The organism is Lysinibacillus sp. FSL M8-0216 (assembly GCF_038595555.1).
Lineage (GTDB): Bacteria > Bacillota > Bacilli > Bacillales_A > Planococcaceae > Lysinibacillus > Lysinibacillus fusiformis.
Window position 1 is genome coordinate 403701 of the sequence record NZ_CP152007.1, and the last position, 115343, is coordinate 519043.

107 protein-coding genes, 1 pseudogene, 2 riboswitches and 1 other annotated feature (1 of these 111 only partly in view) are annotated in these 115343 nt (G+C 38.0%); of the genes and pseudogenes, 70 read left to right on the top strand and 38 right to left on the bottom strand.

Annotation, left to right across the window (positions count from 1 at the left end):
• Positions 1-28 precede the first annotated feature (28 nt).
• The 3 genes from MKX57_RS01955 (at position 29) to MKX57_RS01965 (ending at position 4817) form a co-directional block, all read left to right on the top strand.
• Complete coding sequence (locus tag MKX57_RS01955; protein ID WP_008176177.1) at positions 29-1750, top strand: ABC transporter ATP-binding protein; 1722 nt, start codon at positions 29-31, stop codon at positions 1748-1750.
• The gene (locus tag MKX57_RS01960; protein ID WP_342550708.1) at positions 1750-3582 is read left to right on the top strand and encodes an ABC transporter ATP-binding protein; all 1833 of its coding nucleotides are present in this window, start codon (positions 1750-1752) and stop codon (positions 3580-3582) included. Before MKX57_RS01955 ends, MKX57_RS01960 begins: the two co-directional genes overlap by 1 nt.
• A 368-nt stretch (positions 3583-3950) precedes the next feature.
• A complete protein-coding gene (locus MKX57_RS01965) occupies positions 3951-4817 on the top strand; it encodes a GNAT family N-acetyltransferase (RefSeq protein WP_008176173.1) in 867 nt (288 codons plus the stop codon).
• A 256-nt stretch (positions 4818-5073) separates the two neighbouring features.
• Here MKX57_RS01965 and helD read toward each other — a convergent pair whose 3' ends face one another.
• Positions 5074-7302, bottom strand: a complete 2229-nt coding sequence (helD, locus tag MKX57_RS01970; protein WP_107921716.1) for an RNA polymerase recycling motor HelD — start codon at positions 7300-7302, stop codon at positions 5074-5076.
• Positions 7303-7454: 152 nt separating this feature from the next.
• Here helD and MKX57_RS01975 point away from each other — a divergent pair, with 152 nt between their 5' ends.
• Positions 7455-8171: a glycerophosphodiester phosphodiesterase gene (locus MKX57_RS01975; RefSeq protein WP_089985959.1), complete on the top strand. Its 717-nt coding sequence runs from the start codon at positions 7455-7457 to the stop codon at positions 8169-8171.
• A gap of 83 nt (positions 8172-8254) precedes the next feature.
• Here MKX57_RS01975 and MKX57_RS01980 read toward each other — a convergent pair whose 3' ends face one another.
• Complete coding sequence (locus tag MKX57_RS01980) at positions 8255-9277, bottom strand: DUF2804 domain-containing protein (protein WP_036127564.1); 1023 nt, start codon at positions 9275-9277, stop codon at positions 8255-8257.
• 182 nt (positions 9278-9459) lie between these two features.
• Between MKX57_RS01980 and MKX57_RS01985 the strand changes: the two genes are divergently transcribed.
• On the top strand, positions 9460-9954 hold the full coding sequence (locus tag MKX57_RS01985; protein WP_008176165.1) for an amidase domain-containing protein: 495 nt from the start codon (positions 9460-9462) through the stop codon (positions 9952-9954).
• Between the two features lie 94 nt (positions 9955-10048).
• The gene (locus MKX57_RS01990) at positions 10049-10621 is read left to right on the top strand and encodes a nitroreductase (protein ID WP_008176164.1); all 573 of its coding nucleotides are present in this window, start codon (positions 10049-10051) and stop codon (positions 10619-10621) included.
• A 66-nt stretch (positions 10622-10687) separates the two neighbouring features.
• Here MKX57_RS01990 and MKX57_RS01995 read toward each other — a convergent pair whose 3' ends face one another.
• The 4 genes from MKX57_RS01995 to MKX57_RS02010 all read right to left on the bottom strand — a co-directional run bounded on the left by MKX57_RS01995 (position 10688) and on the right by MKX57_RS02010 (position 15086).
• On the bottom strand, positions 10688-12070 hold the full coding sequence (locus tag MKX57_RS01995) for a dipeptidase (RefSeq protein ID WP_089985960.1): 1383 nt from the start codon (positions 12068-12070) through the stop codon (positions 10688-10690).
• A 278-nt stretch (positions 12071-12348) separates the two neighbouring features.
• Positions 12349-13275 carry a serine O-acetyltransferase EpsC gene (gene epsC / locus MKX57_RS02000; protein WP_008176160.1) on the bottom strand — a complete coding sequence of 309 codons (927 nt, stop codon included), beginning with the start codon at positions 13273-13275 and terminating at the stop codon, positions 12349-12351.
• 291 nt (positions 13276-13566) lie between these two features.
• The gene (locus MKX57_RS02005; RefSeq protein ID WP_036222705.1) at positions 13567-14310 is read right to left on the bottom strand and encodes a glucose 1-dehydrogenase; all 744 of its coding nucleotides are present in this window, start codon (positions 14308-14310) and stop codon (positions 13567-13569) included.
• 20 nt (positions 14311-14330) lie between these two features.
• Positions 14331-15086, bottom strand: coding sequence for a glucose 1-dehydrogenase (locus tag MKX57_RS02010; RefSeq protein WP_342550709.1), 756 nt, complete (start codon positions 15084-15086; stop codon positions 14331-14333).
• Positions 15087-15279: 193 nt separating this feature from the next.
• Here MKX57_RS02010 and MKX57_RS02015 point away from each other — a divergent pair, with 193 nt between their 5' ends.
• Positions 15280-16413 (top strand): LuxR C-terminal-related transcriptional regulator, encoded by a 1134-nt coding sequence (locus MKX57_RS02015; RefSeq protein WP_089985962.1) that lies wholly within the window; start codon positions 15280-15282, stop codon positions 16411-16413.
• A gap of 318 nt (positions 16414-16731) precedes the next feature.
• Positions 16732-17280: an RNA polymerase sigma factor gene (locus MKX57_RS02020; RefSeq protein ID WP_008176154.1), complete on the top strand. Its 549-nt coding sequence runs from the start codon at positions 16732-16734 to the stop codon at positions 17278-17280.
• Between the two features lie 113 nt (positions 17281-17393).
• Here the strand turns inward: MKX57_RS02020 and MKX57_RS02025 are convergent, their stop codons facing one another.
• The 5 genes from MKX57_RS02025 to MKX57_RS02045 all read right to left on the bottom strand — a co-directional run bounded on the left by MKX57_RS02025 (position 17394) and on the right by MKX57_RS02045 (position 21717).
• On the bottom strand, positions 17394-17840 hold the full coding sequence (locus MKX57_RS02025; protein WP_008176151.1) for a MarR family transcriptional regulator: 447 nt from the start codon (positions 17838-17840) through the stop codon (positions 17394-17396).
• A 23-nt stretch (positions 17841-17863) separates the two neighbouring features.
• Complete coding sequence (spx, locus tag MKX57_RS02030; RefSeq protein ID WP_008176149.1) at positions 17864-18268, bottom strand: transcriptional regulator Spx; 405 nt, start codon at positions 18266-18268, stop codon at positions 17864-17866.
• Between the two features lie 412 nt (positions 18269-18680).
• Positions 18681-20246: an ABC-F family ATP-binding cassette domain-containing protein gene (locus MKX57_RS02035; RefSeq protein WP_008176147.1), complete on the bottom strand. Its 1566-nt coding sequence runs from the start codon at positions 20244-20246 to the stop codon at positions 18681-18683.
• A gap of 34 nt (positions 20247-20280) precedes the next feature.
• Complete coding sequence (locus MKX57_RS02040) at positions 20281-20466, bottom strand: SE1832 family protein (RefSeq protein ID WP_342550710.1); 186 nt, start codon at positions 20464-20466, stop codon at positions 20281-20283.
• Positions 20467-20670: 204 nt separating this feature from the next.
• Entirely contained in the window at positions 20671-21717 is a 1047-nt protein-coding gene (locus tag MKX57_RS02045) for a hypothetical protein (RefSeq protein WP_008176144.1), read from the bottom strand.
• Between the two features lie 221 nt (positions 21718-21938).
• Here MKX57_RS02045 and MKX57_RS02050 point away from each other — a divergent pair, with 221 nt between their 5' ends.
• The 5 genes from MKX57_RS02050 to MKX57_RS02070 all read left to right on the top strand — a co-directional run bounded on the left by MKX57_RS02050 (position 21939) and on the right by MKX57_RS02070 (position 29312).
• On the top strand, positions 21939-22784 hold the full coding sequence (locus tag MKX57_RS02050; RefSeq protein ID WP_089985963.1) for an oxidoreductase: 846 nt from the start codon (positions 21939-21941) through the stop codon (positions 22782-22784).
• Between the two features lie 119 nt (positions 22785-22903).
• Entirely contained in the window at positions 22904-23458 is a 555-nt protein-coding gene (locus MKX57_RS02055) for an NADPH-dependent FMN reductase (protein ID WP_008176141.1), read from the top strand.
• Positions 23459-23570: 112 nt separating this feature from the next.
• Positions 23571-27353: an AAA domain-containing protein gene (locus MKX57_RS02060; protein WP_342550711.1), complete on the top strand. Its 3783-nt coding sequence runs from the start codon at positions 23571-23573 to the stop codon at positions 27351-27353.
• A 1-nt stretch (position 27354) separates the two neighbouring features.
• Positions 27355-28104: a hypothetical protein gene (locus MKX57_RS02065; RefSeq protein WP_008176137.1), complete on the top strand. Its 750-nt coding sequence runs from the start codon at positions 27355-27357 to the stop codon at positions 28102-28104.
• Positions 28105-28241: 137 nt separating this feature from the next.
• Positions 28242-29312 carry a glycosyltransferase gene (locus tag MKX57_RS02070; protein WP_043990087.1) on the top strand — a complete coding sequence of 357 codons (1071 nt, stop codon included), beginning with the start codon at positions 28242-28244 and terminating at the stop codon, positions 29310-29312.
• Between the two features lie 238 nt (positions 29313-29550).
• Here MKX57_RS02070 and MKX57_RS02075 read toward each other — a convergent pair whose 3' ends face one another.
• Positions 29551-31740, bottom strand: coding sequence for a DNA topoisomerase III (locus tag MKX57_RS02075; protein ID WP_096363472.1), 2190 nt, complete (start codon positions 31738-31740; stop codon positions 29551-29553).
• 374 nt (positions 31741-32114) lie between these two features.
• Here MKX57_RS02075 and MKX57_RS02080 point away from each other — a divergent pair, with 374 nt between their 5' ends.
• The 14 genes from MKX57_RS02080 (at position 32115) to MKX57_RS02145 (ending at position 46292) form a co-directional block, all read left to right on the top strand.
• Complete coding sequence (locus MKX57_RS02080; protein ID WP_043990086.1) at positions 32115-32732, top strand: TetR/AcrR family transcriptional regulator; 618 nt, start codon at positions 32115-32117, stop codon at positions 32730-32732.
• A 120-nt stretch (positions 32733-32852) separates the two neighbouring features.
• On the top strand, positions 32853-33995 hold the full coding sequence (locus MKX57_RS02085) for an acyl-CoA dehydrogenase (RefSeq protein ID WP_008176128.1): 1143 nt from the start codon (positions 32853-32855) through the stop codon (positions 33993-33995).
• 147 nt (positions 33996-34142) lie between these two features.
• Positions 34143-35777, top strand: coding sequence for an AMP-binding protein (locus MKX57_RS02090; protein ID WP_342550712.1), 1635 nt, complete (start codon positions 34143-34145; stop codon positions 35775-35777).
• Positions 35778-35792: 15 nt separating this feature from the next.
• The gene (locus MKX57_RS02095; protein ID WP_342531759.1) at positions 35793-37151 is read left to right on the top strand and encodes an acetyl-CoA carboxylase biotin carboxylase subunit; all 1359 of its coding nucleotides are present in this window, start codon (positions 35793-35795) and stop codon (positions 37149-37151) included.
• A 71-nt stretch (positions 37152-37222) separates the two neighbouring features.
• Positions 37223-37435 carry an acetyl-CoA carboxylase biotin carboxyl carrier protein subunit gene (locus tag MKX57_RS02100; RefSeq protein ID WP_031418413.1) on the top strand — a complete coding sequence of 71 codons (213 nt, stop codon included), beginning with the start codon at positions 37223-37225 and terminating at the stop codon, positions 37433-37435.
• Between the two features lie 14 nt (positions 37436-37449).
• On the top strand, positions 37450-38367 hold the full coding sequence (locus tag MKX57_RS02105; protein WP_008176118.1) for a hydroxymethylglutaryl-CoA lyase: 918 nt from the start codon (positions 37450-37452) through the stop codon (positions 38365-38367).
• On the top strand, positions 38364-39146 hold the full coding sequence (locus MKX57_RS02110; RefSeq protein WP_090002456.1) for an enoyl-CoA hydratase: 783 nt from the start codon (positions 38364-38366) through the stop codon (positions 39144-39146). Before MKX57_RS02105 ends, MKX57_RS02110 begins: the two co-directional genes overlap by 4 nt.
• A 139-nt stretch (positions 39147-39285) precedes the next feature.
• Complete coding sequence (locus MKX57_RS02115; RefSeq protein ID WP_342531763.1) at positions 39286-40824, top strand: acyl-CoA carboxylase subunit beta; 1539 nt, start codon at positions 39286-39288, stop codon at positions 40822-40824.
• A 131-nt stretch (positions 40825-40955) separates the two neighbouring features.
• On the top strand, positions 40956-41522 hold the full coding sequence (locus MKX57_RS02120; protein ID WP_237068739.1) for a VanZ family protein: 567 nt from the start codon (positions 40956-40958) through the stop codon (positions 41520-41522).
• Positions 41523-41847: 325 nt separating this feature from the next.
• On the top strand, positions 41848-42573 hold the full coding sequence (locus MKX57_RS02125) for a hypothetical protein (protein WP_043990083.1): 726 nt from the start codon (positions 41848-41850) through the stop codon (positions 42571-42573).
• Positions 42574-42597: 24 nt separating this feature from the next.
• Complete coding sequence (gene ybaK / locus MKX57_RS02130) at positions 42598-43089, top strand: Cys-tRNA(Pro) deacylase (RefSeq protein WP_089985971.1); 492 nt, start codon at positions 42598-42600, stop codon at positions 43087-43089.
• Positions 43090-43220: 131 nt separating this feature from the next.
• Positions 43221-43856 carry a YitT family protein gene (locus tag MKX57_RS02135; RefSeq protein WP_090002458.1) on the top strand — a complete coding sequence of 212 codons (636 nt, stop codon included), beginning with the start codon at positions 43221-43223 and terminating at the stop codon, positions 43854-43856.
• Positions 43857-43957: 101 nt separating this feature from the next.
• Positions 43958-45034, top strand: coding sequence for a nucleotide kinase (locus MKX57_RS02140; protein WP_342550713.1), 1077 nt, complete (start codon positions 43958-43960; stop codon positions 45032-45034).
• Positions 45035-45092: 58 nt separating this feature from the next.
• Complete coding sequence (locus MKX57_RS02145; protein ID WP_008176104.1) at positions 45093-46292, top strand: glycine C-acetyltransferase; 1200 nt, start codon at positions 45093-45095, stop codon at positions 46290-46292.
• On the opposite strand, the gene MKX57_RS02150 is transcribed toward MKX57_RS02145, so the two are convergent.
• The 7 genes from MKX57_RS02150 to MKX57_RS02180 all read right to left on the bottom strand — a co-directional run bounded on the left by MKX57_RS02150 (position 46286) and on the right by MKX57_RS02180 (position 52467).
• Entirely contained in the window at positions 46286-46687 is a 402-nt protein-coding gene (locus MKX57_RS02150) for a hypothetical protein (RefSeq protein ID WP_342550714.1), read from the bottom strand. The genes MKX57_RS02145 and MKX57_RS02150 overlap by 7 nt on opposite strands.
• 13 nt (positions 46688-46700) lie before the next feature.
• Positions 46701-47897, bottom strand: coding sequence for a CoA transferase (locus tag MKX57_RS02155; RefSeq protein ID WP_008176101.1), 1197 nt, complete (start codon positions 47895-47897; stop codon positions 46701-46703).
• Positions 47894-49054, bottom strand: a complete 1161-nt coding sequence (locus tag MKX57_RS02160; protein ID WP_043990080.1) for an alpha-hydroxy acid oxidase — start codon at positions 49052-49054, stop codon at positions 47894-47896. Before MKX57_RS02160 ends, MKX57_RS02155 begins: the two co-directional genes overlap by 4 nt.
• 14 nt (positions 49055-49068) lie before the next feature.
• Entirely contained in the window at positions 49069-49848 is a 780-nt protein-coding gene (locus tag MKX57_RS02165) for an enoyl-CoA hydratase-related protein (protein ID WP_342550715.1), read from the bottom strand.
• Between the two features lie 13 nt (positions 49849-49861).
• Positions 49862-50524 (bottom strand): methionine ABC transporter permease, encoded by a 663-nt coding sequence (locus MKX57_RS02170; RefSeq protein WP_008176095.1) that lies wholly within the window; start codon positions 50522-50524, stop codon positions 49862-49864.
• Positions 50517-51542 carry an ATP-binding cassette domain-containing protein gene (locus tag MKX57_RS02175; protein ID WP_008176093.1) on the bottom strand — a complete coding sequence of 342 codons (1026 nt, stop codon included), beginning with the start codon at positions 51540-51542 and terminating at the stop codon, positions 50517-50519. The genes MKX57_RS02170 and MKX57_RS02175 overlap by 8 nt, the downstream gene beginning before the upstream one ends.
• A 94-nt stretch (positions 51543-51636) precedes the next feature.
• Positions 51637-52467 carry a MetQ/NlpA family ABC transporter substrate-binding protein gene (locus tag MKX57_RS02180; RefSeq protein ID WP_089985975.1) on the bottom strand — a complete coding sequence of 277 codons (831 nt, stop codon included), beginning with the start codon at positions 52465-52467 and terminating at the stop codon, positions 51637-51639.
• Positions 52468-52555: 88 nt separating this feature from the next.
• Positions 52556-52661, bottom strand: a riboswitch (SAM riboswitch).
• A gap of 122 nt (positions 52662-52783) precedes the next feature.
• Between MKX57_RS02180 and MKX57_RS02185 the strand changes: the two genes are divergently transcribed.
• Positions 52784-53287: a PPC domain-containing DNA-binding protein gene (locus MKX57_RS02185; RefSeq protein ID WP_089985976.1), complete on the top strand. Its 504-nt coding sequence runs from the start codon at positions 52784-52786 to the stop codon at positions 53285-53287.
• A 48-nt stretch (positions 53288-53335) separates the two neighbouring features.
• Here MKX57_RS02185 and MKX57_RS02190 read toward each other — a convergent pair whose 3' ends face one another.
• On the bottom strand, positions 53336-54499 hold the full coding sequence (locus tag MKX57_RS02190; protein WP_008176088.1) for a pyridoxal phosphate-dependent aminotransferase: 1164 nt from the start codon (positions 54497-54499) through the stop codon (positions 53336-53338).
• A gap of 96 nt (positions 54500-54595) precedes the next feature.
• Here MKX57_RS02190 and MKX57_RS02195 point away from each other — a divergent pair, with 96 nt between their 5' ends.
• Complete coding sequence (locus tag MKX57_RS02195; protein ID WP_342550716.1) at positions 54596-55390, top strand: carbon-nitrogen family hydrolase; 795 nt, start codon at positions 54596-54598, stop codon at positions 55388-55390.
• 46 nt (positions 55391-55436) lie between these two features.
• Here the strand turns inward: MKX57_RS02195 and MKX57_RS02200 are convergent, their stop codons facing one another.
• On the bottom strand, positions 55437-57005 hold the full coding sequence (locus tag MKX57_RS02200) for a PucR family transcriptional regulator (protein ID WP_008176083.1): 1569 nt from the start codon (positions 57003-57005) through the stop codon (positions 55437-55439).
• A gap of 234 nt (positions 57006-57239) precedes the next feature.
• Here MKX57_RS02200 and MKX57_RS02205 point away from each other — a divergent pair, with 234 nt between their 5' ends.
• The 14 genes from MKX57_RS02205 to MKX57_RS02270 all read left to right on the top strand — a co-directional run bounded on the left by MKX57_RS02205 (position 57240) and on the right by MKX57_RS02270 (position 73551).
• Positions 57240-58652, top strand: a complete 1413-nt coding sequence (locus MKX57_RS02205; protein ID WP_090002467.1) for an amino acid permease — start codon at positions 57240-57242, stop codon at positions 58650-58652.
• Positions 58653-58676: 24 nt separating this feature from the next.
• The gene (locus MKX57_RS02210; RefSeq protein ID WP_043990114.1) at positions 58677-60209 is read left to right on the top strand and encodes a CoA-acylating methylmalonate-semialdehyde dehydrogenase; all 1533 of its coding nucleotides are present in this window, start codon (positions 58677-58679) and stop codon (positions 60207-60209) included.
• A 33-nt stretch (positions 60210-60242) separates the two neighbouring features.
• Entirely contained in the window at positions 60243-61595 is a 1353-nt protein-coding gene (locus MKX57_RS02215; protein WP_342550717.1) for an aspartate aminotransferase family protein, read from the top strand.
• A 458-nt stretch (positions 61596-62053) separates the two neighbouring features.
• Positions 62054-63637: a glutathione ABC transporter substrate-binding protein gene (locus MKX57_RS02220; protein ID WP_089985980.1), complete on the top strand. Its 1584-nt coding sequence runs from the start codon at positions 62054-62056 to the stop codon at positions 63635-63637.
• A 70-nt stretch (positions 63638-63707) separates the two neighbouring features.
• A complete protein-coding gene (gene nikB / locus MKX57_RS02225) occupies positions 63708-64631 on the top strand; it encodes a nickel ABC transporter permease (RefSeq protein ID WP_036145195.1) in 924 nt (307 codons plus the stop codon).
• 13 nt (positions 64632-64644) lie between these two features.
• Positions 64645-65541: an ABC transporter permease subunit gene (locus MKX57_RS02230; RefSeq protein WP_342550718.1), complete on the top strand. Its 897-nt coding sequence runs from the start codon at positions 64645-64647 to the stop codon at positions 65539-65541.
• An 11-nt stretch (positions 65542-65552) separates the two neighbouring features.
• Entirely contained in the window at positions 65553-66545 is a 993-nt protein-coding gene (locus MKX57_RS02235) for an ABC transporter ATP-binding protein (protein ID WP_043990077.1), read from the top strand.
• Entirely contained in the window at positions 66538-67503 is a 966-nt protein-coding gene (locus tag MKX57_RS02240; protein ID WP_089985982.1) for a dipeptide ABC transporter ATP-binding protein, read from the top strand. Before MKX57_RS02235 ends, MKX57_RS02240 begins: the two co-directional genes overlap by 8 nt.
• Before the next feature lie 18 nt (positions 67504-67521).
• Positions 67522-68400, top strand: coding sequence for a sugar phosphate isomerase/epimerase family protein (locus tag MKX57_RS02245; RefSeq protein WP_089985983.1), 879 nt, complete (start codon positions 67522-67524; stop codon positions 68398-68400).
• 12 nt (positions 68401-68412) lie between these two features.
• Positions 68413-69471: a Gfo/Idh/MocA family oxidoreductase gene (locus tag MKX57_RS02250; RefSeq protein ID WP_008176065.1), complete on the top strand. Its 1059-nt coding sequence runs from the start codon at positions 68413-68415 to the stop codon at positions 69469-69471.
• Position 69472: 1 nt separating this feature from the next.
• The gene (locus MKX57_RS02255; protein WP_342550719.1) at positions 69473-70354 is read left to right on the top strand and encodes a sugar phosphate isomerase/epimerase family protein; all 882 of its coding nucleotides are present in this window, start codon (positions 69473-69475) and stop codon (positions 70352-70354) included.
• Between the two features lie 14 nt (positions 70355-70368).
• Positions 70369-71520, top strand: a complete 1152-nt coding sequence (locus tag MKX57_RS02260) for an ROK family transcriptional regulator (RefSeq protein WP_090002471.1) — start codon at positions 70369-70371, stop codon at positions 71518-71520.
• Between the two features lie 18 nt (positions 71521-71538).
• The gene (locus tag MKX57_RS02265) at positions 71539-72540 is read left to right on the top strand and encodes an asparaginase (RefSeq protein WP_008176060.1); all 1002 of its coding nucleotides are present in this window, start codon (positions 71539-71541) and stop codon (positions 72538-72540) included.
• 12 nt (positions 72541-72552) lie between these two features.
• The gene (locus MKX57_RS02270; protein ID WP_090002473.1) at positions 72553-73551 is read left to right on the top strand and encodes a BadF/BadG/BcrA/BcrD ATPase family protein; all 999 of its coding nucleotides are present in this window, start codon (positions 72553-72555) and stop codon (positions 73549-73551) included.
• A gap of 27 nt (positions 73552-73578) precedes the next feature.
• Here MKX57_RS02270 and MKX57_RS02275 read toward each other — a convergent pair whose 3' ends face one another.
• Complete coding sequence (locus tag MKX57_RS02275; protein ID WP_043990073.1) at positions 73579-74745, bottom strand: FtsW/RodA/SpoVE family cell cycle protein; 1167 nt, start codon at positions 74743-74745, stop codon at positions 73579-73581.
• A 244-nt stretch (positions 74746-74989) separates the two neighbouring features.
• Here MKX57_RS02275 and MKX57_RS02280 point away from each other — a divergent pair, with 244 nt between their 5' ends.
• Both MKX57_RS02280 and MKX57_RS02285 read left to right on the top strand, forming a co-directional pair.
• Positions 74990-76660 carry a methyl-accepting chemotaxis protein gene (locus MKX57_RS02280; protein WP_342550720.1) on the top strand — a complete coding sequence of 557 codons (1671 nt, stop codon included), beginning with the start codon at positions 74990-74992 and terminating at the stop codon, positions 76658-76660.
• A 348-nt stretch (positions 76661-77008) separates the two neighbouring features.
• Positions 77009-77962, top strand: coding sequence for an L-threonine 3-dehydrogenase (locus tag MKX57_RS02285; RefSeq protein WP_008176053.1), 954 nt, complete (start codon positions 77009-77011; stop codon positions 77960-77962).
• Positions 77963-78142: 180 nt separating this feature from the next.
• Here the strand turns inward: MKX57_RS02285 and trpB are convergent, their stop codons facing one another.
• From trpB to MKX57_RS02305, 4 genes and pseudogenes are all read right to left on the bottom strand, one after another.
• Entirely contained in the window at positions 78143-79306 is a 1164-nt protein-coding gene (trpB, locus tag MKX57_RS02290; protein WP_008176051.1) for a tryptophan synthase subunit beta, read from the bottom strand.
• A 59-nt stretch (positions 79307-79365) separates the two neighbouring features.
• Positions 79366-79566: a binding site (T-box leader), on the bottom strand.
• Between the two features lie 66 nt (positions 79567-79632).
• Positions 79633-80118 (bottom strand): QueT transporter family protein, encoded by a 486-nt coding sequence (locus MKX57_RS02295; protein WP_008176048.1) that lies wholly within the window; start codon positions 80116-80118, stop codon positions 79633-79635.
• A 6-nt stretch (positions 80119-80124) separates the two neighbouring features.
• A riboswitch (PreQ1 riboswitch) is annotated at positions 80125-80169 on the bottom strand.
• A gap of 276 nt (positions 80170-80445) precedes the next feature.
• Positions 80446-80730 (bottom strand): tyrosine-type recombinase/integrase, encoded by a 285-nt coding sequence (locus MKX57_RS02300; RefSeq protein WP_096363487.1) that lies wholly within the window; start codon positions 80728-80730, stop codon positions 80446-80448.
• A 116-nt stretch (positions 80731-80846) separates the two neighbouring features.
• Positions 80847-81148: pseudogene (locus MKX57_RS02305) on the bottom strand (S24 family peptidase); the annotation flags it as partial.
• 38 nt (positions 81149-81186) lie between these two features.
• Between MKX57_RS02305 and MKX57_RS02310 the strand changes: the two are divergent.
• The 6 genes from MKX57_RS02310 (at position 81187) to MKX57_RS02335 (ending at position 85999) form a co-directional block, all read left to right on the top strand.
• Positions 81187-81831 (top strand): abortive infection family protein, encoded by a 645-nt coding sequence (locus MKX57_RS02310; RefSeq protein ID WP_239354122.1) that lies wholly within the window; start codon positions 81187-81189, stop codon positions 81829-81831.
• Entirely contained in the window at positions 81821-82243 is a 423-nt protein-coding gene (locus tag MKX57_RS02315) for a hypothetical protein (RefSeq protein ID WP_342550721.1), read from the top strand. The genes MKX57_RS02310 and MKX57_RS02315 overlap by 11 nt, the downstream gene beginning before the upstream one ends.
• Positions 82244-82273: 30 nt before the next feature.
• Positions 82274-82729: a hypothetical protein gene (locus tag MKX57_RS02320; protein ID WP_096363490.1), complete on the top strand. Its 456-nt coding sequence runs from the start codon at positions 82274-82276 to the stop codon at positions 82727-82729.
• Between the two features lie 350 nt (positions 82730-83079).
• A complete protein-coding gene (locus MKX57_RS02325) occupies positions 83080-84102 on the top strand; it encodes an ABC transporter substrate-binding protein (protein WP_164908777.1) in 1023 nt (340 codons plus the stop codon).
• Positions 84103-84183: 81 nt separating this feature from the next.
• The gene (locus MKX57_RS02330; RefSeq protein ID WP_008176042.1) at positions 84184-85212 is read left to right on the top strand and encodes an ABC transporter permease; all 1029 of its coding nucleotides are present in this window, start codon (positions 84184-84186) and stop codon (positions 85210-85212) included.
• Positions 85205-85999, top strand: a complete 795-nt coding sequence (locus MKX57_RS02335; protein ID WP_239354130.1) for an ABC transporter ATP-binding protein — start codon at positions 85205-85207, stop codon at positions 85997-85999. Before MKX57_RS02330 ends, MKX57_RS02335 begins: the two co-directional genes overlap by 8 nt.
• A gap of 219 nt (positions 86000-86218) precedes the next feature.
• Here MKX57_RS02335 and ilvA read toward each other — a convergent pair whose 3' ends face one another.
• Positions 86219-87481: a threonine ammonia-lyase IlvA gene (ilvA, locus tag MKX57_RS02340; protein WP_043990070.1), complete on the bottom strand. Its 1263-nt coding sequence runs from the start codon at positions 87479-87481 to the stop codon at positions 86219-86221.
• 338 nt (positions 87482-87819) lie between these two features.
• Here ilvA and MKX57_RS02345 point away from each other — a divergent pair, with 338 nt between their 5' ends.
• Positions 87820-88563 carry a TerC family protein gene (locus MKX57_RS02345; RefSeq protein ID WP_008176037.1) on the top strand — a complete coding sequence of 248 codons (744 nt, stop codon included), beginning with the start codon at positions 87820-87822 and terminating at the stop codon, positions 88561-88563.
• 47 nt (positions 88564-88610) lie between these two features.
• On the opposite strand, the gene bshB2 is transcribed toward MKX57_RS02345, so the two are convergent.
• The 4 genes from bshB2 to thiD form a co-directional block, all read right to left on the bottom strand.
• Positions 88611-89300, bottom strand: a complete 690-nt coding sequence (bshB2, locus tag MKX57_RS02350) for a bacillithiol biosynthesis deacetylase BshB2 (RefSeq protein ID WP_008176035.1) — start codon at positions 89298-89300, stop codon at positions 88611-88613.
• Positions 89301-89313: 13 nt separating this feature from the next.
• Positions 89314-89664 (bottom strand): YojF family protein, encoded by a 351-nt coding sequence (locus MKX57_RS02355; RefSeq protein WP_089986037.1) that lies wholly within the window; start codon positions 89662-89664, stop codon positions 89314-89316.
• A gap of 625 nt (positions 89665-90289) precedes the next feature.
• Entirely contained in the window at positions 90290-90571 is a 282-nt protein-coding gene (locus MKX57_RS02360) for a hypothetical protein (RefSeq protein WP_089986038.1), read from the bottom strand.
• Positions 90572-90940: 369 nt separating this feature from the next.
• Positions 90941-91771: a bifunctional hydroxymethylpyrimidine kinase/phosphomethylpyrimidine kinase gene (gene thiD, locus MKX57_RS02365; protein WP_090002926.1), complete on the bottom strand. Its 831-nt coding sequence runs from the start codon at positions 91769-91771 to the stop codon at positions 90941-90943.
• 174 nt (positions 91772-91945) lie between these two features.
• Between thiD and MKX57_RS02370 the strand changes: the two genes are divergently transcribed.
• From MKX57_RS02370 to MKX57_RS02390, 5 genes are all read left to right on the top strand, one after another.
• Positions 91946-92623, top strand: coding sequence for a uracil-DNA glycosylase (locus MKX57_RS02370; RefSeq protein WP_008176027.1), 678 nt, complete (start codon positions 91946-91948; stop codon positions 92621-92623).
• Positions 92624-92698: 75 nt separating this feature from the next.
• Positions 92699-92878, top strand: coding sequence for a uracil-DNA glycosylase (locus tag MKX57_RS02375; RefSeq protein ID WP_089986041.1), 180 nt, complete (start codon positions 92699-92701; stop codon positions 92876-92878).
• Positions 92875-93144: a YwdI family protein gene (locus MKX57_RS02380; RefSeq protein WP_008176024.1), complete on the top strand. Its 270-nt coding sequence runs from the start codon at positions 92875-92877 to the stop codon at positions 93142-93144. The genes MKX57_RS02375 and MKX57_RS02380 overlap by 4 nt, the downstream gene beginning before the upstream one ends.
• A 27-nt stretch (positions 93145-93171) precedes the next feature.
• A complete protein-coding gene (locus MKX57_RS02385; protein WP_008176022.1) occupies positions 93172-93552 on the top strand; it encodes a DUF423 domain-containing protein in 381 nt (126 codons plus the stop codon).
• 155 nt (positions 93553-93707) lie between these two features.
• Positions 93708-94883 (top strand): amidohydrolase, encoded by a 1176-nt coding sequence (locus MKX57_RS02390; protein ID WP_090002927.1) that lies wholly within the window; start codon positions 93708-93710, stop codon positions 94881-94883.
• Positions 94884-94966: 83 nt separating this feature from the next.
• Here the strand turns inward: MKX57_RS02390 and gerQ are convergent, their stop codons facing one another.
• The gene (gene gerQ / locus MKX57_RS02395; RefSeq protein ID WP_008176019.1) at positions 94967-95302 is read right to left on the bottom strand and encodes a spore coat protein GerQ; all 336 of its coding nucleotides are present in this window, start codon (positions 95300-95302) and stop codon (positions 94967-94969) included.
• A 22-nt stretch (positions 95303-95324) separates the two neighbouring features.
• Positions 95325-95750 (bottom strand): cell wall hydrolase, encoded by a 426-nt coding sequence (locus tag MKX57_RS02400; protein ID WP_008176016.1) that lies wholly within the window; start codon positions 95748-95750, stop codon positions 95325-95327.
• Positions 95751-95996: 246 nt separating this feature from the next.
• On the opposite strand from MKX57_RS02400, the gene MKX57_RS02405 reads away from it, so the two are divergent.
• Entirely contained in the window at positions 95997-96167 is a 171-nt protein-coding gene (locus MKX57_RS02405; RefSeq protein ID WP_008176015.1) for a hypothetical protein, read from the top strand.
• 160 nt (positions 96168-96327) lie between these two features.
• Positions 96328-96510 carry a hypothetical protein gene (locus MKX57_RS02410; protein WP_008176013.1) on the top strand — a complete coding sequence of 61 codons (183 nt, stop codon included), beginning with the start codon at positions 96328-96330 and terminating at the stop codon, positions 96508-96510.
• Between the two features lie 45 nt (positions 96511-96555).
• Here MKX57_RS02410 and hemQ read toward each other — a convergent pair whose 3' ends face one another.
• The gene (gene hemQ / locus MKX57_RS02415; RefSeq protein WP_089986044.1) at positions 96556-97305 is read right to left on the bottom strand and encodes a hydrogen peroxide-dependent heme synthase; all 750 of its coding nucleotides are present in this window, start codon (positions 97303-97305) and stop codon (positions 96556-96558) included.
• Between the two features lie 155 nt (positions 97306-97460).
• On the opposite strand from hemQ, the gene MKX57_RS02420 reads away from it, so the two are divergent.
• Positions 97461-98297 carry a lipoate--protein ligase family protein gene (locus tag MKX57_RS02420; RefSeq protein WP_089986045.1) on the top strand — a complete coding sequence of 279 codons (837 nt, stop codon included), beginning with the start codon at positions 97461-97463 and terminating at the stop codon, positions 98295-98297.
• 38 nt (positions 98298-98335) lie between these two features.
• Here MKX57_RS02420 and MKX57_RS02425 read toward each other — a convergent pair whose 3' ends face one another.
• On the bottom strand, positions 98336-98986 hold the full coding sequence (locus tag MKX57_RS02425) for an RsfA family transcriptional regulator (protein WP_025115432.1): 651 nt from the start codon (positions 98984-98986) through the stop codon (positions 98336-98338).
• Between the two features lie 236 nt (positions 98987-99222).
• Between MKX57_RS02425 and MKX57_RS02430 the strand changes: the two genes are divergently transcribed.
• The 3 genes from MKX57_RS02430 to MKX57_RS02440 all read left to right on the top strand — a co-directional run bounded on the left by MKX57_RS02430 (position 99223) and on the right by MKX57_RS02440 (position 106481).
• Entirely contained in the window at positions 99223-99450 is a 228-nt protein-coding gene (locus tag MKX57_RS02430) for a DUF1450 domain-containing protein (protein ID WP_008179127.1), read from the top strand.
• 182 nt (positions 99451-99632) lie between these two features.
• The gene (locus MKX57_RS02435; RefSeq protein ID WP_008179126.1) at positions 99633-100940 is read left to right on the top strand and encodes an HD domain-containing protein; all 1308 of its coding nucleotides are present in this window, start codon (positions 99633-99635) and stop codon (positions 100938-100940) included.
• A gap of 372 nt (positions 100941-101312) precedes the next feature.
• Positions 101313-106481, top strand: a complete 5169-nt coding sequence (locus tag MKX57_RS02440) for a collagen binding domain-containing protein (RefSeq protein ID WP_342550722.1) — start codon at positions 101313-101315, stop codon at positions 106479-106481.
• A 43-nt stretch (positions 106482-106524) separates the two neighbouring features.
• Here MKX57_RS02440 and MKX57_RS02445 read toward each other — a convergent pair whose 3' ends face one another.
• Together MKX57_RS02445 and MKX57_RS02450 are read right to left on the bottom strand one after the other, a co-directional pair.
• Complete coding sequence (locus MKX57_RS02445; protein WP_342550723.1) at positions 106525-107133, bottom strand: class A sortase; 609 nt, start codon at positions 107131-107133, stop codon at positions 106525-106527.
• 143 nt (positions 107134-107276) lie between these two features.
• Positions 107277-107462 (bottom strand): 2-hydroxymuconate tautomerase, encoded by a 186-nt coding sequence (locus MKX57_RS02450; protein ID WP_012292709.1) that lies wholly within the window; start codon positions 107460-107462, stop codon positions 107277-107279.
• A 145-nt stretch (positions 107463-107607) separates the two neighbouring features.
• On the opposite strand from MKX57_RS02450, the gene MKX57_RS02455 reads away from it, so the two are divergent.
• Positions 107608-108126: a YwhD family protein gene (locus MKX57_RS02455; RefSeq protein WP_008179119.1), complete on the top strand. Its 519-nt coding sequence runs from the start codon at positions 107608-107610 to the stop codon at positions 108124-108126.
• Positions 108127-108482: 356 nt separating this feature from the next.
• Here the strand turns inward: MKX57_RS02455 and MKX57_RS02460 are convergent, their stop codons facing one another.
• A complete protein-coding gene (locus MKX57_RS02460; protein WP_107921645.1) occupies positions 108483-110537 on the bottom strand; it encodes a PBP1A family penicillin-binding protein in 2055 nt (684 codons plus the stop codon).
• Between the two features lie 320 nt (positions 110538-110857).
• On the opposite strand from MKX57_RS02460, the gene speB reads away from it, so the two are divergent.
• From speB to MKX57_RS02490, 6 genes are all read left to right on the top strand, one after another.
• Entirely contained in the window at positions 110858-111730 is an 873-nt protein-coding gene (gene speB / locus MKX57_RS02465) for an agmatinase (RefSeq protein WP_036122947.1), read from the top strand.
• Positions 111731-111863: 133 nt separating this feature from the next.
• Positions 111864-112139 carry a hypothetical protein gene (locus MKX57_RS02470; RefSeq protein WP_089986049.1) on the top strand — a complete coding sequence of 92 codons (276 nt, stop codon included), beginning with the start codon at positions 111864-111866 and terminating at the stop codon, positions 112137-112139.
• Positions 112140-112163: 24 nt separating this feature from the next.
• Positions 112164-112796, top strand: a complete 633-nt coding sequence (gene yidC, locus MKX57_RS02475; RefSeq protein ID WP_342550724.1) for a membrane protein insertase YidC — start codon at positions 112164-112166, stop codon at positions 112794-112796.
• 156 nt (positions 112797-112952) lie between these two features.
• A complete protein-coding gene (locus MKX57_RS02480; protein WP_008179055.1) occupies positions 112953-113384 on the top strand; it encodes a DUF1934 domain-containing protein in 432 nt (143 codons plus the stop codon).
• On the top strand, positions 113384-115051 hold the full coding sequence (gene argS, locus MKX57_RS02485; protein WP_008179053.1) for an arginine--tRNA ligase: 1668 nt from the start codon (positions 113384-113386) through the stop codon (positions 115049-115051). The genes MKX57_RS02480 and argS overlap by 1 nt, the downstream gene beginning before the upstream one ends.
• 219 nt (positions 115052-115270) lie before the next feature.
• Positions 115271-115343, top strand: partial view of a MerR family transcriptional regulator gene (locus MKX57_RS02490; RefSeq protein ID WP_089986052.1) — the 5' portion only. 317 nt of this gene lie beyond the right edge of the window; the window shows 73 of its 390 coding nt (coding positions 1-73); the start codon lies at positions 115271-115273; the stop codon falls past the right edge of the window.

Sequence of the window (115343 nt, forward strand, 5' to 3'; positions counted from 1 at the left end):
TTTCATCTTAGGACAAGGGGGAAAGAATGTGAAAGAAATTTTTTCCTATGTAAGACCTTATAAATGGACAGCTATTTTTGCTTTATGTTTAATGTTGTTAGAGTTGTTTGTAGAGCTTGTACAGCCACTTATTATGGCCAAAATCATTGATGACGGGGTAAGAGCTCAAAATCACGAAATGATTATGCAATGGGGTGCTGTTTTACTCGTACTTTCATTTGTTGCCTTTATGGCGGGTATCGTAAATTCTTACTTTTCATCTCATACTGCTCAAAGCTTTTCTTATGATCTACGAAATGCCATGTTTGATAAAATCCAATCCTTTACACTGGCAACCTATCAAAAATTTTCTACGGCATCTCTCATTACGAGATTAACGAATGATGTCACACAAGTGCAAACGGTGCTGTTTATGAGCTTACGTATTATGCTTCGGGCACCTCTTGCTGTGATAGGAAGCATAGTAATGGCTTTTATTGTGAATGCAAAATTAGCCTTATTTTTAGTCATAGGTGCACCTATCATTTTAATTTTCCTTATTTTTATGGTCGCAAAGGGCGTATCTTATTTTGGACGGGTGCAGAAAAGAGTCGACCGTTTAAATAGGGTTTTGCAGGAGAATTTACAGGCCATACGTTTAGTAAAAGCATACTTACGGGGGACATATGAGGCTTCACGCTTTGATGAAGTTGCATCTCGTTTGAAATTCGATACTGTCAAGGCTTTACGCATAATGGAGTACATTATGCCAGCTCTTTTATTCATTATGAATATGAGTCTGCTCGCCGTCCTATGGTTTGGTACAAAACAAGTTGCGGCAGGGACAACACCACTTGGAGATATTGTAGCGATTGTTAACTATGCGATGCGTATGACAGGCTCGTTTTCAATGTTCGCTTTTATTATTATTTTTTATGCGCGTGCAAAGGCTTCAGCTGAGCGTATGGCAGAAGTTCTTTCTACAGAAAATGAGGTTGAAGATGTTTCATTTTCAGAGGAAATCAGCCGTGGTAAACATTATGGTGAATTAACGTTTGAACATGTTAGTTTTACGTATCCAGGCGGAGAGGTGTCAGTCCTATCAGACGTCAATTTCCAAGTTAAATCGGGTGAAAAATTAGCGATTATGGGGGCAACCGGTGCTGGTAAATCCACTTTATTACAGCTTATTCCGCGTTTTTATGAAGTAACAGAAGGAAGAATACTAGTAGAAGGACAGGATGTTCAACAGTGGGATTTACAAGAATTACGTGAAGTCATTGGGTATGTCCCTCAGCAGTCCTTATTATTTACAGGCAGTATTGCAGATAATGTGCGTTGGGGAGATACGCATGCTGAAATGGACGCTGTACTACAGGCTACGATGCAGGCTCAAATACATGCATCCGTTGAGGATTTTCCAAATGGTTATGATACAAAGGTTGGGCAAAAAGGGGTCAACTTATCAGGAGGGCAAAAACAAAGGCTATCCATTGCGAGAGCACTCTTGAGAAAGGGACATATATTAATGCTCGATGATAGTACAAGTGCATTGGATGTTAAAACAGAACAGGCACTTTGGGAGGCACTGAGCGAAGAACATGCTACGATGCTTGTGGTCACGCAAAAAATTCGTACCGCTAAAGGTGCAGACCGTATTTTACTGATTGATGCTGGAAAAGTAGTTGCCTATGGAACCCATGAAGAGCTTTTACAATGTTCCTCACTTTATAAAAAAATTGCAGTCTCTCAACAGGAGGTGGAGGAATAATGGGATTTTTCCAAAAACCTTTTGGCTATGAGCCGATTTTGACTAAAGATGATCTTCAGCAGGCTGTGAAGAAAAAGAAAGGGCCACGAGCAAGTGATTGGAAAAGTACATTGCTACGGTTATGGAAAATTGTCGATGAGCAACGAGCACTCCTAATTGTAGTTCTTTTACTAGTGATGACTAGTTCAATTTTGGCTTTGATAGGTCCCTATGTAATTGGACAAATGATTGATCACTATGTTATGCATGGAGAGCTAGCTGGCTTAGGCAAGGGGATTGTCTTATTGATCTGCATTTATTTGTTGCTGGCCGTCTCCCTGTTCCTACAAAATTATTGGATGATTGGTATTGCTCAGCAAACGATTTATAGGCTAAGAACAACTGTATTTGGTCATTTTCAACGACTGCCGATTGCCTTCTTTGATCGTCGTCAGCATGGCGAATTAATGAGCCGTATGACGAATGATATAGAAGCTGTCAGCTCAACGCTGAATAGCTCCTTTATTCAGGTGTTTTCAAGTGTACTAACGCTTGGAGGAACGATTATTATTATGCTGAGCTTAAGTCCATTACTAACCATTTTAACTATGTCCATTATTCCCATTATGTTTTGGGCAATGCGTTGGATTACACGTCGAACTGCTCCTTTATTTAAGGAGCAACAAGCAGCTATTGGGGCTCTGAACGGCATGATAGAAGAAACCATATCTGGACAGCGCATTGTGAAGGCTTTTTCCCAAGAGGAACGAATGAAGGCAGAGTTTCAGGAAAAAAGCTTGCGGTTAAGAAGAACGGGATTTTGGGCACAGACATATTCTGGCTATATTCCAAAGGTCATGAACTTTTTAAATAATATGAGCTTTACTATTGTCGCGGGTATCGGGGGCTTACTTGCTTTGTATGGGCATGTGTCAATAGGGGTTATCGTTATATTTACAGAATATGCTCGGCAATTTACACGCCCATTAAATGATTTAGCCAACCAATTTAATACAGTGCTATCAGCTATTGCTGGTGCTGAGAGAGTATTTGCGTTACTGGACGAACAACCAGAAGGAGAATCTACCTCAGCGAAAAAACATCAGCTATTGGGACATGTAGCTTTTAAGCAGGTGTATTTTAAATATGAACAAGACCAGGAATCTTACACATTAAAAAATGTTGATTTTAAAGTGGAGCCTGGGCAGACGGTAGCGCTTGTAGGAGCTACAGGAGCAGGGAAAACGACAATCCTTCAGCTTATTGCAAGATTCTATGAAGTGACAAAGGGCGAAGTGTTATTTGATGGCATTAATGTTCAGGAAATTGATCGTCCATCCTTGCGTTCCCAAATGGCTTTTGTATTGCAGGATCCATTTTTATTTGAGGCAACGGTTCGTGAAAATATTCGATATGGTCAATTAGATGCAAGTGATGCTGATATTGAGGAAGCAGCAAAGCGTGCTAATGCACATGATTTTATCATGAAGCTTAAGGATGGATACGATACGATTCTTGCTGCAGATGGACGAGAAATTTCACAAGGCCAAAAACAATTACTATCAATAGCACGTGCACTTATTGCGGACCCGAAAATTTTATTGTTAGATGAAGCGACAAGCAGTATCGACACAGTAACAGAAATGGCGATTCAAGAGGCACTTGATACATTAATGCAAGGCCGCACTAGCTTTGTTATTGCACATCGATTAAATACAGTGCATAATGCAGACATGGTGTTAGTTATGCATAAAGGTGAGCTAGTGGAAGCTGGTCCACAGCAAAAACTAATTGAATCGGGCGGTTTATATGCTCAAATGCTTCATTCATCCTCCCATCATTTAGAAGAATAGCCATTGACAACTATGAAAAGAGTAATTTCATTTGAAATTACTCTTTTTTTAATCATATTAACAAATGTAATTAATTTGAATAAATAGTATAATTAATATAAATAAGTAGGGAATAGTATATAGTTTGAAAGTAACTAAATGAAAAGAGTTAATAGTGACAATTTTATGAGTTTGTTAGGTTATTATATATCTAGAATTCATAGTAAATTTTAGTCGTTTTCGTGAACTTTTATAGTAAAAATCCTTTTATTATTGGATTATTTGAAGTAAAATTCTGATTAATAGATGGTGATAATATATTTAGTTGCCAGCTTATTTTCATTCTTGCTACAATAGGGCAATAGTCTGATACAGGAACGGAGTAAACAATGAATATTTCAGTGATGACAGTGTCTTTCCCATTGGATGGAGAAACATTGAAGGAAGTAAAATTATTATGTGAAGAAGCGACAATTCATGATTATCGAGTATACGAAACTATTTTGAATGTGCCAATGGCTAGCTCTTTTGAATCTAAGGGCTTTATGGTATTGGCGTATGAGGATGATCAGGATTTGTTAGTTGGTGTTGCAAGTGCCATTGATTTGATGGGACTCCATACGTATGAGTGGTCACTAGTGGTGACACCTGCATATCGCCAAAAGGGGATTGGGACTGCATTAGTTGAAGGCATACAAGTTGGGCTAAAAGAGCGAGGGGCAGAGGGTCAGTTAGCTGTTGTTATTGATGGTTCCCCACATGGACACACATTTATTGAAAATAAAAATTATGTTTACAGCTTTTCAGAAGCAACCTTAGAAACAAAGGCGGAACCTGTAGCATTACGAAGCGATATTACTATTCTTCCCTATAATGGCGAACAGGCTGAGCTAATTGCTATTTATAGTGAAGCATTTGGTGATTTACCAGAAGAATCAACAGAGCTCATCGCCTTTAATACGTCCACTAATGGAAGAAAGCTATGGATTGCTTATCGAGATGGAGGAGTTGTTGGCACGGTGACGACAGCTCAGGAAAATGAAATACAATGGGTAACAGCCCTTGCAGTCCACCCAAATTGTGAAGGACAAGGTATTGGGACGGCTTTATTGTCCTTTTCAAAGGATTATGCGAGTAAAACCGGTGCCACTTTCGTCATGTTAGATGTTGAAATAGACAATAAAAAAGCAATATCTGTCTATGAAAAGGCTGGCTTTATGAAGGCGCAGCAAATTGATTATTATGTAAAACAATAGCAAAAAGGGCGAGGAGTGATTTTAACTCATCGCCCTTTTTATCATAATTGCGTACTATCTTCATATAGTATTAATAAGCCTTATGAAAGGAGTCGTGATTATGCGCATGCCGGCATTGCCTAAAAAGAAGTCTCCTCCGAAGGAAGCACCTAGTTCGTGGTGGAAAGTGGTTAAGGCCTATCTATCGAAAGGAAAGTTCTATCGATTACCACCGAGAAATTGATGAGGTATAAAAAAGTCGCCTTATAGCGACTTTTTAATTTTCTAATAAAAATGTATTTTTAGAGGGACCTATTAAGTAAAGTTCATGCATTGCCCGTGTGAGTGCTACATAGAGTAGCTTTCGATCAATGGGCGTGTCGTAAAAGGGCGTATCAAACGCAGCTACTATAACCGCATCAAATTCAAGTCCTTTCGCTAGATGGCTTGGAACAACGAGCAACATTTCCTGATTAATAGAATCATTTTCAGTTAGTAGCTGTGCAGGTAGTTGGTGAGCTTTTAAATCTTTTTGCATCATCATTGCTTCAGCAGTTGTTTTGCATATTAAAGCAATGGATCGATGTCCATGTTGACGAATCGTTTCAAAAATTTCTTTAATTTGTAAGGCGTCGAATTGATCCGCTTGAATAAAGCTTGGCACGTTGCCATGACGAACAACAGGCTCCACTAACGGAAGTTGTTCATCCATTTGCGCTAAAATTTCATTAGCGACTTCCATAATTTCAATGGTTGTACGATAGCTTTTTTGCAAAGTTCGAAAGCTTGCTCGTGGGAATAAACTTTGGACAGGCTCCCAAGCAGTTAATGAACGATAGCTATGAATTCCTTGAGCTAAGTCACCAACCATTGTAAACATATCAGTATCCAAACCTGTTTTTAAAGCGGCAAGCTGAAATAGACTATAGTCTTGAACCTCATCGATAAAGACAACGCGCATTTTCCATTCATCAGGAATGCCTTTTAAGCGCGCCTGTAAATAATAAAGTGCAGCTAAATCTTCAAGTGCCCATTGTTCCTTGAGATGTGATTGTAAAAATTGCTGTTGTTCGAGATAATGCCATTCAGGAGCCAGTTCTGCTAACAGCTCTGCATTGGTGAGAAGTGAACGATAAAGAGTTTTAATATTGTGTTTGGTAAAGCGGCGCATATAAGCAGCTGCTGTTGATTTGGCTTCTTTTTCAATAGCAGGAATTCGCTCATCGCGTTCATCGATAAATTTTGTTACGACACGTCGCCGTTTTTCATCATCTCGAATACCATTTAATGCCTTTCCAAGTGCTTCATCATATTTTTTATGGAGTGTAGCTAAAACAGACTGCTTCTTCTGACGAACATGGCTAGCTAACACCTTTTTAATATGTGCCAGTCGTTTTTCGATTGGCATATAAGAAAATTCATATAAAAATAGCTTCTTAAGGTGAGAAGCCCGCATGATACAGTATCTTTCAATATAAACATCTTCAAATTGCTCTGCAATATCTTGCTCCAGTTTTCGAATATAGCGTTCGATAACATCACGATAATAAAGAGAGCCTTTCATTTCAGCAATCCAAGCAGATGGCTGAGAATTTCCTCCGGCCACAAGCGATTCTAATTGCTCATTTGGATTTTGAAGCTTTAATTTTAATTTAGTGGCGGATAGTACGTAATCGGTAAAAGTAGTTTGGCATATTTTATCGACGCCTAGTTCTGGTAAGACATCTCCAATATAATCAATAAATAACTTATTCGGTGCTAAAATCATGAGCTGCTCAGGATTAAAATGCTCACCCATTGTGTAGAGGAAATAGGATATTCGGTGTAGGGCGATGGTGGTTTTTCCACTGCCTGCTGCTCCTTGGACAATAATTGGTTGACGAAGATGTGCGCGAATAATTTCATTCTGCTCTTTTTGGATTGTCGAGACAATTTCGGTTAGACGAACATCAGCTTTACCAGCCAATGCTTCTTGTAACAGTTCATCGTTCGTAGTTAAGTCAATATCACGTATATCGAGCAAATCGCCATTTTCAATTTTATATTGTCGCTTAGCAAATAGATGTCCTTTATGAATTTCTCCGCGGACATCGTACTCCATATCACCAAGACGGCCATCATAATAGACATTCGCTACTGGTGAGCGCCAATCGACAATAATCGGCTCATGTGTTTCACGATGAAATAACGAGGTTTTTCCAATGTAAAGAAGTTCTTCAGGGTCACCTGTCTTTTGAAAATGGATTCTAGCAAAATAAGGCTTCTTTTGAACGGCTTCTAGCCCTTCCTTTTGATTACGGGCCATTTCAAAGAATCGGGCATTGGTTAAGATGTTTAAATAACTCAAACTAGAATCTAAGTAATCAAGATCTGCCATCGACTTCCGAATATTCTCTTGAGCGGATTTTAAATCTCTTTGTGACTCATTTAAAATTTGCTGCATATAACTTTGGGTATACGCTAATCGCTCTACTTCAGTCTGAAAATCTGGATGTTTTACAGTCATTTTTTAGCACCTCCTAGGTACTTACAATTTCAAAGTAGATTATCATACTACTATATATAATATTTACCATCAAGTGAAAGCTTAAAAGCTGAATATGTTACTATTACGTAGAGGATTTGAATGAATGTTAATAAAAGAGGAGGTTCATTATTTTGGATATTTTTGCACACAGAGGTGTTTCTGCAAGCTACCCGGAAAATACAATTGCTGCATTCCAAGCGGCATCTAAGCTTCCTATCGCTGGAATTGAGCTAGATGTTCATTTAACAGCAGATAAAGAGGTAGTTGTTATTCATGATGAAACCATTAACCGTACCTCCAATGGTTCAGGCTATGTAAAGGATTTTACATTACAGCAATTACGTACATTTGATTTTGGCTCATGGTACTCATTGGATTATAGTGGAGAAGTGATTCCGACATTAGGGGAAGTTTTAGAACTATTTGCAGGTACAAACCATCGCATTAACATTGAGCTAAAAACAGATGTGTTTGCCTATGAAGGGATCGAGTCATTAGTTCTAAAGGAAGTAGCTGCCCAACAAATGACAGAGAGAGTTATTATCTCTTCTTTTAATCATGAATCTTTGCAAACAGTCGCACTAATCGCACCATATATTGAAAGTGCTGCATTGTTTGCTGAAGTTTTAGTAGACTTTACGACTTATGTTGCACTTATTCCTGCTAAAGGCTTGCATGTTAGTTTGCCTACAGCGTATCGCAAATCAGTAAAACTAGCGCTCGCTGAAGGGGCAACAGTACGTGTTTATACAGTCAACGAGGAGCAGGATGCTCGATATTTACAGCAGCTTGGAATACAAGCAATATTTACTGATGACCCAGAGAAAATATTAAAAGCCCTTACTTAGAGCAATGAGAGGGGGGCGCTCGAATTCCGTGGAATGATTAATGAAGTAATGCCCACGGAACGCGGCGTCTTTTATAAGATTCTTTACCACTTTGCCTGATGCTCCTCAATGCATCCAAGCATTTGTCGAATAACTAATGTTTCACCATTGTCGAGCAAAATGGAACCGTCATAATAACCAAATAATTGATGTACTTCTGATTTTACTAGTTTTGCATTTGTATAGGCTACACGTTCAAAAAACGGAGAGAAGGTTAGTGACACTTGATGAGAGAATTTTGATTTTACTTTCCAGCGCTGCATATAATCTTCGGAATCATAATCAAACAATAAATCCTCATGTATTTTTGTCATTTTGCCATCAACGAAAACAGCATTTTCGGTCATGCCTGTGCCATCTGTCCATTTTCCTCCTAAATTAAGTCCAATTCTTCTTCCACGGACCCGTTGAGAGGCCATTCCCCAATTCCATACGGCTTCACGCGGCCAGACACCTCGACCGTAATCTAAGACAGCAAAATTTTCTTCTGCCGAGAAATTATAACGACGAGTACCAATTGTGACCACACCTGAAGTAGGGAGTGTATGATGCTTACCTGTAAATTGAAATGTTTTACGATTCCAAGGGATGACAACATTTAAGGTTTCGTCTGTAGCGGGATGCTGAATGATGAGCTTTGCACGTAAAATATCGCCATCAAAATTTGGAATAGAAACGGATAGATGTGTTTCATTTTGTACATATAGTATATCAATCATCATTTCACTATTTTTAAACGATACGGACTCTAAAACTTGTGTAGGCATTTTCAATTTGCCGCCTAAGGGAATGGTAATCGTTTTTTCGAAATAACGCTGCGTTTCATATTCAAGGAAATAGACGAAGCAGACTGCTGCATAATCTAGATGACTAATCGTAGCGGAAAATAAGATTTCATCACCGTAGACACACCAATAGTTCCATTTCTTTTTGCGCATGAGATGGCCGCTTAAATTGCTGTTGATAAGTGGTTTACGTGCAAATCCGATGGCTGCTGGATTTAAATTCCCCTTTTTATCGCATAAAAGAGTAGGCTGTAAAATTTCTTTCTCAGCATGCTGCTTCACATTTAACATCCCTTCTGGTCATAAAATAAAATCATGCATTTCTTTTAATCTTATTGTAGCAAAAATGATCTTGAAAATGGAAAGGAACATACTGATTATACCTATTTTCGACAATAATATGAGTAAGGACCTAACTAATAGAAATACTTGAAGAGACATATGATGGCATGAGGAGGGGATGTATGGCAAAGATGTATAATAGGCAAGCTGCTGTACAGTATGCCAATTTATGGTGGAATAGACGCAATCCAGCTTTTCCTAACTTTGATGTAGACTGTACAAACTATATATCTCAATGTTTATTAGCTGGTGGGGCACCAATGCGAGGGGCACCAAGTAGAGATAAGGGCTGGTGGATTCAACAAGGAAATTGGAGCTTTAGCTGGTCTGTTGCACATTCTTTAAGATGGTATTTAGAAGGCTCAACGACAGGGTTGAAGGGGACACGTGTGCAAACCGCCGAAGAGTTAGAGCTGGGGGATGTTATTTTTTATGATTTTCAAGGAAATGGGAGAATCGATCACTCTGTTATTGTTACAAGTATTCAAAACGGCATTCCTTATGTAAATGCTCATACATCAGATAGTATTAATCGACCGTATTTGTATGAAGACTCCACTGCTTTTACGCCCAGCATGACTTACTTTTTCTATCATATAGAGGATAGCTTTGCTTAAGATGAGGTAGTTTTAAAGCATATCATTTTATGATAATGTGAAGGTAGAAGAGATAAACTTAAAAGTTGTCTTGTGGTAGAAGGAGAATGGATATATGAGCGAACAATTTTTATCGGTTAGAGATGCAATTATTCAACGTCGTTCCATTAAAAAATTTAATGGTCAGCCTGTAGATCGTGATGATTTATTGGCCATTATCGACGATGCAGTTTGGGCACCCAACCACGGTAACCGTGAGCCTTGGCGTTTAGTAGTAGCCTGTGGTAAGGAATTAGAAAATCTACATCATTTATTACGCGACCTGACGATTCCAAAATGGCAAGAGCTTTTAAGTGAAGACTTGGCGAAGCAGATGTTGAAATTTACGTTACCCGGCGGCTATGCCTTTGTTATCGTACCGGAGGATGCACGTCAAAAAGAACGTTTAGAGGATTACGGAGCAGCAAGTATCTTTATTCAAAATATGCAACTGTTAGCATGGGATAGAGGGATAGGCTCTTGCTGGAAAACACCAGGCTTTTTAGATAATCCGAAGTTCCGCGAAGCCTTAAAGGTACAGCCTGGTGAACGTGTTATTGCAATGCTACAAGTCGGTTATTTTGATGAAGTACCAAAAGGGAAAGATCGTAAAAAATCGGCTGAAATAGTGACAGTTTTTGGCGAGTAATCGCCTAAAAAGCAAAGAAAATCCCCTCACTGAAGTAGGTGAGGGGATTTGTTATGGAATAGAAAATTATTTTTGTAATTCCGAAACTTCATATAAATAATCACTTAAAACGCGTAAACCTTTATCAAAGTTTTCTAAATGGAAATGCTCATTAGGTGCATGGAAGTTTTCACTAGATAAACCGAAGCCCATTAATACTACAGGAATTTCTAAAATTTCATCAAATGCAGCCACGATAGGGATAGAACCTCCACCACGTGTGTAAGCAGTAGGTACACGATAAACCTTTTCATAAGAACGTCCAGCTGCCTGAATGAATGGATGATCAAATGGTGTTAAGAATGCAGGGCCTTTATCGAACTCCGAAATGTTAATTTCCACTCCAGCAGGTTTATGCTTTTCAACGTGGGCTTTTAATAGCGCAACGATTTCGTCCGGCTCTTGATTTGGAACGAGACGGCATGTAATTTTAGCGCCTGCTTCAGCAGGTAATACCGTTTTGATGCCTTCTCCCGAGAAACCACCAAAGACCCCATTAACCTCTAATGTTGGACGAGCCCAAGTACGTTCAAGGTAGGTAAACCCTTGCTCACCAAATAGTTCTTTTACACCGACCTCTTGTTTTACTGACTCCTCATCAAAACCAAGCGCACGATAAGCTTCACGTTCTTCCTCTGTTAAAGGTAATACATTATCGTAGAAACCTTCCACTTGAATGGTGCCATGCTCGTCACGGAAGGATGCTAATATTTCAGCTAATGCGTGGATGGCATTTTGCACGCCTCCACCATAGAGACCTGAGTGTAAATCTCCTTTAGCTCCACGCACATCAATTTGAATGCCTGCTAAACCACGTAAGCCATAGCATACTGCAGGTTTACCAGGGCCATAAAGTCCAGTATCAGAAATTAAAATGAGATCCGACGCTAATTTTTCTTTATATTCCTCAACAAAGGAAGGTAGATGCGGACTACCGATTTCTTCTTCACCTTCATAAATAAATTTAACGTTCACAGGTAAAGTTCCTGTTGTTGCAAATAAAGCTTCAATCATTTTTAAGTGCATAAATACTTGCCCTTTATCATCACTAGCACCACGAGCGAATAATTTATTGTCACGAATGGTAGGATTGAACGGTTCACTCTCCCATAAATTTAGGGGATCAACAGGTTGTACATCGTAGTGACCATAAAATAATACAGTTGGTTTGCCTTCTGCATGTAACCAATCGGCATAGACAACTGGGTGACCTGCAGTTTGTGTAATTGAGATATTCTCAAGATTTAATTTTTCAAATGCATTAGCAAGCCATTGTGCAGCATGCTGGATATCTTCCTTATGCTCAGATAAAGAACTAATACTTGGAATTTGTAAAAATTCTTTCAATTCGTTTAAATGAGCCTCACGATGTTCAGCAAAATAAGCATCAATTTGCTGTAAATTAGTCATCTAGCATCCCTCTTTCTAATATATTTCGATAATAGAAATAGTATAGCATATCAAAACTAGAAAGTATTAACATGGGTTTATAAATAAATAAGCTCTAATAGGAGGACATCAACTATTTTTATAACAAGGCCAATGGTTGTGTTTGAATGTCTTTAGCTTGTAACGGACGAATATATGTAGGGAAAAATGAAAGACACTGTAAAAAAATTCTTTACAGTGTCTTTCGATAGTCGTCTATAAGTGAGGGCAATTTTTATCTTACTTAAAGAGTGTGTGTATTAAACATTTTTCGATTTACTACTACTGATGTTAGGTGTTGGTGGTGAGTTGTACACACGGGAATATGGTGGTATTGAATTCATTAGCCAAATGTTACTGCCTAGCACCGAATCGTGACCAATTGTCGTTTCGCCACCTAAAATGGTTGCACCTGCATAAATAACAACATTATCTTCAATATTCGGATGACGTTTAATTCCTTTAATTGGATTGCCATTTTCATCAAGAGGGAAGCTTAATGCCCCTAATGTTACACTTTGGTATATTTTAACATTATTGCCGATTATACATGTCTCACCGATTACGACACCTGTGCCGTGATCGATAAAGAAGGATTCACCAATTGTCGCTCCTGGGTGAATATCGATTCCTGTTAAACTATGTGCATATTCAGACATAATACGTGGGACAATTGGTACGCCCACTTCATATAATTCATGTGCAATACGGTGAATGTATACCGCAACAATTGATGGATAACTTAGTAAAATTTCTTCTGTAGAAAGGGCAGCAGGATCTCCGTTGTACGCTGCCTGAATATCTGTTTGCAAGATTTTACGAATTTTTGGGAATTGTGAAATTAAATCCATCACAATACGATCTGCATCCGCTTGACAAGTACAGTTTTCAAGATTGCTGTTGTACTCCAAATTGTAAATTAAAACTTTTTCGATAATATCACGTAAATCCAATGCCGTTTCACGCAGTTTATTACTACTTACAATATTGACGCGTGTAGTATCGATCGGCGGAGCAGTATGAATACCTGGGAACAGTACTTCATGAAAATTATCTAAGATTTTATAAATTTGATTGCGCCCAACAAAGCCAATTGAATTTTCAATATCAACATACTGTCGGTTAATATCACTTAATGAACTTGTAATTTCTGGGACCTTTTCATTTAGCCAATCATTTAAACTCATTGTAAAACACCCCTCAATTTCATAATAACTGATGTAATAAAAGTACAAAGCATTTCATGTAATAGCAACTCTTTTAGCTTTAAAATATATTAATATTTATATTATAGAAAAAATACCTGCATGTGGAGTTGCAATTAAATAATCTTATATTGTTTTACCATAAAATACGACAGCTTTTAAAGCTTACTGCTTCTTGTTATGATCTAGACCGATTTGCACTGGGAGAATTTTAATCAAATAAAAAGAGTCTGATTCCGGAACAATACCGAATTCAGACCAGTAAATTTTTTATTAGTGAGCAGTATATCCTCCATCAACAAGGAGTGTTGTACCATTAACAAAGCTTGCATCATCGCTTGCTAAGAATAAAACAGCTTTGGCAATCTCTTCTGGTTTACCAAGTCGACCTTGTGGATGAAGGGAAGCTAAATACTCTTTCTTTTGAGCGTCTACTTCAGCTAATAAAGGTGTGTCGATATAGCCAGGACATACAGCATTTACGCGAATGCCTTGTTTTGCATAAGCTGTGCAAAGGTTTTGTGTTAATAGTTTTACACCACCTTTTGCAGATGAATAGGCTGTTGGATTTGGTAAGGCAACAAAACTATGGATAGAGCCAGCATTAACAATGACGCCACCTGTGCCTTGCGCAAGGAATTGTTCGATGGCATATTTATCAGAAAGAAATACACCGGATAAATTAATATCAATGGTTCTTTTCCATTTTTCAAAAGATAACTCGTGAGCGGGTGCATCGTCAGCTACACCTGCATTCGCATACATAATATCAAGTTTTCCGTATTTATTAATAGTTTCCTTTATCATGTTTTTAATATCTTCTTCGCTTGTTACATCTGTTTTTACGAAGAGGGTATCATAACCATCGTTATTTAATTGTTCAGAGATGTTTTGTCCGCGCTCTGAAAAATCGGCAATGACTACTTGTGCACCTTCTTGGGCGAAGAGGCGAACTGTTGCCTCACCGATACCGCTAGCGCCACCTGTGACGATTGCTACTTTATCTGTTAATTTCATGTCAATGACCACCTTAATATTTATTTTGCTGTTGCTCCACCATCAATAACAAATTCGGCACCTGTTGAGAAGGAAGATTCATCAGAAGCTAAGAACAGCACTGTTTGAGCCACTTCTTTTACAGAACCTAAACGTCCTAATGGGAATAAGTTTTTTCCTAATTCATCTTTAGAGCTTCCAGTTGTTGCAGATGCATAATCGGCCATTCCTGTATCGATATAGCCAGGGTGAATAGAGTTTACGCGTACGCCATATGGGGCATATTCCATTGCTGCATCTTTTGTCATAATGCGCACAGCACCTTTACTAGCGCCATATAAAACATGTCCAGCAGCACCTGTTAAGCCTGCAATGGAAGATGCATTAATGACAGAGCCTTTATTTTGTTTAGCCATAAGCGGCATGATATGTTTCATACCAAGGAAAACACCAGTTACATTGATGGACATTAAGCGATTCCAGTCAGAAAGTTCAATTTCCGGTAGTGGTTTAATTATATAAATGCCTGCATTGTTGAAAAGGATATCAACTTTATTAAATGTATGAATGGCTTCATCTGCAACTTTTTTCCAATCGTCTTCATTGCTAACATCATGACGTACAAATAATGCTTCGCCTCCAAATGCTTGGATATCGCTAACGGTTTCGTTCCCAGATTGTTCATTTATATCAGTAATGACTATTTTTGCTCCTTCTTTCGCAAATAATAGTGCAGTTTCTTTCCCGATGCCTGTACCTCCGCCTGTAATAACGGCTACTTTATTTTCCAATCTCATTTCAAGCACGCACCTTCCATTATTTCTGGTTATATGGTTACCTTAGGATATAAAAGTATTCGCTTTATTTTAGCGATACCTTCATCTTACTCCTTTCAATTTGAAATACTATCCTATAAGATGCTGTATAATATAGTGAGTGAGTATCCTCCATTTATAGGGGGACTTTTAGTATGAAGGAGAGGAATTTCCTATGACACACTCATTTCAATCCTTTGAAGAAATGACACTTCAAGAATTTGTGTTATTCATCAAAATTCATAGTAAACAAATTGAAGAGAATACGAATATTTACCTCAATCTAGAACCTTCTATTGCTGAAGCCGATCGAGAAAGAGTGGCAATGCTACTGGATTCGTTTCTACGTTTAATGACGCATACGAATATCGAAGAGCTTCATGATGATTTTAGAAGTTTTTTTAAGACATGGCTTCAATCACAGTTATCCATTATCGATACGAGAAGCTTTCTTCTATTCCAATTGATTTTAGAGAAATCATTGATCACTTTTATGATTCAGCAGAAAATTAGTCGAATGAATGCCATACTAATGTATGTATTATCGATTTTTACATTTTTAGTACAGCTTTATTGTGATGCCGAAGTAGATCATAAAAATAGTCGTAGAACTACCCCTGAAAATGAAGAGTTGAGACGGCTGCAATTGTTGGATAAACTTGATAAATTGCTTATCAGTTCCTCTGGTTATCAGGATTTAGCTTATATCTTAAAGAAATGTGAAGAGTATTTTAGTTACAAAAGATGTGTATTTTATGCCTATGTGCCATGGTCCAATCAATTTTACGGGGTTATTGGTGCAGAGCTTCCAAAGGTTCAAAGCATGAAAGGGGAGCTGACCGGTGAAAATACAGTCCTTGGCTCAAGAAAACCTATCTATTTAAAAAACCCCAAAAATTATGTGAAGGAAGAACATATACAATTATTTAATTTATCGTCGATTATATTTATCCCAATTATTCAACAGGATCAATTATTTGGTTGGCTGACATTTGATCAGCTAGGTGAAGAATTTGATTGTACAAAGGATGAGTTATTGTTACTTGAAGAGGTAGGGAAGCGGTTGGGGTTATTTTTATCACGTAAGGGTGAGAAGGTTGAAAAGAATACAGAACTTCACTTAACAGAAAGGGAGTCCATGATTTTAGGTTTGCTTGCAGAGGGATATGACAATAAAAAAATTGGGGGATTACTATTTCTAAGTGAGCATACGGTAAGAGATTATGTAAGTAGTTTAATGACAAAGCTCAAAGCTAAAAATCGAACACAGGTCGTTGCTTCCGCTTTTCGTTTAGGGCTATTAAGCTAGCCAAGGGAAATAAATATGTAATCCGTTATATGAAATATATCTGCTTACTTTAAAAGTGATTGTTAAAGTGGCGGATTTTTAATTTTCCGATAATAATTATTATTTAAAATATAGCAATCAAAATAGAGGTTTAATGTTATAGAGCCGTGTTTTACAGGCTGAGTAATATAGTAGTAAAACATTTTTTACGAATATTACAAGCAAAAGCGTTTAAGCTTACACGATTGTAATGAAATTGAAAGCCAATACGATAGAGTGTAATACATTATTTTGCGAGAATGTGTATAGAAGCAAGAACAAGAAGCGGAGGCATACACAATGAATGAAAAATTAGAAGGCGTATACGAGGAATACAATCGTTATATATATCACTTATGTTTAAAACTAACTCGCAATAATGTAGAGGCTGAAGATTTAATGCAAGAAGTTTGGGTAAAGGTCGTGCGCTATGAAGACAGCGTAGCTGAAGTAGAGCATATTAAGGCTTGGCTTACAACTATTACAATGAATACTTTCAGAGATCGCTATCGTAAAAAGGTTCGTCGCAGTAAATATATGATGAACCAACCTGAAACATTAGACGTACCGATATTAGATTTGGTTCCCAATAATGAAATTTCGACAGAAGAAAAGGTTGAAAAGGATATTGTCACAAAACTCGTACAAGATAAAATGGAGCAATTAGATGGCATTTATAGAAAGACTTTATGGTATTTCTACATAGACCAATATTCACTTGCAGAAATTTCTACGATTATGAAAGTTTCCATTGGTACTGTGAAATCCCGTTTATTCCGTGCAAAGGCTCGATTAAAAGAAATGCTTATGTCAGATACGGCCATTGTGGAATCTGTGCTACCAGCATGATTAAAGCTGATTGGTCGCACACCATACGTACTTAGACGGAAGTATTCAGTCGACTAATCTAAAAAAAGATGCATTCGCATATAATTGCGATGCATCTTTTTATTGTTAAGACTTTATTCTGGACGATTGGATTCAACATCCAATAGACATTTTGAAAAAATAGTGCGCAATGTTTGCAGTTCTTCAGCAGTGAGCATTCCAAACATATTGTTGATAATTTCACTCACTTGTTGGCGAGACTCTTTTAAGATGCTCTCGCCCTCAGAAGTAATAACGAGCTGTGATGCTCGTCGATCTGTAGCGTGCTGTGTTTTTTCAATAAAGCCAGCGTTGATAAGCTTCGTTGTTAAAACGGTGACGCCACCTGTCGTTACCTTTAACCGCTCAGCAATAGCAGAAGGGCGTTTCGGGCCCTCCTGCGATAAGTAGTCTAAAATTAAAATATGGGATTTTGAAAAGCCGAGCGCATTATGATTATTCCACTCGTTCGCCCACTTACGCTCAATAGATGAAACAACTTCAAACAACGAGGTAATGGCTTTTTGTTTTTCTTGATCCATAGAAGGTCATCTCCAAAACTGTTTTAACTTTCTTGTGCCAATCTTGTCATCGCATTTAATTCGTAAGCACGTACTTTGCGCGGGATAAAACGGCGGATGTCCATCTCATTGTAACCAACTTGAATACGTTTTTCATCTATTAAAATAGGGCTACGTAACATTCTTGGATGTGCTTGAATAATAGCAAATAGCTCCTGAATAGAAAGTTGGTCGATATCGATATTTAAGTTTTTAAAATCATTCGAATTTGTTGCAATAATTTCATCTGTTCCATCTTCAGTCATGCTTAAAATTTCTTTAAACTCTGCAAGTGTAAGTGGATGAGAAGTGATACGTTTTTCTTTATATTCAATATTGTGATCTTTTAACCATTTAAGTGCTTTTCTGGATGAAGAACAGCTCGCTTGTGAGTAAATTGTAACTGTCATTCTTCATTCCTCGCTTTCTTTTTTAGATTATATTTTATAAATATCTTATTAGTAAGGTAAATTGTTTATATATATATATCTTACTAGTAAGCTATATATAAATCAATAGCTATTTAAAAAATATCTATAACACCATGATTTTTTTCAGGTATATTAACATATACGAAGATCATCATAAAAAGTTTCATTTTCACAGCTTACAATGATGTAAGTTTAGGGAAATTGAGTAGGGACTACATGAAGCATAGGCTTGTCCAAGAGGAGAGAAATGACAAGCTAAAAAATATCAGTCCACTAATTATAGTATGTTTAAATGAGCAGAATTATACATAAAAGCTTAAAATTATTTGTGGATTTTCGTAAATAGAAAAAAGGGTGGTCCCAAATGATATTTGAGACTACCCTTTTAGATTTATCCTTGTTGTCCAGATGTGAACCAATCTTGGACATCCCAGACCTTCGTAGCGAGACCTTCATAGAAATCAGGTTCGTGACTTACGATTACAATAGTGCCTTTAAATTCTTTCATCGCACGTTTTAATTCATTTTTTGCATCCACATCTAAATGGTTCGTTGGTTCGTCAAAAAGAAGCCAGTTTGCCTCTTCCATCATTAATTTACATAAACGAACTTTCGCTTGCTCTCCACCCGATAATGAATTCAGTGGACGTGTAATGTGATCAGTCTTTAAGCCAGCCTTCGCTAAGGCAGCACGTACTTGTGCTTGTTCCATTGAAGGGAAAGCATTCCACACATCATCAATTGGTGTGATTTTTTCCGCTTTTACTTCTTGTTCGAAGTAAGATGGATAAAGGTAATCTCCTCGAATCACTTTGCCATTTAGAGGATTAATTTTACCAAGCATTGTTTTCAATAATGTTGATTTACCTACACCATTCATGCCGACTAAAGCGATCTTCTCTCCTCGTTCAATAGCAAAAGTGAGTGGGGGAAGTAATGGCTTGTCCTTATCATAACCAATCACCAAATTTTCAGCCTCTACAACATAGCGACTTGATGAACGTGCTTCTTTAAAACCGAACTCAGGCTTTACAGCAGTTTCTGGGCGATCAATTCGCTCTAAACGGTCAAGCTGCTTGGCACGAGATTTAGCACGGCCAGTAGTAGAGTATCGCGCTTTATTTTTGGCAATAAAATCCTCTTGCTTCTTGATGAATTCTTGTTGTTTTTCATACGCGTCAATATGCTGACGCTTATTGATTTCAGCAAGCTCTAAGAATTTTTCGTATGTTGCTGTATAACGAGTTAGCTTTGAAAATTCAAGTTGGAAGATGACATCCACCGTCTCGTTCATAAATTCTGTATCATGCGAAATTAATAAGAAGGCATATGGATAGTTCTTTAAATAGTTTTTTAGCCATGTAATATGTTCTTCATCAAGATAGTTTGTAGGCTCGTCTAATAATAGAACTTTTGGTTTTTCTAATAACAACTTAGCTAGTAAAACCTTTGTACGTTGACCACCAGAAAGAGCAGCCACATCTCGCTCCAAGCCAATAGCATCGAGCCCAAGCCCGCGCGCAACTTCTTCAATTTTCATATCGAGTGAATAGAAGTCACCTGCATCTAACGCATCTTGAACTTCAGCCATTTGCTCTAATAGAACTTCTAATTCTTCAGGTGTAGCTTCAGCCATCTTACCTGTAATTTCATTGAGTTCCTCTTCTTTTTTATACAAGGGTAGAAAAGCGTCACGCAATACATCGCGCATCGTTCTACCAGCTGTGAGTACTGTATGTTGATCTAAATAACCATAATGTGTACCAGGGAGCCATTCCACTTTTCCCTCATCATGAATTGTTTGACCAGTGATAATGCCCATTAAAGTTGATTTACCTACACCATTTGCCCCAACGAGTCCAATATGATCACCCTCTACTAAACGAAACGATACATCTTTAAAAAGTGTACGATCTCCGAATGAATGACCTAAATTTTCTACTGTTAAAATTGCCATATATGTTCCTCCAACTGTCTTTCAAGTTTACATTTTATAGTTCTGCAAGTTGCTTATTCAGCTCTGCAAGCTTCGATTCCATATTTGCAAGACGTTGCTCTGCCTGTGCTACTTGTTCGTTGTGTCCTGTAGACTCAAGTTTTTCAATATCGCCTTGTAAATTGATATAGTCCATTTTTAATTCTTTAATTTGATATTCTAAATCATTTTTGGTTGGCATGATGGTTGCTCCTTTTTTAAGAATATTTGTATAGCGAATGCGTGTAAAAAGCGATGGGGGTTTTATTGATCCCCCACCGCTTAGTCATTAAAATCAATCGGGAACTGAAAAAATTTGAACTTACATAAGTCCCAACTTTTATAAGATGAGATGCTAAAGTGAAAATTTCTTATATATTGTATCATAATCGTCTTTGAAGTAGCACTAAGTAGAAGCGATATTATGACGATCATAAGCAAAGTCTAAAAGTAGTTCTAAGAGTGTTTCATTATTACTAACGAGATTGAGCTGGCGTTGTTTTTTTACGGCACGTTCACTGCGTGCTTCATGTAAAAGAAACTCCATAACAGCATTTTGTATTTGTGATTGTTTCATTTTACGACCTAGCCCTAGATGAATAAAACCGTTCTGTTCTCTTGGGAAAGCATGTAATAGCTCTGCCTCCGATTGTGCAAGCGTAATGCATGGCACACCATAAGAGGCAATTTTGTAAGGCGTATAATTGGCATTGCAAATAATAACATCTGCTTTTGGTAAAAGTTTGAGAAGTGCGTTTTTATCACGAAGGATGGCTGTGTTGCGACGACTTAAAACCATCATTTGCAAGTCGTCTATAGCATGGCGGTAGCTGTCGTCAATCATAACTGTAATTTGTAGTGGAATTTGGAGCTGTGTTAAGTGTCGAAGTGTACGATAGGTTAAATTATGCTCGTCCCCATCTTCAAAAGCTACAACGATATGGGGAGGATTTTCAGGTGTTTTGCTTTCAGGTCTATCGCTAAAGTTTTGATAGTCTTCGGGTAGTGCAAAAACAAAGCTCCCGCCAATATAATGAGACGGTAAATAATCTTTTACCTCGTGATAGAGTGCTAGTAGTACACAGTCACAGGCTTGACCACCTTCACCAAAATCATCAAAGTGAATAATCGTTTTGCAGAAAGGTCGTAAATCCTGTACTTGTAAAGCCTCGGAATTGCGGCCATCTCTGACAATTAAATCTGGCTGAATGCCTTTCATTTGCTTAGGAAGTTCATTAAAATGATCAAATAAAACGGGGGTTAGACCCTCATTCATTAAAATTTGAATCCCGTCATTTGAAGGAGTTTTTACAAATATAAAAACCTTCTCATTCGTCAGTAGTTTAGCTAATGTTGAAACCCGTTCAAAAGGATACAGCCCTTTATCAATACAGCTTTCAATAATGAAAACAATCGTTTTTTTCGGTACTATTGCTTGCGTTTCGTTTTGCAAATGTATCCCACCCTTTCTCTGTCTCTTTAAATTATGGCGAAGAAAGAGCAAGTATGTGTAAAATTTAGGATTTGATCAATGATCTTTTTAAATAAATCTTTCAAATAGCTATCTTATAGGTACGATAAATAACTTTTAATCATTAAAAAAGTGGTCGATATATATAGTGAGTTTATTAAGATACATAACAAAGATGGTGATGATGAAAGGAGGGAAGAAATATGGGTATGCGTGCTGCAATTGTAGTTGGAGCAACAGGATTAACGGGCTCCTCTCTAGTAGAGCAATTATGTGAAAATGATGAATATGTATCCGTGACAGTAATCGCGAGAAGAAAACCAACTTTTAAGCATCCCAAGCTAGAAGTGAAAATTTGTGATTTTGATAGGTTAGAGGAACAAGATATAGCATTTGCGCATGAACTATATTGCTGTTTAGGCACAACTATAAAAAAGGCAGGTTCTCGAAAGGTGTTCGAAAAGGTAGATTTTGAATATCCTTTAGCGATTGCTTCATTGGCGAAGAAGCGTGGGATTCCCCATTTTCTTGTCATCACTGCAATGGGTGCTAAAGAGAGTTCTCCTTTTTACTATAACCGAGTTAAAGGAAAGCTAGAACATGATTTAATGGAGTTGGGCTTACAGCAGCTTTCTATTATTCGACCTTCACTCTTAGTAGGAGAACGGAATGAATTTCGTTTAGGGGAGAAGGTAGGAGAAAAGGTATTAAAACTAGCCAAGCCATTGTTAATAGGACCACTAAAGCGATTTAGAGCCATTGAAGCCTCTCAAGTAGCAAAGGCAATGATGATTATTGCGCTACACGGTAAGCAACAACCAGTGACAATTTATCCTTCTCATGAATTAGCAATATTGGCATTTCCGGAAACGGTAGAAGAAGATGTTTCGAGGGAGACATTATTTAATTGGGATAAAATTAAAAAAGCAGATTCGCTTCATGAAGAGGATAAGGTTAATCGCAATGTAGTGATTGATCGTGAGAAATATACTATCCACGATAAGGTTGTCGATGAAGAAGTTCGTTTTCGACCATATGATAAAGAGTAATTTTTCTTGCTTTCCGCCTAAAGACTGAATTTCTTGCTTTCCTCATTCCTATTCTTTCCGAGCCACTTTTCATTTGTTACAATATTATTGTAGAAGATGAATGTGGAGGCAAAGTAAAGATGAAAATTTTACTCGTTGATGGCACGATGTTTGGTCGAAAAACCGGTGCTATTTTAGAGCAAGTGGAACAATATATTAAAGAATTAGATGCGAGTTTCGATTTAGAAATGATGCATTTTAGTGAATATAAACATCAAATTGTTGATGGCTCACCATTAAATGAGGATATGAAGAAAATGATCCAACAATTTGAGGAAGCGGATGCTTATATTATTGCAACGCCAATTTTCCAAGCATCAATTCCGGGCGTTTTGAAGAATGCATTTGACTTCCTACACCCTAAAACAATGCGCTATAAACCTGTATCTATAGTTGCAAATGGCGGCACATATCAACACCACCTAGTTGTAGAAAATCAATTAAAACCTATTTTAGACTACTTCCGTGCTCTTGTTACACCGAACTATGTGTATACACATACATCCCATTTTGATGCAGATAATCATATTGTGGATGAGGATGTTCATAGCCGCTTACGTGAATTAGCGCGTGTATTTGTTCAATACTGTGAGATGAGCAAGAACTTACCGAAGGAAACAATCGATCAACATTAATAGTACCCTTGCACGGTGGTAAGAAATCACTGTGCAGGGGATTTTTCTTTGTAAGTATTCTTTTAGTATGTGATAAAATAAAACTTTAGTGACACTGGAAGGAGGGCTGCTCATGCAGGACATCGCTTTACTAGAAAAACAACGCTGTTGTCTTATTTTGACTAATAAGGCAAAGGAAGCGGTAGAGGAATGCTCAGCAAACGAGCATGCCTTTTTTGCGTTACAAAGATCTTTTACAGTCTACATTGAAAAACGCAAAGCAAAAACAGTGGGTGAAATATTTTTATCTATCTATTTTAATGCTGAAGACAATGAAAAATTAAGTGATAGTATTTCCGAGAAAACGGTGATTATGGACTGTGTATTAAAGCTGGAAGGGTTGCTAGCGACAAATATTCGTTTTGTGCATATGCGAGGGCCGATTAACACAAATCGCCGTTTAGCAGCAGCACTGGAATTTGTTACAAAGCCTAATAACGGAGCAGGCGTTCCACTTGAGCTTCATACGAAAATTAGACAGCTACCGATTGCGGAAGAACGGACTGAATATGTAAAAAAACGTATTGCTAGCTGGGAAGGTTATTTAAAAATACAAGAACGCGATGCGACTATTGACGATATTCATAGTGAATTTAAGCAAAGCTATTTCAATGAAGACTTTACACGCTTAACGCTTGTTTGTCCCTACATAAAGAATAAGGAATGGAAGCAATTAGAAGGCTTGAGTGTTAGTATTCAAGGTGTCCGTGGTGAAATAGGACAAGTGTTGAAGACTCATGCTGGAAAGCAAACAGTTGAAATTGATTTAAAGCCTTTTACACAAGAATTAGCTCGCAAGGATCAGCTTAATCTTCGTTCGAAACAAGCGAGCTTCAGCAACTTTGCAACATTAAGTCAAATTAGAAGATTACGTAATGGCTTTACCAAGTTAGAAAAGGGCGAGGCTGTTAATCCTAATTTAGAGACGATCCTATTTGAAAAACGTCCTTCTGTACGAGCATCGAAGCTACAAGAAGATATTGAATTTCATAATAATTTAAATGAATATCAAAGACGAGCGGTTTTAGGCGCTTTATCCGTTGAAGATTTATTTGTCATACAAGGTCCACCTGGTACAGGGAAAACAACTGTCATTTCAGAGATTTGTCAGCAAAATGTGAAAGCTGGTTTAAAAACACTTGTTGCATCTCAGTCAAATCTAGCGGTAGATAATGCTTTAGGACGGCTTCTTTCCAATCAAGAAATTCGAATTTTACGCTATGGTAGAACGGAAAGTATTGAGGAAGAGGGAAAAAAATTTATTGAAGAAAATGTAGCTCTGCAGTGGCGTGAGCAAACATTGACAGCAATTGAAGAAGCAATCTTGGTCTTTCCTGAACGTGAGCAGACGTTCAAGGACAATTTGACCAAAGCAATAGCTGAGCTTGAAAAATTAGAGTTATGGCTTGAGGAATTGACGCAGGAAATGGCCGCTAAAGAGCAGGCTGCTATTGAAGAACCAATTTTACAGCAGGAAATTCAGGCGTTAAAAAAAGACTTAAAAGCTGCCAAAACAGAGCAACAGACATATGAAGCTCAAAAAGAACATTATGAGAAGCAGCTCGCACAAATACAGCCCATTATACAGCAGCTTGAACAGACACTTGCTGATCATCCTTCAATTGAAAATCTACAGCTTACCATTCAAGAGACTTCACAAAAAGTGGAGCAATTAGAGGCAGCTGTTCAATATAAAGAATTGCTGGAGCAAAAACAGCAATTAACAGTTCAATTCCAAGATATACAAGAAAAATATGAAACAGAAAATAATCGTCTCATCATCATGAAGGAAGCGCAAAAGTATGTCCATACATTGACGTCCTATGAGCGTATCCAACGATATTTACAGCATTATCAAATTCGTCCTTCTCATGTCCTTTCGCAGCAAATGAATCGAATACAACATCTAGAGGATGCAAAAGATTTAGAGGCATGGTCTACCATTAATAGTCGTCTCCAAAAAGCCATTGCAAAGCTAGAGGCGTTAGTGACGGATGAGGTGAAGGAGCAAGCGCAAGCAAAAAGAAGATTACAGCCTGTGCAATCTTTTTCTTTACAAAACCTTACAGGTGTATTTGCTCAATTAAACAAGGCGTTTCAAGACGATCAAACGCCTGCCATTCATGAAATTGAAAGCTATTTGCTGGGGCTCTATATGCGTCGTGATTTTGTATGGCAAAAAGGAATGGCACTAAAACAGCAACAAGACCATAAAGACGAAGAATACGAGTCATTCCGAAAAAATCTTGTTAGTTTACTGCATCAAGAGTGTGCCATTACAAGCTTTGATGTACAAAGCATTCAGCGGCAATTGCAGCCATTTATACAGCATACAGAGCGATTACAACAGCTAGCAAGCAACTTCCTATTAGAAGAAGTACCAGAGGAATCCGTTGAATATTTAAAAATTCTTAAGGGACAATTACGAGAGTCTCTTCAGGAAGCCAATCAGCAACTAGAACGAGTTGAAAAGGCTAGAGTTCAATTAGTACCAAAACAAGCTTCACTTCAAACCGTACAAGCTAGCTTGGAGGAAGTAGACCTACTGCTATCACAGATGGAAGAGCGGTTAAAGGAAATCAATGTTGCGGGATTGAAAAAGGAAAAGCAATTGGCCACATTCACAAAGCTATTGCAGTCGACGCCAGAGCGAACAGCAGAAGAGGTTAGAGAAGCTATTCAAACTTCAAAGCAAGCTATTGAAGATTTACAGCGTCAGGAAAAACAACTACCGCTTCGAAAAAAATTGCAAGAGCAATGGCGAGAAAAACTACAAAACGCTACTGAATATGATTTAGATGAAATTAGAAAATTGTATGTACGACATGCAAATGTTATTGGTACCACATGTGTAGCTTCGGCGAGTAAAGAGTTTATGGAAAATTACCCAACCTTTGATGTTGTCATTATTGATGAAGTCTCAAAGGCAACACCGCCAGAATTATTATTACCAATGCTGAAGGGGAAAAAGGTTATTTTGGTAGGGGATCATCACCAGCTACCACCCCTACTTGGTGACGATACATTGGAGGAAACATTGAAGGCGATGCTAGAGGAAAATCCAAATTTTGAAGGCGCACAAGAATTGAAAAGTTTACTACGTGAATCATTATTTGAGCGCTTATTCAATAATCTGCCTCAAACCCATAAGCAAATGCTAGCTCTTCAATACCGCATGCATGAAAAAATTATGCAAAGTATTACCCCATTTTACGCGCAAGAAGAAAATGGCTTGCAATGTGGCTTGCCAGACTCAGATTCGGCGAGAGATCATGGCTTAGAGGGACAATTTGTCAAACGTGATGACCATTTATTATGGATTGATATTCCAACTGAAAAACCTTATTTAGAGGAACAGGTAAAGGGAGGCACAAGCCGTTATAATGAAGGGGAATTACAAATAATTCGTCGTATTTTGCTAGATCTAAATGATGCAGTGAAGGCAGCAAAAGAAGCAGGGCGTATGCCACAGGATGCCTTGAAAAGTGTTGGAGTCATTAGCTTCTACGGTGAGCAAGTGAAGAAAATAAATCGTCTCCTACAGCAGGAGCTACAGTTGCCGCATTTACAATTTAGAACGGGGACAGTTGATAAATTCCAAGGTATGGAGATGGACGTAATTCTCGTCAGTATGGTTCGTAATACACCAAAAGGTGGAGATATTGGCTTTGCAAGAGATTATCGTCGCTTAAATGTAGCTCTATCCCGTGCTCGGGAGTTACTACTACTTGTAGGAAGTGCAGACATGTTTGCGAAACGTGCAAAACATCAAGATACAAGAGATATGTATGCCCAGTTATTAAATACTGTAAAATCCTACGAAGGCTTGCGTAATCATGAAGGATTGGTGATGTAGAGTGTCAAAATTACAGCAACGATTAATGCGTGAGCTGCAACAAAATCGCAATATAAAAATTGTCAAAACTGCTGAATGGTGTATTCCAATTCGTACAGTGGATGTAACGTACGAGCCAGTTCGCCGTTCCACGATGGATGTCTTAATGACCATGCTGCTACTGAGCATTCAAGAGGCGGATTTTGGAAATGTGGAAGAATTGAGCGAATTATTGCTTGTAGATCCATTATTTATCGAAGACCTGATGTCTTTAATGATTCGCGTAGGTCTTATGAAAAATGAGGAAGGCTTCTTTAAGCTAACAGAAAAAGGACAGCAACAGCTTGAACAAGGTATCTTTGAAGAGGAGCTTGAGGTAGAAGCATCCACTCTTTACTTTAGTCCTTGTCATCAATCATTTTTGACTAGTGATGTAAATAATGATGAATACGATGAGTTACCAGAGCTTTATCGTTATGTAGATAAGGAAGCTGAACAACAGGAGCAATTTGATGAATCACTCATTATAGCTGCCTTACAAGAAGTGGATAAAGAAGACACAGGCAACTCACAAAGAATAATCGCAAGAGTTGTTGAAGTAGAAGCCCAACAAATTAATGATAGTCCATGCTTAGAATTTATCCTTTACGATAAGGAGCAAGATATACTATTTGTTCGTGTGTGGAATATGTTATTAAATCAATGGGACCACTGTCTAGAACAACAACTTACTGATAAAGAACAATTGATGTGGCGTGAGCAATATTTATAGAACGAAAAAACGAGCGTGGATAGCGTTCGTTTTTTTTATTTCCCATGTCAGCCCTAAAAGTGAGATGATATCGAAAAATTGTTTTGATAAATGGATGAACTAGCATAGTATATTACTACATGATAAGGAGGGGACAGATGGTATCGATTAGTTTATGTATGATTGTTAAAAATGCACAATGTACGATTGAAAGATGCTTAGATTCGGTTCGGCATATAGTGGATGAGATGAATATTATTGATACAGGCTCAACTGATCGTACAAAAGATATTGTCCAAAATTATACCTCTCGCATTTTTGATTTTCCATGGTGTGATCATTTTGCAAATGCACGCAATTTTTCCTTTCAGCAGGCAACAAAAGATTATATTTTATGGCTAGACGCAGACGATATTATGACAAAGGAAAACCAACATAAATTATTACTACTAAAGCAATCATTGTATCCAACGGTTGATACCGTCACTATGGATCATTACCTAGTACTAGATGACGATGGGGTAGTGGAGTGCAGTGAGCGAAAGTATCGTCTAGTAAAAAGAGGCAATCACTTTCAATGGCAGGGCGCTGTCCATGAATATTTAAAGGTATCTGGTCAGCACCTTCACAGTGATATAGCTGTCACACATTTACCGTTAACAAAGGATATTCATCGCAACTTATGTATCTACGAAGGTTTAATTCAAAAGGGACATACTCTTTCAGCAAGGGATTCATTTCATTATGCAAATGAATTAAAGCTGCATAACCGTTATTTAGAAGCCATAAATCAATACAATACATTTCTAGATAGCGAATTAGGTGCTACAGATGATCGCATTGAAGCATGTTTGCATATAGGGGAATGCTATCGATTGTTACAGGATGATCATCACGCTCAACAAGCTATTTTACAATCTTTTTTGTATGATCGACCAAAGCCAGAAGCATGTTGCCGAATGGGCCAATTTTTTATGGAGCAATCAAAACATAAAGAAGCTATCTATTGGTACTCCCAAGCTTTGCAACAAGCTTCCGTCGATTCAATGACTATTCAAAAACGAGCTTACTCAACATGGCTACCTCATTTACAACTAAGTCTGTTATATAGGGAGTTACGGTTATTCGAAAACGCCTATCAACATAACCTAGAGGCACGAAAATGGAAACCTAATCATTCAGAAATCAAAGAAAATGAAAAATATCTACTCAGTCGCTTAAAGATATAAATCTCTATTAAGGGAATGGTACATCAATAAACAAGACATAAATAGCTTGACCAATTAACACAGATACACCAACAACAATCGTCATAAAAATCACATTACGAGGCCTAAAATTTTTTGCTTCCATTAAAAACCTCCTTTTATATATAGAATATTCAGTTAATTCAAGATATGTTTAGTGGATTTGAGTATGCATAATAAAAGAGCAAATTCACATTCGGTGTGAATTTGCTCTTTATCGTTAATCTAACTTTAAACCTTTTAAGGCTTCCGCAAGTGCATTGTTTACAGGTTCCTCATTATTTTGCTGCTTTAAGTATTTTTGTACGGAACGTTTATCAACCTTGCCTCCGCCTTCTTTTTTCCGTCTTGCTTCAAAGGCAGAAAGTTTTTCACGATAGCCACATTTACATACAAAAATTTGGCCATCCCCTTCACCACGTAATTCTAATTTCTTCTTACATTGCGGACAGCGTGCATTAGTAGTACGTGACACATTTTTACGATGGCCACATTCGCGATCCTGGCAGACAAGCATTTTACCTTTTTTGCCATTTACCTCGAGCATTGGTTTACCGCAATCTGGACAAGACTTAGTAGAAATATTGTCATGTTTATATTTTTTATCACTGCCCTTAATTTCCGTGACAATTTCTTTTGTATAGTTTTTCATTTCATTAATAAATACATCTTTATTGAGCTTGCCCTTTGCAATAAGTTCAAGCTTTTGCTCCCACTCTGCTGTGAGGGCAGGGGATTTTAATTCCTCTGGCACTAAATCCAGTAATTGACGGCCTTTAGAAGTAATATAAATATCCTTGCCACCGCGTTTCTCAATTAAGAATGAATTGAAAAGCTTATCAATAATGTCAGCGCGTGTTGCCACTGTACCAAGCCCACCAGTAGATTTTAATGTATCTGCTAACTTTTTATCATTAGTCGCCATATATTTTGTCGGATTTTCCATGGCTGATAATAATGTTGCTTCATTAAAACGAGCTGGTGGTTTTGTTTGACCAGATGTTTCAGCAAGCAGTTTAACTTTTAGCACATCTCCCTTATCAATGCGTGGAAGTATTTGCTCCTTCACATCATCTGCTGTGTCCTCATCATCAAAGCGATGTTCATATACTTCCTTCCAACCAGCGGATAAAATTGTTTTCCCACGAGCAATAAAGCTTTCATCACCAATCTTTGCACGCAGCGTTAGTTGCTCATATTCGAAAGCAGGAAGTAACACAGCTAGGAAGCGTTTCACGACAAGGTCATAAATTTTACGTTCCTTATCTGAGAATGCAGAAAGATTCACATAGCCCTCTGTTGGAATGATTGCATGGTGATCAGAAACCTTACTATCATCAACAAAGGCTTTTGTTGGTTTTATCGGTTTAGCTAGTAATTTATTAGCGATTGGGCGATACTCACCAATACCACATGCCTTTAAACGTTCAGGTATAGTAGCAACGATATCCTGAGAAATAAAGCGGGAATCCGTACGTGGATAAGTTAACACTTTATGTTGTTCGTAAAGCTTTTGCATAATATTCAATGTTTCCTTCGCAGAGTAGCTAAAGATTTTATTGGCATCACGCTGCAGCTCTGTTAAATCATAAAGGCTTGGTGCATATGATTTCTTAGGTTTTTTTTCAATGTCTGCTACGGTAGCATTGCTATTCCCAAGCTTTCTCACTAATGTTTCTATTTTTTCTTTATCAAAGCTGCGGCTATTACCATTTCGATCCTGCCAAGTAAGCTTTAAATGATCCGTTGTTTGAGCTTCTATACCATAATAAGTTTGAGCTTTAAAGTTTTTAATTTCATCTTCACGAGAGGCAATCATCGCTACTGTTGGTGTTTGTACACGACCACAGTTCAATTGTGCATTAAAACGGGTAGTTAAAGCACGTGTAGCATTCAGTCCAATATACCAATCTGCCTCAGAGCGGGCTACAGCCGAAGCATAAAGATTATCATAAGCCTTCCCTGGTTTTAGATTAGCAAAGCCATCTTTAATCGCTTTATCAGTTACAGATGAAATCCATAAACGTTGAAGTGGCTTTTTGATTTTTACTTTATCAATAATCCAACGAGCTACTAATTCACCCTCACGTCCGGCATCAGTAGCAATAATGATATTATGAACATCGTTGCGAATAAGCTGGCTTTTGACCGCATTAAATTGCTTTCCTGTTTGTTTAATGATCGACAGCTTTAAGCGTTCAGGTAGCATGGGTAAATCTTCAAGATTCCACGTTTTATATTTCACATCATAACTCTCTGGGTCAGCTAGTGTGACAAGATGTCCAAGCGCCCAAGTAACAATGTATTTATCTCCTTCAAGGAAGCCATTTCCCTTTTTATTACACTTCAGTACACGCGCAATATCACGTGCTACAGAAGGCTTTTCAGCAATTACTACGCTTTTTGCCATTGTTAACACCCTTTCATAGTTCCATGTTAATAAATATAGCATAGGTTGAGGGGGTTAGCAGTTGAACAGCAGTGGAAAATGGTTTTAATGGATAAAGAAAAGCGGATATAAAAAATTGTCATGAATTTGAGTTGGATCACATATGGTATGTATGTGTTTGTGGTTCTTTAAATTCTGTTTAATGTTATTTTTATGCTCGTTTTAAAAGGAAAAATCTATTTGTTGCTAGACACCAAATTTTGAGAATGCTATATTTATATTGTCATAGTATTTTTATAATTAGGAAAAAAAAGAATACTTTTATGAAAGAGAGTTGTTTTTCCTGATTATAAGGGGTGATGGAGTATAGAGCTAGATGAAGGATGATAGGGCCTATGGTAAAGAAAACATTAAAGCAAAGAATTGTAGAGGCTTCAGTTGAGCTGTTTCAGCAGGATGGTTATCACAATGTAACTGTTGATCGTATCGTTGAATATATAGGGGCATCAAAGGGTGGATTTTATCATAATTTTAAATCAAAAGATGAATTGCTGTATGAAATTCATGATGTCTTTATTTCGTATGTTATTCAACAATCACAGGATGCATATGACAAATACGGCACGCCCATTACACGGTTATGTGCGATGCTACAAACGCTGACACAAGTATTTGATATGTATCAAGCGCATATTACAATCTTTTATGAAGAAAGTCGTTCACTCTCAGAGGAGTATAGTGAGATTATTCATAAAAAACGAGATCATTATCGGGACATCTTGCAAAAAGTGATAGCAGAAGGCCAAGAAACGAAAGTTTTTCGTACAGAATTGCCTTGTACCATTGTTACGATGGCGATTGTGGGGATGATTAACTGGACATATAAATGGTTTAAGCAATCTGGGCCATTAACTATGGAGCAAATTACAGATGTTTTTACCGACATGGTATTGCGTGCGATTGTGACAGAACAAGCAATGGATGAAGCAAAGCAATTTATGATAAAGGGGTAGCCAGTAGAAAACACTGGTTTTATTATTTGCTTTTACAAACCGACTAGTCGGTATTTACTTGAAGTAAATTATCTTTGAGCTAAATCTACTATGGCAAATTTGACATTAGGGGGATTAGGGATGAATTTTGAATTAACAAAAGAGCAAGTGATGATTCGAGACATGGTACGTGATTTTGCTGAGAAAGAGATTAAACCGTATGCTCGTGAGGTTGATGAGACATCGACGATGAGAATAGAAAGCTTTAAAAAGATGGCAGAACTAGGCTTATTGGGTATCCCATTTCCTGAAGAATATGGTGGCTCAGGTGGTGATACGGTGTCCTACGCTTTAGCTGTAGAGGAAATTGGCCGTGCATGTGGGGGCACGGGCTTAAGTTATGCAGCTGCTGTTAGCTTAGGAGCTTCGCCAATTTACAACTTTGGTACGGAGGAGCAAAAGCAGGAATTTCTTGTTCCATTGGCAAAGGGTGAGACATTAGGATCATTCGGTTTAACAGAGCCTAATGCAGGTTCAGATGCAGGCGGTACACGCACTACAGCCGTCATTGATGGAGATGATTACGTTATTAATGGAGAAAAATGCTGGATTACCAATGCAGGATACGCTCGACAAATTATTGTAACTGCGGTGACTGGTAAACGTGAGGATGGCAAAAAGATTATTTCTTCTATTATTGTGCCAACGAATACTCCAGGTGTAACGATTAATTGTAACTACGACAAAATGGGTGTCCGAGGTTCTAATACATGTGAGATTGTTTTACAAAATGTTCGCGTTCCTAGAACCAATCTATTAGGCGATGAAAAGCGAGGATTTAGCCAGTTTTTAAACACTTTAGATGGTGGTCGTATTTCAATTGCAGCTCTTTCTGTCGGAATTGCACAGGCGGCTTATGAGAAGGCACTGAAGTTCGCAAAAGAACGCGAGCAATTTGGTGCACCTATTTCGAAGCTACAGGCCATTCAATTTAAATTAGCAGATATGGCGATGGAAATAGAGCTTGCTCGTACGCTTGTACATAAAGCGGCATGGCTAAAAGATCAAAAGAAACCATTTGGTAAAGAAGCAGCAATGGCTAAATTATTTGCTTCTGAAATGGGCTTCCGTACGTGTAATCAAGCCATTCAAATTCATGGCGGTTCTGGATATATGAAAGAATACGATGTAGAACGTCATTTACGTGATATTAAATTAATGGAAATTGGTGAAGGAACATCTGAAATTCAACGTCTTGTTATTTCTCGTTTAATTGGCTGTTAATGATTTTCAACTCATTGTGTCTGGGATCAGCTTTGTGCTGCATAGAGCACTTCTTTCTGATACCGAGACACCTGCTGAAAAGTAGCTTAAATCCGCATTCATCTCATTGCTGAAAGAAGTTTAATAGCATAAACAAGGGGGATCTTCATGGCAGAGCTTGTGTATCAAACAATTGGTCAATTGCTAGATGAACAATCTAAAAAGTACCCGCAGAACGAGGCTTTGGTCTATGCTGATAGAAATTTCCGAATGACTTATGAGCAGCTAAATCGTCAAGCGCGATTGGTAGCAAGGGGCTTAATGGCTTTAGGAATTGAAAAAGGAGACCATATTGCTGTATGGACGACCAATGTTCCTGAGTGGGTACAGCTTCAATTTGGTACAGGGAAAATGGGAGCTCCAATCGTTACGGTAAACACTAATTATCGAGCTAGTGAGTTGGAGTATTTATTAAAGCAGTCTGATGCCAAAACGATATTTTTAATTGAAAATTATCGAGACCATTCTTTTATCCATACACTTCAAGAGTTATGTCCGGAGCTTGAACATTGTGAACCAGGTAATTTGCAATCAAAGCGACTACCTTTATTAAAAAATGTTATTTTAATCGGCGAGACTAAGTATCCCGGTGTATTAAATTGGTCCGATGTAGTAGCAGCGGCTGATCAGATGACCGAGGAACAATTAGAACAAAGAGAGCAATCTCTTCATTATGATGATGTGATTAATATTCAATATACGTCTGGTACAACAGGTTTTCCTAAAGGTGTGATGCTTACACATTTTAACTTAGTGAACAACGCGGTCAACATTGCAGAGTGTATGCGGTTAACAGCAGAGGATCGCCTCTGCATACCTGTTCCATTTTTCCATTGTTTTGGCTGTGTTATTGGAACATTAGCAATTACAACTAGTGGTGGAACGATGGTGCCAGTACAAGAATTTTCACCTGAAGAGGTGCTAAGGACGGTTCAGCAAGAAAAGTGCACAGCATTACATGGCGTACCAACGATGTTCATTAGTGAGCTTAATTTACCGAATTTTGAGTCTTTCAATCTTTCAACTCTACGGACAGGAGTCATGGCGGGCTCTAATTGTCCGATAGAGGTAATGAAAGCAGTGATTGAGAAAATGGGTATGACAGATATTACGATTTGCTATGGTCAAACAGAATCATCCCCAGTTATTACGCAAACGAGAACGGATGACCCGTTAGCACTAAAGGTGGAGACGGTTGGCCGTGCCTTACCAAACTTAGAGGCGAAAATTGTAGTTCCTGGGACAAATGAGGAAGCACCTACAAATGAACAAGGCGAGCTATGTACAAGAGGCTACCATGTAATGAAAGGCTACTATAAAAACCAAGAGGAAACCGATCTTGCCATTGATCAAGATGGCTGGCTGCATACGGGTGATTTGGCAACAATGGATGAAGCGGGCTATGTCCGTGTAACCGGTCGTTTAAAAGATATGATTATTCGCGGTGGTGAAAATTTATATCCTCGTGAAATGGAGGAGTTTCTTTATACACATCCGAAAATATCAGATGTTCAGGTTGCTGGCGTTCCTGATCCTGTGTATGGGGAGGAAGCGGCAGCTTGGATTATTTTACGAGAAGGTGAGCAGGCAACAGAAGAGGAGATTCGAGAATATTGTCGGGATAAAATCTCTAGACATAAAATCCCAAAACATATTTTCTTTATCGATCATTATCCAATGACTGCTTCAGGAAAGGTTCAAAAATATAAATTACGAGAAGATTTTGTCATGACCGTCAGATAAGGAGGGGCAGTGAATATGTTCAATAAAGTATTAATTGCAAATCGTGGGGAGATTGCTAGACGTATTATCAGAACATGCAGGCGCCTAAATATTCATACGGTTGCTATTTATTCTGAGGCAGATGCTGAAAGCTTACATGTGAAGGATGCAGATGAGGCGTACTGTGTAGGGAAACCACCTGTAGCACAAAGCTATTTAAATATAGAACGTATTCTAGAAATTGCACTAGAAAATGGCGTCGAGGCTGTTCATCCTGGCTATGGACTACTATCAGAAAATACAGAGTTTGCAAAGCGCTGTGAAGAGGAAGGTCTAATTTTTATTGGACCAAGTGCTGATGTTATTGCATCAATGGGAAGTAAATTAGAGGCACGTAAAACAATGAAAGCTGCAGGTGTTCCCATTGTAGAGGGTGTAGAGACACCTGTAAAGGATGCAGAAGAAGCTACTGAAATCGCTGAACGTTTAGGCTATCCTATTATGTTAAAGGCATCGGCAGGCGGTGGCGGTATCGGTATGCAACTTGTTGAAAATACAGAGGAGCTAGCAAAAGCATTTGAGGGAAATCAAAAACGTGCACAGTCATTTTTCGGTGATGGCACGATGTACATGGAGAGATTTATTGCTAACCCTCACCATGTTGAAGTACAAATTATTGCCGATCATCAAGGCAATGTGGTTCCGTTATTTGAACGTGAATGTTCGATTCAACGAAGAAATCAAAAAGTAGTAGAAGAAGCACCCTCACCATTCATTTCACAGGAGACAAGAGATAAGATGCTAGAAGCGTCAGTGAAGGCAGCGAAGCATATTGGCTATGTCAACGCTGGAACGATTGAGTATTTGGTAGATGAGGATCAAAACTTTTATTTCTTAGAAATGAATACAAGATTACAAGTAGAGCATCCTGTGACAGAGGAAATTACAAAACTTGATTTAGTAGAGGAGCAATTAAAAATCGCTGCACAGCAACCCCTTTCATATACAAAAGAAAGTATTACGAAACAGGGTCATGCGATTGAAGTGCGTATATACGCTGAAAATCCTTCTACATTTTTCCCGTCTCCTGGTACAATCACAGCTCTAGAATTACCAACAGGCGAAGGGGTTCGACATGAGTGTGGTGTAGAGACAGGTTCAGCAGTTACACCATTTTATGATCCAATGATTAGTAAATTGGTAGTGTGGGGAGAAACAAGGGACATTGCCTGTGAAAGATTAATCCAAGCACTGAAAGCATATAAAGTGGAGGGTATTCAAACGAATATTCCGATGCTGCTAAAAACTGTTACACATGAACAGTTTTTAAAAGGCTATACGACTACAAAATTTGTCGAACAATTTTATTTACCACAATTAGCAGAGTCAAAGTAAGTATTGAAGAGCATTCGCCCTTCATATAGAGGGCGAATGCATAATTAATTTAAAAGTAGGAGTGAATGATGATGGCAACAGTAAAAGCAAGCATGGCAGGTACAGTATGGAAAATCGTCGTAGCAGAAGGTGAGAAAGTAACGGCAGGTCAAGATGTAGCAATTTTAGAATCAATGAAAATGGAAATTCCGATTGCAGCAGAAGAAGATGGCGTGGTAACAAAAATTATCGCCAATGAAGGAGATTTCATTAACGTTGATGATGATATTTTAGAAATTGAATAAGAGGAGGCCTCTTAATGCAGCTACCTAAGCATGTCGTAATGAAAGAAGTCGGTCCCCGTGATGGTTTACAAAATGAAAAAACACATATTACAACAGCAGATAAAATACAATTAGTGAATTTGTTAAGCCAAACTGGATTAAATTACATCGAGGTGACTTCATTTGTACATCCGAAATGGATTCCACAGTTGGCGGATGCTGTCGAGGTTCTTCAAGCCATTAAAAGGAACAAGGATATTACTTATGCAGCACTTGTACCTAATATGCGAGGGCTAGAAAGGGCGTTACAGGCTGAAGTAGATGAAGTAAGTATATTTATGTCTGCTAGTGAAAGTCATAACCAAAGTAATATTAACAAAACCATAGACGAAACATTTCCTATTTTAGAGGAAGTAGTATTAGGAGCTAAAGCGTCAAAGAAAAAGGTTCGAGGCTATATCTCCACAGTTCTTGGCTGTCCCTATGAAGGATATATACATCCTGATAAAGTACTGCGTGTTACAGATAAATTATTGGAAATGGGTGTAACAGAGATCTCACTTGGTGACACGATTGGCGTTGGTGTACCCACTCAAGTTGAGCATCTTTTAGAGGAACTATTAAAAAGATATTCCGCAAATAATTTTGCTATGCATTTTCATGATACACGTGGCACGGCGCTGGCTAACATTATGAAATCTTTAGAGATGGGCGTAACCAAATTTGATAGTGCGCTTGGCGGTCTAGGTGGCTGTCCATATGCCAAGGGGGCTTCAGGTAATGTAGCCACCGAAGATTTATTATATTTATTTGATGAAATGGGCATTCAAACCGGTGTAGATCGACAAAAAATATTAGAGGCTGCACTCTTTATTGAACAGAAATTAGGCAAAGCTGTAGCTTCAAAGCAAATGGCGATTGTCCGTAATGAAAGGAGTGCGAATCCATTATGACTCAACTTGTTCGCTTTGAATTACTGGAGGGAAGTATTGGACTTATTACCCTTTTAAGACCAGAGGCTGCGAACGCGATGTCTGTACAGTTACTGCGAGAGCTATCTGATACGCTTGATCAAATCAACGGAGATCCGACAGTGCGAGTAGTCTTACTAACAGGTGCTGGAGAAAAAGCATTCTGTGCTGGGGCTGATTTAAAAGAACGCAAAGGTATGTCCGATCGACAAGTGAAGCAAATCGTACAGTTGATTGGTGCCACAGTGGCAAAAGTGGAGACACTCGCTCAGCCTGTCATTGCGGTGCTAAATGGAGTAGCCTTTGGTGGCGGTCTAGAATTAGCTTTAGCTTGCGATTTACGTGTCGCAGCAGCACATGTTAAGTTAGGTCTCACTGAAACCTCTCTCGGTATTATTCCGGGGGCAGGAGGAACGCAACGACTTCCTCGACTAATTGGTCTTGGGAAGGCAAAGGAATTAATTTATACAGCGCGTCGCTTAAATGCTGAGGAAGCTAAAAATTATGGCATCGTTGAATATGTTCATGAGGCACATGAGATAATGGAAAGGGCACAGCAGCTTGCTCTAGAAATGGCAAAAAATGCACCATTATCGCTAGTACAGGCTAAAGTGGCTATGAATCAGGGTGTTGAGGTAGATTTAGCTACTGGTTTAAAAATTGAGTCACTTGCATATAGTGCACTGATCCCTACAGAGGACCGATTAGAGGGGCTACTAGCCTTCCAAGAGAAGCGAGCACCACAATATTCAGGAAAATAAAGAAAGAATCCAATCAGATTAATCACACTGACGGAAATCTAAGCGCATTCTCATTGATTTTTTGGCGCATTGACAAAGGGGAATAGGGGCGCTAAAAAATAATTTGGCGTAATTGAATGGGCAAAGGGAGGAATTAAACATGAGCAATATTTCAACAGAAAACACGCCACCTACAATGAAAGGTAAAATTCTTTCTGGTGGTTTACCAAAATATCATGACAAAAATGCACAGCAAGGGAAGCTATTTGTACGTGAACGTCTTGAATTATTATTAGATGATGGTCTTCAATCAGAGGATGGCCTTTATGCAAATTGTTTGGCAGGCGATTTACCTGCTGATGGTGTTGTCACAGGAATTGGTAAAATTCATGGTCGTACCGTTTGTGTTTTAGCTAATGACTCAACGATTAAAGCAGGGTCATGGGGAAAGCGTACGGTTGAAAAGATGATCCGTATTCAAGAAACTGCAGAAAAACTTAACTGTCCGTTACTATATTTAGTTGATTCAGCAGGTGCACGTATTACAGATCAGCTAGAAATGTTCCCAGGTAGAAGGGGCGCGGGTCGCATTTTCTACAACCAAGTCAAGTTATCAGGTAAAGTACCACAAATTTGTCTACTATTCGGACCGTCTGCGGCAGGTGGTGCCTACATCCCTGCATTTTGTGATATCGTTGTCATGGTTGAAGGGAACGCATCTATGTATTTAGGATCTCCTCGTATGGCTGAAATGGTTATTGGAGAGAAAGTAGATTTAGAAACGATGGGTGGCGCAAAAATGCACTGTTCAGTTTCCGGTTGTGGAGATGTGCTAGCCAAAACAGAACAAGAGGCCATTGCCTATGCTCGTAAATATTTAAGCTATTTCCCTAATAACTATGCAGAACGGTGCAAAGTAGAGGCACCTAAACCACCAGCTACATTCGATAAATCGATTGAGGAATTGATACCACAAAACCAAAACGTTCCTTTTGATATGTATAAGTTAATTGAACGTATCATTGATGAAGATTCGTTTTGTGAAGTGAAGAAATTATTCGCACCGGAATTAATTACTGGTCTTGCACGTATTAAGGGGCAATCAGTAGGGATTATCGCGAATCAACCTCGCGTTAAGGGAGGCGTATTATTCCACGATTCTGCTGATAAAGCGGCCAAGTTCATTTCTCTTTGTGATGCTTTCAATATACCCCTTCTATTCTTGGCGGATGTTCCAGGCTTTATGATCGGCACACAGGTCGAAAAAGCTGGTATTATCCGTCATGGCGCAAAAATGATCTTTGCAATGAGTGAAGCAACTGTTCCAAAGCTAACGGTAATTGTTCGTAAAGCATATGGTGCTGGCTTATATGCCATGGCTGGTCCTGCCTTTGAGCCAGACTGCTGTATCGCATTATCAAATGCTCAAATTGCAGTAATGGGTCCAGAAGCTGCAGTCAATGCAGTTTATGCAAATAAAATTGCCGAGCTTCCGAAAGAGGAGCAAGCAAGCTTTATAGCTGAAAAACGAAAAGAGTACCAAGAAGAAATTGATGTGTATCGATTAGCATCAGAATTAATTATTGATGATGTAATTGAGCCAAATGATTTACGGAAGGTGCTTGAAAATCGTTTAGAGCTTTACATGTCAAAATACTTACTTTTCTCACAACGTAAGCATGGGGTAAATCCAGTATAAATACTTATGGGAAGGCTGTCTCTCTTTCAGGAGGCAGCCCTTTTTAGTCGATAAATAGTTAACAGCTACTTGCATGGTCTTAAGGAGCATATTAAAATATGGGAAGGAATAAAGGGAAGCGGGTGTTTAGCATGTCAAAAAACAACATAACGGATGTTCAAGGTAATGCCAAGCTCCCATTACCATATCGAGATGTTATTGATACATATTATTTACCAATAAAAATAGTGGGTTGGATGTTATTTAGCATCTATTCTTGTTTGGCTTTTTATAAATTGGTCATCGATCGTTTAGTTAATGTAGTCGTTGTGTTATGGGAAGGTGATTATTCCGTCGGTGACTTAGGGCTGTTTGATTACAGTAGTTGGCGATTAACTACTAATTTTATACCCTTTGAAACGATTTTCCGTTATATAAACTACTCTCAATATTTTAATTGGGATACGATAATTATTAACTTACTTGGTAATTTATTAATTTTCACCCCTATGGGCTTTTTACTGCCATTACTATCGAAGAGATTCCGCAAAGCAGGCGTTATACTTTGCTTAGGCTTTTTTGCCAGCCTTAGTGTGGAAACGATCCAATTTATTTTTACAGTAGGATCTGCGGATATTGATGATTTAATTTTAAATACTATTGGTGCATGGCTCGGTTATTTAGCTTATAAGGGTCTATTGATTACACCGAAAAAATAGGAAAGCAGCCGGTTTATATAGAGGCTGTTTTTTTTATTTATTAACACTATTTATTTTGTGCGAATGGTAGTAAATTTTATTGAAATCGAAATGAAAGTACTAAAGGACTGAAGCATATATCCTTTGGAATTAGGTATTTATATCTAAAAATGATATTAATTTGTACCCCTTTAGGTGGTTAGTAGTCATTTATGCTTGAATTTAATAATGAAAATTCCGATAATAAGTGTACAGAAGCTGTTTCGAAGGAATAGATATAGTGATAAAAAATGTTCATATCTAGTAACAAAATAGCATATGAAGATAGAAGGATGAGGTGAAAACTATGAAAATATATAATTCAATGGAGCAAGATAGATTATCATCACCATTTAATCGAAAAAAGTTCTTGCAGCGCAAAGAAGCGGGAGATGCATATCGAAAAAATGCAATGTATTTTCAACCAAAGAAAAATCCATTATTGCTTGAGCTTGAAAACCTACTATTAGGACGCACAGATCAAGATTTATATGAGCAACAACAAGAAGATGCAGAAGTAGTAACACCCCAACAGCAGGCCATTATGGAAGATTTACAGCAAACTTCAAAGAATGTTCATGCACATGAGCAAGCTTATAAATGGGCAATTGGTCATCATGACGGATCACCTGTTGTAAATAATCCAGATATGAATGATACATTACAGGTTTTAGAGCAGGTGCGAAATGCAGCATTATCACCGTCAAAGCCTTCTGCTCAAGATATACGTTTAGCAGAAAACGTGGATGCTCAAATTCAGCATATTTTACATGAAGCCAACTCTACCGTTGACGCAATAGATGAACAAAACCAACCTTTTGACAATGAAGTGACTACAGTAAAGGTTCCTGAACGTTTCTCAAAGGAATTGAAATTGGACCCATTTGCAGATACAATTTTCGGTAAGAGCCATGACGCTGCTTTAAAATTGAGAGCCTTCAAACAGGCAACTGAAAAGTATGCAGCACATGTTCAAATGACGAAAAATGGCTATCGTCCAGGCAATGATTCTATGTTCTCTTTGATAGCCTAATGTTGTAGATAGGAGATTACGGTTATGGCGAAGGCAAAGCATGCCAAAACAAATGCGATAAGATTATTAGAGCAGCAAAAAATCCAATTCGATGTGATTGAATATGAAATTGGCGACGGTCAAGTGGACGGTGTGTCTGTTGCCGAAAAAATTGGGCAGCCGGTTGCTCGTGTTTTTAAAACATTAGTAGCAAGGGCAAGTGCCCACAAGCTCTTTGTATTTGTTATTCCAGTGGCTGACGAACTGGATTTAAAGGCTGCCGCAAAGGTAGTTGGAGAAAAGAAGATTGATATGCTACCTGTAAAAGATTTACTTAGTTATACAGGATATGTCCGTGGTGGATGCTCGCCGGTAGGCATGAAAAAATTATATCCTACGGTAATCGATGAAACTGCTCAACAACAAGGCAGTATCATTGTAAGTGCAGGAAAAATAGGCATGCAAATGCATGTTCAGCTTAATGATTTGAAGAATATTACAAAGGCCCAGCTTGCGCCAATTACAACTACCCATTAGTAAAATCGGGTAGTTTTTTATTTTCATAGAATACGGTCATTTATCCTTCCATTCATAAACACGATTTCACGATATTTTCAGAAAATATGATACAGTAAGAGCATTATCAAACATAGAGAGAGGGCTAGGAAATGCGCAAAATAATGGGGTGGCGCTGGACATTTTTTATTGGTGGCTTGATTGTGATGTCACTGGGAATTACGATGTCCATAAAAGGGAAAATAGTTGGAACAAGTCCTTGGGATGTCTTGCATGTAGGATTATTTCAAAACTTCGGATTAACGATTGGTACATGGTCTATATTAACGGGTCTTTTTATTGTCGCATCAACATCGATTGTTTTACGAACATGGCCCAAAATTGGTACATGGCTGAACATGCTACTAATCGGTTCATTCATCGATGTATTTAACTGGTTATTGCCTTCAACAGATGTATATGGTCTACAAATTACATATTTTATTATTGGTTTATTTGTCTTAAGCTTTGGCTGTGGTATGTATATTGCTCCAAATATGGGAGCAGGCCCTCGTGATACATTAATGATGATACTCGTCGAAAAATTTGGCGGATCTATTAAAACTGCGAGAATGGGCATCGAAGTTCTAGTGACCATTGTAGGGTGGCTACTAGGTGGGCCAGTTGGAGTAGGAACAGTATTAATTGCATTAACCTCAGGATATATTGTGCAATATTCATTACCTTATTGCCGCAAAGTATTAATGAAATGTATTGGCCATATAGAAGACATGAGACCTTTTTATTAAACTATAAAGCTACTTTTATCTGTTAAGGATAGGGGTAGCTTTTCATCTTTTTTAGTGTTCCTTCATATAATGCAAGGCAGAAACAAAAGGAGGAACGACATTTGAACGGAAATGTGACGTATTATTTTGGACACGCATTGACTGGGCAAGGTGTGAAACATTTATATAAAGAAATGATGGAGGAAGCGGAGCTAGTTTATTTTTTACAAGGTGCCTCTACATCTAAAGGATCAGAGCTGTTGAAGGAGCTGGGTTATTTTTATGTTAAACAAGGCTTTGCTGTCGAATGGTTTAAGCACGCGTTATTAGAGGAAGTAGTCGAGGCTGTTTATGTAAAGGGTTGTAATAGACTGTATGTCTGGGCATCAGAATGGGATATAGAGCCAACATTACTTGGGACGAAGCATCGTGTTATGTCTTTTTATGATTGCTTGGAGGATGCTCAGCTTGAGAAAGTTGGAGAGCAACTGGCAAATGCAGTACAGGAACGTACAGCTTGGCGTGATAAATGTATTGCCAAGCTAAACCATGCTATCAAGCTGCACGATGATTGGGAGGTTGTGACGCAAAGCTGCATGAATTGGCAGGCATTAAATGAACAGGTGGAAAATTTAAAATCGGAAGTCTTCCAATCTATAGTTTTAAATAAAACGGGCGAACGAACACATCGTTTACTTGGAACGTTAACGCCTAGAGGGGCAGAAAATACAGTTGAAAGCATCACAAAAAATATATCGACAAGATTAATGATTAAAGGCAAACCGGGTACGGGCAAATCCTCCTTGATGAAAGGCTTAGCAGATGAGGCGAATGCAAGAGGACTGGATGCCCAAATTGTATGGTGTGGCTTAGATGCAGGATCTGTCGATATGGTCATTATCCCAGAACTAAATTTCTGTATTTTTGATAGTACGGAACCTCATATTTTTGATCCACAGGATGGTCGATTAGGCGATAAGATATTTGATATTGGGCAACATTGTGCGCTTACGAAAGAGGCGGAATTAGCAATAGCGGAAGTACGAGAATGCTATAAAGAAGCCATGCAAGATGCGATGGGCTATTCAAAGCGTTATGCAGAAGCAGAATATACAGTGCGACGTTTATTGGATCATTGCCTATCCGCCTCTTTATGGCGAGAAAAAACAGCGTCATTATTCGAAAGATTAACAAAATAATTTAGCTAAAGGCTTGCTTGTGCTAAACTAGGAGCTAGAACTGTTTTCCTAGGAAAGGATGATACGCTTGTCAAAAGTATTGAATGCATTTTTAGACGAAAACCTACAAGCCTTACATGAACAAGGCTTATACAATGAAATTGATCCAGTAGAGGGTGCGAATGGCCCGATTATTCAGGTACGTGGCAAAAATCTTGTTAACTTATCTTCTAACAATTATCTAGGCTTAGCAACTAATGAAGAATTAAAGCGTATTGCCAAAGAAACGATTGAAAAATACGGTGTTGGAGCAGGTGCTGTACGTACTATTAACGGGACGCTTGACTTACACGTTAAATTAGAGGAAAAGCTTGCTGAATTTAAAGGAACAGAAGCAGCTATTTCTTATCAATCTGGCTTTAATTGTAATATGGCAGCTATTTCTGCTGTTATGGATAAAAACGATGCAATTCTTTCTGATCAATTAAACCATGCCTCTATTATTGACGGTTGTCGTTTATCAAAGGCGAAAATCATTCCGTTTAATCACTCAGATATGGATGATTTACGTGCTAAGGCAAAAGCGGCAAAAGAATCTGGATTATACAATAAAGTGATGGTTATTACGGATGGTGTATTCTCAATGGATGGCGATATTGCTAAATTGCCAGAAATTGTGGAAATCGCCAAGGAATTTGATTTAATTACTTATGTTGATGATGCACATGGTTCAGGTGTAACAGGTAAAGGCAAAGGAACTGTGAAGCACTTTGGACTAGAAAAAGAGATTGATTTCCAAATTGGTACACTATCAAAAGCAATTGGTGTCGTGGGTGGCTATGTAGCTGGGAAGAAGAACTTAATTGATTGGTTAAAAGTTCGTTCACGTCCATTCTTGTTCTCAACAGCTTTACCACCAGGTGATGTGGCAGCCATTACAGCTGCTGTACAAATGCTAATTGATTCTACAGAGCTTCACGATAAACTGTGGGATAATGGTAACTATTTAAAAGCGGGATTAGCGAAGCTTGGCTTTAATATTGGTGAATCAGAAACACCAATTACTCCTTGTATTATTGGAGATGAAAAGCTGACACAAGAATTTTCAAAACGCTTATTTGAAGAAGGCGTTTATGCAAAATCAATCGTATTCCCAACCGTTCCTAAAGGCACAGGTCGCGTTCGTAATATGCCAACAGCAGCTCATACAAAAGAAATGCTTGATGATGCGTTAGCCATTTACGAGAAAGTTGGTCGTGAATTAGGTGTAATTCAATAATACGAAAAGGCTACCTCCGTTGTGGAAGTAGCCTTTTTGCTTACAATGAAAACGGGTGCTTCTTTCCAATCAAATTCTATGAAGTGACGGATAGCTCGAGCAGAGTGACAGATAGCCTTAGTAAAGTGACGGATAGCGCGGGCAAAATACCGGATAGCCTGAGCAGAGTGACGGATAGCTCGAGCAGAGTGACGGATAGCTCGAGCAGAGTGACGGATAGCTCGAGCAGAGTGACGGATAGCGCGAGCAAAGTGGCGGATAGCCAGAGTAAAGTGACGGATAGCCAGAGCAGAGTGACGGATAGCCTGAGCAGAGTGACGGATAGCGCGGCAAAGTGGCGGATAGCCTAAGGAAAGTGACGGGTAGCCCGCCCAAAGTGATCGATAGCTCGTCAAAATAAAGGGCTTCTTATTTTGAGCGTATTACATTCGCTTTTTTTAGCTGCTGGACTTCATGATCAGTGATGTTTAATGCCTGCAAAATTTCTTCATTATGCTGTCCTAAAGTTGGCGCTGCACTAGTTAATTGACCCGGCGTGTGTGAGAATTTTGCTGGGAAACCTAGTGTTCTCATGGGCCCAGCAGTTGGATGGTCATAGGACAAGACCATGCCACGCTCTAAAATATGGGGATCATTTAAGGTTTGGTCATAGGAATAGATAGGGCTGGATGGTACGCCGTGTTCATCTAAAAGCTCCAGCCAGTAGGTTGCTGGATGTTTCGCTAATTCACTTTCAATTTCTGCCTCTAACGCCTTTACATGCTGAGCACGTGAATAGTTAGTAATAAAGAGGGGATTGTCTAACCAATCAGGTCGTTTGACAACTTTTGTCGCAAAAATTTCCCATAGCTTTTGATTGCCAGCACCTATTAAAATATAGTCATCCTGTGTTTTAAAGCCTTGATACGGTGCGGAAACTCGATGGGCAGTTCCTGTTCGCTCGGGTAATTCGCCCTGACCAAAGTAGGCAGCGGCCTCCCAAACAGTCCAAGCAAGCCCAGACTCTACTAAAGAAACATCGATATATTGCCCCTCACCACTGCGCAGCTTATAAATATAGGCCATTAAAATAGATTGTAAGGCCGTTTGGGCAGCGGCAATATCATTGACTGCAAAGCCAACTTTTACAGGTCGGCCCTGTGGTTCACCAGTCATATGCATTAAGCCACTTAGACCCTGTGCCATAATATCATAGCCACCTTTCTGGCTATAAGGACCCGTTTGTCCATAGCCAGAAATAGAGCAGTAAATGAGTCCAGGATTAAGGGTTTTTAAAGTATCATAATCAATCCCTAGCTTTTTCGTAACACCTGGTCTATAGTTTTCCACAAGCACATCAACAGATTGGATAAGCTCTTTGAATAAAGCCAAGCCCTCTGGCGTTTTTAAATTTAGACATACACCCTTTTTATTGCGATTAACCATCATATACATATGACTTTCTTCATGAATGAACGGGCCCATTGCTCGGGTGTCGTCTCCATTTGGATATTTCTCGATTTTAATAACTTCTGCGCCCATATCCGCTAAGACCATTGTGCAATAAGGGCCCGCTAATACTTGTGATAAATCAACAACTTTTAATCCCTCTAATGCCTGTTTCATTTAACCTCAGTCCCATCATTTTTGACTAATGTAATCGTACGTAACCCTTCAACGGAGGTTGTCCCTGCTAGTGCAATGGAAACCTTTAATTCATCATAGATATTTGTCATTACTTTTTCGGCACCTTGTTGTCCCTCAAGGGCTAGGCCATAGACGAAGGGACGCCCAATTGCTACAGCATCTGCTCCTAAAGCAAGTGCTTTTAAGGCATCCATCCCGCGATATACACCACTATCTAAAATAATAGGGATTTGTCCATTGACAGCACTCACGATGGGGGGAAGGGCATCAAGTGAACCAATAACACCATCTAATTGTCGGCCGCCATGGTTCGATACGATAATACCGTCAATCCCATTTTCAAGGGCTAGCTTTGCATCTTCAGGATGTAAAATTCCCTTTAGTAATATAGGAAGATTTGTACGCCGTTTTAATTCACGAACATGTTCCCAATTGAGTGTAGGGTGGAAGACATTTTGCAAGACGCCTTGTACATACGATTCAAATGAATCATTAGGCAAAGAAGCCATAAAGACAGGATCATTTATGTAATTTCCTTTTGCGTAGCCTAGCTTTAATGGTGAAAATTGATTGCGTACATCTTCTTCTCGCCATCCAAGCATTACTGTATCGACTGTTAAAACAATAGCTTCAAAGCCTGCTGACTCTGCTCGTGCGGCCATACTAAATGCAATTTCTTCATTTGTAGACCAATACAATTGAAACCATTTTGTTGCTGAAGGGGCAGCTTCGGCAACATCTTCGAGTGCATAGGTGGAGACTGTGCTTTGAATATATGGCATATTTAATTGCTGGGCAGCGCGTACAGCGGCAAGTTCACCTTCCTCGTGAACCATTCCGTTCATGCCGACAGGGGCAAAGAGCAATGGCGTTGGGTATGTTTTCCCGAACAAATTAATGGTTGTATGAACGTTTGAAACATCATTTAAGAAGCGGGGAACAATGGAGTATTTTTCAAAAGCTGAACGATTATTACGTAATGTTTGTTCACCGCCAGCACCTGAGCGAATGTAGCCGAATGGCCCAGCTGGAATTTTTTCCGCTACTGCTTTTTCTAAATCAGCAAAGCAAATGGGGAAGGGGGCTTGGGCAGTGATATTTTTTAAGAGTAGGTCACCATCAGTTGTATTTGTCATCGTTACTACCTCACTTATTTATTGAAAATAGGCTTTCTTTTATTTAAAAAAGCTTGAATACCTTCGTTATAATCATCAGAACTAAATGAATCGAGAATCAATTGAGCCAGCTCATCACTCTCTGCATTTTCTCCATCCACGATAGCTTGAATTATTTTTTTACTACCTGCATTGGCAATAGATGATTTACTTAAAAGATGCTCAGCAAATTGCATAGTGGCATTTTCAATTTCCTGCGGCTCATGAAGGGCAGTAATCAAACCAATGCTTTTGCCTTCCTCTGCTGTAAAAATGTTTGCTGTGTATAAAATCTCTTTAGCCTTCGCGACACCAACAATATTAATAAGACGTTTAGTGCTTTCAAGATTATAGACAATCCCAATGTTGGCAGCGGTAATGCCAAGCTTACTCTTTGGTGTCGCCAATCTAAAGTCACAAGCATTGGCTAACTCTAAGCCGCCGCCAATCGCTAAGCCCTGAATCATGGCAATCGTAGGATGTGGGAATTTATAGAGGGCATCAATAGCCTTTAAAGCTAGATCATTATAGGCTTTAGCATTATCCGCAGCATAACGAATATCTAAAAACTCACTAATATCAGCACCTGAGGAAAAGGCGACTTCATTGACACCGCGCACAATTAATAGCTTGATAGACATATCTGTACGTAACTGTTCTAGCTCGTCTATGATCGCTTGGAACATTGTCGTCGATAAAGAATTTCGTTTGTCAGGACGGTTTAACACTAGCGTTGCGATATAGCCGTTTTTTTCTACATAAATCTCAGTTGACATGGATATCCTCCTCCTAGTCTTTCTTCAATTTGGCTGAAATGCGGTTACCTATGGATTGTATGCTTTGTACAAGGATGATTAAAATAAACACCGTTGCATACATGACATCTACCTCATAGCGTAAATGACCATAACGGTAAGCTAGGTCACCTAATCCGCCAGCACCAACCATTCCCGCCATTGCTGTTGCGCCAATCAATCCAATTGTAGCGATTGTTAAGCCTAAAATAATGGATGGGCGTGCTTCGCGTAATAATACATGCCAAATGATATGGCGACGTTTAATACCCATAGCTGTGTAGGCTTCGACAACGCCCGAATCAACTTCTAAAAGCGCTGACTCCATCAGTCGTGCAATATAAGGAGCCGTATAAACTACAAGCGGAACAATAACGCCTTTAACGCCAATCGTTGTACCGACGATAACCTTTGTAAAAGGTAAAATGAAGAATAGTAAGATGATGAATGGCACTGAACGGATAATATTGATGACTAGATTAAAAAATTGATAGAAAAATTTATTTTCAAAGGATTGACCAGGTCGTGTTAAAACAATTAAAAGGCCTAAAGGTATTCCAATTAAAATCGAAAAGAATAATGAAATTCCGACCATTTGAAATGTTTCGATAATTGCTTTGCCAATAACCTCTGACCAATCATTAAAGAAATTATTCATGGATCTCTCCTCCTAACTCTTCCACAGTAACGCCATTCTCTGCAAAATAGGTTAGCGCCTTTTGAACAATGTTGGGCTCTCCGTTTAAATGCACCACAATATTACCAACAATGCCGTTTTTTAATTCAATAATATTGGCTGTTAAAATGTTTGGTTGTACATCATATACTTTGCTCACTTCAGCTAATAATGGCTTACCAGTACTTTCTCCAAGAAATGTTAAACGAATGACGCTACCTGAAACATTTAACTGCTCAATAAGAGAAGGAGTTAAGTTACGTTGTGAAATAGTACTTAAGAACTTTCTTGTAGTAGGGTGTTGTGGTTTTGCAAAGAGCTCAATAGCCGTACCAAATTCAACTACTTTCCCTGCCTCTAGAACAGATACCTCATCACAAATTTTCTGAATGACATTCATTTCATGTGTAATCAGTAGGATTGTAATTCCTAATTCACGATTAATTTTTAACAATAGTTCAAGAATAGCCTCTGTAGTCTCAGGATCAAGCGCACTTGTTGCTTCATCACTAAGTAAAATTTCTGGCTCTTGCGCTAGAGCGCGTGCAATTGCGACACGTTGCTTTTGTCCACCTGAAAGCTGATTAGGATAGCTATCTAGCTTTTCTGTTAAACCTACAATTTCGGCATATTTAGCCACACGATTTTTGACTTCTGTTTCGTTATAACCAAGTAGCTTTAAGGGAACTGCAATATTGTTATAAACAGTTGCTGTCTTTAAGAGATTAAAATGTTGAAAAATCATACCAATCTTTTGTCGTGTTTGACGTAAGTCATGAAGTGAAAGGGTAGTAATATCCACATTGTCAATCAAGACTTTGCCTGCTGAAGGACGCTCTAGTAAATTAACACAACGAATCAGCGTACTTTTACCGGCACCACTATACCCAATTACACCATGAATTTGCCCTTTTTTTACATGAAGATTGATTCCATCCACAGCCTTAATACTGCCTTTTTTTGTCTTATATTCTTTTGAAATATTTTGTAATTGAATCATCAGATTGATTGCTCCTTTCTTAACTTCTAAAAAGCAAGAATCTGCGTGGTTTCCATAGTGGAAATTTGGCAGATTCTTTAGCTTATCGCACGTATTACCAGCTAGGGATTACAGAACCTTTGAATTCCTCTTCAATGAATTGGCGTACTTCATCAGATTGATAAGCCTCAATGAACTTTTTAATCGTTGGGTCGTTTTCATTTTCTGCACGAACGACAATGTAGTTCACATATGGAGAGTCAGTAGATTCTAAAAGAATAGAGTCCTCTTGCGGATTAATGCCAGCTTCCAGCGCAAAGTTAGTATTAATAGCAGCTACATCTACTTCACTAAGCTGCTTAGGAATTTGTGCAGCTTCTAATTCTATGAATTTTAAATTCTTTTTGTTTTCTTCCACGTCACGAACAGATGCTGTTAAGTCCGCTCCATCTTTTAATTTAATATAGCCTGCCTCTTGTAAAACAAAGAGAGCACGCGCTCCATTTGTTGGGTCATTCGGTAAGCCAAATGTTGCGCCTTCAGGAACATCATCCAATGATTTATATTTTTCAGAGTAAATACCCATTGGATTTAAAATTGTTTTGCCAACCGGTACTAAATCTGTATCGTGATCTTTATTAAATGTATCCAGGAAAGGCTTATGCTGATAGCTGTTTGCATCAAGATCTCCTTCTGCTAAGGATGTATTTGGTAAAACATAATCAGAAAATGATTTTAGTTCTACTTCTAGACCTTTTTCCTTTGCAACTTTAGCAGCTACCTCTGCAATTTGCTCATGAGGTCCTGAAGTGACACCCACAACAATTTTATTTTCATCGATAGCTTCGCCTTTTCCTTTGCTATCATCTTTAGAGCCACAGCCCGCTAGTGCTGCTACTAATGTAAGACTTGCTAAACCTACTAAAAATTTATTTTTCTTCTTCATGAAAACTACCTCCAAAAATTGTTTTATCGGTTTTTGAAAATAAAAAAAACTCTCTTACAAATTAAGAGAGGCTCATGAAAAAAGTCCTCTCTTATCTATCAAACGAATTTCGTTTGCAGGATTTAGCACCTTCCTTTATAAAAGGAGGTTGCCGAGCTTCATAGGGCCAGTCCCTCAGCTACTCTTGATAAGAGATTCATATTATATTTTTGTATTTCCGATAGAACTAATATAATTTATAGGGTATAGTAAGTCAATAAATATTTTTGAAATTTTTTATATTGTTATAATATTTTGTCGTGAAGGAGGGAGAAGATTGTCCGTAAGAGTTAATTATGGCATAGGTTCATTTGGTAAGGTGATTAGTGCACGTCTTCTCATGGGAACAGACATCATTGAAGGAATTGAGGCACTTTGTGAAGAGAATAAAATTGAATCAGCAACCATTATTAGTTGTATTGGTAGTTTTCAAAAAAGTAGCTTTGTTTATTTAGTACCTGATGAAACTTCCCACATTAAAGTTCGATTTAGTGATGTGGTTGAGAAAGAGGGGCCACTCGAGTTTATCCAAGGTTCAGGAGTTGTTTGTAAGCGTGATGCACAATATGAAACGCATTTCCATGGTTCCATGAGCGATCAATGGGGAGTGGTTTCAGGCGGTCATTTTATAAAGGGCGGAAATATCGTCATAACAGCAGATGTAGTGCTGGCAGAAGTTCAAGGCATTCAGCATATCCGTCAGTTGGATGATGAAACAGGTCACGTACAATTTTATCCATTAGAACATGGGTTAGATCTTCCAAGGAAAATTGAAAAATAGTAAGTCCTGTAGCTAGTGAAAGCTACAGGACTCCATTTTGTTCCATGTTTAAAATAATTTTAATTGCTCAATTCTATGCATGGCTTCTCGTAACCGTTCCTCGCTTACAAGCAAGCCAATGCGCACATAGCCTTCCCCATATTGACCAAAGCCATTTCCTGCGGCTACCGCAATATCAGCTTTGTCGAGCAAAATATCGGCAAATTGTTCACTAGTAAAACCTAATGGGACAGAGAGCCAGGCAAAGAAGGTGCCCTTTGGTGCCGTTACTTGCCATCCGATTCTATGAGCTTCTTCGATTAGAACATTTCGACGACGCTCATAGGTAGCTCTTAGCTCATCTGCACATTCCTGTGAAGATGTAAGGGCAACAGCTGCTGCTTGTTGAATAGCAGGGAATTGACTACAAAACAAATGATCTTGAATAAGATTAATCGCGGCAATCAAATCAGCATTACCAACAGCAAAGCCTATGCGCCAACCTGCCATATTATAAGTCTTTGATAATGTGTACATTTCGATTCCAACTTCTTTTGCACCATTGGCCTGTAAGAAACTAATAGGTTTATTGCCATCAAATCCAATTGCACCATAAGCAAAATCATGTGATACGATGATATTATGCTCTTTAGCAAAACGAATGGTTTCTTCAAAAAATTCAAGTGTAGCTGTACCACCCGTAGGATTATTTGGGTAATTTAAGTAAAGTAACTTTGCTTTCTCCTTAACTTCTTTAGATAGGGCATCATAATCAGGTAAGAAATTATTTTCAGCAAAAAGTGGCATCACTTCAAAATTAACATCACCTAATACAACACCAGATAAGTAGTCTGGATAGCCCGGGTCTGGTAATAGCATAGTATCGCCTGGATTTAACACAGCCAAAGGTAGCTCAACAAGACCAATTTTTGTGCCACCAAGAATCGCTACTTCAGTATCAGGATCAATCTCCACATCATATTCCCGTTTATAAAAGTCGGCAGCCGCTTGACGTAATTCGGCGATACCACGAAAAGGTGAATATTTGTGGTTTTGAGGATTTTCAGCTGCTTCCTGCAATGCTTGAATGATATGAGTAGGCGTAGGTTGGTCGGGATTTCCTTGCCCGAGATTAATCACATCACGACCTTCTTCCAGGGCATTGTTTACTTTTTGGACAAGCGCTGCAAAAAATTGAGTGGGTAATTGCTGTAGTTTTTTAGAGAATTCCATGCATGATCACCTTTTTCAGAATATAATAATTATTATTGAAGAATATGAAGCAAATAGTAGTACTTTTTTTGTTAATTGTCTAGAGGAGGAATGAATATGAAAATCGGTTGTATTCAGTTAAACGTTGGCTTCGGCAAAGTAGAAGAAAATTTTATACGGGCAGAGGACAAGATTCGTGAAGCCGCAAAACTAGGGGCAGAAATTATTGTGCTTCCAGAAATGTGGAATACGGGCTACGCACTAGAGAAGCTACCAGAATTGGCGGATGTTAACGGTGAGCGTACAAAGGCATTTTTAGCTAACTTAGCGAAGGAGCTTAGTGTACATATTGTCGGTGGCTCCGTTTCAATAAAAAAGGACGACAAGTTTTACAATACGATGTATACATTTGATAACAATGGATTACTTGTTGGGGAATATAACAAAGCCCATCTTTTCCGTTTAATGGACGAGCATCTTTACTTAGAAGCTGGAGATGATATGAATCGATTCGCGCTAGGACCTATTGAGGCGGCTGGTGTCATTTGCTATGATATTCGTTTCCCTGAATGGTTACGTGCGCATGCCCTCCAAGGAGCGAAGGTGCTGTTTGTACCAGCTCAATGGCCGACGCCTAGAATTGATCATTGGAAAACATTGCTGCAAGCGCGAGCGATTGAAAACCAATGCTTTGTTATAGCAGTTAACCGTATTTCGAGAAAAGTAGAAAACTTTAATGGGCAATCGATGATTATTCAGCCGTGGGGTGAAGTGCTTTGGGTTGGTGCTGAAGACGAGGAAGTAGCAGTAATTGATGTGGATTTCTCCATAGTTGATGAAGTACGTGGAAGAATTCCTGTATACGATGATCGTCGACCAGGACTTTATCAAGCTGTTGTGGTGAAAGGATAATGAGATGGCACGTTGAAGGGGGAGAGCTCTTGAACGTGCCTATTTTTTAACTCTTGTCATCGATTAAGGAGTTTGCAAGGAGCATAAATTCCAGTGTGATGCGATTATGACCCTTCATGAAATTTTCTCCGAGTAAACTTTCAAGCTTTTTTAAGCGGTGATACAGTGTTTGACGAACGATAAACAATTGGTTAGCCGTTTGCTGCTTGGAGCCGTTTGATTGTAAATAGACTTGTAAGGTTTCAAGAAGCTTGCTGTTATATTTTTCATCGTACTCAATAACTGGCTGTAAATAGTCGTTTATAACCTCCTTTAAATTCACCTGCATTTGTAATTTATAGATTAAATGATACAAATGCAAATCATCATAAAAGAACGAGGAAGTTTGCACTTTGCGGCAAATATATAATGTTTCTAATGCAGTTTGATAGCTTTTGGAGATTTCTTGTACATCAGCTACAACTTTACCAACCGCTATTTGAAACCCTTGAGTTTGCTGTTTTTTATAAAAATCAGTTTTGGGCAGTGAGGTAAAGATGCTATTTAGTATTTCTCGAATCGCTCGACAATCTTTTGTATGAAGTAAAATAAAAATGACATAGCTTTTTCTTTCGAATAAAAATGGGATAAAGCCATGCTGTTCAAAGAGATTACGATAATAAAGTTTACTATAGACAATATCCTCCTGCGCTTTCATTACTGTATTGGGAGTGGCCAAAACAAAGACAGCCCCACTAGATTGTGAATAGTTAGTATAGTGAGAAACGATAAATTTATAGATTTCCTCCTTGTTCAGTTTTTGGTCGATCCAATCAGCTAAAATCGAAGCGTCCTCAATATTCTTTTTCTCCTCAATATAGAACTCTCGCATTAATAATTGCGCTAATGCTGTTGCTGTACGGTCTAAAATTAATAATTCAAACTCTGAGAATAGGCCATCTTCACGAAAAATCGTTAAATCTGCATAATGTTGATCAAAAATAAAGATGGGCTCATGTTTAAATTGCTGAGCATATTTATTCAAAGCTAATAATTGCTGACGGTTACTTTTTGTCATGTTAGGAAAAAAGATAGGTTCCCGTCCCTTAATGGAAAACATAATTTGTGTTTTCAATTCGTTATACATATTTTGTAAAATATCATCCGTGTTTTGTCCTAAGACCGTATTTTTATTTAAAGTTTGTGAGTAGGATTCTAGTGTCGAAACCATTAAATATTGCTGATTAATAATTTGACTGTGTAAATCCTGTGTAATGCGAACAAAAGGAACCGCTTCATGAAAAACAATAATCGGGAACTGATGACGATTTGCAATAGCAAGTATTGCTTCTGGAACTGCTTGAATAGAAGAGCCATACTCAATACAAAGGGCAGCACAATTTTTTTCAATTAAGGATTCAATAAACGTCATAAAATCTTCAATGCCATGTTGAAGACTGATCCCCGTCGTTAACACCAGCTCTTCTCCAACTAAAAAATTATCTACATGGACTATTTCAAGAACATGTGCCCACTTTACGATTCTTAATAACCCCTCATGACCTGCAACTACCTCTGCATTCTGAAAGTATTTATTTTCTAACACATGAAGTACTTTAAGTTGGAATTGGCTCAATATAGCTCCTCCTTTTGAAACATCTTCTATGACTGTTGTATCTATATATTGCTGTTTAGTGTTATTAAATAGCTAGAAAACTGAATAAAGTAATATTTTAAGAATATTTAGTCTATTTTACATTATGTTTAAAACAATTGTATAGAAATTTACAGTTTGTCTATTACTTCAACGATATGAAACATGTAAGATTTTTGTAAGCGATAATCCAATCTAATAAAAGAGGTGTCAGATATGGAGCAACAAACGCATTTACAAAGAGGATTAAAGAAACGGCATATGACGATGATCGCAATAGCGGGTGTAATTGGGGCTGGCTTATTTATGGGCAGTGGCTCAGTCATTAACTTGGCGGGTCCAGGAGCAATTTTATCGTATATATTTGCAGGAATTATCGTCATCTTAGTGATGCGTATGCTAGGTGAGATGGCGGCTGTCAATCCAACGAGTGGGTCGTTTGCACATTATGCCCATGAAGCAATTGGTCCATGGGCAGGCTTTATGATTGGCTGGCTGTATTGGTTTTTCTGGGTCATAGCTATTGCATTAGAGGCGACGGCAGCAGCGGCCATTATTCAATATTGGTATGACGGAATTCCTTTATGGCTCTTAAGTTTACTTTTAACCGTAGCACTTACTTTAACAAATGTTCTTTCTGTAAAAGCCTTTGGCGAATTTGAATATTGGTTTTCTCTTATTAAGGTTGCAAGTATAGTAGTTTTTTTAGGTTTAGGCGCGTTCATTATTTTTGGTATAGCCCCAAACTTTAACGCTGTCGGTCTGACAAATCTAGTTGAGCAGGGTGGATTTTTACCAAACGGCTTTGGCGCTGTACTAATGGGTGTTGTCATTGTTATTTTTTCCTTTATGGGGACAGAGATTGTCGCTATCGCTGCTGGTGAGTCAGACGAACCGTTAGCAGCTGTAACAAAAGCTACCAATTCGATTACTTGGCGCATTTTAATTTTCTATGTGGGTTCAATAACTGTTGTTGTGACGTTATTGCCTTGGCACTCCTCTGATATTTTAACAAGTCCTTATGTAGCAGTGTTAGATTATATTGGTATTCCTGCCGCCGCACAAATCATGAATTTTGTTGTTTTAACAGCTGTGTTATCGTGTTTAAATTCTGCACTTTATGCAACATCACGAATGGTATTTTCTTTAGCAGAGAAGGGCGAGGCACCAAAAGCCTTTTTGAAATTAAATAAAAATGGTGCACCTGTGAATGCTATTTTAGCCGCAACATTTTTCTCTTATATTGCCGTTATTATGAATTATGTTTCACCAGATAAAGTATTTATGTTTTTACTAAGCTCTTGTAGTGCTATTACTTTAATTCTTTATTTAATTATCGCCTTTTCACAATTGAGAATGCGTAGAAAGATTGAACGCGAAAATCCTGAGCTATTAAAGGTGAAGATGTGGCTATTCCCGTATCTAACGTATTTCACAATAGTAGCTACAACTGCCTTATTAATAGCCATGTTCTTTATTGAGTCTATGCGCTCACAAATTCTATTTACATGTGTTGTCGTTGCTGTGGTAATGATTTTTTATTTACTTACGCAAAGGAATAAGGTGATAAAACAGGTCGATGAATCAAGCTCTATTTTTAGCAAAGACGAATTTGATTTTGAACAATAATCCCATGTAAGGAGAGGTTAAATGATGACAGTACAACAAAAAATGAAAACGCTAACACATTTTATCAAGGGGGAAGAGGTAGCTGGTACTAGTGGAAGATTTTCAGATGTGTATAATCCAACAACAGGTGAAACGATAGCGAGAGTCCCACTTGCTTCAAAAGACGAAGTACAGCAGGCCATTCAACATGCTAAGGAAGCCTTTCCTGCATGGAAAAAGGTGTCCATTGGGAAGAGGGTTGAGGTTTTACATCGATTCCGTCAATTGTTAGTAACAAAACAGGAAGAACTTATTGAAGTGATTTGTCAGGAAAGCGGGAAAACTAAAGAGGATGCCAAGGGCGAAATTATTCGAGGGATTGAATCGGTAGATATGGCGATTAGTGCCCCACAATTGCTAAAAGGGGAGTATTCCGTCAATGTAGGTGGCAATATTAATGCTTTTTCTGCCAAATCACCACTCGGTGTAGTGGCAACGATTGCGCCTTTTAATTTCCCTGTTATGGTCCCTTTAGCTATTACAAGTATGGCTGTGGCAGTAGGGAATGCTGTTATTTTAAAACCATCTGAACGTGTTCCTCATTCTGCATTATTTTTAAGTCAATTATGGAAAGAGGCGGGACTTCCTGATGGTATTTGGACAGTAGTGAATGGCGATAAAGAAGCGGTCAATGAGCTTCTAGAAAACAAAGAGATTCAAGCCATTTCCTTTGTAGGCTCTACGCCAGTAGCCGAATATATTTATCAAACGGGAACAAAGCATAATAAACGTGTGGCTGCTTTTGGTGGTGGTAAGAACTTTATGATTGTTATGCCAGATGCCAACTTGGAACAAACTGCGAACGCCTTTTTAGGTGCGGCGTACGGGGCAGCATCACAGCGCTGTATGGCGATTTCTGGAGCGCTTGTTGTTGGTCAAGATACAGAGCAACGTTTTACAGACATATTGAAGCATAAGATTTCACAGCTAAAGGTAGGTCCTTATACAGAAGAAGATGTCGATTTCGGCCCAGTTATTACCCAACAATCGAAAGAAACGATTATCAGCTATATTGATGGTGCTGTTACTGAAGGGGCAAATCTTGTCATTGACGGACGAAACCCTAAAGTATGTGAAACATCTAATGGTTTTTATATTGGGCCAACACTCCTCAATAATATTACGCCTGATATGACCATCTTTAAAGAGGAGGTCTTTGGTCCAGCACGTATAGTAGTGCGCGTGGAGACATTACAAGAAGCTATTGATTTAATTAATGACCATGAACTTGGTAATGGTGTAACGATGTTTACAAGCAGTGGTGCAGCAGCTCGTAAATTCCAAGAAGAGATTGAAGTGGGCATGGTAGGGGTTAACGTACCAATTCCAATTCCTGTCGGCTACCATAATTTCGGCGGGTGGAAGCGTTCTAAGTTTGGTGAAGGGTATATGTTTGGTCCAGATCAAGCGAGATTCTTTACAAAGGCGAAAACAATCTCGGAGCGTTGGCCGGATGAAACTGAAGATGCAACAAGCTCCTTTGCCTTCCCAAGTAATAACGATGCAACAAAAAGCTAACCTACTAAAAAATAAATGAGAGGGTGTTCAGCAATGACACAGACCAATCTTAAAAGTGATGTTTTAACAAAGGATGAGCAATATGTATGGCATTCAATGAAACCCTACAATCCACAAGCAACATATGTAGTGGAAAAATCAGATGGTGCAAGAATAATAGATACGGATGGCGTCGAATATATTGATGCCATGGCTGGGCTATGGTGTGTAAATGTCGGTTATGGACGTAAGGAACTGGCAGATGCCGCACATGAGCAAATGATGAAAAATGCCTATGCACCATTATCGCAGGGACATTTACCAGCCGTACAGCTAGCTGAAAAACTAAATGACTTGCTTGGTGGGGAGTACGTTATTTTCTTCTCTAATAGCGGATCAGAAGCGAATGAAACAGCTTTTAAAATAGCGCGACAATATCACCAGCAAAAAGGGCAAAGCTCCCGCTATAAGATTGTCTCTCGCTACCGCGCCTACCATGGAAATTCCTTTGGGGCATTAGCAGCAACAGGGCAAGCGGAACGGAAATATAAATACGAGCCACTATCTCCCGGCTTTATCCATGTTGCACCGCCTGATCAATATCGTGAACATGAAGATGATGCTGTTGCGCCATTAGATTTAGCGAGCGTAAGGGCTGTCGATAAAACGATGACATGGGAACTGAGTGATACGATTGCAGCCATGATTTTAGAGCCAATTATTACAGGTGGCGGTGTCATCATGCCTCCCGAAAACTATTTAAAAGGCATAGAGGAAGTGTGCAAAAAGCATGGAGCTTTAATGATAGTGGATGAAGTTATTTGTGGCTTTGGTCGAACAGGCAAGCCATTTGGATTTATGAATTATGGTGTGAAACCAGATATTATTACAATGGCTAAAGGGATTACGAGCGCATACTTACCATTATCAGCAACTGCCGTAAAGCGTGAGATTTATGAGGCTTTCACTGGCACAGATGCCTATGGCTATTTCCGCCATGTCAATACTTTTGGCGGCTCTCCAGTAGCATGTGCAGTTGCATTAAAAAATATTGAGATTCTAGAGCAAGAAGTGTTGTTCGACCGCTCCAAGGAAATGGGGAAGGCTACATTACAAATATTGCAAGAAAATTTACAGGATCATACGAATGTAGGAGATGTGCGGGGCAGAGGTTTATTAATTGGGATTGAATTAGTAGTAGATAAAGTCTCCAAAGAACCTTTACCAGTGGAGAAGGTAAATGCTGTTATTGCCACATGCAAAGAACAAGGGGTGATCATTGGGAAAAATGGGGCAACAGTAGCGGGCTTTAATAATGTTCTGACACTATCACCACCACTTAATATTATTCAAGAGGATCTTCAGCGTATACTTGATGTGGTCGTAGAGAGTATAAGAAAGCTGTAATACATGATGTTGGTTCTAAAGGCCTTGAAGGAAGGGCTTTTAGAACCTTTTTAAACAACTAGAAATGAATGCTCGGTAAAAATAATTATTAAATTTATAAAAATAATGCTGGAAAAAAAGTGAACTGTAGTTTATAGTTGTTAAAAAATAATAAATTTTCTGATAATTATGCATCGAAAGTGTCCTTGATCCTGGAAGGGGATATTTTTTTAATTACTTATTTTCAGCAGTGGAATAAATAAATCTTGTCGGTTGAACTATAGTTTCTGATGAAAAGCAATTGTGAAGTTGAGAAAGCAATGTCTTCCTTTGAATTGTCTTATCGTAATGAAAGTATAGTTTATTTTTTTGCCTATTTATTTTCATCAGTGGAGAAAATAAATAATTTTAGTAATTATATTTCTTAATGAAGCCATTAGGAGGTATTATTATATATTTTTACAAAGGGAGTAGATGAGATGAATTATGTTAAAAAATTGGTTTTTGTAATTCTATGTACGTTGCTTTTAGCAGCATGCGCAGAGAAAGACAATTCTAACGCATCAAACACTGGGGAAAAATCTACTACAGATTCAGGTAAAGCTAGTTCAAAAAATGAATTGGTCATCGCTGTAAATGAAAACTTTATTTCTATGGATCCACATAACACAGGAGATACCAATTCGGGTTCAGTGCAGGAGACGATGTTAGAGGGGTTACTGGGCTTCGATGCGGATGGACAAATAATTAAGGTGCTTGCAGAAGATTATACAATCAGTGAAGACGCACTGGAGTATACATTTAAGCTGCAAGAAGGGGTCACTTTCCATGACGGGGAGCAGTTTAATGCAGAGGCTGTAAAAGCCAATATTGAACGAATTATGAATGATGAAAGCTTACGCCTCTATTCACGTGGTTTTAGCTTAATCAGTCATGTTGAAATACTAGGAGACTATGACATTAAAGTGACTTTAAAAGAACCGTATGGACCGATGATTACACGATTCGGAGTGGCCAAAATGATTAGTCCCAAAATGATTAAAGAAAATGTAGCAGATATTCCTAAGCAGCCTGTCGGAACAGGTCCTTATCAATTTGTTGAATGGGTACAAGGAGATCATTTAACCATTGAAAAATTTGATGGCTATTGGGGTGGCGGTGACCGTGTATCTAAAATTACGTATAAACCAGTCCCAGAAAACGGATCTCGGGTGGCGATGTTAAAAGCTGGGGATGCACAGGTTATCTATCCTGTACCTGCTCAAAATATCGATGAGCTTTCTAACCATAAAGATGTAGAAGTTAATAAAGTTCCTTCAACAATTGCTCATTATGTTTCCTTAAATACGTATAAAAAACCGTTGAATGATAGTAAGGTTCGACAAGCATTTAATTATGCGGTGGACAAAGAAGCTTATTTAAAGGTTGTTAATGCAGGTCTAGGCTTACCGCTAGACTCCATTATTCCTTCCAAAACAGTTTATTATAAACAGCAAAAAATGTATGAGCACAATATAGAAAAAGCAAAGGCCTTGTTGGCTGAGGCTGGATATCCTGATGGCTTCGATATTGAAATCTGGGGAAATACGAACTCGGATACGATGAAGGGAATGCAGTTTATCCAACAGCAGTTAGGACAAATCGGTGTCAAAGTTGCGATTAAATCTATGGAAGAGGGTACTTTGTCAGATGAGATTTACGGGGCTCAAACACCAGATGATGCAAAATTACAAATGTGGTATGTGAGCTGGTCAGCCTATGCTTCTGATATAACAAATGCGACAAAACCACTTTTCCATAGTGTATCATTCCCGCCAAATGGTGCGAACACAGCCTATTATCATAACACTGAGGCAGATCAAATAATGGATGAGGCTAACTCCATTTCAGATGTAGACCGCCAAGCTGAGCTCTATGAAAAATTACAGGAAATCGTTTACCAAGATACACCTTGGATTTTCTTAGGGGTAGATGAGGTTGTATATGGTGTACGTTCAAATGTCAGCGGTGTATTAGTAAATCCAACAGGTGGGCTGGATGTGAAGAATGCAAAAATTGAGTAAAGCTACTCAATATAAAAGGAATTGATATAGGTCAATTCCTTTTCTACAAAATAGAAAGGAGGAGCTCGTCATGTGGAAATATACAGCAAGAAGAATTGTTGAAATGATACCGATTTTAATTGTTATTTCAATATTAACGTTTTTATTTATTCATTTCATACCAGGAGATCCTGCGCGATTAGTAGCGGGTAAGGATGCCACGATCGAGGATGTTGAAAACGTACGTCATGAATTGGGTCTTGATAAGCCTATTTTAAAACAGTATGTAGACTATATGAAAAATCTAATGACGGGTGAACTTGGGACGTCCTTAACAACAGGTCTACCTGTGATTGATATGTTTAAAACAAGGTTTATGCCCTCTCTTCAGCTTACCTTTCTCTCGATGTTTTGGGCTACATTAATAGGTTTAATGATTGGCGTTTTTTCTGCCATCAATAAAAATAAATGGCCTGATTATTTCGGAATGGTAACAGCGGTTTCTGGCATATCGATTCCTGGATTTTGGTTGGGACTATTACTAATTCAATTATTTTCAGTACAGCTAGGGCTATTCCCAACAGGAGGGTTAGATGGTTTCTCTAGTTATATTTTACCTTCCCTAACTTTAGGGGCAGGTATTATGTCAATGATTGCACGATTTACTCGATCTTCTATGCTCGAAACGTTACAGGCTGATTTTATAAGAACTGGGAGAGCAAAAGGTCTGAAGGAACACTCTGTCATAGTGACCCATGCTTTACGAAATTCTTTAATTTCTGTAGTGACGGTCGCCGGCCTACAATTTGGTTTTCTACTAGGGGGTTCAGTGGTAGTCGAGACCGTTTTTAGCTTTCCGGGGATGGGGCGTCTTCTAATCGACTCGATTGCATTCCGAGACTATCCTGTTATTCAGTCAGCTCTATTATTATTTGCGTTTGAATTTATTTTAGTAAATTTAATCGTAGATGTGCTTTATACAGTGTTAAATCCTAAAATTCAATTAGATTCTTAAGGGAGGGAACAGGATGACTTCACCAACTACGGTGCAAAATAGCCAAGTGCAAAAAACACAAAGGAAATACTCTCCTCTTAAGGAATTTTGGAAGTCTTTTAAAAAGCAAAAGGCTGCATTGTTAGCAAGCATCTTTATAGGGTTGCTAATTGTAATCGCTATCATTGGTCCATATATTGCACCCTATGATCCGTTTGAACCAAACTATGATGCCTTATTAGAAGGACCAAGTGCCAGTCATTTAGCGGGAACAGACGAATATGGTCGGGATATTTTTAGTCGTTTAATTGTAGGGGCAAAAATCTCCTTAATGGTAAGCTTTAGCGCGGTATTTTTGGGCTTAATACTAGGGACTATTTTAGGTTTAATTAGCGGTTACTTTAGTGGTTGGATAGACAAAGTTATTATGCGTAGCTGTGATGTATTGTTTTCATTTCCTGATTTATTGCTAGCCATTGCCATTGTCGCATTACTTGGTCCTGGGATTAATAATGTGATCATCGCTGTCATGATTTTTAGTGTGCCATCCTTTGCACGCTTAGTACGTGGCGCTACATTGAATGCGAAAGAAAATGTATATGTAGAAGCCGCACAATCAATGGGGGCCTCCCATGTAAGAGTGCTGTGGAAGCATATTTTCCCTGAAACGATTAGTGAACTAATTATTTTTGTCACAATGCGTATAGGAACAGCTATTTTAGCAGCTTCTGGCTTAAGTTTTTTAGGCTTAGGTGCGAGTCCTGAAATGCCCGAGTGGGGAGTAATGTTAAGTAGTGGACGCGACTACTTAGGAACATCTTCTCATGTAGTCATCATGCCAGGAATAGCTATATTTTTAACCGTACTAGCATTTAACTTAATAGGCGATGGATTACGAGATGTATTAGATCCGAAAATTAAAAATAATTAAGGAGAATGCCTATGACAGAACATGTATTACGAGTAACAGATTTAGAAACGTCCTTTATGCGTGATAAAACAGAGATCAAGATATTAAGAGGTGTCAATTTTTCGATTCGTAAAGGCGAGATATTGGGCTTAGTTGGAGAATCAGGCAGTGGGAAAAGCTTAACGTCTTTATCTATTATGCAATTATTTCATGGAACTACAGGCAAAATTGTCAATGGCTCTATTCATTTTAATGGGGAAGATTTGACCAAAATGTCTGAATCCGATATTCGGAAAATTCGTGGAAAACAAATGGCGATGATCTTTCAAGAGCCTATGACCTCTTTAAATCCCGTTTTAAAAATTGGTAAGCAGTTAATGGAAGCAATTGAGATGCATTTGAAGCTGCCAAAAGGTGAAAGTAAACATCATGCCATTCAAATGTTAAAGAGTGTAGGAATAGGAAGAGCCGAAGAAATCATTCATGAATATCCACATCAGCTATCAGGGGGGATGCGGCAGAGAGTGATGATTGCTATGGCGATGGCCTGCCACCCCAATCTACTTATTGCTGACGAACCAACTACTGCACTAGATGTTACGATACAAGCGCAAATTTTAGAGTTAATGAAAAAGTTAAAGGAAGAAAATGAAACAGCTATTTTATTAATCACACATGATTTAGGCGTTGTGGCCGAAATGTGCGATAAAGTGGTCGTGATGTACGCAGGGCAGGTTGTAGAGGAAGCAGATGTCTTTGAATTGTTTGCAAGCCCTAAGCATCCTTATACGAAAGGCTTAATTGCATCTGTGCCAAAAATTGGTGAAAAAAAGGAAGTATTAGATTCTATCAGTGGTCATGTACCATCTCCGCAACATATGCCGATTGGTTGTAAATTTGCTCCGCGCTGTCATCAAGTGATGTCTATATGTCATCAGGAATGTCCACCGACAGTGGAAATTTCAGCTACTCGCCAATGTAGCTGCTGGCTATATGTGAAAAAGGATGTGGAAATCAATGCCTAACAGTATATTAAAAGTGGAGAATTTAAAAAAGAGCTTTCAAATTGCGGGTGGGTTATTTCAAAAGAGACAACATGTTAATGCTGTAATAGATGTTTCCTTTGAAATAGAAGAAGGGACAACATTTAGTTTAGTTGGAGAGAGTGGTTGCGGGAAATCAACAACTGGCAGGCTAATCACTAGATTAATAGAGCCGTCAAGTGGAAGTATCGTTGTCGATGGAAAAGAAGTGGCTACTGCCAAGCAATCTGAATTAAAGCATCTAAGACAAACTGTCCAAATGATTTTTCAAGATCCTTATGCCTCCTTAAATCCAAGAATGAAAGTAAAAGAATTAGTTGGTGAACCGCTAGAAATTCATACAAAGCTATCAAAAGCCGAGCGTGAAAAGCTAGTACTCGAAATGCTTGAAGTAGTTGGCTTGAATGCTGATCATGCTGATCGTTATGCACATGAATTTAGTGGTGGACAAAGACAGCGTTTAGGGATTGCACGTGCTTTAATTACAAAACCTAAAATCATTATTGCTGATGAGCCTGTGTCTGCATTGGATGTTTCTATACAATCACAAATTTTGAATCTATTAAAGCAATTGCAGCAAGAATATAAAATATCCTATCTTTTTATTTCACATGATTTAAGTGTTGTAGAGCATATTAGTCATTATATTGGTGTCATGTATTTAGGAACAATCGTAGAAATCGGAAAAAAAGAAGCGATCTTTAATGATCCTAAGCATCCGTATACACAAGCCCTTATTGCCTCTGTACCGATTGCAGACCCAATGTTAAGAAAGAAAAAGAAAGTGTTGATAGGTGATATTCCAAATCCTAAAAATCCACCAAGCGGTTGTACCTTCCATACAAGATGTCCCTTTGCAGCAGATATATGTAAGCAAAAGATTCCGGAAATGAAAAAAATTAACGAAGAGCAAAGTGTAGCTTGTCACTTTGTCAATTGAAAAGGAGAGATGTTTTAAATGAAAGTAGGCTTAAGCACATACAGTATGGTCAAAAAAATGAAGCAGGGGGAAATGAGTGTTCTGGATGTTTTGCAATGGGTAGCGGACAATGGTGGTCAGCATGTAGAGTTAGTGCCCTATGAATTCACAGTAGTAGATAATGATGAGCTCGCCACTCAAATAAAAGAGAAAGCTGCTGAGCTAGGATTGGAGTTATCTGCCTACTCATTACCCGCAAACTTTATTCATGAGACTGAGGAAGCCTTTTTTGAAGAAGTGGAGCGCTTAAAGAAACACGTAGATGTTGTACATCGTATGGGTATCAAAATTATGCGCCATGACGTTACACTTTTTACTTTACCAAAGGAGCAAACAACCATTCATTATTACAATGAACATTTAGATGAAATGGTAAGGGGCTGTCAATTGCTTGCAGATTATGCGAAACAATTCAATATCACCACAACTATTGAAAATCATGGCTTTAATGTTCAAACAAGTGATCGTGTACAACAATTAATTCAAGCCGTTAACAGAGATAATTTTAAAACTACATTAGATATCGGGAATTTTTTATGTATAGATGAAGAGCCTCTTATTGGTGTTATGAAAAATATATCCTATGCCGCTACCGTGCATTTTAAAGATTTTTATATTCGCCCTTATTTTGAAAATCCCGGTGATGGCGAATGGTTCCGTACAGTTCATAACAATTACATCCGAGGAGCAATTGTCGGACATGGTGATATTAATATTCGAGAAATTATAAAGCTTGTCAAAGGCTATGGATACGATGGTTATATTACAGTAGAGTTTGAAGGTATGGAGGATTGTCAGGTTGGTTCAAAAATAGGAATGGATAATGTTCGTCGTTTATGGGATGAATGTAAGCTTTAAGGAGGGAAGAACATGGACAAATTAAAAGTTTGTGTAATCGGAACAGGCTCTATTTCGGATTATCATTTAGGCTCTTATATGAAAAATCCATCAGTTGAGTTATATGGTGTGTATGATACTTCTATTGAGAGGGGGAAAGCAAAAGCTGCTCAATTTGGAGCCACTCATGTTTTCTCTTCTAAAGAGGCATTATTTGCAGATAAAAATGTAGAAGCTGTCAGTATTTGTACATGGAATAATACACATGCAGAGCTAGCCATTCTCGCTTTAGAAAATGATTTACATGTACTTATTGAAAAACCCTTATCTATGACTTATGCGGAGGCATTAAACATCCAAAAGGTTGCCGGAAAACATCGTAAAGTATTTCAGGTCGGCTATGTAAGACGTTTTGCAACGAACACAAAGGTGCTGAAACAGTTCATAGATGATAATAAATTAGGGGATATTTATTATGCGAAAGCTTCTTGCTTAAGAAGATTAGGTAATCCAGGAGGTTGGTTTGCAGAAATCGATAAATCTGGTGGTGGCCCATTAATAGATTTAGGGGTCCATGTTATTGATATATGCTGGTACTTAATGGGGAGGCCGAAAGTGAAGCGTGTAACAGGTCACACCTATAATCAATTAGGAAATAGAAATCATATTGAACATTTATCTTTTTATAAAGCGGCAGACTATGATGCTACTAAAAATACAGTTGAGGACTTAGCGAACGCCCTTATAACATTTGAGAACGGGGCTTCATTAATGGTGGATGTTTCCTATACGCTACATGCTATAAAAGATGAAATGAGCATTAAGTTATATGGCACAAATGGGGGAGCAGAGCTAGAGCCTGAGCTGAAAATTGTCAGCGAGGAGCATAATACCATTTTAAATATTCATCCTCAAATTAATGATCTATCCTTTGATTTTGTAACAGCCTTTCAGAATGAAATCAATACGTTTGTTGATTGCTGTCTTCACCAATATGATTCAGTGGCACCTGTTGAGGATGGGGTAGAAATTATGAAGATTTTAGAGGGGATTTATATTTCTGCAAGACAAGGAAAGGAAGTCGTATATTAAAATGGTGAAATTGAACAATAGAATTGGTGTGATTGTAGACAGCTTTAGATTGCCTATTCGTGAGGGATTGCTAAAAGCGAAAGAGGTCGGTGCACAAGGTGTTCAAATGTACGCAGTTTCAGGTGAGCTAGTTCCGGACCATTTAAATGCTATACAAAGAGCTGAATTGAAGCAATATATTGTAGATTTAGGGCTCGAAATTTCAGCATTATGTGGAGATTTGGGAGGACATGGCTTTCAAGATAAACATGAAAATGAATGGAAAATAAAAAAATCGAAGGATATTATGCAATTGGCAAAAGATCTTGGTACATCGATTGTTACGACTCATATTGGGATCATTCCTGAAGATGAGAATGATCCAATCTATCAAACTATGCTAGAAGCATGTGAAGAATTAGGGCAATTTGCTACATCACTAGATGCTTATTTTGCAATTGAAACAGGACCAGAGACGAGTCAAACATTAAAGAAATTTTTAGATAAACTATCCACGGATAGTGTATCAGTTAATTTTGATCCTGCCAATATGGTAATGGTAACCAAGGATGATCCTGTGGCGGGAGTGAAGCTTTTAAGAAATTATATTGTACATACACATGTGAAGGATGGCATTCAATTACAGCAAACGAATCCAAAAGACGTGTATGGGTACTTAGGATACGATTCTGGAACATCTCATGATAAGATAGAAGAAATGGTGGAAAATGGGGATTTCTTTAGAGAGCTTCCACTAGGTCAGGGAGATGTCAATTTCGAGCTTTATTTTTCAGCTTTACAAGAAATCGGATACAATGGCTATTTAACTATTGAACGAGAAGTGAGATCAAATCCCGAAAAAGACATCAGAGAGGCTGTACAATTCATAGAAATGTTTAAATAGGGGATGAATCTAATTTGAAAAAGCAAGATCAAGTACAAATGAGAAGACAAAATAAGTATATTGTGCTTGACGCAATTAGGCAGATGGCACCGATTTCAAGAATTCAATTATCAAAGTATACAAAAATGAGTCCTACGACTATTACTCGTATTGTGCAGGAGCTAGAAGCGGAAGGCTTTATACTTGAAGGGGTTTCAGAGGAAACTGCCATTGGTAGACGGCCAACATTAATTCATATGCGTGAAGATGCTTTATATACTATAGGGATCGAGATAGATTGCTTTACAATTCGACTTGGTATATTAGATTTTTTAGGAAAACTGATCGCTTTTCAGGAAATCAAATGCAGCATAAAGCATCGTTATGAGGAAGCAATCCATCTATTAAAAAGCTCCATAGCGACTATTATGTCAGAATATCAGATTGCTCAGGAGAAATTATTAGGCATTGGAATAGGGGTACCAGGTGTCATTAATAACGAAGAAGGGATTATAGTTTCTTCTGAGCAATTAAAGTGGGAAAACTGCCGTATAGGAGAGGACCTAAATGGTGTTTTTGATTGTGAAGTCATCGTAGATAATGAATTGAAAATGCAAATCATTGCAGAAATTGGTGATATCTATACGCCTCTTTATTCAAATTGTATTTTAGTAGGGATGGGAACGGGCGTCGGAGCATCGATATTACTAAACGGAGAAGTGTATCGTGGCATTCAAAACAAAGCGGGAGAAATAAGTCATATAACGATTAATCCCTTTGGTGAAATGTGTCACTGTGGAAAACGAGGGTGCTTGTCGATGTATATTTCAGAAATGACCTTACTCAATAGAACGCCTAAAAATCTAAATATTCAATCAATAGAAGAGGTTTTACAGTGTGTGGATCGAGGCGAACAATGGGCAGTGGACATTCAACAAGATGTAGCTACATATCTAGCCATTGCTATCAATAATTTGGTGTGTTTATATGAACCGGAAGCCGTTATTGTTAGCGGTGAAATTATTGAGCACAATGTAACATTTCAAAAACTTCTTAGTGAAAAATGCAAACAATATATATGGAAAGAACTACAACCTCATTTTGTTTTACAGTTTTCAAACCAATTAAAAGAGGGCGTGGTCAAAGGAGCAGCATTACAGGCACAAAAGCAACTGCTGTCTGTTTAAAGAAAGGTTGGTTGATTCGTGGCTTACTCAGAATTTTTGAAAGAGTACCGTTCAGGATTAATGGAAAATGTGCATTATGGACAAATGAGTGCTGTGAATCTAGCGAAGGAAGAATTCGTTTCAGTTGGTCAAGATTATGAGCCTGTGTATTTTCGTTCTGCAGCAAAACCATTTCAAGCCATTCCAATTTTCATGACTGATTTTATAGAAAAGTATGAGATAACTTCAACGGAAAGTGCATTATTTTTGGCATCGCAAAGAGGTGAAATATACCATCAAGAGGCATTGACCTCTTTGCTGGAGAAAATTCCTGTTGGTGAAAATGATCTAATTTGTGCAGCGTCATATCCGCTTAACGAAGAACCAAAAACACTCTATATTCAACAAGGATTCCAAAAAAGGAAGCTACTTCATAATTGCGCAGGTAAGCATTTAGGATTTTTAACTGCTTGTCTGGCGAATGGCTATAATTTTCAACAGTATTGTCATCCAGATCATCCATTACAGCAAATGATAAAAAAATACATTGCTTATTTAAGTGACTATGATGAGGGAAAAATTCGCACAGGAATAGACGGTTGTGGCGCACCTGTTTTTGCGATTCCACTAAAAAATATGGCGATAGCCTATTTAAAGCTAGCACGGCCAGAATTGATTGATGATGATCAAGTTCGTGAGGCGGTAAAAAAGCTTACGACAGTTATGAATCAAGAAAATCAAATTATCGCAGCTGAAAATTTTATTTGTACAGCATTATTAAAAGATCCTAATATTGTAGCAAAGGGTGGAGCTCAGGGTGTATATTGTTTTGCTCTACGAAACGAAGGGGTAAGCTTTGCCCTGAAAATTATGAATGGCTCAGAAAGTCCATGGCCAAATGTAATTGCTTCTGTGTTAGAACAAATTCAGTATTCAAATGTTGAAACAATTGAGCGAATAAAAGCATTATCGCCTTCCTTTGTGCGAAATGACGCAGGGCATGAGGTAGGCGAAATCGTTTCCACAATTAAAATCGTATAGAGGTGAAGGCACTTGTATGTTTTGGCAATTGACGGTGGTGGAACGAAGACAATTGCTACCATCTCTACATTCAGTGGGCAAGTAATAGCCCTCGCAAAAACGGGTAAAAGTAACCCTACATCCATGAACATCGAGCAATTTACGCAGACGATAACAGAACTTATAAATCAATTGAAGAGTCAACAACCTCTCCATTTTCATCAACTAACAAAATGCCATGCAGGACTTTCTGGTGTGACAGAAAATAATAATGAGGACATTACACAGACATTATTAACGTCGCTTTTACCAAAGGGCTGTCAATTAACTTTATCAAATGATGGATTGAATGCACTGTATGCAGGGACATTAGGTCAACCTGGCATTGTTCAAATATCGGGTACAGGTGCGATTACATTAAGTATAGATTCAACTGGAAGAATTGAGCGGACAGCAGGATGGGGTTATATATTTGATGATGAGGGCAGTGGCTATGATATAGGTATTCGAACATTAAAGGCGATTTTTAAAGAATTTGATAAAAGAGGTCCAGAAACGATATTAACGGGCGCTGTATTAGCCTATTTTCAAGTGCAATCTGTGCCACAAATCATTGAAATTGTATATGGTGAAGGGCATCCACGAGATATAATTGCTCCGTTAAGTAAAGTAGCGATAGAGTGCACAAAACGTGGAGATATAGTAGCAAATACTATTATAGATGAAGTGTGCCATATTTTTTATCAAAGTATCGATGCTTGTTACAAAAAAAATCCATTCTTCGCTGAACGTGTAAAAGTCGTGTTAGCAGGTGGAGTTTTTAAGGAATTGCCATTATTTATTGAAAAACTAGCTGTGCTGGATAAAAAGTATAGCAATCAATATGACTTTATGGGTGCTTCCAGCTTACCAGTAGGTGGTGCCGCGTTAGCCGCATTAAAATTACCTAGTAAGGAAGCTGAAATATTTATAGATCAATATAATGAGAGTATTCATGAGTTTTTAAATGAAGATGAATCCCCCAGCAAGTAGAGAATATCCTTCTCTACTTGCATTTAGTTAATCTCCTCTTTTAAACATATACCCCTTATAGGATTTATGAATAATCATGACAATTCCCATTAGCATGAAATTTGACAATAGTGAACTACCCCCATAGCTTAAGAAAGGTAAAGTAACTCCAGTGACTGGTAAAAGTCCAAGTGTCATGCCAATATTTTGAGTAATTTGGAAGGCTAATAAGCTTGATATCCCTGCGCCCATTAATGTCATAAAAGGGTCTTTTGCTTCAACAGAAATAAGAACAATTCTGTAGATGACAAAAAACAGTAAAGCAATGACAAATGCCCCGCCAGCAAACCCTAATTCCTCGGCAATTGCAGAAAAAATAAAATCAGTATGCTTCTCTGGCACATAAACATTATTATTCAGATAGCCCTTCCCGAAAAATTCCCCCGACCCGATGGCTAAAAAGCCTTGGCGAACCTGAAACGAAGAATCTATGTAATCATAAGGCTGTAGCCACCCATAAATACGAGATACTTGATGTCCTGATAGGGCACCTAAAATTTTTTCTGTAAAAAAATCATTAAATCTGACATAAAGTACTACAACTGTACTGATTAAAACTAGAGGTATGGCCGTAAATACAATCAGTAATTTCCTATGTATGCCTGAAAAAAATAACATGGGTAGAATCATTGCCATGTATAACATAACCATGCCTGTGTCGGGTTGTTTATAAACAAGGAGCGAAGGGGGAAGGACAATAAGTCCAATTTTCACAAATAGCCATAAATCAGCTAGATAGGAAGGACGTGCATTTTTCTCTTGATGAGAGATAATGATTTTACTCACAACAATTAAAAAGGCAAATTTTAAAAACTCCGATGGCTGAAGAGAACCTAGAAAGGGTATTTGATACCAAGATTTAGCCTCGTTTATCGTCCGTGCAATACTCTCTGGTGCTACTATGAGTCCAGCAGTTAACGCTACCGCTAATCCATAAAATGGCCATCCAATCTTTTTTAATTGTTCAATATCAAGTAAAGAAATCCCAAACATGATTATAAATCCAATAAGATAAAAGATAAATTGCTTAACAATGAAGGAACTGGCATATTGTCCGAAATTGACACTGCTAGAATGGACAAAAAGGCAGCTAAAACCTCCAAGTAAAAAGAGGCTCACAACTAAACTTCCATCCAATTTCTTAAGCTGCGACAAATGTAACACCTTCTTTCTATAGTTACTACTATAAACGCTGGTAATGTGTGGAAGGTTGCAACTATTTGTATGATGTAAATAAGGGATGATGGTATGAATCAATTTGTGCTGTAAATTACCTATTTGGGGCTGGTGAATGGGCATAATTTCTTAATTCTTCGTCTAATCTTTACAAAAACATAACACTGGCTTTATATCTTCATACTATCATTATTGGTAAGAGTTGGAGGAGGAGCCAGAGAACATGCATTTTTTTCGTTTCATAAAGGTGAAGGACAAGTTACTTGTACTTATGATTGTTTGTGTATTATCGAATGTATTGCTAGGTGTATTTAGTGTGGATTATTTAAGGAAAATGTCGTGGCATGCAAGTGAGAGTTACAAACAGGGGCTTGTTCCAATTGGGTGGCTAAATGAGCTGGAAGAATCGCAACGTCAGTTAGATTTTATCGTCGATTCTGATGGCAATTATACAGGAATGTCTTCCATTTTAAAAGACGTGGATAAGCCGTTAGACCATTTAAAAAGCCAAGAAATTGATAAAAAAACGAGTCATCAAATTAATAAGTATAAGTCCTTACTAGGGAAGCAGAGAGAATTGATTGAGGGCTACCAGCAATTGACCCAAAGTGAACAAGAGAAATTTTATTCGCAGACATTTCTACCATTAAGTCAGGAAATTCATACATTATTAGAAGAAACACAAAACTATCTTATTCAACGAGCAAAAGACCAACAACAGTCCTATCAAGAAGATGTTCAATTTGGTTATTGGTTGCTTGGTGGTGTGTGTTTAACAGTTGTGATGCTAGTTATTATTATAGGATTTATAGCAACAAAAGCGGTCAATGTCCCTACACGGCAATTAAAATCATTATTAAAACAGGCTGAACAGGGTGATTTCACTGCCAATGCAAGTTATGTGGCCCATGATGAGCTTGGTGAGGTAGTGCTATCTTACAATCAAATGGTCACAGAAGTGAAACGTTTGCTCCATACAGTTACGGACAGTGCCTACGAAGTGGAGGAAATGACCGGGAAATTGCAGGAGTCCTCGGAGGAATCTTCAACAACGACATTGAAAATAGCAAAAGATGTACAGTCTATTTCAGATTCAACGGCAGCGTCTACTGATAAATTGGCTTCCAATACATCATCTTTAGAAGAAGTTTTAAATGATGTACAAGTTATATTAGAAAAAATTCAAATTGTAGAAAACTTCGCTCATAAAACAGCTCGAGATGCGGAAAGCGGAACTGAAATTGTGCAAGCCAATTTAGCACAAATGCAGACAATTAAGCAAGCTGTAGAGAAATCCAATACAGCCATCTTTAATTTAGTCGAACGAGCATCATCAATCGATCAAATGATTGAGGTCATTGAAAAAATAACAGCACAAACAAATCTATTAGCGTTAAATGCATCGATTGAAGCGGCAAGAGCGGGCGAGCATGGCAAGGGATTTGCGGTAGTAGCGAACGAGGTACGCAAGCTTGCAGAGCAAACTGTTCATTCAACGCAAACTATTACGTCCATTGTACAAAACATTCATCTAGATTCAAGCTATGCAGTACAGATGATGGAGGGTGTGCTTATGGCAACCGAAAAAGGAGTTGCTGTAACAGGACAAACGGCCTCTAGTTTTGATCAGATTTTAGAAAAAGTACATACAATCAAGCCTTATATTATGGAAGTCTCTTCTACAGTCCAAGAAATTGCCAATCATACAAAAACGGTTAGTGAGGATGCGGTTATGCTGACATCGTTATCTGATACGAATACTGTATCGACGAAGCATGTTGCTGCTTTAACAGCCGATCAATTAACAGCACAGCAACAATTCCACAATTATATTAAAGAATTACGAAAGGTATCGAAAGTGCTACAAATAGCCGTTAAACGTTTTTCAATATAATTTAGTCCTTCATATTTTAATGGCTATAGAATCTTCTTTGCAAAGTTAGCAAAGGGGATTCTTTTTTATTTGCTCTAATAACTTGTTGGATGGGAGTTTCAATATATGTCCTCTGAGAGTGTACAAATGTATTTGATATATTTTTGTAGCACAATAATTTAAAATGTTCATATACTGAGAAGTAAGGGATAGTATGTTTCTTTTATGAATATTTTTAATATAATTGTTGTATTTTCAAAACGAACACATTATAATGAATTTCATTGAAAGTGTTATTAAATCAATGTTTATTAATATATTTTTGTACTTTCGGTAAGTACAATTGTTCACATGTGGAGGTTTTGAGAAATGAAAAAAATTATGGTTACCGGAGCACTTGGTCAAATTGGTTCTGAGCTTGTAGAAAAACTTCGTAGTATTTATGGAGAGGACAATATACTTGCTACTGACATTAGAAAGCTTGACCATACTGAGGGCCCGTTTGAGATATTGGACGTTACAGATGGACAAAGAATGCATGATTTAGCAAAGGACTTTGGTGCTGATACAATGATGCATTTAGCAGCACTATTATCAGCTACAGCTGAAAGAAATCCTTTGTTGGCTTGGAATTTAAATATGGGTGGATTAATGAATGCTTTGGAAGTTTCACGAGAGTTAAATATGCAATTCTTCACACCAAGCTCAATAGGGGCATTCGGACCATCTACACCGAAGGAAGACACACCTCAGGATACATTGCAACGCCCGACAACTATGTATGGTGTTAATAAAGTGGCTGGCGAATTATTATGTGATTATTACTTCAGCCGTTTTGGAGTAGATACACGTGGTGTCCGTTTCCCAGGTTTAATTTCTTATGTAACACCTCCTGGTGGTGGTACAACTGATTATGCGGTAGAGATTTTCTACGAAGCGATTGAACAAGGTAAGTATACATCTTATATTCAAGAAGGTACGTATATGGATATGATGTACATGCCAGATGCTTTACAGGCAATTGTTGATTTAATGGAAGCCGATGGTAGTAAGCTTGTTCACCGCAATGCTTTTAATATAACAGCAATGAGTTTTGAACCATCGCAAATTGCAGCTGAAATAAAAAAACATTTACCGAACTTTACAATGAACTATCAGGTTGACCCAGTTCGTCAGGCAATAGCAGATAGCTGGCCAAACTCAATAAATATTGAAGCGGCACAAAAAGAGTGGGGCTTTAAAGCAGAGTACGATTTGTCAAAAATGACGGTAGATATGTTAGAAAAGCTAAAAATTAAACTGCATAAAAGAGCGATTTCATAATAGCGACTGAACGGATGATTTGATAGACTTCATCCGTTTTTTTATGAAATAAATGGGGGATATATATTCTTATTGGAATAGATTCGTTTATACTTGTGTTTCAAGATCAGCAGACATTACATCATTAGTGTAAGTTGAAGAGCGATTTCCAGTTTAGGAAATCGCTCTTTCAGGTTTAAATTATTTATTTAACATATGAAAAACTTGCTCAACGTCCTTATCGCCACGACCTGAGATATTAATAATAATAATTTCATCAGTTGTAAGAGTAGGCGCTAGTTTTAGTGCATGGGCAACTGCATGAGAGCTTTCGAGTGCAGGAATAATACCTTCTACCTTCGAGAGCACCTGAAATGCCTCTAGGACTTCTTCATTTGTCACGGTAACATACTCTGCACGACCAATTGTTTTTAAGTGACTGTGCTCAGGTCCCGCACCTGGGTAATCTAACCCTGCGGCAATCGAGTATGTTGGTAGAGGGTTTCCCTCTGCGTCCTGTAGCACTAAGCATTTGAAGCCGTGTAGTTCTCCAGGCGTTCCTTCGTTAAGTGTAGCAGCTTGATCTGGCTCTATTCCGATAAGACGAACATTTTTATCAGCAATAAACTCTGCGAATGCCCCTATAGCATTACTTCCACCGCCAACACAGGCTAGGACAGCGGTTGGTAGTTTTCCTTCTTTCTCCAAAATTTGTTCGCGGCTTTCGCGGCTAATAACTGATTGGAAATGTTTAACCATTGAGGGGAATGGGTGCGGCCCAACAGCAGAGCCCAATAAATAAAATGTCGTTTCGTAGTTTGCCACCAAATCAGCGAATGCTTCATCAACGGCATCCTTTAAACGTCCTTGCCCCTTATCAACAGCTACTACCTTTGCTCCAAGAAGCTCCATTCGAAATACATTTAATGCCTGACGTTTAGTATCCTCTAACCCCATATAAATAGTACAATCCATCCCGAACATGGCACAGGCAGTAGCGGTTGCCACACCGTGTTGTCCTGCACCAGTTTCAGCAATAACGCGATTTGCTCCCATACGTTTTGCTAATAAAATTTGACCCAATACATTATTGATTTTATGTGAGCCCGTATGGTTAAGATCCTCACGCTTTAAATAAATTTTTGCGCCAGCCAATTGCTTTGTTAAATTTTCTGCAAAATAAAGGGGGGATTTGCGACCGACATATTCATGGAAATAATAATTCAATTCTGTATTAAAGTCTGCATCTTCTTTGAATTTTTGGAAATTTTCATCCAAAATAGTTAATACATGCTGAAGCTCCTCTGGAACGAAGCTTCCACCAAATTCTCCGAAATATCCTTTATTCTCTGCTACTGTACTCATCTTTCCTCGACTCCTCTACGCTCATTTTTTCATAAAAAAAAGCCACTCCAATCCTCTGTAAAAAGGACGAGTAACCGTGGTGCCACCTTTATTCGCAATTGATGCGCGCTTTCTAACTCCGATAACGGGGAGCAAATCGGCCTTACATTGGATTAAGGCTGCTCTGAAGTCCATTCACAAGTACGTACTACTGGTTTACACCGACCACCAGCTCTCTTTAAGTAACGATGCTTGCTACTATTCTTCTTCTTCGCATTTATTAGAAAGAATTGTAGAATGTTTTCAGAATATTGTCAAGAAAAAAAGACGAATCTTGTAAGACTCGTCTATTCAATCATCTCTTTAAAGTGAAGGCGTTTATTGAGTATATACATAATAGGTGCACCAACCGCTAAGACAACGAATTCACCTGCCGCCACCGTGAGCCAAGTCCAAAAGAATGGTAGCTCTAGGGCTAAATTCAATTCAAAGGCGATTATAAACATTGTGCATGTAAATAAAAATGTATTGATGATTAAACGTGCCCAAATATGTTTAACAAATTTACAAATCAAAATGAACAAACCCAATGTAATCATAGAATGTCCAACACCAAATACTAAGTCGTAGATACCGAGTGGTGAAAAGATATTAGAAATAAATACCCCTATTATGATACCAACGGCAAAGCGTGGATTAAAGGCCACTAAATGGTTGAAAATTTCAGATACACGGAACTGCACCTCTGTAAAACCAAATGGTGCAACAAGCATCGTCACAGCAATGTAAAGAGCTGCAATAATACCACTTGCTGCTAAAAATTTTATCTTCATATTCATTTCTCCTTAGTTTTTTTTCGTGGGATGGTTACGAACCACGTAGAGCAAGTGCAATCATATCAGTATTCATGCGGGTTTGTAAATAACTATGTGTAAATAATGTGTAAAATTATAAAGCGGCTAGAATATTGACCATATTATTTTCATCTTCTTCTCGAAGTTCTTTAATGAGGTGTGTGTAAATTCGAATTGTTGTATCTACATCTGCATGTCCAAGTCGGTCGGAAATATACTGAACTGTTTGTAAAATAAAATACTAGCGTGAGAATGGCGTAAACCATGAATTGAAATTTCTTCAATCTGTAATTCACGAAGTATTTTTTAAAATGCTTTATTAACACCTGTATTGCTGAAAACTTTGTATTTAGAAGCGGGATTATAAAACACTAACTTATGAATATTTTCAGGTGTCACTTCAAAAAAATGATTGAACAGACTCATCGTTACCTTGTCTATTTTAATTATGCGGTTTGAACTTTTCTTTTTGGTCTTTTTCTTACCCTCATCATAAGAACTTGTATATCCCCATGTTTTGTTAATGTTGATGGTGTTGTCTTTGAAATTAAAATCTTTTCTAGTAAGTGCGATTATTTCAGCAAAGCGCATCCCTGATTTCAAAGCTAAAAAATGTAGTATACAGGTCTATTATCTATTTTTAGTGATTCCATTAGATAACCGGACAACAACTTGCTTTCTGTATAGTTAATGTGCTTTTCATGTCTTGGGTTATCGGGCATTAAAAATACTGTCTCAGCTTGTCTTTTTACTCTTTTAAGAGAGCCTCTGTATCCCCATTAACTAAGACGGCAGCAATTTCACCGTTCTCAACCTCTGGTTGTTCCCGTATTAAGACGTATGATCCATTCGGAATAGTAGGCTCCATGCTATCGCCTTTTGCTTGTAAATAGAATAGATTTCCACTTGGTAAGTTGTCAGGTGACTCATATCTGTAACCAGTTAAGTTTTCATCTGCCGTAATCGGGTCGCCACATGCAATTTTACCCAAAATTGGGATTTGTACAGTAGCAGGAGAAAAAGCAATTATGTTGTTAGTTGTAATTGGTGTATCCCAACCCATTAGGTGAGCAGGAGAAACATTCAATACACTCGCTAATTCAATCTAAAATTCTAATAGGTGTTCTAGAAAAGTATCCATTAGAGATTTTCGAAGAAAGACTAGAGAATGCATTACTAAAACAAGTTGAATTTTCTAATAAAGAGAAGTTACATGGAAAAATAACACAGTGGATTACACAATTAAAGGGAGAACTAATTGAATATGGAGAACTTAAGCATGATATTGAGTTTGTAAAAGAAGTATTGTTGCAAGCAGATACTTTGATCGATAAACATTCTTTTAGTAGTGCCGTAGATCGTGCTCACACAGCACTACATGGATATTTAAAAGCAATATGTGATGAACAGAATATTACCTTTGATGAACAGAATATAAAAATTCAAGATATGTGGGGAAGGTTGAAAATATCCCATCCAAAATTCAATATTAATGTAAAAGATCATCACAAACCTATTAATCAAACAGTCAACGCTATTGGCAAGTTTTTAGAGAACATGAATGATATTAGAAATAATCATGGTTTCTCTCACCCTAACGAAGATATAATAGAGGAAAATGAGGCGAGGTTTATTATTAATTTATCAAGAGTTTTATTGTTTTATATAGATAGCAAAACACATGATTCCTGAAATCCGAAAATTCCTACTTGCTATGATTATTGCAGCATCATTAGTTACTGTAGTAGTAGTTGCGAAGGATCAAGTAAAACCTGAACTGATTTCGAGATTGAAAGACAAAAATCCAACAATTATTTATCGCAGTGGTAGTGGAAATGGCACAAATTTAACTCCAAGACGTCAAGATACTGGAGGGCTTTCTTATAACTTAAAAATGCCTAGTGGTTCGTTTACAGCAACTACCATAGAAGCTGTAAATAAAACAGGGTCATTAAAAGCTATTAAAGATGGTGGTAATCATGTTTCTGTAAAAACAGATAAGGCATCAGAAATGAAAGGTTGGATTGATAGTCGAGACAATGCAAATGACAAACCGCATAAATACACTAGGATTCTACAGGGAATTTCTGTGAAAGTTAAATAAGCAACATTTCTATGAAAGGTATGAATTTTTATGGAAGATAATTTAGTGATTTATTATTCCTATAATTTGAATTGGAATTTACCAAAGACAATTCAAAACGAAGCAAAAGCATTTCTTTGTCAAATTAACAATGAACAATTGCCACTTATATTTCAAAAATATTCAAAAGAATGTTGGGAGAACGCAGTCGATGTCGTCATATCTATCGGGTATCCAAATAATAAAGTGGCCTTGCCTAGTTTATATGAATTATTTAAGGATTTGAATTGGCCAGGAGCATCAAAAGCCTTAGATTATTTAAAGGGTCTAGAACGTCATGTGAATAGTATTTATATAGAAAATGCTTGTGCTAAAGCTGTTGAGGAAAATGATACGGAATGGCTTTACTTTCTGTATGAGGTAAGTGTACAACTTCACATTAATAAAGATGATTTTAAAGATAGTAAACTATATCACGGAATGAAAAATGCTTATGAAGAAGCTTAAATTGAATATTTTTATTGAAAAAGGCTGGGACAAAACTAGCTAATATTCAAGATAAAAGGGAAATCGATGCTTTTCGATTTCCTTTTTTGCTTACTTGACTAAATTCGCAAAATTGTCATAAATATTTTTTACTATTTTTTAAAAAGGAATCCAATAACGTAAATAGCGTAGTTTAGCGGTTTAAAGCGCCAAATTAAATGAAATGCTAAATTTTTTTGTGAAATATAAAAGTCAGAACATTCATAATGTTGTTGACGGAGCTCAATAATAACGATAATATAGCGATACATTCACACTTTGTTTGGATAAAGTGTGGTAGATATTCGAGAACTTAATCGGGGGGATTAATGGTGAAGAGCAATGTCAAAAAGCTTTCATTCCTACTCTTTGGATTAGTATTACTACTTGCTGCTTGTGGTAGTGGTGGGACTAGTTCAACAGAATCAAAAGGGAACGAAACGAATAACGCAAGTGACAGCGGGAACACAGATGATAAAACATATAAAATCGGAATTACGCAAATTGTAGAGCACCCTTCTTTAAATGCAGCGACGGAAGGCTTTAAAAAGGCGATTGAAGATGCAGGTTTAAAAGTTGAGTATGATCCACAAATCGCACAAGGCGATAATAGTCTTAACACAACGATTGCTAACAATCTAGTAAGTGCAAACGTAGATTTAATATTTGCTAACTCTACACCTTCTGCACAGGCCGCGGCAACAGCAACAAGTGATATTCCAATTATCTTTACTTCTGTAACAGATGCTGTAGGTGCTCAGCTCATAGAATCGATGGAGAAGCCAGGGAAAAATGTTACAGGTACTATCGATTTACATCCTGAAACGATTTCTAAAACGGTTGCATTTTTAAAAGAGCTAGGTGCTAAAAACATTGGTATGGTCTACAACGCTGGTGAGCAAAACTCTGTAGCACAGGTGAAGGAAGTAAAAAAAGTAATGGCTGAGCAAGGTCTTGAGGTTAAAGAGGCTTCAGCTGCAACTTCTGCAGAGGTAAAACAAGCAACTGAATCTTTAATCGGTAAAGTCGATGCACTCTATATTATTACGGACAATACAGTAGTCTCTGCTTTAGAGTCTGTCATCGATGTAGCAAATGCCAATAAATTGCCTTTAATAGTAGGGGAGCTTGACTCTGTGGCGCGAGGCGGTTTAGCTGCGTATGGTTTTGAATATTCCGACATTGGGTATGAGGCTGGGCAAATGGCAGTGAAAATTTTAAAAGGTGAAGCAACACCTGCTGAAACGCCAGCGCAATATCCACAAAATCTAAAGCTATTAATTAATAAAAAAGTAGCAGATGATTTAGGGATTGAAATTAAAGATTCTTGGGGTGCAGAACTTCTAGAAAAATAACTTGAAGCGGGGGAACTATCCCCGCTTTATCTTCATTTACCAGCAGTAGAATAATAAAGAGATTTAGGAGATGATTCAACGATGTTTTTAGCATTATTTGGCGCAGTGGAGCAAGGAATCATCTATGCAATTATGGCACTTGGTGTGTATTTAACATTTCGGGTGTTAGATTTTCCGGATTTAACGGTTGATGGAAGCTTTGTAACAGGGGCAGCGACAGCAGCAACGATGGTTTTGCTTGGCTACCACCCAATCTTAGCGACTTTAGTGGCAATTGTTGCTGGATTTATTGCTGGATGTATGACAGGAATCCTTCACACAAAAGGGAAGATAAACCCACTATTATCAGGGATTTTAATGATGATTGCCTTATATTCGATTAACCTACGGATCATGGGGTTAACTGCAGAAAATACGATAGGTCGTCCAAATATTCCATTACTAAACTCTGAAACGATATTTTCAAAGTTTCAAGCGTTTTGGAGTAATTTAGGGATAGATGATGCTCTCAACAGCCTATTAAAAGGTATGGGGATTCAGCAAGTACCAGGTACTTGGAGTGTACTAATTGTCATTGTAATTATTACAATTTTAATAAAATTAGTGGCAGATTGGTTCTTAAAAACAGAGGTTGGGCTTGCTATTCGGGCTACTGGTGATAATAAACGAATGATTCGCAGCTTCTCAGCCAATACAGATACACTCATTATTTTAGGGCTAGGACTTTCCAACGCACTTGTCGCATTTTCTGGAGCTTTAATCGCACAATATTCGAAGTTTGCTGATGTAAGTATGGGAATTGGTATGATTGTGATCGGGCTTGCATCTGTCATTATCGGGGAAGCTATTTTTGGTACAAAGACCATTATTCGTACCACTTTTGCAGTCATCGCTGGAGCTATTATTTATCGTATTATTTTAGCTTTAGCTTTACGTGTAGACTTCCTGGATTCAGGAGATATGAAATTAATTACAGCTATCATTGTCATTTTGGCGTTGATCTTGCCTCAATTTATTAACAAACGTAAGGAACGTAAACGTAAGGCTAAACGGGCTGCTGAACTTACGCAAATCAAACAAGTAGAGCAAGGAGGAAAAGGCCTTGCTTAAATTACACGGTATAAATAAGGTGTTCAATGAAGGGACACCGGATGAAAAGATCGCTCTAGCAGAAATTAACCTACATTTAAAGCCTGGTGATTTTGTTACTATTATTGGGAGTAATGGGGCAGGTAAATCAACGATGATGAATATGATTTCTGGCGCCCTAACACCAGATTTCGGCACGGTTTCGATTGATGGTAACAATGTTACTCATTTGCCTGAGTATAAGCGCTCGCAATTTATAGGTCGTGTTTTCCAGGATCCAATGGCGGGGACAGCACCTGCTATGACGATTGAGGAGAATTTAGCACTAGCCTATTCCCGTAATAAGAGTAGAGGATTGCGAAGAGGTGTAGACAAAAAACGTCGTGAGTTTTTTATTGAATCGTTAGAGATGCTTGGATTAAATTTAGAAAACCGACTTTCTGCAAAGGTTGGCTTACTTTCCGGAGGGGAACGTCAAGCTTTGTCTCTGTTAATGGCCACTTTTACAAAACCATCTATATTATTGTTAGATGAGCATACGGCTGCGCTTGATCCATCACGTGCTGAATTGATCACCCGTATTACAAAGTATTTAGTAGAAAAAGATCAGTTAACGACATTGATGGTTACACATAATATGCAACAAGCTTTAGATTTAGGGAATCGCCTAATTATGATGGATAAAGGTCAAATTATTTTAGAAGTTGCGGAAGATCGTAAGCATGAATTAACGATACCTGATTTAATGGCTGAATTTGAACGCATTCGTGGTGAGAAAATGAATTCGGACCGTGCTTTATTAGGATAAAGGTATATCGTTCATACATTCGTATGAGTGTCAGACTATAGGCAAACTCAATGACATTTGGGTTTGCCTATAGTTTTTTCATTTACAATGATGTGAGGGTCGAGCTGCCTCCCTTGCTCCGTTCATCTATATAAATGGTTGAGAAAGATGCTGTTGAGGTGACTCTCAAATATTTAAACATAGAAAAAGCCTCACTTGATAAAAGTGAGACTCTTTCATTTACACGAGTAGGCCAAATAGCTGAATATCATTGTTAACTTCTTTGTATTTGAAGCCAAATTCGTTCATTCTCGCTAGTAACCCCTCGTAATCTGATCGATCACCAAGCTCGATGCCGACTAGAGCAGGACCGCTTTCTTTATTGTTTTTCTTAGTATATTCAAAGGTTGTAATATCATCATTAGGTCCTAGCACGCTAGTTAGGAATTGACGAAGAGCACCTGCCCGTTGGGGGAAGCTGACGATGAAGTAGTAAAGTAAGCCTTCATGAATAAGAGACTTTTCTTTAATTTCCTGCATACGTCCAATATCGTTATTCCCACCACTGATGATAACGACAACAGACTTTCCTTTGATTTCTTCTTTATAAAAATCAAGAGCTGCAACTGACAATGCACCAGCAGGCTCAGCAATAATCGCATGTTTATTGTACAAATCTAAAATGGTTGTACATACTTTTCCCTCAGGTACAAGAATAATGTCGTCTAAATAACGGCGACAAACATCATAAGTATGATGACCGACACACTTTACGGCAGCTCCATCGACGAATTTGTCAATCCAATCAAGAGCAACTGTGCCACCTTCAGCAAAAGCAGCCTTCATACTGCCAGCACCTGCAGGCTCTACACCAATAATTTTGCTAGATGGGGAAAGGTTTTTAATATAGGCAGAAACACCAGACATTAAGCCACCACCACCGATACTGCCAAATACGTAGTCGATTGGCTCTTCCATATCATTCATGATTTCTACCGCCACAGTTCCTTGCCCAGCAATAACATCGAAATCATCAAATGGGTGAATGAAGATTTTTCCTTGTTCTTCACAGAAACTTAGTGCACTTTCAGCAGAGTCATCGAACGTGTCACCCGCTAAAATAATCTCCACATACTCACGACCAAACATACGCACTTGGTCTATTTTTTGCTTCGGTGTAGTTTGAGGCATAAAAATGCTAGCTTGGATTTTTAATTGGGCACAGGCATAAGCTACACCTTGTGCGTGGTTGCCTGCGCTGGCACAAACAACGCCAACATTGCGCGCTTCATCCTCGATTTTTTTGATTTTATAATAGGCGCCACGAAGCTTGAATGAGCGTACATGTTGTAAATCCTCACGTTTAAAATAAATATTTGCGCCATATTTTTCTGATAAATAGTCGTTTCTTTGTAGAGGTGTATGCACAACTACGTCTTTTAAAAAATGGTGTGCAATGAGGACATTCTCCACTTGCACGGTTCTAGTATCAGCAACTTCCATAGTATTCATCCTCCGTTTTACGTTTAAAACATTTATCTATGATAGCACACTTTTTGTGCTTTTTGGACTTAATTTTTAGTAAATTCTAAATTTTCCGTGTCTATTTTATAATGTAAGCGTTTTATCTTTATTTACCTTACTTTTTGTATGGAAAATGAAGCGTTAAACATAGGTAAGCCCCACTTTTATGGACCATTTCCAGGTGTAAAGGAAATCGTTTTTTTTAGAGGCCTAGCCGCGATTATACGGAGGCATCATTGATCAAAAAAATACAACTTTCATATCAAAATGGGTCAAGCATATACTAGATTAGCTTAGGACAAGTGGGAGGGTAAGCAGTGGAAATCATTCAAGGAATTCTATCTACATATAGCCAATTTTTCGATTGGGCAATGTGGCAGGAAGTATTAGTGGATCCTGTATCATGGGGACTAATATTTTCATTAATTATTATAGAAGGATTGTTGTCAGCAGATAATGCACTTGTATTAGCAGTACTTGTCAAACATTTGCCAGATAAGCAACGAAAACGAGCTTTAATGTATGGGATGCTAGGAGCTTATTTTTTCAGATTTTTATTTATTGGAATAGGAGTTTATCTTGTAGAGTTTTGGTTTATTAAAGTGTTAGGTGCGTTGTATTTAGGATGGCTCTGTATCGCTCATTTCCTTCAACTTGGAAATGAGGATAGTGTGAAGGTGGTAAAAAAATCAGGATTGATGGTTCGTTTCTTTGGGACCTTTTGGGCAACGGTTATTTCCGTAGAGCTGATGGATATTGCTTTTTCCATTGATTCAATATTTGCCGCCTTTGCTATTTCAGATCAAGTATGGGTGCTTCTAATTGGAGGTATGTTAGGAATCCTAATGATGAGGACAATAGCGGGTGTATTTTTAATTATGATCGAAAAAATTCCTGAGCTAGAAGCGACTGCTTTCATCATTATTGGGGTTATAGGGTTAAAAATGTTAGTAAGTGTTGTTAATATTCATATACCTCATTATTTTTTCTTCCTGTTTTTATTGATTGCCTTTTCGATCACGTTTATCGTGCATAAACTAAATAAAGTAAAATCTACCTAATTAAAAGAGGCTCTGTTCTCCAATCATGAGAGGACAGAACCTTTTATTTATTTTACATATTTATCAGGATCAACAATGTAGAATCTTTCAACATTTAGCCAGCTTTCGCTCATCGGTTCTCCATCATCAATGCGTTTTTCTGTTTCTTGCATCATCCAACCAGTTTGTGATGCGTGTGCCTGTAATGCTTGTAATTTATCCATTCGCATTTCGCGAATATCATAGACCACATGAGGCTCACCATTTTTTTCAATAGTATCGTTTGCGAAGGCACAGCCAAATACTTGCGGACGTGCAGCCTTAGGCATACGACGTACAGCCTCAACGACAGCACGCGCGGTTGCTTCATGGTCTGGATGTACCGCAAAACCAGGTAAGAACGTAATAATTAATGAAGGCATTAGCTCTTCAATTAAACCTTCTACCAGCTTTACCATCTTCTCATCGTCTTCAAATTCGATTGTTTTATCACGAAGACCCATCATACGTAAATCTTGAATACCCATTGCTTCTGCGGCTGCAATTAATTCTTTACGACGTATTTCTGGTAATGATTCGCGTGTAGCAAACGGGGGATTACCTAAATTACGGCCCATTTCACCTAATGTTAAGCAGGCATATGTAACAGGTGTATTCATTTTTTTTGTATAGTAGGCAGTCGTGCCAGCTACTGAAAAAGCCTCATCATCTGGGTGAGGGTACACAATTAAAATATGACGTTGTGGTTGTAAATTCAAAGAGTCGTCCCCCTTAGTAAGTAAATGGCGCTTCACTTATTTCAAGTGCAATCGCCAATTTTCCAGAGTAATCTAAACCAGCCATTAATAAACGGCCTAAATCATCTAATTCATAATGAGTAATGCCTTGCGCATAAACCCAGCCATGAGGTAATTTTAACCCAACACGATGAGGTGTCTTGTCTACAACTTTAGCAAGTTCATAATTAATTTTTGCGTTGCGTATAAAGGCACCTGCATTAAAGAACTTTTCATCATAGTGTGCTGCATAAGATCCGTTTGTCGTCTCAAGATGAATATAAACGTCTTTGTTGGCGAAAGAATTTAGTAATTCTTGCAACGTCTCTACTTGTACTTCTTGCATCTTAACACTCCTCTCGATCATTTCTCCTTTAAGTATAGTAAAAAAAATTAGCAAAGGGAAATTGATTGCTTCATACGTACAAATTAATGAGTTGTAAAACTTATACCTTCACATAAGGCCACCAAGATTTTTAAGAGCTTCATTGCCACGACTACTCAAAATCTTTGTCTTCCGACAGAGGCTTATCCAGATTCATCCACTACCTTCTAGAGTAGGCAATCTTCTACTAAATCATGGAAGGGTGAATCATTAACTATTAATCTATGACGACTTTCCGAGCAATATTCTTGAAAAAATTATTGTAATGTATCAATATAAGGGGTGTGAAAATATATGTACAAAATGTGTCATTTTGTATACGGTTTCACACCTGAAAAGATATTGTAACCATAGCTTCTTCCAAAATCGTGTGTAGACAGCACTAAATGCTGAAGGATGGTAAAACTAGGTGAAAACGAATTCTATCTTGGTACAATAGATGACGTTCCTCCAGCATCTTACATCGTGCTTTGTGTAAAAGGGAGAAGAATGAAGCTCATTATCATAGTATAATAAAAAACCGCGTTTCTCTTTATGACGGAGAAGCGCGGTTTTTTATTAAGTTTATGGATAGGCTATGTATTTTTTAGTATCGATTAAGCTTTCTTTCGATTGTTTCTAAACGATTATTGACACTTTGCAATTGTTTAAACATTTGTCTCATATAAAGATTTTGATCTTCATTTTTGGTCTTTTTTTCTTGTGCTAGTTCCTCTTCCTCCTGGAGTGCCATTATTGTGGCGAGGGTGGACAATGAGTAGCCGAGTGTTAAGACAATGGAAGCTAGTACTTCTACTTTTGAAGAGGTTATTTCTCCAGCTAATAAACCTGATTCCTCAGTTAAGTCCTCTGCCTTTTGTTTTTTCATCTTTTCCCCTCCCATCTAAAGCTAATATATGGGGGATGAAGTCCTAACGTATCTTGTCCATTTTTTTATCTTTATTCAGCGGGATTTCTAGAAATTAACGCATTATTTGTATGTAATATTTAGGTATTAAACTCATTTTTTGACTCAGGATGATAGGGATAATTTTTGAGGGAGCGTGGATGTAACATGATTGAGGTGACTACGATAGTAACCTTCGTAGTATTAAATGAAAACAAGAAACCTCTGTTGATTCCCCCCTTGTGCAGGAATAGAGGAGTGGCTCTGGGCAAACTTATATTCATGACTGATCCATTGGATGATATGTAAAAGAGGGATGTCTCCATAATCTTAGAGACATCCCTTTCAATGTTAAATTTCAGTGACTGTTATTTGTGGAGCACCAAAGCGGGATTTTGCTCCATGCATGACGGGACCAACATAGTCGTTAAGAGCCCAACCATGTGCAATGGCTGCGGATACAAACTCTTTTGCTTCAATAACAGAATCCATAACAGACAATCCATTTGCGAGATTTGCAGTAATAGAAGCTGCAAAAGTGCAGCCTGCACCGTGGTTATTAGTGGAAGCAACTTTTTCGGATTCTAATAAGTAAAATGCTTCTCCATCGAAGAATAGGTCTGTTGCTTTTTCTGTAGCTAATGCTTTTCCACCTTTAATGACTACAGCCTTAGCCCCAAGCTCGTGGATTTTTCGTGCGGCTGTTTTCATCTCATCAATCGTTTTGGGCGTACCTGTCCCAGCCAATTGGCCAGCTTCAAAAAGATTAGGTGTTGTGACTGCTGCTAATGGTAGAAGATGTTGTATCATAGCATCTGTGTTGCCAGGGTTTAGGACTTCATCGTCCCCTTTACAAACCATCACAGGATCAATGACAACGTTTGTCGTCCCTGATTTTGCAATAGCCTCTCCAGCAAGACGAATAATCTCTTCCGTAGATAGCATGCCTGTTTTAATAGCATCAATTCCTGTTGAAAGGGCAGTATCAATTTGTTTTTGTAGAAGTTCAGTTGGTAATGGTGTGACATTATGTGTCCAACCATTTGGGTCCATTGTTACGACAACTGTTAAAGCCACCATACCGTATGTACCGTGCTCTTGAAATGTTTTAAGATCGGCCTGCATACCTGCGCCGCCGGATGTATCAGAACCAGCAATTGTTAATGTTTTTTTTAGAGTCATGAAAAGATCTCCTTTATTGTTAAGAGTGTTAAAATTACCATTTAGTATAGTCTTATTCTGATTCTATAAAAATAGTCAGAATTTGATATTTTTATATGGTCAGTTTGTGCTGAGACTTGAATTCATGGATGATTTTTTGTACCGTTGTAAGAAAAGAAAGGGGCTTAAAGGACGATGAAACAAGTATTCCCGAATGATTGGCAAGAAATACTTGCAGCAGAGTTAGAAAAACCATACTATCACACATTACGTCAATTTATTGCTAATGAATATTCAACGCACACTATTTATCCTCCTATGCAGGATGTAATGAATGCATTTTATACAACAGCATATCAACATGTGAAGGTCATTATTTTAGGACAAGACCCATATCATGGCCCTAATCAAGCGCATGGGTTAAGCTTTTCTGTCAAGCCAGGTATTCCCCATCCACCTAGCTTACGAAATATGCTACAAGAGCTACAAGATGATCTCGGCTGTTCAATTCCTAAAGATGGAACTTTGACGAAGTGGGCAGAACAAGGTGTTATGCTTTTGAACACAGTTCTTACCGTGCGAGCTGGACAGGCAAATTCCCATAAAGATCAAGGTTGGGAGCAGTTCACTGATGCGGTTATCGATAAGCTAGCTGCAAGAGAGGAACCACTTATTTTTGTACTGTGGGGTAAGCCTGCGCAACGAAAAAAACAGTTGATACGCAAATATGACACGCCACATGTCATATTAGAAGCACCACATCCTAGCCCATTAAGTGCTTATCGAGGATTCTTTGGGAGTAAACCTTATTCAAAGATTAATCAACAATTAGTAGAATGGGGTAAACAACCAATTGATTGGTGTTTAGCATAGATTGGCACAAATCGTTTACTTTATACACTACATAAATCGTGATACAGTTAAGATAGATGAAAGAGAGGGACAACGATGAAGACGAATTGTTTTCAATGTCATTTTTTTAAAGTAACCTGGGACCCTCAGACTCCACGTGCCTGTGTCGCATATGGCTTTAAAACAAAACAAATTCCATCCGTTGTCGTGAAACAATCCTCAGGTATGGAATGTTTAAAATTTGTACCAAAAGTAGAAAGTAGGAGAATGCAATGATTCCTTATCAAGCCGTTATACAACAACTTGAAAAACAACTATCTGGTGCAAAAAATGCAGGGAATGATCAGCAGATCCGCGAAGCTCTTACAGCAATTCGAGCATTATGTGATGTGGTGTTAGATTCTCCTAGTAATACGCCATCTATCACAACACCTTCTAAGCATTTACCACAAATGCTTGTATCAGAGATGAAGCCATCTAGTTTATCTACATCCAAAATTGAAGAAGATGGAGCCAATGGTGATTCAATTTTTGATTTTTAATCAATATTAAAGGTAGGGTAACGCGCAATGAAAAAATTTATCGTGACAGGGGCTCTCCATGGCCTATTAGCAGTAGCCTTTGGTGCATTTGGTGCACACGCTTTAAAGGAAATTTTAGATGATTATAGTCAAGGTATTTGGGAGACGGCTGTTCAATATCAAATGTTCCATGCTACTGGTTTGTTAGTAATCGGACTATTAATGAGTTCTAAATTATTTGGTGAAGTGAAGCAATTGAATTTGGCAGGAATTTTCTTTAATTTTGGGATTGTCTTCTTTTCTGGTAGCTTATACGTATTAGCGATTAGTGGTATTAAAGTATTGGGCGCGATTACACCAATTGGTGGTGTACTATTTTTAATTGGATGGATACTTATTATTTTATCGGCTTTAAAACATGCTCGTTAATTTAAAATTAGGACTCTCTTACATGATTTGTAGGAGGGTTTTTTCTTTATTTTGTAAGATTACGATTTAAATCCTATTCTTTTTGTAAGAATTTATAGTACACTACTACTATTACTTGCAATATTTCGAAAATACAAAAAGAGAGGTTGTGTAGGATGGAAAAGCTATTTACTTTAATAGATGAGAATTATGAAGAGATGGTAGGGATTCGTCGTCACTTGCACGAATATCCTGAATTATCCTTTGAAGAAGTGGAGACACCAGCCTATATAGCTGCCTATCATAAAGAATTGGGTCATGAGGTTCGTGAAGGGGTAGGTGGAAGAGGTGTAGTTGCCGTGCTACGTGGTGCAAGGCCAGGAAAAACAGTGGCGTTACGGGCTGATTTTGATGCATTAGCGATCCAGGAGGAAAATGATTTACCTTATAAATCAAAGGTCGCGGGTAAAATGCATGCTTGCGGGCATGATGGTCATACAGCAACATTACTAGGATTAGCTAAGGCACTCAATAAAATGAAATCTGAAATCACAGGAAATATTATATTTATTCATCAGCACGCTGAAGAGGTGGCACCAGGTGGGGCCAAGTCGATGATAGAGGATGGGTGTTTAGATGGTGTAGATGTTATTTTTGGTACACATCTCTGGGCTCCCACTCCGATAGGGGAAATTTTAGTGAAAGACGGCGCCATTATGGCAGCTGCAGACAAAGTAGAAATTGCTATTCAAGGGAAGGGTGGCCATGGTGCCGAACCACATCACTCCATTGATGCAGTTACTCTTGCCTCGCAGTTTGTAATCAGCGCACAACAACTTATCTCAAGACGTATTGATCCATTAAAGTCAGCCGTTTTAACAATTGGTCATTTCGAGGCAATTAATCCGTTTAATGTGATTGCTGATCGTGTTAAATTGGCAGGCACAATTCGCACCTTTGAGGAAGATGTGCGCACACAGATGGAGCAGGAGCTAGAAGCCGTTCTAAACGCCACTTGTCTAGCCTTTGGAGCAAGCTATGAATACCGTTATACAAGAGGTTATCCACCTGTGTATAACCATCAGAAGGAAACGGAGTTTGTAGCACAGTTAGCGTCAACTGTCCCAGGTGTAGAGCAAGTGAAAACTTGTCCACCGTTTATGGTTGGAGAGGATTTTGCATATTATTTAGAAAAAGTACCTGGTACATTCTTCTTCACAGGTGCGAAAAGTCCAGAATGGGAAACAGCTTATCCACATCATCACGCGCGCTTTAATTTTGATGAACGTGCAATGCTAATAGCTGCTAAAACTTTAGGAAAAGCTACATTGGAATATTTAAAAGAATATTAATCTAGCGCAAGTTAAAAATCCGCATACTCTCATCGACTGTTGTCAGTGAGAGTATTGCGGATTTTTAAGATACAATATAGCGATTATGGATTTTGATTAAAATAAGCCATTTCTTCATCATATTCAGCAAAATCGAAGTAAATCATTGGGAATAAGAAGCGATGATTGGATTTAAGTTCACGAATGATAACATGATCTCGTCCAGCAGCCTCTACTACACCACGCACAGTTTTTGTGTTTTTGCCTTGTTCCACTGCATGCTCAAAAGAAAAATGGAAGGTAGCTGGTTTTCCGCGATTCAACCGTAAAATATTTTCTATATAGGACTCTTCGCGGCCTGGTGGTCGTCCGGTCGGGATTGTGACTGGAGGAGGAGTCATTTGTTGTTGCGTTGTTGGTGTCCAATAATAAGGCATCATCAATAATCAACCTACTTTCTTTTTAAATTTGAGGACAATCTTCTTCAGTTGGCGAGAAGAAGCAATGAGATTTGTATCTGCCTGTATTCCATTGGCCATACCATTGTGCAGGACAATCGCCCGCCGGCATGAAAAACCACAAGGAACGGTTAGCTGGATGAAATCTTTCGCCTTGAATCACCCTTTTGGCTAACCGGATATCTTGATCACGTGCTCGTTGATAAAAATAACTTTTTTGAGTTGCTTCAAAGCCACCTGGACGCTGATAAACCATCTGTTCAATTGTTCGAATATCACCAAAATCTAAACAATCACCCCTTACACGATTAACGCCAACATTCCCAACCATCAGCATGCCTAACTCACCTTCGCCTTCTGCCTCGGCACGCATAAGCCTTGCTAGCAGGGCTGTCTGGGCATCATTCGTCTTAATAACAGCGATTTTCATACCTCCTCGCTGTCAGTATATGCATGATGGTATTGTAGACATGTTCAATTTTGTGAAGAAAGAAATTCACACAACAAAGGTACTACGCATATAGTAATAATAACGACAAGTCCGTAAAAAATAATCTAAAAGCCATTCATATTAGATAACGTTTATGAAAAATTGGGTAAATAGAAAAAGGTATAAATAGGGGAATAGGAGATCAATAAATTGCATGTGTAGGCCGTACATGTGAGGTGATTACTTATGGAAATAGGGGTATGGTTTGGGATATTACTAAGTGCGGTGCTGGCCTTTTTACTAGGGGAGTATTATGGACAGCCGCTCCATTGGTATCTATTTATTTTAATAATAGTGATTGGTTTTTTTATTCAAACGATCATCTTAATTTTAAAAGTAAAGGACGAAAGCTCTTGAGGAAATATGAAAAAAAGTAAATTCAATGATTAAGGAAGTGTCATCGCAGAGGGATGGCACTTTTTTATTTTATAGATAATTTTGCTTAGCCAGTATAGTAACGATATTCAGAGACATACTAAGGTTGAATTTATTTTTGCTTTCATGAAGGAGCGTTACAATGCGTATTTTTAGTATGTTTGTAGCAATAATTATTAGTGCCTTTATGGCAGTCGGGATAGCAGAATACTATCATCAGCCGTATAATTGGTATTTGGTCTTTCTGATGATTCTTACCGGATTTTTTATTCATACAATCATCTTAATATTTGAAGCTGAGAATGCGGAAGAAAACGAAATTTAAAAAATGCGAGTCCTCACTAGGGACCCGCATTTTTTAATGTACGTATTAAACCGTTAAGAATGTAACTAATTTATCGTTATCAAGTAGATTTCCGACGAAGAATGCACCAAACTCACCATAGCGAGCAGATACTTCATCAAAGCGCATTTCATACACTAATTTTTTGAATTGTAAAACGTCATCAGCAAATAATGTAACGCCCCACTCGTGATCATCAAAGCCAACAGAGCCTGTAATAATTTGCTTTACTTTACCAGCATAACCGCGACCAATCATACCATGAGAACGCATTAATGATTTACGCTCATCCATTGATAGCATGTACCAGTTATCATTCCCTTGACGGCGTTTATCCATAGGGTAGAAGCACACATATTTAGAACGAGGAAGCTCAGGGTATAGACGTGCACGTACATGTGGATTTTGGTATGGATCTTCATTTGATTCACCAGCTAAATAGTTTGAAAGCTCAACAACAGATACATAAGAGTATGTAGGAATTGTAAAATCAGCAATGGCTAATTTATTAAATTCTGCTTCAAGCTCTTGTAGCTCATCCATTGTTTCACGCAATGTCATAATCATAAAGTCAGCCTTTTGACCAACGATTGCATAGAAGGCATGAGCACCTGTTTTAGCGAGATCTGCTTCATTTAATTTCTCTAAATAAGCAAGAAATTCTTCTACTGCTGCTTGACGTTCTTCAGCAGAAACGAGCTTCCATGAAGCCCAATCAATTGAGCGAAAATCATGTAAAGCGTACCATCCATCTAACGTAATTGCTGCTTCATTCATTATTGAAAACACTCCTTTATAAGTGAATACTATTCAAAATTAGTTTATCATAGTTTGTGCAAAATCCCTAAGTTCATGAATGGTTTTCACGAATTTGACACCAACTTTAGATGATGTATGCTAAAGAGAAGAGATGGAATTAGAGGAGTACCAATATGAAAAGTATTTTACAGCAGCCAAATTGGCGTTATTATGATCAATCAATTAGCGCAAAGCAGCGATCTCCGTTAGAATCCTTTGCAACCGATGATACGTTGTGCCAGCTAGTTGGACAATTAGTATCACCACCAACTGTTCGGACATGGGTTCACGAGGCATCTGTTGTGCTTGGCATCCAAGATCATCGTTTACCATATGTACAGCAGGGAATGGATTTACTGAAATCGAGAGGTTATCAACCTATCGTTCGGAATTCAGGTGGATTAGCTGTTGTCCTTGATGAAGGGGTTCTAAACATTTCCATTGTATTATCTGAGCAAATGAATTCTTTAAGCATAAATGATGGCTATGATGTGATGGTCGACCTCGTCAAAGGTTTATTTCCAGAGGTGGCTGAGAAGATTGAAGCCTATGAAATAGTAGGCTCATATTGCCCCGGTTCGTATGATCTAAGTATTGAAGGGAAAAAGTTTGCAGGGATTTCACAAAGGCGTTTACGCCAAGGTGTAGCTGTACAAATCTATTTATGTATAGAAGGTAGCGGCTCACAGCGTGCTGCCCTTATTCGAGATTTTTACGAGGAAAGCTTACAGCAGGAAGAGACGAAATTTACTTATCCACAAATCGTTCCTGAAGTCATGGCATCATTATCGGAGCTTGTCGATCCACATTTAACAGTAGAGGCAGTCGTTATTCGTCTACAGCAATACCTTCATCACTTAGGTGGAAATGTACATCCAGAATCTTTTCATGACGAAGAATTAACATTATACGGTTTCTATTTAAAGCGTGTTTTTGAGCGTAATGCCAAAATGCTAGAACGACATGAATAGAGACTACTATGAACACACATAAAAAAAAGGCGATGCTGCTAATTAAGCGCATCGCCATTTTCAGGCTGGAAATTAGAACTACTTACTACGAGATTTCCGTTTTTCTCCATTTTAAAAACTGGTGCAACACGTTCTTCCTCTTCATCTAATGTAACAAGTCGTCTAGCACGATTCATAATTTGAACGAATTGTTCGTAATCTTTGCGGATTGCTCGGTTTTCTTCTTCGAGCTTTGTAATTGTTTTCTCTAGTTTTTTATTTTTCTCTGATGTTACATGAACAAGTTGTCTCCATTTTGAAGATTCATTGCCTACTTCACCAGAATGCTGTAAACGTAGTAAATAAGCTATAACAATATCAAGAGAAAGAGCAGATAGCGGAATTGATTTTCCTTCTGCTGCACTACTATTTACTGTAAACATACTAGAAGTGCGACGTCTTGCAGGAGCTCCTAACACTCGCATTCTTTCTTTTCTTTCTTTTTTAGCCTCTGCTAATTGTTCTTCATATTCTTTCCGAACAACAGCATTCCAACGGAAACCACAGGCTGCAGCCGTACGATTTAACGCATCACCAGCTTCTTCAAAAGCGTTTAGCTGTGTGCTTCCCTCCGTTACGTGACGAATGACCGCCTCTGCTAATAATTCATCATTTTCTTCTAACCAAGCATCTTGTCTGATTTTACTCATATTAAAAACCTCCACCTTTTTTGGAACTTATTATTTAAGACTAGCATGACCAATCTTTTAACCTTTTATTCATCCATGTGAAAGGAATTATGCTTGAATAGAAGGGGAAAAGTACGATACAATACCCGTTGTAGGTTTGTACGTATGCTGCATACTTAAATATGTGAAGGTCATACGTTCCATAGAGCGAGCGGTTTTTGTTTGAAAAATACTATATAGAAAGGGTTGTTGACAAGATGGCAAACGAGTTTAAAGTTTGCGATGAATGTCAGGCCGTTAACTTAAAAACGTTAATTCCAAAATTAAAGGAAATCGATCCTGATGCAACCATCGAAATTGGCTGTCATTCTTATTGTGGTCCAGGACGCAAAAAAACATTTACCTTCGTAAATAGCCGCCCTGTTGCTGCGTTAACAGAAGAAGAACTAATGGAAAAGGTTTTAACAAAATTAAAGAATAAGTAAAACAAAAAGCTGTCTCTACTTGGTTGGAGAAAGCTTTTTGTTCATTTATTCAATAGAAATTTAGAATAATTGTGAATAGATTGAAAAAGGTTGTTAGTATCTATAGAAAAAAGTGAATAAGTATGCTAGTCCTAGATTTATCGCATATAATAGAACTATAACAAAATGGGGGTGCTATACAAATGACATATGCAAACGCTAAATTACAAGAAGAAAAGGTATTTAAAGACCCTGTTCACCGTTATGTACATGTTCGAGACCAAGTGATATGGGATTTAGTAGGTACAAGAGAATTTCAGCGTTTACGTAGAATTCGTCAGCTTGGTACCACATTTTTAGTCTTTCATGGGGCGGAACACAGCCGCTTTAGCCATTCGCTTGGTGTTTATGAAATAGTACGCCGTATAGTGGATGATATCTTTGTTGGTCGTCCAGATTGGGATGAGGGTGAACGACTTTTAGTGCTATGTGCGGCACTCCTACATGATTTAGGACATGGGCCATTCTCACATGCATTTGAAAATGTCTTTGAGCTGGATCATGAATATTATACGAGAGAAATTTTATTGGGTGATACGGAAGTCAATGCTGTGTTGAAAAAAGTGGCAGCTGATTTTCCTGAAAAGGTATCACAAGTAATCGAAAAGACATATCCAAACAAACAAGTCATTAGCTTAATTTCAAGCCAAATTGATGCGGATCGTATGGATTATCTACAACGTGATGCTTATTTTACTGGCGTTAGTTATGGTCACTTTGATATGGAGCGGATTTTAAGAGTAATGCGTCCTCGAAAAAACCAAGTGGTCATAAAAGCTACTGGTATGCATGCAGTAGAAGATTATATTATGAGTCGCTATCAAATGTACTTACAAATTTACTTCCATCCTGTGTCACGAAGTGCAGAGGTGATTTTAAATAAAATTTTAAAACGAGTAAAACAATTGAGCTTGGAAGGCTATATATTTAAGCATGAACCTACACACTTCCTAGCATTTTTCCGTAACGCAATTACGCTCGAGGATTATCTTGCCTTAGATGAGAGTATTCTTTTTACATATTTTCAACTATGGATGCAAGAGGAAGATACTATTCTAAGTGATTTAAGTCGTCGCTTTGTTAATCGTAAGCTATTCCAATACATTGATTTAGATCCAGGAGTAGAGCTTGATAAATATCAAAAACTACAGGAACTTTTCAAAGAGGCAGACTTGAACCCAGACTATTATCTTGTTCATGATACAACGGCAGATCTGCCGTATGATTTTTACAGACCTGGTGAAGAGGAAGTGCGCGTGCCGATTTTCCTAGAAATGAAAAATGGTGAACTACGTGAGCTTTCACGTGAATCAATTATTGTTGATTCCATTTCAGGTCGGATGAAGCGTGACCATAAAATATATTTTCCTTTAGATTTTTTAGAAGATGATTCAACGCATTCAACCATTAAACAGAGAATATTAACTTTGTTGAGAAGAGACGGTAAATAAAATATGAAATAGAAAGCAGTAAACACGTTCAAAGGAGCGATGTTTACTGTTTTTTTTGTATGTTTAGATGATTGTTTAGAATCTGTTCAGTGCTTGTAGTTATAATGTATCAAAAATGATGAAAGGTGGTGATGTATGTTGTTTTATACGTCGCAAAAGTAATGCATCTAAAATGAAATACAGGAAAGTCTATAATTTGTTAATTCCTATGTCCTATGTTAGGATACAATTTGGCTTTTATTCACAAGAATGACAAGTTAATTTCAGGGAGGAGAGACACCATTGTTTGTGGCAGGCTTTAACTGAAAATGAAAGAAAGCTATCGTCGTAGTAAACAATCAAGCTCTCTATCTATTAGAAAAGAGGAGTGTCATGAGAAAAAAATTGAACATTGCTATGCTGACCATGTTGTTAGTGTTCCAAACACTACTCAGCCCACTGTCAGTATTTGCATCTGAAGACCTTTCGACACCACCAGTCGTGAATGACAATGGTTCGGATGATGAAATGGAAAAAAATCCATCTACACCAGTGAGCGATGACACAGATTTTTCAGAAGATAACATAGGTGAAGAAGAGCTTTCTACAACACCGCAAGAAAATGAAAACAAGGAGCAAGATCCTGAGGGCCAAGCTCCTGAAGAAGAAAAAGTGGATGATGAACCCGCTAAAACATTGCCAGTGGATAATTCACCATTGGTTCCTCAAGAAATTCCAGCTTCACTATTATCATTTGTAATGAAAATAGGTGAAAAAACAGTTGGAGCAGGTGAATTTGGTACAGAGTTAGATCCAAATACAACAGCTAATTTCACGGTTAAATTTTCCGTGCCAATGCAAGATAGTCAAGCAGAAGCTTGGGGAGACGGGAGTTGGTTTGAATTCCAATTGCCGCAGTCGTTAATTGATTTTGACGGGGCATTCGCCGGTAGCAAAACAGTAAACGGTATCACATATAATTATGTAACTACGGATAATAAAGTTCGTGTAGAGTTAAGTGGTATGGAGCCCGGCTCAGGAAGCTCTCAACCAGAGGATTTAACCATTACATTCAATTCTGGTTTTAATAACCTTTCTGACGACATTGAGCAGGATCTGGAAATTCCTGCAGCCACAGGCGGTAGTGAGATAATTAAAGTTAAATTTACTTTTTTACCTTCAACGAGCCACAAAAAGGTAAGTAAGGAGAAACTAGGGACTCCTACACCTGCAGCAAATGGTAACCATGAGATGGAATGGCAGGTATGGGTTAATGAAGCAGGTAAATTATTAAGTAATCCAACTTTAACAGACGAGCCAACATCACATGAAATTATGGCTAATTCCGTAAATGTTTATCAATATGAGGTCGGTCTTAATGGTGTGAGAACAAGTACAGAAAACATTGTTCTGACAAATGGTAGTTGGAGCGATATTGAAAGTACGCTGACTGGTAAGTATGCCTATAAAATTACGTATAAAACGTCTGTAACATTAGAGGCGGATAAACGTGATGGTGTAGTTAACTTTAATAACAAGGTACTATTTACTAATGATGGACAAATAGAATCTTCTAATACGGCAACGCACACCATTACGTATGGAAAAGCGCTAGATAAAAAGTTAGATAAAAATACAAACTACGAAACAAAGTGGCATATTGATTACAATCATAATTTGTTAAGTATCGATCAAACTGATGCATATGTTATAGATACAATTAAAGGTCCTCACGAAATCCATGCATCAAGCATTAAGGTTTATAAAATGAATGATGCAGCTGGCAATGTGGCGACAACAGTTTCGGAAGCTAATAGAGTAACAAATGGATTTACTATTAATCCTACAACTGGAAATGCTAAAAGCTTTACATTAACCTTTGATAACGATATTTCAGATGCCTATACAATTGTGTATGATGCGAAATATAGTAAACAGGATTTTTATGAACATGAAGCAGGGCCGTTTAATAATAGTGTGACAAGCGGTTCAGGTAAAGAGAAGAATATAAACTATGTACTTACTGAAAACCTATTACAAAAATCATATACAGTTGATTTTGATAAAAAAGTAATTACATGGACAATCAACATTGTATCTGATAATCCAACTAAACCAATTAACAACCTAACACTAACAGATACATTTACAGCCGGTGCTGCAGATGGGGTGCATGAGTTAATAGATAACACTGTAAAGCTTAATGGTATAGCAACTTCTTATACTCTAATTGCCGGAGATAAGAAAAAAGGCTTTACAATTTCAGGTATTAACGTACCAGCAGGTAGTACATCAACTATCACTTATCAAACGAGCTTCGCAATTGGTGATGAGGGTACTGTACAAAAGCAAGGGTATGGAAATACAGCTGCTACAGAGTGGACAAGTGGCGGTAAATTATATGAAAAATCAGCTTCTGCGAGCTATATTCCACAATCAACTACTGTTAATAATGGCAGTAAATCGGGAACGTTCAACTACTCCACGCAGCAATTTACATGGGATGTAAAAGTGAATATCAATAAAAAGGATATTAATGGAGCTATTTTAATTGATACAGTTGGTGTGGGACATAAGTATTTACCGGGAACAATTGAAGTGTTACCTTTAACTAATTTAGGTGGTAGTGATACAGGCGGAACTATTGGTACTACACCGATTGACTCGAATAATTACACAATTTCAGCGGAAACAGATAAAGGCTTTACATTAACATTCAGTGATTCCTTATCAGGAGACATAAACTACCAAGCATATGTTGTTCGTTATAACACAATGGATGACGATCATATTTTAGGTATTGGTTCTGATACGTCTACTGATAGAGGGAATGTATATACGAATGATGCCACATTTAAAACAAAAGGTACGCAAGAATTTACGCTGGAATCAACGCCAGTAAAAATTGATGAGAATGTAGCGAACAATTTAGTGACAAAAAATAAACCACAACAAAACGCGAGTAAAGAAACAATTACTTGGACATTGGATGTGAATAAATCTCATTCTGATTTAGGTCAAAATGTCATCTTAACAGATTTACCAGGTAATAATTTAATGTTATTGGAAAGTAGTATTCTATTAGCACCATACACAGTATCTAAAACAGGTATTCAAAATGGATCTACCTGGAAAACACCTCTGCAATTAGGGGTAACTGTCAAGTTTGATACTCAAGGTGGCTTTAGCCTCGAATTCCCTGATTTAAATCGAAAAGGGTATCAAGTACAGTATAAAACAATAGGCTTTGGCCAAATCGGTGATGCATTAGAAAATACAGCAACATTGCATTATACGGGGCAAACAAAGGCTAATCAAAAAACTGAGAGTGACTATAAGGGTAAATTTAGCTTTAGTAGCTCTGAATCAGATTTTTCGTCAACACGAGGCAGTGCCAAATTCAAAAAAATTGGCATCGATTCAGCTACAGGTCAATTTAAAGAAAATTTAGCTGGTGTTGAATTCCAACTAATTAAAAAAACTGCAAAACCAAATGAATATATCATACAAACAGCTACTACAGATGCAAATGGTGAATTCACATTTGAAAATGTGCCGTACAATGACTATCTCATCCGTGAAGTAGCACCACCAACTGGTTATACTAAAATGTCTGATTTTAAATTTAAGTTAGATGAAAACACGACACTAAATAAGCAGCCAGACTTAATAACAAAAATTGTCAATACGACACCAATAGTTGGTGGTAGTTGTACACAATTCGAAATAGCAATTAAGGATATTGATGGTCATTCCATTACTACAGGTACAGTTACATTAAAGGATCCCAATGGTACAGAAACAGCACCGTACAAAGTAACAAATGGCAAAGTGACATTACCTAATTATTTTACTGCTGGTGAGTATACAGTAACTCATTCAGTTGAAGGTGAATTAGGAAAGGTAACAGTGAAATATGATGGTGGATGTAAAGCTGTAGTTCAACCAGTGCCAAAATGTGAAAACTACACAATTGTAGTGAAAGATGGTCAAGGTAATATTCGTACAAATATTTTAGAATTAACATTAAAACAAGGGACTACAGTAGTGACAAAGGTATCTCCTGACGCAGTAGGTAAGTTTATTGTTCATTCAAATGATCCTATTACTGGTGTAAAACCAGGTGAATACACAATATACGAGGGTAACCAATTTTTGGGTACAGTTACACTGACATACAAGAAAAACTGTGGTTATGAATTTACAATTATACAAGCACCAAAATGTGAAACGTTCGAACTAACGGTCAAAGATGTTGATGGAAAATTAATAGAAGATAAAACGAAAGTAACGATTAAAGATTTAGATGGCAAAACGGTAGCTACTGAAGAAACAAAAGACGGTAAAGTAGAATTAAAAGATTTAGAGCCAGGTGTTTATAGTGTATTTGATAAGGATGGCAATAAAATTGGGGAATTCTCCAGCAATATTAATTGCCAAGCAGAAGTTCAACAAACACCAGCCTGCGAGCGCTTTACAGTAGAGTTAAAGGATGAAAATAATGTCCTAATTAAGGCGGGGAAAGACGTTGTTATTAAAGATAAACAAGGTAACGTTATTTCAACAGTTCTAGAAGCGGATGGTAGTATGACATTTGTTTCTAAAGATGTACCCGCAGGTAAGTATGACGTTTATGACAATAAAGTTTATTTAGGAGAAATTGTAGTTTCTTACAAACAAATTTGTAAAGTAGACTTATCAATTGCCCCTGCGTGTCCAAACTTTACATTAACGATTAACAATATGTATGGTCAGCCTCGTGAAGGTGTCAAAGTAACATTCACAGATGAAGCTGGTGTAGTAATAGAAGAGAATGGTTCAACAGAATTTACAACAAATAATATAGGTCAAATTACTATAAGTAATTCATTAATTAGGCCTGGTAAATATATTGTCAAAGAGAATGGTATTACAATCCTTGGTACAGTAACAGTAGGTAATACGTGTGAGGCTAAAATTCAGCCTACACCACCTGTAACAAATCCAACTGATCCTGATAATCCCACATCAGAGCCAGGGCAGCCGGTTGATCCAAACAAACCAAATCCAGATCCAGAGAAGCCGATTGATCCAAACAAACCAAATCCGGATCCAGAGAAGCCAGTTGATCCAAACAAACCAAATCCGGATCCTGGGAAACCAGTTGGTCCTAATAAACCAAATCCAGATCCAAACAAACCAGTTGAACCAAATAAACCAAAACCAGATACTAACAAACCTACAACTCCTGGTAATGGTGGCACATCAGTACAAAATGTTATTGATCAAGGGAAACAATTACCACCGTATAATCCATCAAACGTAACTAAAGATACGTTGGATGCTTATAAAGATTTCCTGAAAAAATATAGTAAACTATCAAAAGATGAGCAGACTGAGGTGGCTCAAGCTATTGATATTAATAAAATCAAAGCGGATGCAGAGCGCTTAGAAGCACAGCTAAGAGCACAAGGTAAATTACCACAAACAGATGGAGCCAATCAAACAGCTCTTGTATTTGTTGGCTTACTTCTTGTAGCTGGGTCAATATGGTTCATGCGTCGCCGTACAACAGAGATATAATCAAAAAAGCGCCATCTTTTAGGGATGGCGCTTTTTGTGTGATTTAAAAGGTTCCTTTGGCATTTTCTAAAGAATAGCTTTGCACAAAATCTGCTTGTAAGGCGAGTCGTTTGGAGCCTTTTTCCGCGCAGGTAATTAAGGTTAACGTCGTCTGATTGGGGATATCATCCACGATGTAAACATCTGTTGCTGCAATGATTTTTTTAGTCGCTAATTGATACTCGTACACATTACTCATGTCTGTGACATAAATAATATCGCCAATTTGTGCTTGATAGAGGGGACTGAATAAAATATCTTTCTCTTCAAAATAATGACCTGCCAAAGCATAGTTTCCTTGACCGAGCTGCTGATTAGGCTTCATCGTACCCGCTCCAATAGCAAGAACAGTATTACCTACTCCCTTTAAAATAGGAAGCTGCATATGGACACTAGGCACGGCAATACTGCCGATAACAGGCATTTTGCTAGCCTTTATTTGCGCTTGGAGAACCTCGGCGATGGACAGTGATTGCACGGCTTCGAACTCAAAATCCGCATCTAGTTGGTTGTTCCTTTTAATATCGTCAGTGCTGTACTCTACTGCGTTGAATTGGTCACTCATACGTGCAATCAACACGTTTTGAATAGGTGTGATAGATATTAGTAACAAGCCGATGATAAGCACACATAGAAGTAAGGCCAGTTTAAGTTTATTCCTTTTCATTAATCTTTGATCACATCCTAGCGATAGTAACGAAATACTGAAACGTTTAAAAATGGGTAGAGCGTTAGGCGGCTCTACCCAAGTTCAATTTATTTATCACTCAAACGAACGCCAGCAACGCCGTAATGGTTTTTAGACATTTCTTCAATAAAAACTGTTACATTTTCTGCAGGTGCATTCACTGTGCGTGAAACGGCTTCTGTTACTTCTTTTACAAGGGCGCGTTTTTGTTCCTCTGTACGACCTTCAAGCATTTTAACTGTTACGTATGGCATAATATTGCCTCCTTTATAGAATAATGTTGTATAGTTAGTTTATAAGAAAGTAGTATAAACTTCTTACTTGCGTTGAGGCATACGTGCCATGATAATTGTGGCAATATGCTTCCTTTTATAATAGCAGAATGGAGGGTATTTAAGTATGGCAAATGAAGAAAAACCAAAACAAAAAATGGGCTTTACGATTATAAAAAATGATCCAACTGATGGACATAAGGGTTTTGGGATTGGCTCGCTTTCGTTAGAAAATGTATCGCCAGTCATTTTAGATGTGGAAGAGGGAACAGCATCTGTTGAGATTGGTGCTATGCATGCACGTAGCGATGTGGAACGCGGAATTAAATTTACAACGAATCGTGCTGATTCAGAGGGTGGAAAGCCATATTGGCTAGTATGGGTGACAATCGATCATAAAGAGGATGGACCTTACTATGCGGGAATAACAGCTTGTGAAATGGTAGTGAACCGTGAAAAACGCCGTGGCTATAAAATTTTGGCTGATCATGTGAATAAAATGGATAAATCCATGAAACGTCATATTATCGTAGAGCATATGGATACGCCGTCTAAAAAAGTGTTAGCTGCTTTCCTAGAACAACTTAATCCAGACCTGTGGGAGCGAAGTAGCGAGCAATTGCGTCAAGACTTATTTGTCGAATAGACCTTTAATGATTGAACAAACTGTGACATTTTGCAATCGTTTTCGATATTAGGTTGAAAGTGAGTTTGAAACAAAGTAAACTTGAGGCAGAGCTTACATTTTAGTAAGCTAGGACACTTGGTTTCGCGAAAGTTATGAGCGCTATGCGGCATTTGAACAACCCAAGCCAAATGCCCCATGATGCTCATACTTCGCAAACCATAAAAAGAAAAGCTTTCTGTTCCCACGGACACGTCTCCGGGGAAGAGAAAGCTTTTCTTATTTTTCGTATATCTATCTGTTACTTTGTCGAGAGCCTTCATAACTTAAAACGTATTAGGCTTAAAAAGGTTTCCGGATGATTGTTTGTTTATTTTTTAGTCTTTAAATATGGAGAACGGTAGCATATTCCAAAATTCTCCCCATGTATTACTGTCAAGAATGTCAAAGTTCGTACATTTCTCAGTTGGTACATCCTTAGATTCCATATAGACAAGTCGTTGTTTTGGACAAGCATCAGTCGCTAATTTACCTGTTTCGATATCGATAACAACACCTTCAACAGCTTTTGGCTTTTTGAAATCTTCATTTTTTGTCCCTTTATTAACAGTCTCCATAAAGTCTATCCATATTTGCTTTGTCGCTGCAGTATCTTCTTTTGTCGTTAGGTTTTTCCCTTGGTCATAGCCGTTCCAGACACCAGCAGTTAGACTTGGTGTAAAACCGATAAGCCACTGGTCACTATTGGTAGACCCTGATTTTGCTGCATAAGTATGGGTCATGCGTGAGCGAATGCTTATTCCAGTTGCAGGTGAATAATCGCTGAAAACTGGGTCAAAAATACCTGTCATCATTTCTGTTAAGATAAATGCATTCTCTTTGGAAATAGCTGTCTCCGTTTTTTTCGTCACACCTTTGTTTTCATAAATGACGTCTCCATTAGCATTTTTTATGGATACAATTGCCGTCGGAGTCATTTGCTGCCCTTGTGATGCTAAAACATTATAAGCATTTGTCATTTCATAAAGCGTAGTTTCGATCGTGCCAAGTGCAATTGATAAATTATCCTTTGCACCAATGCCTACATTAAAACGGTTCGCCATATCGTGAAATTCCTTGAAGCCAATGTCTTCTAAAGTCTTTACAGCATAAATATTATCCGAGATAGCAATAGCTTGCGCCATAGTCATATCGTGATCAGCAAACTGCCCATTTACATTTTTAGGGGCATACGTCCCTCGTCCATTATCATAGGTAAAAGTTGTTTCACCTACATCTAAAAAAGTAAGCGGAGTGTACCCATTTTCTAAAGCCGCCGCATATAAAATAGGCTTGATGGTAGACCCTGGCTGACGTTTTGCCTGTGTCACACGGTTAAATGAACTTACTGCATAGTCACGACCACCTACTAATGCTGTTACAGCACCTGTTTTAGATTCCATACTAACAAAGGCTGTTTGAAGATCATCAGCAGGCATGTTTTTTGCCACTGCTTCCTCGGCTGCTTTTTGATGTTCAAGATTCAATGTCGTTTGAATCGTCCAGCCACCCTCACTAATATCCAAATTTTTTGATTTTAAAATTTCACTCGCTTCTTGCCAAGCAACATCTAGGAAATAAGGGGCAACAGATTTGGTTGCTACCCAACTGTCATTTTTCAATACAAGTTGTTCATTTTCTGCACGTGTTTTTTCTTCTTGTGAAATAGCTCCTTGATCTGCCATAAGCTTTAAAATAACATGTTGGCGATTTGTAGCTTTGTCCAAATTAGCAATTGGCGAATAGATACTTGGACCCTTTGGTACACCGGTTAACATGGCTGCCTCTGCTAGCGTTAAATCACGAGCAGACTTGCCAAAGTAAAATCGACTGGCCGCTTCAACCCCGTACATGCCATGACCGTAATAAACCGTATTTAAATAACCTTCTAATATTTCATCCTTATCATAAAAAACTTCTAATCTATAAGCATACAGAGCTTCATTTAATTTACGTGTCCAAGATTTCTCATGAGAAAGATAAAGGTTACGAGCATATTGCTGGGTAATTGTACTAGCTCCTTGTACCTTTCCTCCAGCTTTAATATCCACTAAAATCGCACCAGCAATACGTGAATAGTCAAAGCCACCATGTTTATAAAAATCTTTATCTTCAACAGCTACTACTGCTTCTTTTAAAAAAGGTGACATCTCATCGAGACCAACCCAATAACGTCTCTGATTTGTAAAGTGGTCTCCAATTTGGTTCTCATTTTCATCTAAGAAAATTGAGGCTTTCGGTACGGTTAAAGGCGGTGCACCAGCCACTTGAACATAGATGCGTAGTGCTACAAATGCTACGACAATTGCAGTTGCAAAGGCGACAAAATAAGTAAGTGATTTCCGTGTGCGCTTTACACGCTTTTGCTTTCGATGATAGCTTTTTCGTTTCATCCGACTTTCACCTCGTTTTCTCACAACTTCGAACTTAACGTTAGTATGTGTTCGAACATTCATCTTTAATCGAAATTCTACCTAAAAACTATTGCACTTTATTCAAAAACATCTATACTTTTTTTGTACTACTTGAAACGCTGGCATTCGACAAGAAAATCATACTTTGTAGATTTTAATCGAAATTTGCTAGAGGTTCCAATAATGTATACGAGGATAAAAGGATACAGGTTTCATTACAATCCTGTAAGCCATCATAGTCGGACTTTAAGATAAGTTGTTTTTCAAAATAATATTTTATTTATAACGGAGGTCTAGCAATGAGATTTGATGAAGCGTATTCAGGAAATGTATTTATAAAAAGTCATCCTACATATGAGGATGCTCAGGCAGTTATTTATGGTATGCCGATGGATTGGACAGTTAGTTACCGTCCAGGTTCACGATTCGGCCCACAACGTATCCGTGAGGTATCTATCGGTCTTGAAGAGTACAGCCCATATTTAGATCGTGAGCTTGAGGAAGTAAAGTATTTTGATGCAGGTGACATTCCACTACCATTTGGGAATGCACAACGTTCATTAGATGAAATTGAAAAATTTATTGAAAAATTACTAGCTGATGGCAAAATCCCTGTTGGTATGGGAGGAGAACATTTAGTGTCTTGGCCTGTCATGAAAGCAGTATCTGCTAAATATGATGACCTAGCTATCATACACTTTGATGCTCACACAGATTTACGAGTAGAGTATGAGGGAGAGCCACTATCACACTCAACACCAATTCGTAAAATTGCCGAACATATCGGACCTAAAAATGTATATTCATTTGGTATTCGTTCAGGAATGAAAGAGGAATTTGAATGGGCGAAGGAAAACGGTATGCATATTTCTAAATTTGAAGTACTAGAGCCGTTAAAGGAAGTTCTTCCAACGCTGGAGGGGCGTAATGTTTACGTAACGATCGATATTGACGTGTTAGATCCAGCTCATGCACCGGGAACTGGCACAGTTGATTGCGGTGGTATTACTGCGAAAGAATTACTAGCTTCCATTCATGCCATTGCAGCAAGCGGCGTAAATGTTGTAGGCTTTGATCTAGTGGAAGTAGCACCTATTTATGACACATCTGAAATGACAGCTAACACAGCTTCTAAGTTATTGCGTGAAATGATTTTAGGCTGGGTAAAATAATTATGATTAGATGGGGGTAGCTATGGCTAGCCCCATTTTTTTTAGTCGTTTCAAAAAAGTAAAGGTATTATTTGACTCAATATTCACAATACGAATATAATTTTTTGTATATAAAAAGGGAAGGAGGGGTATTGTGATTTGGTCTCTTCTCATGAATGATATATTTATTTTTATGAGTACAATGGAATATTTTTGGCTATTGGCTTCGTTCGTTTTAACAGTTCTCTGTGTTAATTTACAGCTATATTTCGCCAATAAATTCATGGTTCAAGACATACAAGATGAAGAAATTGAAGTAGATTATGACATCACTAATACTTGGACTCCACCTTTGCTAACGTGGTTCGTTCTCTGTATAAGAACGTCAGAAAACAATGAGGAAGAAAGTGTGTCTCCTAGTTTGATGTAAACTTTAAAACTAGGAGGAGAATCATTGTTTACTTTTTTAACGCAACCTATTATTTATTTCATTCATTTTATCCATTTTTTTACAGGAAGCTATGCAATAGGTGTTATTAGTATCACGATTGCAGTGAGAGCAATACTTATGCCGCTTTTTATTAAATCGGCCAAGCACCAAAAACATTCAAAAGATTTAATGACATCCATTAAACCTGAACTAGATGAGCTTACTGCTAAATTGAAGAATAGTCATGATGAATCTGAAAAAATAATGGTTCAACAAAAAATACAAGAATTAACTTCAGATTCATTGAAAAGCTCATTATTAGGTTGTTTACCAATCATCATTCAATTGCCTGTGTTATTTTCACTGTACTATGCGATTAAGCTAGATACAGTGATTGCCAGTGAAAATTTCCTTTGGATGAATTTGGGCACAGTGGATATCGGGATTTCAATAATAGCTTGTGTCATCTACTTCATGCAAAGTTGGCTCTCGTTAGATAAAAATCAACCAATAAATATGAAGATTATGATGTTCATTAATCCCATCATGATCCTTATTTTTAGTTTGTTTAATCCAGCGATTATTCCAATATATTGGACAGTAAGTGCTTTATTATTAACGGTTCAGCAATTAATTATTAAAAAATGGTATAGATAAATTGCATAAATCCTCTCTTCATTAGAAGGGAGGATTTTTTTATTGCTCAATTATCCGTAGTAGTTGCGCTCTAGTTGACTTCTATCTTGAAAAAACAATGGCATTCATCCTATAATAAAAAGGTTATAGTAAAAGACTAAAAAGGGAGCGTCCGTTATGGCGAACGAAGTAAGATCGCAAGTAAACATTACGCTCATTTCTACGATTCGCCCAAGTGATGGAGAATCCGAAAGTTATGAAATGCGGCTCAAAGGGCAGCTACTTGAAAAAGCAGGAAGCTTGTATTTGAAATATGATGAGGTGCAGGAGGATAAAACCATCCGCACGACTATGAAGTTAGGCCATGAGAAGGCGCTTATTATGCGTGCTGGTGCTGTCAGTATGCGGTTACCACTGAACATAATTGAACAGCAAAAAGGGCATTATGAAGGTGAGTTTGGCTCCATGCCACTCGTTATCGACACGAAGAAAATGTCATTTACGAACAGGGCAGTAAGCGGAGATTTCCATGTACAGTACGATTTACTAATGGGTGGGCAATCTGTTGGCAATTATACATTAGATATTACATTTACGGAGGTACAATGATGAACGCAGTAGAACAAGTACAACAGGCTATAAAAGCAGCGTTGGCTCAAGCCGTGAAAAAAGCAGGCTTAGTGGAGGCTGACACAGAATTAACAATTCACTTGGAAACACCAAAGGACAAAGCAAATGGTGACTATGCAACAAACATTGCTATGCAATTAACAAAGTTAGCGAAGAAGCCACCTCGTGCAATTGCGGAAGCTATTTTAGAAAATCTGGATACTGAAGGAACAGATATTGAGAAAATTGATATTGCTGGTCCTGGTTTCATGAATATCACAGTGCGTAAAGATTTCCTAACAGGGGTAGTTACACAGGTTATCGAGCAAGGCGCAGACTATGGTCGTTCAAATGCAGGCGCAGGGGAGAAGGTTCAAATAGAGTTCGTTTCGGCTAACCCTACAGGAGATCTTCATTTAGGACATGCGCGTGGGGCATCTGTTGGAGATTCATTATGTAATGTATTAGATATGGCTGGCTACAGTGTCTCTCGTGAGTACTATATTAATGATGCAGGGAACCAAATTAATAACCTTGCAAACTCATTAGAAGCACGTTATAAGCAGGCATTAGGATTGGATGCCGAAATGCCAGAAGACGGCTACCACGGCCCAGATATTATTGAAATTGCTGGCAAGCTAGCAATAGAGCATGGTGATGCAATCCTAACTAAATCAGATGAAGAGCGTTTTGCATTCTTCCGTCAGCATGGTTTAGCGTTAGAATTAGATAAATTAAAAACAGACCTAGCAAACTTCCGTGTAAACTTTGATGTTTGGTATTCTGAAACGTCTCTATATGAAAACGGAAAAATTGAAGTGGCATTAGATAAATTAAAAGCAAATGGTCATGTGTTTGAAGAGGATGGTGCTACTTGGTTCCGCTCAACAACTTTTGGTGATGATAAAGACCGTGTATTAATTAAAAACGATGGTTCGTTCACATATTTAACGCCAGATATCGCCTATCATGAGGATAAAATTGTCCGTGGCTTTGATAAATTAATCAATATTTGGGGAGCAGACCATCACGGCTATATTCCACGTATGAAGGCTGCCATTCAAGCATTAGGCTATGATCGTGATACATTAGAAGTAGAAGTAATTCAAATGGTTCAGCTTTATAAAAACGGTGAAAAATTCAAAATGTCTAAACGTACAGGCAATGCGGTAACAATGCGCGAGCTTGTGGAAGAAGTTGGTTTAGATGCAGTTCGCTACTTCTTCGTAAAAACAGCAGGCGATTCTCATATGGATTTTGACCTTGACCTTGCCGTATCGCAATCTAATGAAAACCCAGTGTATTATGCACAATATGCACATGCACGTATTTCATCAATTTTACGCTCTGCCAATGAACAAGGTTTTGCTGCTACAAGTGAAAACCTAAACCTATTAACAGCTGAAAAGGAAATTGATTTATTGAAAAAAATAGGCGATTTCCCACAAGTGGTAGCTGACGCGGCTAAACATCGTACACCACACCGTATCGCAAATTATATTCAAGAAACAGCGGCTGCTTTCCATAGTTTCTATAATGCAGAAAAAGTATTAGATGCTTCAAACAAAGAGCTAACAGAAGCTCGCTTAGCATTAATTACTGCAGTTCGTACAACAATTGCTAATGCGCTTCGTTTAATCGGCGTGTCAGCACCAGAAAAAATGTAATAGTCTATCTTAGCCCCTAACAGGAAAAGTGTTAGGGGTTTTTTTATGGATAGAAAGCAAGTTAACACATTAAATTATGGTAGTTAGTGATACGAGAGTAATGGCTAATCATTAAAATTTCTGCTTCGAACTATATTTTTCTGTTAATTTCGAAAATTTTGTTGAAGTTTACGTTAACGTCAATGGTATACTGTTGCCAATCAGGAGGGGGAGACGATTATGAAGACGATTCAAGAGGTGGCTAAGGAGTTCGATGTGTCCACACGTACAATTCGTTATTATGAGGAGCTTG

Excerpts from the sequence above, each read along its gene's own strand:
- MKX57_RS01960 (WP_342550708.1), top strand. The coding sequence starts at position 1,750 with ATGGGATTTTTCCAAAAACCTTTTGGCTATGAGCCGATTTTGACTAAA.
- MKX57_RS02410 (WP_008176013.1), top strand. The coding sequence starts at position 96,328 with ATGCGTATTTTTAGTATGTTTGTAGCAATAATTATTAGTGCCTTTATG.
- MKX57_RS02355 (WP_089986037.1), bottom strand. The coding sequence starts at position 89,664 with ATGCAAGAAGTACAAGTAGAGACGTTGCAAGAATTACTAAATTCTTTC.
- MKX57_RS02375 (WP_089986041.1), top strand. The coding sequence starts at position 92,699 with ATGAAGACGAATTGTTTTCAATGTCATTTTTTTAAAGTAACCTGGGAC.
- trpB (WP_008176051.1), bottom strand. The coding sequence starts at position 79,306 with ATGAGTACAGTAGCAGAGAATAAAGGATATTTCGGAGAATTTGGTGGA.
- MKX57_RS02440 (WP_342550722.1), top strand. The coding sequence starts at position 101,313 with ATGAGAAAAAAATTGAACATTGCTATGCTGACCATGTTGTTAGTGTTC.
- MKX57_RS02330 (WP_008176042.1), top strand. The coding sequence starts at position 84,184 with ATGTTTTTAGCATTATTTGGCGCAGTGGAGCAAGGAATCATCTATGCA.
- MKX57_RS02055 (WP_008176141.1), top strand. The coding sequence starts at position 22,904 with ATGAAAATTTTACTCGTTGATGGCACGATGTTTGGTCGAAAAACCGGT.
- MKX57_RS02090 (WP_342550712.1), top strand. The coding sequence starts at position 34,143 with ATGGCAGAGCTTGTGTATCAAACAATTGGTCAATTGCTAGATGAACAA.
- MKX57_RS02385 (WP_008176022.1), top strand. The coding sequence starts at position 93,172 with ATGAAAAAATTTATCGTGACAGGGGCTCTCCATGGCCTATTAGCAGTA.
- MKX57_RS02080 (WP_043990086.1), top strand. The coding sequence starts at position 32,115 with ATGGTAAAGAAAACATTAAAGCAAAGAATTGTAGAGGCTTCAGTTGAG.
- MKX57_RS02075 (WP_096363472.1), bottom strand. The coding sequence starts at position 31,740 with ATGGCAAAAAGCGTAGTAATTGCTGAAAAGCCTTCTGTAGCACGTGAT.
- MKX57_RS02295 (WP_008176048.1), bottom strand. The coding sequence starts at position 80,118 with ATGAAGATAAAATTTTTAGCAGCAAGTGGTATTATTGCAGCTCTTTAC.
- MKX57_RS02020 (WP_008176154.1), top strand. The coding sequence starts at position 16,732 with ATGAATGAAAAATTAGAAGGCGTATACGAGGAATACAATCGTTATATA.
- MKX57_RS02240 (WP_089985982.1), top strand. The coding sequence starts at position 66,538 with ATGCCTAACAGTATATTAAAAGTGGAGAATTTAAAAAAGAGCTTTCAA.
- MKX57_RS02400 (WP_008176016.1), bottom strand. The coding sequence starts at position 95,750 with ATGAAAATCGCTGTTATTAAGACGAATGATGCCCAGACAGCCCTGCTA.
- MKX57_RS02070 (WP_043990087.1), top strand. The coding sequence starts at position 28,242 with ATGGTATCGATTAGTTTATGTATGATTGTTAAAAATGCACAATGTACG.
- MKX57_RS02220 (WP_089985980.1), top strand. The coding sequence starts at position 62,054 with ATGAATTATGTTAAAAAATTGGTTTTTGTAATTCTATGTACGTTGCTT.
- MKX57_RS02380 (WP_008176024.1), top strand. The coding sequence starts at position 92,875 with ATGATTCCTTATCAAGCCGTTATACAACAACTTGAAAAACAACTATCT.
- MKX57_RS02315 (WP_342550721.1), top strand. The coding sequence starts at position 81,821 with ATGATTCCTGAAATCCGAAAATTCCTACTTGCTATGATTATTGCAGCA.
- MKX57_RS02165 (WP_342550715.1), bottom strand. The coding sequence starts at position 49,848 with ATGTCAACTGAGATTTATGTAGAAAAAAACGGCTATATCGCAACGCTA.
- MKX57_RS02155 (WP_008176101.1), bottom strand. The coding sequence starts at position 47,897 with ATGAAACAGGCATTAGAGGGATTAAAAGTTGTTGATTTATCACAAGTA.
- MKX57_RS02120 (WP_237068739.1), top strand. The coding sequence starts at position 40,956 with ATGTCAAAAAACAACATAACGGATGTTCAAGGTAATGCCAAGCTCCCA.
- MKX57_RS02245 (WP_089985983.1), top strand. The coding sequence starts at position 67,522 with ATGAAAGTAGGCTTAAGCACATACAGTATGGTCAAAAAAATGAAGCAG.
- speB (WP_036122947.1), top strand. The coding sequence starts at position 110,858 with ATGAGATTTGATGAAGCGTATTCAGGAAATGTATTTATAAAAAGTCAT.
- MKX57_RS02145 (WP_008176104.1), top strand. The coding sequence starts at position 45,093 with ATGATACGCTTGTCAAAAGTATTGAATGCATTTTTAGACGAAAACCTA.
- MKX57_RS02110 (WP_090002456.1), top strand. The coding sequence starts at position 38,364 with ATGACTCAACTTGTTCGCTTTGAATTACTGGAGGGAAGTATTGGACTT.
- MKX57_RS02015 (WP_089985962.1), top strand. The coding sequence starts at position 15,280 with ATGACACACTCATTTCAATCCTTTGAAGAAATGACACTTCAAGAATTT.
- MKX57_RS02135 (WP_090002458.1), top strand. The coding sequence starts at position 43,221 with ATGCGCAAAATAATGGGGTGGCGCTGGACATTTTTTATTGGTGGCTTG.
- argS (WP_008179053.1), top strand. The coding sequence starts at position 113,384 with ATGAACGCAGTAGAACAAGTACAACAGGCTATAAAAGCAGCGTTGGCT.
- MKX57_RS02435 (WP_008179126.1), top strand. The coding sequence starts at position 99,633 with ATGACATATGCAAACGCTAAATTACAAGAAGAAAAGGTATTTAAAGAC.
- MKX57_RS02320 (WP_096363490.1), top strand. The coding sequence starts at position 82,274 with ATGGAAGATAATTTAGTGATTTATTATTCCTATAATTTGAATTGGAAT.
- MKX57_RS02420 (WP_089986045.1), top strand. The coding sequence starts at position 97,461 with ATGAAAAGTATTTTACAGCAGCCAAATTGGCGTTATTATGATCAATCA.
- MKX57_RS02025 (WP_008176151.1), bottom strand. The coding sequence starts at position 17,840 with ATGGATCAAGAAAAACAAAAAGCCATTACCTCGTTGTTTGAAGTTGTT.
- MKX57_RS02430 (WP_008179127.1), top strand. The coding sequence starts at position 99,223 with ATGGCAAACGAGTTTAAAGTTTGCGATGAATGTCAGGCCGTTAACTTA.
- MKX57_RS02005 (WP_036222705.1), bottom strand. The coding sequence starts at position 14,310 with ATGAAATTAACAGATAAAGTAGCAATCGTCACAGGTGGCGCTAGCGGT.
- MKX57_RS02480 (WP_008179055.1), top strand. The coding sequence starts at position 112,953 with ATGGCGAACGAAGTAAGATCGCAAGTAAACATTACGCTCATTTCTACG.
- ilvA (WP_043990070.1), bottom strand. The coding sequence starts at position 87,481 with ATGGAAGTTGCTGATACTAGAACCGTGCAAGTGGAGAATGTCCTCATT.
- MKX57_RS02195 (WP_342550716.1), top strand. The coding sequence starts at position 54,596 with ATGAAAATCGGTTGTATTCAGTTAAACGTTGGCTTCGGCAAAGTAGAA.
- MKX57_RS02160 (WP_043990080.1), bottom strand. The coding sequence starts at position 49,054 with ATGACAAATACAACTGATGGTGACCTACTCTTAAAAAATATCACTGCC.
- MKX57_RS02170 (WP_008176095.1), bottom strand. The coding sequence starts at position 50,524 with ATGAATAATTTCTTTAATGATTGGTCAGAGGTTATTGGCAAAGCAATT.
- MKX57_RS01995 (WP_089985960.1), bottom strand. The coding sequence starts at position 12,070 with ATGACTAATTTACAGCAAATTGATGCTTATTTTGCTGAACATCGTGAG.
- MKX57_RS02405 (WP_008176015.1), top strand. The coding sequence starts at position 95,997 with ATGGAAATAGGGGTATGGTTTGGGATATTACTAAGTGCGGTGCTGGCC.
- MKX57_RS02285 (WP_008176053.1), top strand. The coding sequence starts at position 77,009 with ATGAAAAAAATTATGGTTACCGGAGCACTTGGTCAAATTGGTTCTGAG.
- spx (WP_008176149.1), bottom strand. The coding sequence starts at position 18,268 with ATGACAGTTACAATTTACTCACAAGCGAGCTGTTCTTCATCCAGAAAA.
- MKX57_RS02010 (WP_342550709.1), bottom strand. The coding sequence starts at position 15,086 with ATGAGATTGGAAAATAAAGTAGCCGTTATTACAGGCGGAGGTACAGGC.
- MKX57_RS02175 (WP_008176093.1), bottom strand. The coding sequence starts at position 51,542 with ATGATTCAATTACAAAATATTTCAAAAGAATATAAGACAAAAAAAGGC.
- MKX57_RS02230 (WP_342550718.1), top strand. The coding sequence starts at position 64,645 with ATGACTTCACCAACTACGGTGCAAAATAGCCAAGTGCAAAAAACACAA.
- MKX57_RS02040 (WP_342550710.1), bottom strand. The coding sequence starts at position 20,466 with ATGCCAACCAAAAATGATTTAGAATATCAAATTAAAGAATTAAAAATG.
- MKX57_RS01965 (WP_008176173.1), top strand. The coding sequence starts at position 3,951 with ATGAATATTTCAGTGATGACAGTGTCTTTCCCATTGGATGGAGAAACA.
- MKX57_RS02235 (WP_043990077.1), top strand. The coding sequence starts at position 65,553 with ATGACAGAACATGTATTACGAGTAACAGATTTAGAAACGTCCTTTATG.
- MKX57_RS02180 (WP_089985975.1), bottom strand. The coding sequence starts at position 52,467 with ATGAAGAAGAAAAATAAATTTTTAGTAGGTTTAGCAAGTCTTACATTA.
- helD (WP_107921716.1), bottom strand. The coding sequence starts at position 7,302 with ATGACTGTAAAACATCCAGATTTTCAGACTGAAGTAGAGCGATTAGCG.
- MKX57_RS02060 (WP_342550711.1), top strand. The coding sequence starts at position 23,571 with ATGCAGGACATCGCTTTACTAGAAAAACAACGCTGTTGTCTTATTTTG.
- MKX57_RS02460 (WP_107921645.1), bottom strand. The coding sequence starts at position 110,537 with ATGAAACGAAAAAGCTATCATCGAAAGCAAAAGCGTGTAAAGCGCACA.
- MKX57_RS02035 (WP_008176147.1), bottom strand. The coding sequence starts at position 20,246 with ATGGCAATTTTAACAGTAGAAAATTTAGGTCATTCATTCGGAGATCGT.
- MKX57_RS02215 (WP_342550717.1), top strand. The coding sequence starts at position 60,243 with ATGACACAGACCAATCTTAAAAGTGATGTTTTAACAAAGGATGAGCAA.
- MKX57_RS02205 (WP_090002467.1), top strand. The coding sequence starts at position 57,240 with ATGGAGCAACAAACGCATTTACAAAGAGGATTAAAGAAACGGCATATG.
- MKX57_RS02300 (WP_096363487.1), bottom strand. The coding sequence starts at position 80,730 with ATGCGCTTTGCTGAAATAATCGCACTTACTAGAAAAGATTTTAATTTC.
- MKX57_RS02115 (WP_342531763.1), top strand. The coding sequence starts at position 39,286 with ATGAGCAATATTTCAACAGAAAACACGCCACCTACAATGAAAGGTAAA.
- MKX57_RS02095 (WP_342531759.1), top strand. The coding sequence starts at position 35,793 with ATGTTCAATAAAGTATTAATTGCAAATCGTGGGGAGATTGCTAGACGT.
- ybaK (WP_089985971.1), top strand. The coding sequence starts at position 42,598 with ATGGCGAAGGCAAAGCATGCCAAAACAAATGCGATAAGATTATTAGAG.
- MKX57_RS02100 (WP_031418413.1), top strand. The coding sequence starts at position 37,223 with ATGGCAACAGTAAAAGCAAGCATGGCAGGTACAGTATGGAAAATCGTC.
- epsC (WP_008176160.1), bottom strand. The coding sequence starts at position 13,275 with ATGAGTTTAAATGATTGGCTAAATGAAAAGGTCCCAGAAATTACAAGT.
- MKX57_RS02085 (WP_008176128.1), top strand. The coding sequence starts at position 32,853 with ATGAATTTTGAATTAACAAAAGAGCAAGTGATGATTCGAGACATGGTA.
- MKX57_RS02280 (WP_342550720.1), top strand. The coding sequence starts at position 74,990 with ATGCATTTTTTTCGTTTCATAAAGGTGAAGGACAAGTTACTTGTACTT.
- MKX57_RS02455 (WP_008179119.1), top strand. The coding sequence starts at position 107,608 with ATGGCAAATGAAGAAAAACCAAAACAAAAAATGGGCTTTACGATTATA.
- MKX57_RS02360 (WP_089986038.1), bottom strand. The coding sequence starts at position 90,571 with ATGAAAAAACAAAAGGCAGAGGACTTAACTGAGGAATCAGGTTTATTA.
- nikB (WP_036145195.1), top strand. The coding sequence starts at position 63,708 with ATGTGGAAATATACAGCAAGAAGAATTGTTGAAATGATACCGATTTTA.
- thiD (WP_090002926.1), bottom strand. The coding sequence starts at position 91,771 with ATGACTCTAAAAAAAACATTAACAATTGCTGGTTCTGATACATCCGGC.
- MKX57_RS02450 (WP_012292709.1), bottom strand. The coding sequence starts at position 107,462 with ATGCCATACGTAACAGTTAAAATGCTTGAAGGTCGTACAGAGGAACAA.
- hemQ (WP_089986044.1), bottom strand. The coding sequence starts at position 97,305 with ATGAATGAAGCAGCAATTACGTTAGATGGATGGTACGCTTTACATGAT.
- MKX57_RS02190 (WP_008176088.1), bottom strand. The coding sequence starts at position 54,499 with ATGGAATTCTCTAAAAAACTACAGCAATTACCCACTCAATTTTTTGCA.
- MKX57_RS02370 (WP_008176027.1), top strand. The coding sequence starts at position 91,946 with ATGAAACAAGTATTCCCGAATGATTGGCAAGAAATACTTGCAGCAGAG.
- MKX57_RS02255 (WP_342550719.1), top strand. The coding sequence starts at position 69,473 with ATGGTGAAATTGAACAATAGAATTGGTGTGATTGTAGACAGCTTTAGA.
- MKX57_RS02125 (WP_043990083.1), top strand. The coding sequence starts at position 41,848 with ATGAAAATATATAATTCAATGGAGCAAGATAGATTATCATCACCATTT.
- MKX57_RS01990 (WP_008176164.1), top strand. The coding sequence starts at position 10,049 with ATGAGCGAACAATTTTTATCGGTTAGAGATGCAATTATTCAACGTCGT.
- MKX57_RS02390 (WP_090002927.1), top strand. The coding sequence starts at position 93,708 with ATGGAAAAGCTATTTACTTTAATAGATGAGAATTATGAAGAGATGGTA.
- MKX57_RS02050 (WP_089985963.1), top strand. The coding sequence starts at position 21,939 with ATGGGTATGCGTGCTGCAATTGTAGTTGGAGCAACAGGATTAACGGGC.
- MKX57_RS02425 (WP_025115432.1), bottom strand. The coding sequence starts at position 98,986 with ATGAGTAAAATCAGACAAGATGCTTGGTTAGAAGAAAATGATGAATTA.
- MKX57_RS02210 (WP_043990114.1), top strand. The coding sequence starts at position 58,677 with ATGACAGTACAACAAAAAATGAAAACGCTAACACATTTTATCAAGGGG.
- MKX57_RS01985 (WP_008176165.1), top strand. The coding sequence starts at position 9,460 with ATGGCAAAGATGTATAATAGGCAAGCTGCTGTACAGTATGCCAATTTA.
- MKX57_RS02105 (WP_008176118.1), top strand. The coding sequence starts at position 37,450 with ATGCAGCTACCTAAGCATGTCGTAATGAAAGAAGTCGGTCCCCGTGAT.
- gerQ (WP_008176019.1), bottom strand. The coding sequence starts at position 95,302 with ATGATGCCTTATTATTGGACACCAACAACGCAACAACAAATGACTCCT.
- MKX57_RS02250 (WP_008176065.1), top strand. The coding sequence starts at position 68,413 with ATGGACAAATTAAAAGTTTGTGTAATCGGAACAGGCTCTATTTCGGAT.